This is a genomic window from Kineococcus aurantiacus (assembly GCF_013409345.1).
Taxonomy (GTDB): domain Bacteria; phylum Actinomycetota; class Actinomycetes; order Actinomycetales; family Kineococcaceae; genus Kineococcus; species Kineococcus aurantiacus.
The window spans coordinates 4474887-4587389 of sequence record NZ_JACCBB010000001.1 but is presented as its reverse complement, the minus strand read 5'-3'; the positions used below and the strand labels follow the sequence as shown (position 1 = coordinate 4587389).

Annotated in this window: 114 protein-coding genes and 1 pseudogene (1 of these 115 cut by a window edge); 54 read left to right on the top strand and 61 right to left on the bottom strand. The window is 74.5% G+C overall.

Annotation, left to right across the window (positions count from 1 at the left end; translation table 11 throughout):
* Together BJ968_RS21895 and BJ968_RS21890 are read left to right on the top strand one after the other, a co-directional pair.
* Nucleotides 1–464, top strand: the 3' end of a protein-coding gene (locus tag BJ968_RS21895) for a Gfo/Idh/MocA family protein (protein WP_179755462.1). Its footprint begins 598 nt before the window's first position; the window shows 464 of its 1062 coding nt (coding positions 599–1062); its start codon lies off the left edge, out of view; it ends in the stop codon at nt 462–464.
* On the top strand, nt 461–1234 hold the full coding sequence (locus BJ968_RS21890; RefSeq protein WP_179755460.1) for a glucosamine-6-phosphate deaminase: 774 nt from the start codon (nt 461–463) through the stop codon (nt 1232–1234). Before BJ968_RS21895 ends, BJ968_RS21890 begins: the two co-directional genes overlap by 4 nt.
* Nucleotides 1235–1259: 25 nt before the next feature.
* On the opposite strand, the gene BJ968_RS21885 is transcribed toward BJ968_RS21890, so the two are convergent.
* The 3 genes from BJ968_RS21885 to pdxR all read right to left on the bottom strand — a co-directional run bounded on the left by BJ968_RS21885 (nt 1260) and on the right by pdxR (nt 4661).
* Nucleotides 1260–2501, bottom strand: coding sequence for an ROK family protein (locus tag BJ968_RS21885; RefSeq protein ID WP_179755457.1), 1242 nt, complete (start codon nt 2499–2501; stop codon nt 1260–1262).
* Between the two features lie 313 nt (nt 2502–2814).
* Nucleotides 2815–3069, bottom strand: coding sequence for a type B 50S ribosomal protein L31 (locus tag BJ968_RS21880; RefSeq protein WP_179755456.1), 255 nt, complete (start codon nt 3067–3069; stop codon nt 2815–2817).
* A 149-nt stretch (nt 3070–3218) separates the two neighbouring features.
* A complete protein-coding gene (gene pdxR / locus BJ968_RS21875) occupies nt 3219–4661 on the bottom strand; it encodes a MocR-like pyridoxine biosynthesis transcription factor PdxR (protein WP_218885226.1) in 1443 nt (480 codons plus the stop codon).
* A 263-nt stretch (nt 4662–4924) separates the two neighbouring features.
* On the opposite strand from pdxR, the gene BJ968_RS21870 reads away from it, so the two are divergent.
* Together BJ968_RS21870 and BJ968_RS21865 are read left to right on the top strand one after the other, a co-directional pair.
* Entirely contained in the window at nt 4925–5320 is a 396-nt protein-coding gene (locus BJ968_RS21870; RefSeq protein ID WP_179755453.1) for a DUF6069 family protein, read from the top strand.
* A gap of 96 nt (nt 5321–5416) precedes the next feature.
* A complete protein-coding gene (locus BJ968_RS21865; RefSeq protein WP_179755451.1) occupies nt 5417–5965 on the top strand; it encodes a dihydrofolate reductase family protein in 549 nt (182 codons plus the stop codon).
* 230 nt (nt 5966–6195) lie between these two features.
* Here the strand turns inward: BJ968_RS21865 and BJ968_RS21860 are convergent, their stop codons facing one another.
* Nucleotides 6196–6756: a TetR/AcrR family transcriptional regulator gene (locus BJ968_RS21860; RefSeq protein WP_179755449.1), complete on the bottom strand. Its 561-nt coding sequence runs from the start codon at nt 6754–6756 to the stop codon at nt 6196–6198.
* A 261-nt stretch (nt 6757–7017) separates the two neighbouring features.
* Here BJ968_RS21860 and BJ968_RS21855 point away from each other — a divergent pair, with 261 nt between their 5' ends.
* The 3 genes from BJ968_RS21855 to BJ968_RS21845 all read left to right on the top strand — a co-directional run bounded on the left by BJ968_RS21855 (nt 7018) and on the right by BJ968_RS21845 (nt 9593).
* The gene (locus BJ968_RS21855; RefSeq protein WP_218885225.1) at nt 7018–7644 is read left to right on the top strand and encodes a hypothetical protein; all 627 of its coding nucleotides are present in this window, start codon (nt 7018–7020) and stop codon (nt 7642–7644) included.
* A 64-nt stretch (nt 7645–7708) separates the two neighbouring features.
* On the top strand, nt 7709–9208 hold the full coding sequence (locus BJ968_RS27030; RefSeq protein WP_179755447.1) for an FAD-dependent oxidoreductase: 1500 nt from the start codon (nt 7709–7711) through the stop codon (nt 9206–9208).
* 82 nt (nt 9209–9290) lie between these two features.
* Nucleotides 9291–9593 (top strand): EthD family reductase, encoded by a 303-nt coding sequence (locus tag BJ968_RS21845; RefSeq protein WP_179755446.1) that lies wholly within the window; start codon nt 9291–9293, stop codon nt 9591–9593.
* An 88-nt stretch (nt 9594–9681) separates the two neighbouring features.
* Here BJ968_RS21845 and BJ968_RS21840 read toward each other — a convergent pair whose 3' ends face one another.
* The 7 genes from BJ968_RS21840 to BJ968_RS21810 form a co-directional block, all read right to left on the bottom strand.
* Entirely contained in the window at nt 9682–10428 is a 747-nt protein-coding gene (locus BJ968_RS21840; protein WP_179755444.1) for a DUF429 domain-containing protein, read from the bottom strand.
* A gap of 37 nt (nt 10429–10465) precedes the next feature.
* Nucleotides 10466–10804 carry a hypothetical protein gene (locus tag BJ968_RS21835; RefSeq protein WP_179755442.1) on the bottom strand — a complete coding sequence of 113 codons (339 nt, stop codon included), beginning with the start codon at nt 10802–10804 and terminating at the stop codon, nt 10466–10468.
* A gap of 88 nt (nt 10805–10892) precedes the next feature.
* Nucleotides 10893–11234 carry a hypothetical protein gene (locus BJ968_RS21830; RefSeq protein WP_179755440.1) on the bottom strand — a complete coding sequence of 114 codons (342 nt, stop codon included), beginning with the start codon at nt 11232–11234 and terminating at the stop codon, nt 10893–10895.
* Between the two features lie 57 nt (nt 11235–11291).
* A complete protein-coding gene (locus tag BJ968_RS21825; RefSeq protein ID WP_179755438.1) occupies nt 11292–12902 on the bottom strand; it encodes a hypothetical protein in 1611 nt (536 codons plus the stop codon).
* Entirely contained in the window at nt 12899–13633 is a 735-nt protein-coding gene (locus BJ968_RS21820; RefSeq protein WP_179755436.1) for an ABC transporter ATP-binding protein, read from the bottom strand. Before BJ968_RS21820 ends, BJ968_RS21825 begins: the two co-directional genes overlap by 4 nt.
* A 190-nt stretch (nt 13634–13823) precedes the next feature.
* Nucleotides 13824–14384 (bottom strand): PadR family transcriptional regulator, encoded by a 561-nt coding sequence (locus tag BJ968_RS21815; RefSeq protein WP_179755434.1) that lies wholly within the window; start codon nt 14382–14384, stop codon nt 13824–13826.
* A gap of 89 nt (nt 14385–14473) precedes the next feature.
* Entirely contained in the window at nt 14474–15340 is an 867-nt protein-coding gene (locus BJ968_RS21810; protein WP_179755432.1) for an oxidoreductase, read from the bottom strand.
* Nucleotides 15341–15403: 63 nt separating this feature from the next.
* Between BJ968_RS21810 and BJ968_RS21805 the strand changes: the two genes are divergently transcribed.
* Complete coding sequence (locus tag BJ968_RS21805; RefSeq protein WP_179755430.1) at nt 15404–16006, top strand: WHG domain-containing protein; 603 nt, start codon at nt 15404–15406, stop codon at nt 16004–16006.
* A 280-nt stretch (nt 16007–16286) separates the two neighbouring features.
* On the opposite strand, the gene BJ968_RS21800 is transcribed toward BJ968_RS21805, so the two are convergent.
* Nucleotides 16287–16841 carry an NADPH-dependent F420 reductase gene (locus BJ968_RS21800; RefSeq protein WP_179755429.1) on the bottom strand — a complete coding sequence of 185 codons (555 nt, stop codon included), beginning with the start codon at nt 16839–16841 and terminating at the stop codon, nt 16287–16289.
* A 126-nt stretch (nt 16842–16967) separates the two neighbouring features.
* Here BJ968_RS21800 and BJ968_RS21795 point away from each other — a divergent pair, with 126 nt between their 5' ends.
* On the top strand, nt 16968–18044 hold the full coding sequence (locus tag BJ968_RS21795) for a LysR substrate-binding domain-containing protein (RefSeq protein ID WP_179755427.1): 1077 nt from the start codon (nt 16968–16970) through the stop codon (nt 18042–18044).
* Nucleotides 18045–18257: 213 nt separating this feature from the next.
* Here the strand turns inward: BJ968_RS21795 and BJ968_RS21790 are convergent, their stop codons facing one another.
* The 10 genes from BJ968_RS21790 to BJ968_RS21745 all read right to left on the bottom strand — a co-directional run bounded on the left by BJ968_RS21790 (nt 18258) and on the right by BJ968_RS21745 (nt 30409).
* Nucleotides 18258–18986, bottom strand: a complete 729-nt coding sequence (locus tag BJ968_RS21790) for a GntR family transcriptional regulator (protein WP_179755425.1) — start codon at nt 18984–18986, stop codon at nt 18258–18260.
* A 127-nt stretch (nt 18987–19113) separates the two neighbouring features.
* Nucleotides 19114–20709, bottom strand: a complete 1596-nt coding sequence (locus tag BJ968_RS21785) for an ABC transporter substrate-binding protein (protein ID WP_179755423.1) — start codon at nt 20707–20709, stop codon at nt 19114–19116.
* A gap of 33 nt (nt 20710–20742) precedes the next feature.
* Nucleotides 20743–21669: an ABC transporter permease subunit gene (locus tag BJ968_RS21780; RefSeq protein WP_179755421.1), complete on the bottom strand. Its 927-nt coding sequence runs from the start codon at nt 21667–21669 to the stop codon at nt 20743–20745.
* Between the two features lie 5 nt (nt 21670–21674).
* The gene (locus tag BJ968_RS25240) at nt 21675–22535 is read right to left on the bottom strand and encodes an ABC transporter permease (protein ID WP_179755420.1); all 861 of its coding nucleotides are present in this window, start codon (nt 22533–22535) and stop codon (nt 21675–21677) included.
* Nucleotides 22532–24346 (bottom strand): oligopeptide/dipeptide ABC transporter ATP-binding protein, encoded by a 1815-nt coding sequence (locus BJ968_RS21770; protein WP_179755418.1) that lies wholly within the window; start codon nt 24344–24346, stop codon nt 22532–22534. Before BJ968_RS21770 ends, BJ968_RS25240 begins: the two co-directional genes overlap by 4 nt.
* Nucleotides 24343–25293, bottom strand: a complete 951-nt coding sequence (locus tag BJ968_RS21765) for a polysaccharide deacetylase family protein (RefSeq protein WP_179755416.1) — start codon at nt 25291–25293, stop codon at nt 24343–24345. Before BJ968_RS21765 ends, BJ968_RS21770 begins: the two co-directional genes overlap by 4 nt.
* On the bottom strand, nt 25290–26810 hold the full coding sequence (locus BJ968_RS21760) for an amidohydrolase family protein (RefSeq protein ID WP_179755413.1): 1521 nt from the start codon (nt 26808–26810) through the stop codon (nt 25290–25292). Before BJ968_RS21760 ends, BJ968_RS21765 begins: the two co-directional genes overlap by 4 nt.
* Nucleotides 26807–27529, bottom strand: a complete 723-nt coding sequence (locus tag BJ968_RS21755) for an aspartate/glutamate racemase family protein (protein WP_218885224.1) — start codon at nt 27527–27529, stop codon at nt 26807–26809. The genes BJ968_RS21760 and BJ968_RS21755 overlap by 4 nt, the downstream gene beginning before the upstream one ends.
* Complete coding sequence (locus BJ968_RS21750; RefSeq protein ID WP_179755411.1) at nt 27526–28401, bottom strand: PfkB family carbohydrate kinase; 876 nt, start codon at nt 28399–28401, stop codon at nt 27526–27528. Before BJ968_RS21750 ends, BJ968_RS21755 begins: the two co-directional genes overlap by 4 nt.
* Nucleotides 28394–30409: a BtpA/SgcQ family protein gene (locus tag BJ968_RS21745; RefSeq protein ID WP_179755409.1), complete on the bottom strand. Its 2016-nt coding sequence runs from the start codon at nt 30407–30409 to the stop codon at nt 28394–28396. Before BJ968_RS21745 ends, BJ968_RS21750 begins: the two co-directional genes overlap by 8 nt.
* 133 nt (nt 30410–30542) lie before the next feature.
* Between BJ968_RS21745 and BJ968_RS21740 the strand changes: the two genes are divergently transcribed.
* Nucleotides 30543–30950 (top strand): RidA family protein, encoded by a 408-nt coding sequence (locus BJ968_RS21740; RefSeq protein ID WP_179755407.1) that lies wholly within the window; start codon nt 30543–30545, stop codon nt 30948–30950.
* On the opposite strand, the gene BJ968_RS21735 is transcribed toward BJ968_RS21740, so the two are convergent.
* Both BJ968_RS21735 and BJ968_RS21730 read right to left on the bottom strand, forming a co-directional pair.
* Nucleotides 30934–32820, bottom strand: a complete 1887-nt coding sequence (locus BJ968_RS21735; RefSeq protein ID WP_179755405.1) for a S9 family peptidase — start codon at nt 32818–32820, stop codon at nt 30934–30936. The two genes, BJ968_RS21740 and BJ968_RS21735, sit on opposite strands and share 17 nt — an antisense overlap.
* Before the next feature lie 80 nt (nt 32821–32900).
* Entirely contained in the window at nt 32901–35465 is a 2565-nt protein-coding gene (locus BJ968_RS21730; RefSeq protein ID WP_246314181.1) for a carboxylate--amine ligase/circularly permuted type 2 ATP-grasp protein, read from the bottom strand.
* Nucleotides 35466–35790: 325 nt separating this feature from the next.
* On the opposite strand from BJ968_RS21730, the gene BJ968_RS21725 reads away from it, so the two are divergent.
* From BJ968_RS21725 to BJ968_RS21705, 5 genes are all read left to right on the top strand, one after another.
* Nucleotides 35791–37461, top strand: a complete 1671-nt coding sequence (locus BJ968_RS21725) for an alkaline phosphatase D family protein (RefSeq protein WP_343078202.1) — start codon at nt 35791–35793, stop codon at nt 37459–37461.
* 318 nt (nt 37462–37779) lie between these two features.
* Complete coding sequence (locus BJ968_RS21720; protein ID WP_179757154.1) at nt 37780–38586, top strand: TSUP family transporter; 807 nt, start codon at nt 37780–37782, stop codon at nt 38584–38586.
* Between the two features lie 253 nt (nt 38587–38839).
* Nucleotides 38840–39337, top strand: coding sequence for a hypothetical protein (locus BJ968_RS21715; RefSeq protein WP_179755404.1), 498 nt, complete (start codon nt 38840–38842; stop codon nt 39335–39337).
* Between the two features lie 187 nt (nt 39338–39524).
* On the top strand, nt 39525–39830 hold the full coding sequence (locus BJ968_RS21710) for a hypothetical protein (RefSeq protein WP_246314180.1): 306 nt from the start codon (nt 39525–39527) through the stop codon (nt 39828–39830).
* Between the two features lie 97 nt (nt 39831–39927).
* Nucleotides 39928–41904 carry a diguanylate cyclase domain-containing protein gene (locus BJ968_RS21705; RefSeq protein ID WP_179755402.1) on the top strand — a complete coding sequence of 659 codons (1977 nt, stop codon included), beginning with the start codon at nt 39928–39930 and terminating at the stop codon, nt 41902–41904.
* Between the two features lie 43 nt (nt 41905–41947).
* Here BJ968_RS21705 and BJ968_RS26025 read toward each other — a convergent pair whose 3' ends face one another.
* Nucleotides 41948–42079: a hypothetical protein gene (locus BJ968_RS26025; protein ID WP_281372758.1), complete on the bottom strand. Its 132-nt coding sequence runs from the start codon at nt 42077–42079 to the stop codon at nt 41948–41950.
* A 64-nt stretch (nt 42080–42143) separates the two neighbouring features.
* Entirely contained in the window at nt 42144–42293 is a 150-nt protein-coding gene (locus BJ968_RS21695) for a hypothetical protein (protein WP_179748109.1), read from the bottom strand.
* A 100-nt stretch (nt 42294–42393) separates the two neighbouring features.
* Between BJ968_RS21695 and BJ968_RS26020 the strand changes: the two genes are divergently transcribed.
* The 7 genes from BJ968_RS26020 to BJ968_RS21660 all read left to right on the top strand — a co-directional run bounded on the left by BJ968_RS26020 (nt 42394) and on the right by BJ968_RS21660 (nt 48500).
* Complete coding sequence (locus tag BJ968_RS26020) at nt 42394–42747, top strand: TetR family transcriptional regulator (RefSeq protein ID WP_179755400.1); 354 nt, start codon at nt 42394–42396, stop codon at nt 42745–42747.
* Between the two features lie 208 nt (nt 42748–42955).
* Complete coding sequence (locus BJ968_RS21685; RefSeq protein WP_179755397.1) at nt 42956–43480, top strand: TetR/AcrR family transcriptional regulator; 525 nt, start codon at nt 42956–42958, stop codon at nt 43478–43480.
* Nucleotides 43481–43600: 120 nt separating this feature from the next.
* Nucleotides 43601–44488, top strand: a complete 888-nt coding sequence (locus BJ968_RS21680; protein ID WP_179755395.1) for an LGFP repeat-containing protein — start codon at nt 43601–43603, stop codon at nt 44486–44488.
* Between the two features lie 110 nt (nt 44489–44598).
* A complete protein-coding gene (locus BJ968_RS21675) occupies nt 44599–45222 on the top strand; it encodes a superoxide dismutase (protein WP_179755393.1) in 624 nt (207 codons plus the stop codon).
* Nucleotides 45223–45551: 329 nt separating this feature from the next.
* Entirely contained in the window at nt 45552–47228 is a 1677-nt protein-coding gene (locus BJ968_RS21670; RefSeq protein ID WP_179755391.1) for a hypothetical protein, read from the top strand.
* Nucleotides 47221–47946 carry a YML083C domain-containing protein gene (locus BJ968_RS21665; protein ID WP_218885223.1) on the top strand — a complete coding sequence of 242 codons (726 nt, stop codon included), beginning with the start codon at nt 47221–47223 and terminating at the stop codon, nt 47944–47946. The genes BJ968_RS21670 and BJ968_RS21665 overlap by 8 nt, the downstream gene beginning before the upstream one ends.
* Nucleotides 47947–48026: 80 nt before the next feature.
* Nucleotides 48027–48500: a hypothetical protein gene (locus tag BJ968_RS21660; RefSeq protein ID WP_179755389.1), complete on the top strand. Its 474-nt coding sequence runs from the start codon at nt 48027–48029 to the stop codon at nt 48498–48500.
* Nucleotides 48501–48508: 8 nt separating this feature from the next.
* Here the strand turns inward: BJ968_RS21660 and BJ968_RS21655 are convergent, their stop codons facing one another.
* Entirely contained in the window at nt 48509–48832 is a 324-nt protein-coding gene (locus tag BJ968_RS21655; RefSeq protein WP_179755387.1) for a helix-turn-helix domain-containing protein, read from the bottom strand.
* A gap of 50 nt (nt 48833–48882) precedes the next feature.
* Here BJ968_RS21655 and BJ968_RS21650 point away from each other — a divergent pair, with 50 nt between their 5' ends.
* A complete protein-coding gene (locus BJ968_RS21650) occupies nt 48883–49443 on the top strand; it encodes a GNAT family N-acetyltransferase (RefSeq protein ID WP_179755385.1) in 561 nt (186 codons plus the stop codon).
* Here BJ968_RS21650 and BJ968_RS21645 read toward each other — a convergent pair.
* A complete protein-coding gene (locus tag BJ968_RS21645) occupies nt 49427–50764 on the bottom strand; it encodes a M20/M25/M40 family metallo-hydrolase (protein WP_179755383.1) in 1338 nt (445 codons plus the stop codon). The two genes, BJ968_RS21650 and BJ968_RS21645, sit on opposite strands and share 17 nt — an antisense overlap.
* A 51-nt stretch (nt 50765–50815) precedes the next feature.
* Between BJ968_RS21645 and BJ968_RS21640 the strand changes: the two genes are divergently transcribed.
* The 6 genes from BJ968_RS21640 to BJ968_RS21615 all read left to right on the top strand — a co-directional run bounded on the left by BJ968_RS21640 (nt 50816) and on the right by BJ968_RS21615 (nt 56625).
* Entirely contained in the window at nt 50816–51472 is a 657-nt protein-coding gene (locus BJ968_RS21640) for a GntR family transcriptional regulator (RefSeq protein ID WP_179755381.1), read from the top strand.
* A 153-nt stretch (nt 51473–51625) separates the two neighbouring features.
* On the top strand, nt 51626–52549 hold the full coding sequence (locus tag BJ968_RS21635; RefSeq protein WP_179757150.1) for a sugar phosphate isomerase/epimerase family protein: 924 nt from the start codon (nt 51626–51628) through the stop codon (nt 52547–52549).
* 22 nt (nt 52550–52571) lie between these two features.
* Nucleotides 52572–54281 (top strand): dihydroxyacetone kinase family protein, encoded by a 1710-nt coding sequence (locus BJ968_RS21630; protein ID WP_179755379.1) that lies wholly within the window; start codon nt 52572–52574, stop codon nt 54279–54281.
* A gap of 17 nt (nt 54282–54298) precedes the next feature.
* Complete coding sequence (locus BJ968_RS21625) at nt 54299–54799, top strand: ribose-5-phosphate isomerase (protein WP_343078200.1); 501 nt, start codon at nt 54299–54301, stop codon at nt 54797–54799.
* Between the two features lie 66 nt (nt 54800–54865).
* Nucleotides 54866–55639, top strand: a complete 774-nt coding sequence (locus tag BJ968_RS21620; protein WP_179755377.1) for a triose-phosphate isomerase family protein — start codon at nt 54866–54868, stop codon at nt 55637–55639.
* Between the two features lie 8 nt (nt 55640–55647).
* Nucleotides 55648–56625 (top strand): 3-hydroxyacyl-CoA dehydrogenase NAD-binding domain-containing protein, encoded by a 978-nt coding sequence (locus tag BJ968_RS21615; RefSeq protein ID WP_179755375.1) that lies wholly within the window; start codon nt 55648–55650, stop codon nt 56623–56625.
* Nucleotides 56626–56629: 4 nt separating this feature from the next.
* Here the strand turns inward: BJ968_RS21615 and BJ968_RS21610 are convergent, their stop codons facing one another.
* Nucleotides 56630–57067, bottom strand: coding sequence for a VOC family protein (locus BJ968_RS21610; RefSeq protein WP_179755373.1), 438 nt, complete (start codon nt 57065–57067; stop codon nt 56630–56632).
* 189 nt (nt 57068–57256) lie between these two features.
* On the opposite strand from BJ968_RS21610, the gene BJ968_RS21605 reads away from it, so the two are divergent.
* Both BJ968_RS21605 and BJ968_RS21600 read left to right on the top strand, forming a co-directional pair.
* Nucleotides 57257–58453, top strand: a complete 1197-nt coding sequence (locus BJ968_RS21605; protein WP_179755371.1) for a GNAT family N-acetyltransferase — start codon at nt 57257–57259, stop codon at nt 58451–58453.
* Nucleotides 58454–58479: 26 nt separating this feature from the next.
* Nucleotides 58480–59268 (top strand): alpha/beta hydrolase family protein, encoded by a 789-nt coding sequence (locus tag BJ968_RS21600; RefSeq protein WP_179755369.1) that lies wholly within the window; start codon nt 58480–58482, stop codon nt 59266–59268.
* On the opposite strand, the gene BJ968_RS21595 is transcribed toward BJ968_RS21600, so the two are convergent.
* A complete protein-coding gene (locus tag BJ968_RS21595; protein ID WP_179755367.1) occupies nt 59228–59851 on the bottom strand; it encodes a hypothetical protein in 624 nt (207 codons plus the stop codon). The genes BJ968_RS21600 and BJ968_RS21595 overlap by 41 nt on opposite strands.
* Nucleotides 59852–59942: 91 nt before the next feature.
* Between BJ968_RS21595 and BJ968_RS27025 the strand changes: the two genes are divergently transcribed.
* Entirely contained in the window at nt 59943–60446 is a 504-nt protein-coding gene (locus BJ968_RS27025; RefSeq protein ID WP_179755365.1) for a Rieske 2Fe-2S domain-containing protein, read from the top strand.
* 43 nt (nt 60447–60489) lie between these two features.
* Here BJ968_RS27025 and ilvD read toward each other — a convergent pair whose 3' ends face one another.
* The 3 genes from ilvD to BJ968_RS21575 all read right to left on the bottom strand — a co-directional run bounded on the left by ilvD (nt 60490) and on the right by BJ968_RS21575 (nt 64444).
* Nucleotides 60490–62349 carry a dihydroxy-acid dehydratase gene (gene ilvD, locus BJ968_RS21585; protein ID WP_179755363.1) on the bottom strand — a complete coding sequence of 620 codons (1860 nt, stop codon included), beginning with the start codon at nt 62347–62349 and terminating at the stop codon, nt 60490–60492.
* Between the two features lie 227 nt (nt 62350–62576).
* The gene (locus tag BJ968_RS21580; RefSeq protein WP_179755361.1) at nt 62577–63638 is read right to left on the bottom strand and encodes a ThiF family adenylyltransferase; all 1062 of its coding nucleotides are present in this window, start codon (nt 63636–63638) and stop codon (nt 62577–62579) included.
* Nucleotides 63635–64444: a hypothetical protein gene (locus BJ968_RS21575; protein WP_179755359.1), complete on the bottom strand. Its 810-nt coding sequence runs from the start codon at nt 64442–64444 to the stop codon at nt 63635–63637. Before BJ968_RS21575 ends, BJ968_RS21580 begins: the two co-directional genes overlap by 4 nt.
* 182 nt (nt 64445–64626) lie before the next feature.
* Between BJ968_RS21575 and BJ968_RS21570 the strand changes: the two genes are divergently transcribed.
* Nucleotides 64627–65661, top strand: a complete 1035-nt coding sequence (locus BJ968_RS21570) for a glycosyl hydrolase (protein WP_179755357.1) — start codon at nt 64627–64629, stop codon at nt 65659–65661.
* A gap of 48 nt (nt 65662–65709) precedes the next feature.
* On the opposite strand, the gene BJ968_RS21565 is transcribed toward BJ968_RS21570, so the two are convergent.
* Nucleotides 65710–65937 carry a hypothetical protein gene (locus tag BJ968_RS21565; protein WP_179755355.1) on the bottom strand — a complete coding sequence of 76 codons (228 nt, stop codon included), beginning with the start codon at nt 65935–65937 and terminating at the stop codon, nt 65710–65712.
* Between the two features lie 310 nt (nt 65938–66247).
* Here BJ968_RS21565 and BJ968_RS26015 point away from each other — a divergent pair, with 310 nt between their 5' ends.
* Nucleotides 66248–67390 (top strand): D-alanyl-D-alanine carboxypeptidase family protein, encoded by a 1143-nt coding sequence (locus BJ968_RS26015; RefSeq protein WP_179755353.1) that lies wholly within the window; start codon nt 66248–66250, stop codon nt 67388–67390.
* A gap of 31 nt (nt 67391–67421) precedes the next feature.
* Here BJ968_RS26015 and BJ968_RS21555 read toward each other — a convergent pair whose 3' ends face one another.
* Complete coding sequence (locus tag BJ968_RS21555) at nt 67422–68669, bottom strand: acetylesterase (RefSeq protein WP_179755351.1); 1248 nt, start codon at nt 68667–68669, stop codon at nt 67422–67424.
* Nucleotides 68670–68986: 317 nt separating this feature from the next.
* On the opposite strand from BJ968_RS21555, the gene BJ968_RS21550 reads away from it, so the two are divergent.
* On the top strand, nt 68987–69349 hold the full coding sequence (locus BJ968_RS21550; RefSeq protein WP_179755349.1) for a hypothetical protein: 363 nt from the start codon (nt 68987–68989) through the stop codon (nt 69347–69349).
* Nucleotides 69350–69401: 52 nt separating this feature from the next.
* On the opposite strand, the gene BJ968_RS21545 is transcribed toward BJ968_RS21550, so the two are convergent.
* From BJ968_RS21545 to BJ968_RS21500, 10 genes are all read right to left on the bottom strand, one after another.
* Nucleotides 69402–70484, bottom strand: a complete 1083-nt coding sequence (locus BJ968_RS21545) for an MSMEG_0565 family glycosyltransferase (protein WP_179755347.1) — start codon at nt 70482–70484, stop codon at nt 69402–69404.
* The gene (locus tag BJ968_RS21540; RefSeq protein WP_179755345.1) at nt 70481–71725 is read right to left on the bottom strand and encodes an MSMEG_0569 family flavin-dependent oxidoreductase; all 1245 of its coding nucleotides are present in this window, start codon (nt 71723–71725) and stop codon (nt 70481–70483) included. Before BJ968_RS21540 ends, BJ968_RS21545 begins: the two co-directional genes overlap by 4 nt.
* Complete coding sequence (locus BJ968_RS21535) at nt 71725–72018, bottom strand: MSMEG_0570 family nitrogen starvation response protein (RefSeq protein WP_179755343.1); 294 nt, start codon at nt 72016–72018, stop codon at nt 71725–71727. The genes BJ968_RS21540 and BJ968_RS21535 overlap by 1 nt, the downstream gene beginning before the upstream one ends.
* On the bottom strand, nt 72011–72889 hold the full coding sequence (locus BJ968_RS21530) for a carbon-nitrogen hydrolase family protein (RefSeq protein ID WP_179755341.1): 879 nt from the start codon (nt 72887–72889) through the stop codon (nt 72011–72013). The genes BJ968_RS21535 and BJ968_RS21530 overlap by 8 nt, the downstream gene beginning before the upstream one ends.
* Nucleotides 72886–74280 carry an MSMEG_0567/sll0787 family protein gene (locus BJ968_RS21525; protein ID WP_179755339.1) on the bottom strand — a complete coding sequence of 465 codons (1395 nt, stop codon included), beginning with the start codon at nt 74278–74280 and terminating at the stop codon, nt 72886–72888. Before BJ968_RS21525 ends, BJ968_RS21530 begins: the two co-directional genes overlap by 4 nt.
* A 47-nt stretch (nt 74281–74327) precedes the next feature.
* Entirely contained in the window at nt 74328–75407 is a 1080-nt protein-coding gene (locus tag BJ968_RS21520) for an MSMEG_0568 family radical SAM protein (RefSeq protein ID WP_179755337.1), read from the bottom strand.
* Nucleotides 75407–75961, bottom strand: coding sequence for an MSMEG_0572/Sll0783 family nitrogen starvation response protein (locus BJ968_RS21515; protein ID WP_179755335.1), 555 nt, complete (start codon nt 75959–75961; stop codon nt 75407–75409). The genes BJ968_RS21520 and BJ968_RS21515 overlap by 1 nt, the downstream gene beginning before the upstream one ends.
* A gap of 22 nt (nt 75962–75983) precedes the next feature.
* The gene (locus tag BJ968_RS21510) at nt 75984–76814 is read right to left on the bottom strand and encodes an amidohydrolase family protein (RefSeq protein WP_179755333.1); all 831 of its coding nucleotides are present in this window, start codon (nt 76812–76814) and stop codon (nt 75984–75986) included.
* Between the two features lie 43 nt (nt 76815–76857).
* On the bottom strand, nt 76858–77700 hold the full coding sequence (locus BJ968_RS21505; RefSeq protein WP_179755331.1) for a carbon-nitrogen hydrolase family protein: 843 nt from the start codon (nt 77698–77700) through the stop codon (nt 76858–76860).
* A 95-nt stretch (nt 77701–77795) separates the two neighbouring features.
* Nucleotides 77796–78317 (bottom strand): flavin reductase family protein, encoded by a 522-nt coding sequence (locus BJ968_RS21500; RefSeq protein WP_179755329.1) that lies wholly within the window; start codon nt 78315–78317, stop codon nt 77796–77798.
* Between the two features lie 155 nt (nt 78318–78472).
* On the opposite strand from BJ968_RS21500, the gene BJ968_RS21495 reads away from it, so the two are divergent.
* From BJ968_RS21495 to BJ968_RS21450, 10 genes are all read left to right on the top strand, one after another.
* Complete coding sequence (locus BJ968_RS21495) at nt 78473–79576, top strand: LacI family DNA-binding transcriptional regulator (RefSeq protein ID WP_179755327.1); 1104 nt, start codon at nt 78473–78475, stop codon at nt 79574–79576.
* Between the two features lie 169 nt (nt 79577–79745).
* A complete protein-coding gene (locus tag BJ968_RS21490) occupies nt 79746–80915 on the top strand; it encodes a sugar ABC transporter substrate-binding protein (RefSeq protein ID WP_218885221.1) in 1170 nt (389 codons plus the stop codon).
* Entirely contained in the window at nt 80912–82513 is a 1602-nt protein-coding gene (locus BJ968_RS21485) for an ATP-binding cassette domain-containing protein (protein ID WP_218885220.1), read from the top strand. The genes BJ968_RS21490 and BJ968_RS21485 overlap by 4 nt, the downstream gene beginning before the upstream one ends.
* A complete protein-coding gene (locus tag BJ968_RS21480; protein ID WP_179755322.1) occupies nt 82513–83577 on the top strand; it encodes an ABC transporter permease in 1065 nt (354 codons plus the stop codon). Before BJ968_RS21485 ends, BJ968_RS21480 begins: the two co-directional genes overlap by 1 nt.
* 145 nt (nt 83578–83722) lie before the next feature.
* Nucleotides 83723–84817 carry a pyrimidine utilization protein A gene (gene rutA / locus BJ968_RS21475; RefSeq protein ID WP_179755320.1) on the top strand — a complete coding sequence of 365 codons (1095 nt, stop codon included), beginning with the start codon at nt 83723–83725 and terminating at the stop codon, nt 84815–84817.
* Nucleotides 84818–84917: 100 nt separating this feature from the next.
* The gene (locus BJ968_RS21470) at nt 84918–85859 is read left to right on the top strand and encodes a nitrilase-related carbon-nitrogen hydrolase (protein WP_179755318.1); all 942 of its coding nucleotides are present in this window, start codon (nt 84918–84920) and stop codon (nt 85857–85859) included.
* Nucleotides 85856–87559 carry an amidase family protein gene (locus BJ968_RS21465; RefSeq protein WP_179755316.1) on the top strand — a complete coding sequence of 568 codons (1704 nt, stop codon included), beginning with the start codon at nt 85856–85858 and terminating at the stop codon, nt 87557–87559. The genes BJ968_RS21470 and BJ968_RS21465 overlap by 4 nt, the downstream gene beginning before the upstream one ends.
* A gap of 1 nt (nt 87560) precedes the next feature.
* Nucleotides 87561–89102, top strand: a complete 1542-nt coding sequence (locus tag BJ968_RS21460; protein ID WP_179755314.1) for an MFS transporter — start codon at nt 87561–87563, stop codon at nt 89100–89102.
* Nucleotides 89099–89761 carry an isochorismatase family protein gene (locus BJ968_RS21455; protein ID WP_179755312.1) on the top strand — a complete coding sequence of 221 codons (663 nt, stop codon included), beginning with the start codon at nt 89099–89101 and terminating at the stop codon, nt 89759–89761. Before BJ968_RS21460 ends, BJ968_RS21455 begins: the two co-directional genes overlap by 4 nt.
* 71 nt (nt 89762–89832) lie before the next feature.
* Nucleotides 89833–90321 carry a riboflavin kinase gene (locus BJ968_RS21450; protein ID WP_179755310.1) on the top strand — a complete coding sequence of 163 codons (489 nt, stop codon included), beginning with the start codon at nt 89833–89835 and terminating at the stop codon, nt 90319–90321.
* 22 nt (nt 90322–90343) lie between these two features.
* Here BJ968_RS21450 and BJ968_RS21445 read toward each other — a convergent pair whose 3' ends face one another.
* Nucleotides 90344–91027, bottom strand: a complete 684-nt coding sequence (locus tag BJ968_RS21445) for an SDR family NAD(P)-dependent oxidoreductase (protein ID WP_179755308.1) — start codon at nt 91025–91027, stop codon at nt 90344–90346.
* 173 nt (nt 91028–91200) lie between these two features.
* On the opposite strand from BJ968_RS21445, the gene BJ968_RS21440 reads away from it, so the two are divergent.
* From BJ968_RS21440 to BJ968_RS25225, 3 genes are all read left to right on the top strand, one after another.
* Nucleotides 91201–91974 (top strand): SDR family NAD(P)-dependent oxidoreductase, encoded by a 774-nt coding sequence (locus BJ968_RS21440; RefSeq protein ID WP_179755306.1) that lies wholly within the window; start codon nt 91201–91203, stop codon nt 91972–91974.
* 72 nt (nt 91975–92046) lie between these two features.
* Nucleotides 92047–93318, top strand: coding sequence for an MFS transporter (locus tag BJ968_RS21435; RefSeq protein WP_179755304.1), 1272 nt, complete (start codon nt 92047–92049; stop codon nt 93316–93318).
* Nucleotides 93319–93382: 64 nt separating this feature from the next.
* A complete protein-coding gene (locus BJ968_RS25225) occupies nt 93383–94012 on the top strand; it encodes a TetR/AcrR family transcriptional regulator (RefSeq protein ID WP_246314179.1) in 630 nt (209 codons plus the stop codon).
* A 404-nt stretch (nt 94013–94416) separates the two neighbouring features.
* Here BJ968_RS25225 and BJ968_RS25220 read toward each other — a convergent pair.
* A pseudogene (locus tag BJ968_RS25220) lies at nt 94417–94641 on the bottom strand (hypothetical protein); the annotation flags it as partial.
* Between the two features lie 222 nt (nt 94642–94863).
* On the opposite strand from BJ968_RS25220, the gene BJ968_RS23830 reads away from it, so the two are divergent.
* Nucleotides 94864–95079, top strand: coding sequence for a hypothetical protein (locus BJ968_RS23830; RefSeq protein WP_218885219.1), 216 nt, complete (start codon nt 94864–94866; stop codon nt 95077–95079).
* Nucleotides 95080–95496: 417 nt separating this feature from the next.
* On the top strand, nt 95497–95895 hold the full coding sequence (locus tag BJ968_RS21420; RefSeq protein WP_179755300.1) for a VOC family protein: 399 nt from the start codon (nt 95497–95499) through the stop codon (nt 95893–95895).
* A gap of 68 nt (nt 95896–95963) precedes the next feature.
* Here BJ968_RS21420 and BJ968_RS21415 read toward each other — a convergent pair whose 3' ends face one another.
* The 4 genes from BJ968_RS21415 to BJ968_RS21400 all read right to left on the bottom strand — a co-directional run bounded on the left by BJ968_RS21415 (nt 95964) and on the right by BJ968_RS21400 (nt 98722).
* On the bottom strand, nt 95964–96410 hold the full coding sequence (locus BJ968_RS21415; RefSeq protein ID WP_179755298.1) for an SRPBCC family protein: 447 nt from the start codon (nt 96408–96410) through the stop codon (nt 95964–95966).
* A gap of 219 nt (nt 96411–96629) precedes the next feature.
* Entirely contained in the window at nt 96630–97244 is a 615-nt protein-coding gene (locus BJ968_RS21410; RefSeq protein WP_179755296.1) for a histidine phosphatase family protein, read from the bottom strand.
* A 384-nt stretch (nt 97245–97628) separates the two neighbouring features.
* The gene (locus tag BJ968_RS21405; protein ID WP_179755294.1) at nt 97629–98279 is read right to left on the bottom strand and encodes an MOSC domain-containing protein; all 651 of its coding nucleotides are present in this window, start codon (nt 98277–98279) and stop codon (nt 97629–97631) included.
* A gap of 146 nt (nt 98280–98425) precedes the next feature.
* Nucleotides 98426–98722: a hypothetical protein gene (locus BJ968_RS21400; RefSeq protein WP_179755292.1), complete on the bottom strand. Its 297-nt coding sequence runs from the start codon at nt 98720–98722 to the stop codon at nt 98426–98428.
* Between the two features lie 179 nt (nt 98723–98901).
* Here BJ968_RS21400 and BJ968_RS21395 point away from each other — a divergent pair, with 179 nt between their 5' ends.
* From BJ968_RS21395 to BJ968_RS21385, 3 genes are all read left to right on the top strand, one after another.
* Nucleotides 98902–99150: a type II toxin-antitoxin system prevent-host-death family antitoxin gene (locus BJ968_RS21395; protein ID WP_179755290.1), complete on the top strand. Its 249-nt coding sequence runs from the start codon at nt 98902–98904 to the stop codon at nt 99148–99150.
* A gap of 8 nt (nt 99151–99158) precedes the next feature.
* The gene (locus tag BJ968_RS21390) at nt 99159–99527 is read left to right on the top strand and encodes a type II toxin-antitoxin system VapC family toxin (RefSeq protein ID WP_218885218.1); all 369 of its coding nucleotides are present in this window, start codon (nt 99159–99161) and stop codon (nt 99525–99527) included.
* Between the two features lie 159 nt (nt 99528–99686).
* The gene (locus tag BJ968_RS21385; protein WP_179755286.1) at nt 99687–100136 is read left to right on the top strand and encodes a GNAT family N-acetyltransferase; all 450 of its coding nucleotides are present in this window, start codon (nt 99687–99689) and stop codon (nt 100134–100136) included.
* 93 nt (nt 100137–100229) lie between these two features.
* Here BJ968_RS21385 and BJ968_RS21380 read toward each other — a convergent pair whose 3' ends face one another.
* The 10 genes from BJ968_RS21380 to BJ968_RS25210 form a co-directional block, all read right to left on the bottom strand.
* Nucleotides 100230–100835, bottom strand: coding sequence for a GrpB family protein (locus tag BJ968_RS21380; protein WP_179755284.1), 606 nt, complete (start codon nt 100833–100835; stop codon nt 100230–100232).
* A gap of 183 nt (nt 100836–101018) precedes the next feature.
* Nucleotides 101019–101351 carry a hypothetical protein gene (locus BJ968_RS21375; RefSeq protein ID WP_179755282.1) on the bottom strand — a complete coding sequence of 111 codons (333 nt, stop codon included), beginning with the start codon at nt 101349–101351 and terminating at the stop codon, nt 101019–101021.
* 428 nt (nt 101352–101779) lie between these two features.
* Nucleotides 101780–102943, bottom strand: a complete 1164-nt coding sequence (locus BJ968_RS21370; protein ID WP_179755280.1) for a LacI family DNA-binding transcriptional regulator — start codon at nt 102941–102943, stop codon at nt 101780–101782.
* Between the two features lie 286 nt (nt 102944–103229).
* Entirely contained in the window at nt 103230–104057 is an 828-nt protein-coding gene (locus BJ968_RS21365; RefSeq protein ID WP_179755278.1) for an ABC transporter ATP-binding protein, read from the bottom strand.
* Nucleotides 104054–105037 carry an ATP-binding cassette domain-containing protein gene (locus BJ968_RS21360; protein WP_218885216.1) on the bottom strand — a complete coding sequence of 328 codons (984 nt, stop codon included), beginning with the start codon at nt 105035–105037 and terminating at the stop codon, nt 104054–104056. The genes BJ968_RS21365 and BJ968_RS21360 overlap by 4 nt, the downstream gene beginning before the upstream one ends.
* On the bottom strand, nt 105034–106062 hold the full coding sequence (locus tag BJ968_RS21355) for an ABC transporter permease (RefSeq protein ID WP_179755276.1): 1029 nt from the start codon (nt 106060–106062) through the stop codon (nt 105034–105036). The genes BJ968_RS21360 and BJ968_RS21355 overlap by 4 nt, the downstream gene beginning before the upstream one ends.
* A 1-nt stretch (nt 106063) precedes the next feature.
* Nucleotides 106064–107074, bottom strand: a complete 1011-nt coding sequence (locus BJ968_RS27020) for an ABC transporter permease subunit (protein WP_179755274.1) — start codon at nt 107072–107074, stop codon at nt 106064–106066.
* A 9-nt stretch (nt 107075–107083) separates the two neighbouring features.
* Nucleotides 107084–108901 (bottom strand): ABC transporter substrate-binding protein, encoded by a 1818-nt coding sequence (locus BJ968_RS21345; protein WP_179755272.1) that lies wholly within the window; start codon nt 108899–108901, stop codon nt 107084–107086.
* Nucleotides 108902–109305: 404 nt separating this feature from the next.
* Complete coding sequence (locus BJ968_RS21340; protein ID WP_179755270.1) at nt 109306–110427, bottom strand: Gfo/Idh/MocA family oxidoreductase; 1122 nt, start codon at nt 110425–110427, stop codon at nt 109306–109308.
* A gap of 97 nt (nt 110428–110524) precedes the next feature.
* Nucleotides 110525–111286 carry a sugar phosphate isomerase/epimerase family protein gene (locus BJ968_RS25210; RefSeq protein WP_179755268.1) on the bottom strand — a complete coding sequence of 254 codons (762 nt, stop codon included), beginning with the start codon at nt 111284–111286 and terminating at the stop codon, nt 110525–110527.
* A gap of 725 nt (nt 111287–112011) precedes the next feature.
* Here BJ968_RS25210 and BJ968_RS21330 point away from each other — a divergent pair.
* Complete coding sequence (locus tag BJ968_RS21330; protein ID WP_179755266.1) at nt 112012–112350, top strand: hypothetical protein; 339 nt, start codon at nt 112012–112014, stop codon at nt 112348–112350.
* Nucleotides 112351–112503: the final 153 nt, after the last annotated feature.

Sequence of the window (112503 nt, the reverse complement as noted above, 5' to 3'; positions counted from 1 at the left end):
CCGGTGACACCCCCGTGCACGTCAGCGCCGTCGGGAACCGGGTCCTGCACCCGGGCGCGGGGGCGGTCGAGACCGCGGGGCTGGCGACGATCGGGTACCGCTCGGGCACGATCGTCAGCATCGACTGCTCCTGGAGCGTCCCGGAGACCGCACCGACGTGGGGAGGGCTGGAGCTGCGGATCGCCGGCACCCGCGGAGCGGTCGAGGTCGACTTCTTCCGTCCCCGCTTGCGCGGTACGAGCCGGCGCTCCGGCCTGCCCCTGGAACTGCCCTACGGCACCGACCTGGACGAGAGGATGCTGGACGCCTTCCTGCGGCGCCTGCGCGGGCAGGAGGAGCACACCACCGACCAGGACCTCACGTCCGCGGCGCGGCTGGTCCAGGTCGTCGAGGCGGCGCAGGAGTCGGCCCGCACCGGCCGGACCGTCGCGGTGTCGGCCACCCCCGATCGCGTGCCGGCGTGAAGGTCCTCACCGGCACGCCCCCGCAACTGGCCCGCTGGGCCGCCGACCGGGTGCTGCACCGGCTGCGCACCCGGAGCCTGTCCGTGCTCGGGGTCGCCACCGGTTCCTCACCGCTGCCGGTCTACCGGGCGCTGGCGGCCAGCGGCGAGCCGGCCCTGGCCTCGCTGCGCGTCTTCGCCCTCGACGAGTACGTCGGGCTGCCGCACCACCACCCGCAGAGCTACCACTGCGTCGTCGACCGGGAGGTGACCCGCCCCCTGGGGCTGGACCCGGCCAGGGTCCACGTCCCCGACGGTGCGGCGGACGACCTGGACGCCGCGGCGGCCGAGTACGAGCACCTCATCGCCGCGTCCGGCGGCATCGACCTGCAGGTCCTGGGCATCGGCGCGAACGGGCACGTGGGGTTCAACGAGCCGTTCTCCTCCCTGCGCTCGCGCACCCGCGTCGAGACCCTCACGGCCAGGACGCGTCGCGACAACGCCCGCTTCTTCGGCGGCGACCTGCAGCAGGTGCCCACCTCATGCCTCACCCAGGGACTGGGCACCATCCTGGACGCCGACGAAGTGGTCCTCATCGCCACCGGCGCGGCCAAGGCCCACGCCGTGGCGCAGATGGTCGAAGGCCCCCTGTCCAGCGCCTGCCCGGCCTCGGTCCTGCAGCTGCACCCGCGCGCCACCGTCCTGCTCGACGACCGGGCCGCCGCTCAGCTCACCCGGCGCGACGACCACGAGCAGGCCGGTGCGGCCACCGGCCCGCCCCGGAACCCCTGAGCGAGCCGCCCGGGCGGACCACCCGTCAGGCCACCACCTGGGCGAGCACCTCGCGTTCGACCTTCGCCCTGCTCTGCAGGACGGCCCCAGCCAGGATGGCGTCGACTCCCAGCCGCGAGAGTTCCACGCGCGGCGGGTACAGGACGAGGTCCTCGAGTTCCCCGGCCAGGGCCTGCCGCAGGGCCGGCCCGGCCTCCCCCAGGTCGCCGCCCAGGACGACGGTCTCCAGGTCCAGGGTCAGCAGGACCGGGGAGATGCCGTGCGCCAGTTCCCGCGCGATCTGGTCGACGGTCCGCGGCGCGGCGCCCTCGGCTCCGCCCCGCTCCCCGCCCCGTCCGGCGCGACCGGCGGGAGGCCGCGGCGACTGTTCCGCCGCGTGCGCCAGGCTGGGGGCGTTGACGATCGAACCCAGCGGGCGCCGCTGGTCGCCCGCGGTCTCCCGGACCCCGCTGCGGACGTTCCACAGCTCCCCGCTGGCACCGTGGTGCCCGCGCACCAGCTGGCCGTTGACGATGACCCCCGCCCCCAGCCGCTCACCCAGGAGCAGGAAGATCAGGTCGTCGGGGTCCGGACGCGCCTCACCGTGCTGGTCACCGTGCTGGACGCTGCGCTCGGCCACGGCGGCCAGGTTGGCGTCGTTCTCCAGTTCGACGTCACACCCCACGAGGTCCTCGAGCGCGCTCAGGAGGTCGAACTCCGCCCAGCCGGCCAGACCCGGTGAGGTGAGGATCCGGCGGCGCGAGGGGTCGAGGATGCCGGGAGTCCCCGCGGTGAGGGCCAGCGGATCGCTCGGGCGCAGACCCGCCGTCTCCAGGGCTCCTCGCAGCGTGCGCCGGAGCGCGGCGAGACGTCGCGGAGCCGAGGTGGACGGGGACACCACCTCGCGGGCGAGGGCGACCCGCGTGCCCAGCAGGTCGGCCACGCACACCGCGACCGCGTGGGCCCCGACGTCGACCCCGACGACGTGCCCGGCGCGGGCGTGGAAGGAGTAGGTCTTGGCCGGCCGGCCCAGGCGCCCCCCTCCCTCGGCGGGCTCCCCCAGGGTCAGCCACCCCTGGGCCGTCAGCCCCTCGGCGACCGTCTCCACGGTGGGGCGCGACAGTCCCGTGCTCCGCATGAGCTCCACGACCCGCAGGGACGGCGTCGCCGCCGAGGCGGACTGCCCGTGGCGGTAGAGCGTCTCCAGCACCGCCTGGGAGTTGCGCTGGCGCAGGGACGCCGCCGAGCCGGCGATCGGCTGAGCGGTACTGGATGTCGACAGACCCACGGCGAGACAGTACGGCGCGCACCCCTCAAACACAAATGGTTTGCGTATCCGGGGGGGGGGCGTCGGTGACGGGCAGCGCGTCGGCGCCCGGAACCGTGAACGGGTTCCTCCTGCCGGGCCGGAGCACGAACCCGCCCTCGGCCGGGACGCCCGCGTCGCGGGACGACGACGGCCCCCGCACCTGGTGGTGCGGGGGCCGTCGTCACCGCTGCCGCGGTCGTCGTCCTGCTCGCCGTTTCGCCGGGACCGGGCCAGTGGCCCGGTACCGACGAACCGGACCTCCGGGCCGCGCGGGGTGCGCGGCCCGCGGTGGTCAGCGGCTGCCGTAGCGGCGGCGGAACTTCTCCACGCGCCCCTCGCTGTCCAGGACGCGGGCGGTGCCGGTCCAGAACGGGTGGCTGGCCGACGAGACGTCGACGTCGAAGACCGGGTGCTCGGTCCCGTCCTCCGCGGTCAGCGTCGGGAGGCCGGCGCGGGTGCTGAGGGTGGAACGCGACCAGAACGTGGTGCCGGCGGACTTGTCGCGGAACGCGACGAGGTCGTAGGTGGGGTGGGTGTTCGTCTTCACGGGAACCTCCGGACGGGTGCGGTGTCGCACTGGTGAGAACCGTCCTCACCGGGAGGTTGTTCCCCCGGGCCCGCGGTGAGCCGGACGCGGCCCCCGCGCCGGGACGAGCGCCCCGGGCGGGTCGACGGCCGCTCGTCCGCGAGCGGCGCTCAGCGGCTCGGCGGCCTGTGCGGGGACCGCCCCTGCAGCAGGTCGGCCAGGGAGGCGATCGCCTCCCGCAGCCGACGCTCGTCGGTGTTCCCGAAACCGAGGACCAGTTGCGGCTGGTCCGGCGCGGGGTGGGCGCGGTAGGCGTCCATGCCGCGCAGCACCACACCGCGCTCGGCGGCACCGGCGACGACCGCGGCCTCGTCGACCCCGGGGGGCAGGTGGAGGGTGATGCTCAGCCCTGCGGCCAGTCCGCTGACCCGGACCTGCGGGGCGTGCGCGGCCAGGGCGTCGCACACGGCGTCCCGCCGGCGGCGGTACGTCTTCCGCATCGCCCGCAGGTGGCGGTCGTAGCGACCGGAGGTGAGCATCACGGCGAACGTGTCGTGGTGGAGGGTCGGTGAGCCGCGGTCCTCGAGGTGCTTGTGCCGGGCGAGCACCTCCGCCCACGTCGGTGGCGCGAGCAGCCAGCCGATGCGCAGCGCCGGGGCCAGGGTCTTGCTGGTGGTGCCCAGGAGGAACACGCGGTCGGGGGCCAGCCCCTGCACCGTGCCGATCGCCTGCCGGTCGTAGCGGAACTCGGAGTCGTAGTCGTCCTCGACCACGTACGCGTCGCGGGTCCGGGCCCAGGCGATCAGCGCCCGGCGTCGGCCCGGGTCGAGGGCGACCCCCGTGGGCGCCTGGTGCGCGGGGGTCACCACGACGGCCCGGGCGGGGGACTCGGCGAGCGCCTCGACGTCGAGGCCGAGGTGGTCCACCGGGACCCGGTGCACCCGGGCCCCGGCGAGCCGCAGGGTCCGCACGTCGGGGCTCTCGTCCGGTCCGTGACCGGGGTCCTCGACCGCGATGTCGCGCAGGCCCCGCGCCACCAGGCTCCTGACGGTGAGCACGAGGCCCTGGGCGTAACCCGTGCACATGACGACGCGGGACGGGTCGGCGTCGGCCGCCCTCGCTCGGCGCAGGTGCTCGGCCACGGCGGCCCGGACGGTGGGCGAACCGTTCGAGGGCGGGTAACCCAGGGCCGAGTTCGCCGCGGCGGCCAGGGCCTCCTGGGCCGAGCGGGACCAGCTGCTGCGCGGGAAGGACCCCAGGTCGGGCACGGCGGGCCGCAGGTCGACGAACGGGGCCGGCGCCGGCTCGTCCCTGGGGGCGGGCGCGGGGTTGGGAGGCACGACGCGCTCGGCCACCCGCGTCGCAGAACCGGCCCTGGCGGTCAGGTAGCCCTCGGCCACGAGCTGCTCGTAGCAGCCCTGCACCAGACCCCGTGAGACACCGAGTTCCTCCGCCAGCGCGCGCGAGGACGGGAGGTGCTCCCCCGCGCTGAGTCGGCCCGACCGGACCGCTTCGCGCAGACCGCTCTCGACCTGTTCACGGACCGGTCGGGGGCTGCGGCGGTCGACGGAGACCAGGAGACGACCCCCTCGACCTGACCACGGGATCGCCACGGAAGTGGACCTTATCGAGGTCCACTTCCCGCAGCTAGCGTCGCGCCGTGCAGCCGTGCAGCCGTGCAGCCGTGCAGCCGTGCAGCCGTGCAGCCGTGCAGCCGTGCAGCCGTGCAGCCGTGCAGCCGTGCAGCCGTGCAGCCGTGCAGCCGTGCAGCCGTGCAGCCGTGCAGCCGTCCAGCCCGAGGAGTCCCGTGACCGGTCAGCGCGATCCGTCAGTCCCACCCCACCGGACGGGCCGCGCCCCGTCCACCGGTCCCGCGGTGGCGCGCGGCCCGCGCGGGACGATCGCCCGGGGGGCCGTCGCCGGACCGGCCGCCGCGGTCGTCGTCACGGCCGTCGCCGCCGTGGCCAGGGCCGGCGGCGTGCGGTTCGAGGTCCCCGACGGTGGCGCGGGCATCCCGCTCGTCGGGTTCGCCGTGGTGACGCTCGTCGCCGCGGGCGCGGGGGTGGTGGTCGCCCTGGTCCTGCGCCGGTGGGCCGCCCGGCCGGCCCGGACGTTCGTGGGGACCTCCGCGGTCCTGACGGCCCTGTCGCTGCCGGCACCGTGGTCCGTCGACGCCGACGCGGTCACCGCCGCGGTCCTGTCCGCGCTGCACCTGGTCGCCGCCGCCGTCGTCGTCCCGCTCATCGCCTCCTCGCTGCCGAGGTCGAGGTAGCGCGAGCCGGCCCGGGCGCGGGACCGGCGAACTCCCCCATCAGACCCGGCGCGGTCCCTCGCTCCGCGCCCGAACACCCACGACGGAAGGTCAGTGATGCGCAACATCGTCAACTCCACGTACGTCACGCTGGACGGCATCGTCTCGCAGCCGGAGCAGTGGTCGCTCGACTACTTCGACCAGGGCGCGGGCGCCTACGCCCTGGACAAGCTCCGCGCCGCCGACGCCCTCCTGATGGGCAGGGTGACCTACACGGGTTTCGCCGAGGCGTGGTCGGCCCGGAGCGGGGACGAGTTCAGCGACACGATGAACCGGATCCCCAAGCACGTCGCCTCGAGAACCCTCGTGAACCCGACGTGGAACAACACCGAGGTGCTCGACGGGGAACTCGTGGACGCCGTGCGGGGGCTCAAGGACGGGGACGGGGGCGACATCCTCATGTACGGCTACGGACCGGTCGCCCAGCAGCTGGTGGCGCACGGCCTCCTGGACCACCTGTCGCTGTGGATCCACCCGGTCCTGCTGGGAACCGCGGGTTCCTCGGTCTTCGCCCCGGGCGTCGCCGGCCGCTTCGGCACCGTCACCACCCGCCGCTTCGACAGCGGTGTGGTGGTCCTGGAACTCACGGACCCCGTGACGACCTGACGACGTGCCCGCCGCGGGACGGCGGTGACGGTCACCGGTGACCGCGACGGCGAGCCGCGCGAGGACGGCGGGGAACACCCCACCGGCTCCCTCGTCGCGCGCTCGCCGTCGTCGTGCGTCCGGGCCGACGCGGACCCACGGCCGCACGCCCGTTCCCCCGACCGGCGGAACTCCACGACCGGCGGGACCCCGCGACCGGCGGAACCCCGTCCGCGGCCACGGGCGGGACGTCACGCCGGGGCGGCGGCCTCGGCGTCGATGAGCGCCTTGCTGCTGCGCAGGAACGAGGCCGCCAGTTTCGCCGGGTCGTCCAGGTAGCCGGCGACCATGGCCCCGTCACGCAGCAGCAGCAGGTCCTCCGCCGTGCCCGCCGGGTCCGGCAGCTGCAGGGGCTCCACCAGTCGCGTGAAGGCGGTGCGGTACCAGGCGCGGTGCTCGTCGACGACGCGGCGGGGTCCGCTGTCGGGGTCGGGGTACTCGGCGGCGGCGTTGATGAAGGCGCAGCCGCGGAACCCGGGGCGGCAGGCGAAGGAGCCGACCAGCTCGGCCAGCGCTTCCAGCGCCGCGGTCAGGCTCTCCTGCGAGTGCGCCAGGGCGGCGGCCACCGCCTGGCGTTCCCGTTCCGAGCTGGCCTGCAGGTAGGCCACGACGAGGTCGTCCTTGGACTTGAAGTGCCGGTAGAAGGTCACCTTGGTGGTCCCGGCCTGTTCGATGACCCGCTCGACGCTGACCGCCTTGATGCCGGCGGAGTAGAACAACGCGCTGGCGGCCGCGATCAGGCGATCGCGCATGGACTCCTTCACGTCCCGATCTTACGGGCCGACGCGGGCGGGCCCCCGCGCCGGAATCGGCGGCGGGCCCCGTTGACACAAGTAGAGTTACCGGTCATTCTACTTACGAGACGCGGACCCACCCGCGTCGGCACCGCGACCCGGCGGGACTCCCCGGCGTCGGCTCCTGGGGAGCCGCGCCACCCCACCCGCCGGGCACGTCGGGCACGTCGAGCGCCCGCCCACCGCGACCACCGCTCCCTGAACCCCGGAGAGACCACCATGGACGACACCGCCTCCCGCACCACCTCCCCGACGCCGGGCACGACACCGAGCACCACGCCGGGCACCGTCGGCGGCGCGGCCACCACGTTGCGCCGCCTGTACTTCGTCCGCTTCGCCTTCGCCGTCGTCTGGGCCGCCGTCGTCCTGTCGATGGCCTCCCACCTGGGACCCCTCACCGGCACCCTGCTGGTGCTCTACCCGCTGTTCGACGTCGCCGCCGCCGTGGTCGACGCCCGCGCCTCCCGCTCGCGCGGCGCCACCACCGGCGCCCTGGCCGGGCTGTACGCCAACATGGCCGTCAGCCTCCTCACCGCCGTCGCCGTCGGCTTCGCCGCGACCTCCGGCATCCCGGCGGTCCTGCGCGTGTGGGGCACCTGGGCGATCGTGGCGGGCCTCATCCAGCTGGTCGTGGCCGTGCGCCGCCGCCGCATGGGCGGGCAGTGGCCGCTGATCGTCAGCGGCGCCGTCTCCGCGCTGGCCGGAGCCTCCTTCATCGCCGGGGCAGGGGCCGCCGACCCGGTCCTGACCGGCGCCGCCGGGTACGCCGTCCCCGGAGCGGTCTTCTTCCTCATCTCCGCCCTGCGCCTGGGCCGCGCCGCGCGAGCCGAGCAGCTGTCGGCCTGACCGGCTCCGGACCCGTCGGAACCGCCCACCCCGCACCACCTCCACGACCTGAAGGGATCCACCCGTGACCACCGAGGCAGTCCAGACCGGGGAGCACCCCACCGGCGAACCCGCGGGGGCGACGTACGACGTCGTCGTCATCGGCGCCGGCCCGGTCGGTGAGAACGTCGCCGACCGCGTCGTCCAGGCCGGCCTGACCGCGGCCGTCGTCGAACGCGAACTCGTCGGCGGCGAGTGCTCCTACTGGGCCTGCATGCCCACCAAGGCCCTGCTGCGCAGCGCCGCGGTCCTGAACGCCGCCCGCCGGGTCCCCGGCGCCGCCCAGGCCGTCGTCGGCGGGGTCGACACCCGGGCCGTCCTGGACCGCCGCGACGCCTTCGCCTCGCACTGGGACGACGAGGGGCAGGTCGCCTGGTTGCGCAGCGCCGGCATCGCCCTGCACCGGGGGCGGGGACGCCTCACCGCCCCGCGCACGGTCCAGGTCGACGACGGGCACGGCCGCACCGTCGTCCTGACCGCCCGGCACGCCGTCGTGGTCGCCACCGGCACGAGCGCCCTGGTCCCCGACGTCACCGGTCTGCGCCGGGCCGCGCCCTGGACCAGCCGCGAAGCCGTCGCCGCCGACACCGTGCCGGACCGGCTGGCCGTCCTCGGCGGCGGGGTGGTGGCCGTCGAGGTGGCCACCGCGTACTCCGCCCTGGGCTCGGCCGTCACCCTCCTCGCCCGTGACGGGGTCCTGCCGCGCAGCGAACCCTTCGCCGCGCAGCACGTCACCGACGCCCTGCGCGCCGCCGGGGTCGAGGTGCGCCTGGGCGCCGCCCTCACCGCCGCCGACCGCGACGGGACCGGACAACTGCACCTCACCGTCGAGGACGGCGAGCAGGTGGACCACGTGGAGGCGGACGAACTCCTCGTCGCCGTCGGGCGCACCCCGAACACCGCCGACCTGGGGCTGGAGAGCGTCGGGCTCAAACCCGGCGCCTGGCTCGCCGTCGACGACGACCTGCGCGTGCTCGACGAAGGGGGCCGGCCCCTGGCCGGGGACTGGTTGTACGCCGCCGGCGACGTCAACCACCGGGTCCTGCTCACCCACCAGGGCAAGTACCAGGCCCGCGCCCTGGGAGACGCCCTCGTCGCCCGCGCGCGGGGTGAGCACGTCGACGACGCCCCCTGGGGCCGGCACGCGGTGACCGCCGACGAACGCGCGGTGCCCCAGGTCGTGTTCACCGACCCCGAGGTCGCCTCGGTCGGGCTGACCGCGGCCGCCGCCCGCGCCGCCGGGCTGCGGGTCCGGGTGGTCGACCACGACCTGGGCGCCGTGGCCGGGGCCGCGGTCCACGCCGACGGCTACCGGGGCCAGGCCCGCATGGTCGTCGACGAGGACCGCGGGGTCCTCGTCGGGTTCACCGTCGTCGGCCCCGACGTGGCCGAACTGCTGCACGCGGCCACCATCGCCGTCGTGGGGGAAGTGCCGATCGACCGGCTCCGGCACGCGGTTCCGGCCTTCCCCACGATCAGCGAGGTGTGGCTGCGCCTGCTGGAGACGTACACCCGCACCGCCTGAGCGCCCACGCCGCCGGCGGGCGCGGAACTCCACCCACTCCCCGCTCACCGACCCGCACCACTCCGACCGAGAAGGACACGCCGTGCCCACCAGGATCACCTTCGTCGTCGACAACCCCGTCGACGTGCAGGCCTTCGAGAACACCTACGAGAACGTGCTGAACACCGCGCGGACCCTCCCCGGCCTGCAGCGGCTGGAGTCGGCGAGGGTCTGGCCGAAGGAGGACGGGACCCCCACCCCGGCCCACCGCACGCTGGACCTGTACTTCGGCGGTTACCAGGACGCCTCCGCCGCCGTCACGACCGCCCCGGCCGGGGAACTGTTCCAGCTCCTGGTCTCCACGGGAACCCCGTTCACCGCCCTGTTCTCCGACGTCGAGGAGTGACGGGCGGCGCGGGCGGGTGCTGACGGGAGCAGGCACCCGCCCGCGCGGTTCCACCGCCGCACCGGCCGGCAGCGGACGGCCGCACCGCTCACCCCTCCACCAGGGTCGACAAGGGTCCCTCCGGCAGCAGGATCCACCCCTCCCTGCGGGCGCGCTCCAGGTCCTGCTCCGGCGGTGGCGCGCAACGGCCCAGCGCCGCGGCCCGTGCGGTCAACGCCGCGACGACGGCGTCCAGCGCGTCGTCGGACTCCTCGCACAGCGCCACGAACCCGCCGAAGTCGAGCCACGGAACCCGCTCCCGCAGGGCGGCGACCAGCGCCGCGCGCGCCGCGCGGTTCCCCTCCCGCTTGTACTGCCGGTGCGGCAACCCCCACCGCCCCAGGGAGGCCGCCGGGTACACCTCGGCGACGACCCCCGCGCCGGAACGGTCGACCGGCGCCCCGGCGGCGGCGAGGTGCTCCAGGACGAGCGCCACCCGCATCGCCGTGAGCCCGATGCGGTCGGTGGCCACGCTCAGGGGCGGGTACCCGGCGCGGCGCACCACCCGGTCGGTCTGGCGGTAGGCCAGACGCCGGCGCAGCTCGTCACCGCTCTCGGCGGCGAGGAGTTCGACGCGACCGGCGGCGTGCGCGGTGATGAAGGCCGTGAAGTCGTCGGGCCACCCCAGCGGGCAGTCGATCCCCACCTTCTGCGCCGTCCCGGCCACCTCCACGACGTCGTGGTCGGTGACCCCCAGCTGCAGCCGCGTGAGGCGGGCGGCGCCGGGACTCCACTCGACGACGGCCAGACCCGTCTTGGCGGGCTGGGTCGCCAGGTCGACCCCCGCGGTGATCACCGGGTCAGCGTAGGACCGCGCGCGGGTCCGGGCCGGGTCAGGACGGGGTGTGGGCTCCCCACCGCCGGACCGCCTCGGCGCTGACGTACCCGCTGCCGCGCACGTCCACCTCGATGCCCGCGGCGTCGAGCACGCCGAGGACGCTGCGCTCGGCGTCGGTGATCCCGTCCATCGACGGGGCCTCCTCGCACTCCACCCCGGCGACCAGGACCACCTCCTGCCCCACGGCGGGCAGGTGCTCGGTCCAGGCGCGCACGCCCCGTTCCCGCAGGGCCAGCAGGCCCACCTCGAGGGAGGCGCTGACCGGGACCACCAGCACCGTGAGCAGCCCACCGGCGAAGGGGTTCACCACCGTGTCGGGCAGGTCGATCGTCATGTCGAGCACCTTTCCAGGCCGAGCTCCCCGCGGGGGTCGCTTCGAGCCGGTTGAGAGGGGAACCGTCGGGCCCGCGGGAGCGGGGGTTTCACGGTCGTGCACCGGGTGGGCGGGGGCGTGCGGGGTGGGGCAGGTTCCCGCGCACGGTCCAGGAGCAACCCCGCCGGGCCGCTTCCCCGCGCAGCACCGCCAGCGCCCGGCGCAACCCCGGCGAGGTGTGCCGGGTCGCCGTCAGGTCCACGACGAGCTGCCCGGGACGGGCCGCGGCGCGCAACTGGCGCACGACGGAGGCCAGAGCCGGTCCCGTGGGGTCAGGGGGCAGGCGGACCGTGGGCCGCGGCGCCTCGAACCGGTCCTCCTCGAACCGGTGCTGCGCCTGCCCGCCGCGCAGGCGCGGGTCGCCGGGTGCGGCCTCCGGGTGCGTGGGCACGAGTTCCTCCCGTTCCGTGGGGCTGCTCGGTCGACGGTGCCCTGCCGGGCGGTGGGATCAGGGGACGCGCAGGTTCTCCAGCGCGGCCGCCGCACGGACCCTGCCGGTCAGCGCCGCCGCGAGCAGGGAGCAGACGACGGTCATGACGACGGCCACGACGACGGCCACGGCCAGCGGCAGGACCGTCGGCCAGGACCACCCGTCCTGCAGGTCGCCGGAGAAGGCCAGGCTGTACGGCAGGGCGGAGACGAGGACCCCCAGCGTGGTCGCCGGGACCGCGGTGCGGATCAGCGACAGGGCCTGCACCCGGACCAGCCGCCGGGTCTCGGTGCCCAGCGCGGCGGTGGAGGCCACCGCGCGGCGGTTGCCCAGGAGGTGGTCGGTGAGGCTGAGCACCAGCGCGGCGACGGCCACCAGCGCCGCGACCAGGCCGACGGCGCCGGCCAGGGCCGCGCCACCGACGTAGAAGGCGACGTCGGTGGAGCCGTAACCGGAACCCTCGCTGGCCCGGTCGTTGAGGATCTGCGCGCTCAGCGCCGCCTCGACCCCGAAGGAGAGCCCGCACACGAACAGGACCCCGGCGGTGCCCGTGACCGCGGTGGTGCTGCCGCGGCGCTGGGCGTCGGCCAGCAGGCTCACCGCGCCGTCCCCGGAACCGGGACGCCACCGTGCGGCGCGGCGACCCCGGCGACGACCCGCGGCGGGAACCCGGCGGGAGGTTCCGGAGGCACCGTCGGCCGCGGTGGTGTCCGCGTCCGCGGCCGGTACCGGCCGCCGCACGGAACCGGCCGCCGAGCGGGCCGCTCCGGCCCCGGCGGCGAGCAGGGCCAGCACGAGCGCGGTGACGAGCAGCGCGGCGAAGACCGCGGTGCCGGCTCCCACCGCGGGGACGGCGAACACCAGCGCCACGGCGGCCAGGGCGGTGCCCACGACGAAGGCCCGCGAGGGCACCTGGGCCGGCAGTCCCGAACTGCGCCACAGCAGGGCGTCCTCGCGCCGGGAACCCCAGACGGCCAGGACCCGGGCCAGGACCCACAGGACCACCACCACGAGCGCCCACGCGGGCACCATCGCCGGGTGCAGCGGGGGCAGCAGCCGCGACCCGGCCGGCAGGGCCGGCCCCAGGACGAGCCACAGCAGCAGGTAGACCGGCCCGGCCAGCAGCCCTCCGCGGACGAAGGCGGCGCTGGTGGCGGCGACGCGCAGCCGCCGCAGGTCCGCCCACGTCGCCCCGGCCACCAGCAACTGCTGGGACCGGCGCTCCTGCACGACCTGCCCCACCCGCAGGGCCTGCACGGCCAGGGCCAGGAAGGGCAGCAGGAGCAGGACCGCGGCGGTCACCACGCCCGGACGCAACCCGGGCTGGGCCAGGAAGGGTGAGAGCCCACCGGCGGCTTCGAACATCTCCCGGCTGACCTCGCGGCCCTGCTCGTCGACCCAGGTGGAGGTGCCCACCGGGACGGTGTCGCGGATGGTGGCCGTGGACGCCGCGATGAGCAGCGCCACGCCCATCCCGGTCGCCGCCGCGGCCGTGGCCCGCGCCCGCACCCGGGCTGGGCGGGAGGTCACCGCGGTCAGGACCCGCACCGCCTCCGGTCGCAGCGCGCTGACGCGCCCGGCCCTGGAGGGCCTGGCCCGACGCGCGCCGGGCAGGGTGGGGGCGCTCACCGCAGCACCGACTCCCGCTCGACGGAACCGTCGCGCAGGCGGACCTCCCGGTCGGCCAGGGCGGCGGTGGTGTTGTCGTGGGTGACCAGCACCACCGCTCCCCCGTCGCGGCGGGCCACCGACAGCAGGAGGTCCAGGGCGTCGGCGCCCGCCACGGCGTCCAGGCTGGCGGTGGGCTCGTCGGCGAACAGGACGCGCGGGGAGGTGATCAGGGCGCGGGCGATGGCGGCGCGCTGAGCCTGCCCCCCGGACAGTTCCTGCGCGGTCGCGGCCCCGGCCTGTTCCAGCCCGACCCGGGCCAGCGCGTCGCGGGCGGCGGTGCGCGCCGCGTCCAGTTCCCCGCCGTCCAGCAGCAGCGGCAGGGCGACGTTGTCCTCCACGCTGAGGTCCGGTACCAGCTGCCCGTACTGCAGCACGATGCCCACCTGCCTGCGGCGCAGGACCGCCCGGGCCGGTTCGTCCAGGTCGGCGAGGTCCTGGCCCAGCAGCCGCACCGACCCGGCCTGCGGCAGCAGCAGTCCCGCGGCGACGTGCAGCAGCGTCGACTTCCCGCACCCGCTGGGCCCGGTGACGGCCACGACCTCCCCGGGGTGCACGGTCAGCGAGACCTCCCGCAGCGCCGGGGTGCGGGCGTAGGCGTGGCTGACGGCGCGCAGGGTGAGGACCGGGTCCGCGGCCTCCCCGGCCGGTGCGTCGGCGGCGGGCGGCGGGTTCTCAGCAGTCGGGGTCATCGACGGGCCTCCAGGATCGGGACGCCCACGACGTCGGGCGCGTCCGTGCGGGGTGGACGGGGTTTCAGGGCGGGGACGGCCCGTGGGTCCCGGGCGGTCCGGGGTCAGTTCCTCACGGCCGCAGGGGGTTCCCGCCCGCGGCGGGCGGTTCGGGATCCGAGTCGTTCGGGGTCCGGGGAGCCGGACCCGGTCAGGACGGGCGGCGAGGGGTTTCCAGCGCCGTGGCGGCCTCGTCAAGCCAGCGCAGGTCCGCGTCCAGGTGCAGCAACGCGTACCGGCGCGACAGCCGCGCCCCCACCTCGTCGGGGACCGCGTCCCCCGGGCCGGGGTTGGCCTCCCGTCCGGGTGGGTCGGCGAGGGCACGCATCCGGCGCAGGTGCGCGGTGCGCTGATCGGCCACCACCGACGTGGCCGCGCGTTCGGGGTCGGTGGTGCGCAAGGCCGCGATGGTCTTGCGCACCAGGTCCTCGGTGCCGGCGACGGCGGGTGGGGCCGGCTCGGCCAGCCACTGCCGCAACCGCTGCCGGCCCGCGACGGTGACCGTGTAGACGGTCCGTTCCGGCCCCCCCTCGGAACGGGTCTCGACCACTTCGGCCAGCTCGTCGCGGACCAGGCGCGCCAAGGTCGCGTACACCTGCCCGAACGCCAACGGCTTGGCGTCGGGGAACCAGGCGTCGTACTCCCGCTTCAGGTCGTAGCCGTGGGCGGGACCTCGAGACAGCAACGCCAGGTGCAGCTCGACCAGGGACATGACGTGAACGTACACCAGGAGTAGGTACTCAGTGAATAGTTTTCGGGGACGGGGCGGCGCAGGCCGGTCAGGAACTCGCCGTGGGCTGGTCAGAGGCCGAAACCGACCCCGGTGAGCTCCTCGGACACCGCCCACAAGCGCCGCGCGAGCTCGGGGTCGGCGGCCTGCCGGGAGCGGCCGATCCGTTGCGCGCCGGCGCGCATGTGCATCGCCCGCTCAGGACCGGTGAACGCTCCCCCGGGGACGTCACCGGTCGCGGCGTACAGCACGGGCAGCGCCCCCTGGGCCGGGCTCTGGGCCAGGAACCGGACGGCCAGCCTGCTCACCGCCCCGCCGTCGCCCGCGGTCATGCCCGTGGCCACGTAACCCGGGTGCGCCGCGACGGCGGTGACGGTGGAGCCGGCGGCGGTCAGCCGGCGCTGGAGCTCGGCGGTGAAGAGGAGGTTGGCCAGCTTGGAGGCCGCGTAGGCGCGGGACTCCCGGTAGGGCCTGCGCTCGGAGTTCAGGTCGTCGAAGTCCAGGCGCCCCATCCGCTCCGCCTGGGAGGAGACGGAGACGACGCGCCCGGTGACGTGGCGCAGCAGCAGGTTGGTCAGGGCGAAGGGCCCGAGGTGGTTGGTGCCGAACTGCAGCTCGAAACCGTCGGCGGTCAGCCGCCGCTCGCGGACCGAGGTCCCGGCGTTGTTCACCAGGAGGTCGACCGGCTCGTCCCACCGGGCCGCGAAGGCCCTGACGGAGTCGAGGCTGGCCAGGTCCAGGGGACGGACCTCGACGCGACCGCCCATGGCGCGCGCCGCGCGGGCGCCCTTGTCGGTGTCGCGCACCGCGAGGACCACGCGGGCCCCGCGGGCGGCCAGGACCTCGGCGGTGGCGGCCCCGATGCCGCCGCCACCGCCGGTCACGATCGCGGTGCGGGAGGTCAGGTCGGGAACGAGGGCTGCGGTGTAGGTGGGCACGTCCGCCACGGTAGACAGTGACTAGATTGTAGTCAATGCCTAGTTGGGCGGTAGGGTCGTGCCGTGACGCCGCCGCCGTTCCACCACGGGAACCTCCGCGCCGCGCTCCTGGAGGAGGCGCGGCGGACGCTGCGCGACGGGAGCGTCGAGGACCTGTCCCTGCGCGAGCTCGCGCGGCGGGCGGGCGTGAGCCACGGCGCCCCGCGCAGCCACTTCGCCGACCGGCAGGCCCTGCTGGACGCGCTGGCCGAGCAGGGTTTCGAGCACCTGACCCGGCAGCTGGCCGACGCCGGCGCGGCCCACCCGGACGACCTCACGGGGCGCCTGCGCGCGGTGGCGCGGGCCTACGTCGGCTTCGCCGTCACCGACCCGGGGCTGATGGACCTGATGTTCTCCACCAAGGGGACCGGTGCGCCGCAGCACGTCCAGGCCGCGGCCGGACGGCTGTTCTCCACCTTCGCCTCGTTGTTCGAGGAGGACCTGCGGGCCGGGCGCATCGCGGGGTCGGACCCGGAACGGACCCGGCTGCTGTTCGTCGCCGTGCTGCAGGGGATCGCCTCCCTGATCAGCTCGCGGCGCATCGCCCCCGCACAGGGCGACCTGCTCGTCGACGACGCCGTCGCGCTGCTCGTGACCGGAGCCGGGCCGGAGGACCCCCACCGCTGACGCCGGGACGCCAACGCCCTGCGCTCAGGCCTGCTGCTCGGCACCAGCGCGTCGACGGGCACGACCCCGGCACCGGGGACCGGTGGCGGCCCGGCAGACGTCCGACGCTGGGCGCCGTGCGGGTTCCCCGCCGGCGCGGTGACGCGGAGAAGACGCCGGGGAACACGTCGAGAGGTCGCCCCCGTGCCGACGCCCGACGCGGTGGCTCCTCCGCCCCGGAGTTCCCAGGGCGGCTCCGGGCCGCCACGCAGGTGCCGCGCGGGAGCGGGTGCCGCCGGGGTCACAGCTGTTCGGGGGGTGCCATCCGGTAGGTGAACAACCCGAGCCCCGCCTGCGTGATCGCGATCAGAGCACCGGCCAGTCCCTCCTGCACGGCGGCCATGTCCAGACCACCCAGACGGACCGCCTCGAAGCCGGCGTCGTGGCTGAGTCGACCCACGACGGCACCGGCCTCGTCGTCCCCGGCCCACAAGTTGCTGGGTCGTGCGCGGGCGCCGGCCACGCGCGGGAAGAGTGCCGCGAAGTTGGTGTTGAAGACCTTGGCCGTGGGACCACCCGTCAAGGATCGGACGTACTCGGCGTTGGAGGCGAAGGCGGCCGGGGGCCGGGCACCGCCGTAGAGGTTCGTCGCGTCCAGGACCGTCTTGCCGCCCAGCCCGGTGACCGAGCCCAGCGCTGCCTGCACAGCGTCCCCGGGGACGGCGAGCAGCACCACGTCGGCGGCGCTGACGTCGCCGCCCCCGCGTCCCAGGCGGGTCACCTGGTGACCAGCACGTTCCCACAGTTCCGCCAGACCGCCGCCGATGTTGCCACGGCCGATCACGGTGATGTCCACGTTCATCTCCTGCGCAGGACGACGGCCAGGGCTGGTCCGGTGCGCTCCCACCCGGCTCGGCGTGGGGCGTCACCCCCGGCAGCAGACCTGGGAACTGCGGGGGCGCGCCGACACTAGGACGCGCCGGTGCCGGTCGTCCAAGACCAGTACGGGCGTCGATCGATAGCGATCCCCTATCGTCGCCGACACCCCGGCGCGACGGTGACGCCGGGGCGTCCAGCGGAACCGCCCGGCGGGTGCGCCCGACGTCGATACGCTGCCTCCATGGACATCAGTCCACGCCTGTTGCGCTACTTCGTCGCCGTGGCCGAGGACCTGCACTTCGGGCGTGCCGCCGCGCGCCTGCACGTCTCCCAACCCTCGCTGAGTCAGCAGATCCGCAAGCTCGAGCAGCACCTGGGGACGGATCTGTTCGTCCGCACCAGCCGTCGAGTGCAACTGACCGCCGCAGGGCGGACACTGGCGCTGCAGGCACCAGGTGCGCTGAGCGCGCTGGCCCGGGCTGTGGAGATGACGCGTCTGGCCGCGGCGGGCGCAGCGACGACCGTCCGCCTGGGGTACACCCCGGTCGTCGGCGTCGACACGCTGTCCACGCTCCTGAGCGCTCTGCGGGAGGAGCAGCCCGCGCTGACGGTCCTGCCGCGTGAGGTGTTCAGCGCCGACGTCCCCGAACGGGTCGACGGTGGGGAGCTCGACGTGGGGTTGGCGCTGTCACCGCAGCCCCGTGACGGCATCGCCGTCGAACTCCTGCGTGAGGACCCGGTGTCGGCGCTGCTCAGCGCCCACCACCGGTTGGCGGACGAGCCGGCCCTCCGGCTGGACCGGCTGCGGGACGAGACGCTGCTGCTGTTCCCCCGCCGACTGGCGCCCGACTACTACGACAGCATCACCGCGGCCTGTCGCGAAGCGGGTTTCACCCCCCACGTCTGCGCTTTCGACGAACCGCCGGTCAGCGCCATGCTGGCCCGCCTGTCCAGTGGCCGCGAGGTCGGCCTGGCTCCGTCCGCCTTCGCGCAGCACGCCGCCCGGTCCAGCACCGACGTGGTACGGCGCGACGTGGTGGAACCGTCCATCCCGTCGCGGTTGTCGCTGGTGTGGGCCCCGAACCGTCCGTCACCGGCGACGGAGGCCGTGGTCACCACCGCGTCGCGGTGCGCGCAGCGCAACGGCTGGATCGGCCGACCACCCCGATCGACGGCGTAGCGAGGTGAACCCGCCCGCTGCGGGGCGAAGGGTTCAGGACCTCGGGGCCGTGGGCGCGGTTCCCCCGGCACCTGACGGTCCCCGTCGGTCCGGTCCGGGCGGTCCCCTCGTCGCGGACCGTCCGGGGCCAGCCGAGGGTGTTGGTGCGGGAACCGCCCGGGCGCAGGGTCGTTCAGTCCACCGGCGCAGCACGCAACCGCTGCCCCGCGGGGTTCAGCGGCCCAGGCTCTCCGCGAGCGGGTTCCCGTCCGCCTCACCGGGGACGGCGCCGTGCCCCTGGTGCTGCAGCACGGCCAGCGACGGGCCCCGGTCGCGTTCGATGTGCGCGAACGCCAGCGCCTCGGCCATCCGGACGTCACCTCGGGTGATGGCCGCCGTGAGCTCGACGTGGTCGTGGAAGGCGTCGTGCACGTCGAGCTCGGAGGTGAGGTGGAACAGCCACTGCACGCGCCCGGAGACCGAGCGCATGGACGCTTGCATCAGGGCGTTGCCCGTGAGCGCCACGACGGTCTCGTGGAAGCGGGTGCTGGCCTCGGCGATGCGGTAGGCGTCGCCGCCCTCGACGACGGCCTGGGCGCGTTGCAGCGCCTGCTCGAGCGCCGCGGCCGACGCGCCGCGGGCGACGGCCCGGGCGGCCAGACCCGCCGCGCCCACCTCCAGGACCTCCCGCAGGTCGAACAGGTCGTTGACGAGCTGTTCGGTCCACGTCGTCACGACCGCCCCGCGGCGGGCGGCGGTGACGACGAACCCCTCCATCTCCAGCATCGGCACCGCCTCGCGCAGCGGGACGCGCGAGACCCCCAGCTCCTCGGCGATGCGCAGCTCGACCAGCTTGTGCCCCTGGGGGTACGTCCCGCGGATGATGAGCTCGCGCATCCGGGTGTGGATCTGGCGGGACAGCGACACCGGTCCGGTGGCCGCGGGAGACGTCGGAAGGGTCATCGACCTGGTTCTCTCGGAGGGGCTCGTGCTGTCTGTCGGGTCGCTCCCGTCCGGTGCCGGCCGGGGCGGGGAGCCCCGGCCGGCACCGTCCGTGGTGGGCGAACCTAGCGTTGCGTCGGGGTGGCGGTCACCCCTGGATGCCGAGCTTGCTGAAGTCCAGCTCGTTGGCCCCGATGTTGTGCGACTCCTCGACGCCGGTGAGCCACTTCTGCGCCAGCACCCAGTCCTTGTTGTAGGAGAGGTTGTAGTAGCAGCCCGTCTCGGCGTACTCCTGCGCCGCCGCCACGTACAGGGCGTCGTCGCCGGTGGCCACGGCCTGGTCGAGCTTGGCGTTGACCTCGGGCACCTCGCAACCGAAGTAGTTGATGCCGCCGGAGGCGTCCCAGAACACGTGACCCCACATGTAGGGCGACCCGCCGTCGGGGCCGTTGTTGCCGTCGAAGAACGCGTCGGGTCCCTGGGTGGGGTCGTTGATCCAGCCGAACACCTGCGACGTGGGGTACGACGCCGCCGTCGCCTTGATGCCCAGGGCCTGCAGCTTCGCCGCCTGGATGTTGGCCATCTGCTCGGCGTTGGTGTTCCCGCTGGCGAAACCGATGGTCATGGCCGTCCCCGCCGGCAGCGTCTTGGCGTACGCCTCCATGACGGACGGGTCGTAGGTCAGTTCCTGCTTGTCCGCGCCGCCGGGGATCATCCCCTTGGCGTACAGGGTGGTCGCCGGTTCGGACCGGCTGCCGAGGACCTGCTGGACCAGGGACTCCTGGTCGATGCTCTGCAGGAAGGCCAGCCGCGCCTGCTGGCTCTTGAAGAACTCCTTGGTGGGGTTCACGGTGACGAGGGCGGACTGCAGGGTCGGCAGCATGTAGCTGGCGTAGTCGTCCGACCCCTCGTACTTCTTCAGGCTCGAGGACGGCAGCGCGGCGACGACCGCCGACACGTCGCCCTGGTCGAAGGCCAGCTGCAGGGCGGAGGCGTCGGTGAAGATGGGCAGTTCCACCGTGGTGAACGGCGACTTCTCGCCCCAGTAGCCGTCGTAGCGCTTGAGCGTCCAGGACGTCCCCGGCTGCGACTCGGCGATGGTGTACGGGCCGGTGCCGACGTCGTGGGTCTGCAGGTAGGTCTGGGCGTCGTCGGACCCGGCGTTGGCGGCCAGGGCGGTCGGGGACTCCATCTTCGGCCCGAACGGCGAGGCGAGGTAGTCCAGGAACGCCGAGTTGGGGCTGGACAGGGTGACGACCGCGGTGAGGTCGTCCGGGGTCGCCACGTCCTTCACGCCCTCGACCATGTACGCCGCGCCGCCCTCGACGGCCGTGCGCCGGTCGAAGGCGACCTTCACCGCCGCGGAGGTGAACGGGGTGCCGTCGTGGAACGTCACGCCCTCGCGCAGGTGGAACGTGAAGACGGTGTTGTCGGGGTTGACGTCCCACGACGTCGCCAGCCGCGGGGCGATCTCGACGGAGTCCTTGTCGTTCGCGTACTGCACCAGCCCCTCGTAGGTGTTCAGGACGATCGCCAGGCCGTTGTTGGCGTAGTAGACGTCCGGGTCCGGGGGCTGGCCGATGTCGCCGAGCAGACCGACGGTCAGCGTCCCGTCGGTGGGGGCGGCGTTGGAGGCGCGGGAGTCGTCTCCCCCGCCGGAGCAGGCGGCGAGGACGAACAACGGCACCGTGGCGGCGGCGACGAGCAGGGTGCGCGTCCGCCGGCCGATCGAGCTGGACCTCATGGTTCTCCTCAGGGGGTGGGGTGGGGCTCGCGGTCAGGCGAGGCGGGGGTCGGCCGCCGTCTGGAGGACGTCGGCGAGGGTGTTGACGACCACGTAGACGGCGCCGAGGACGAGGGTCACGGCGGCGATCGCGGGGTAGTCGGAGGTGGGGATGCTGCTGGCGAGGTAGTTGCCCATCCCGGGCCAGCTGAAGACCTGTTCCACCACGACCGTCCCGGCGAACAGGAAACCCAGCTGGAGCCCGGCCATGGCCAGCGACGGCCCGATGGAGTTGCGGACGACGTGCCGGGCCAGCACGCTCGCCTGGCCCAGGCCCTTGGACCGGGCGGTGCGGACGTGGTCGGCGGCCAGGGTGGCCTCCAGCCCCGAGCGCAGGATGCGCCCGACGGCCAGCGCCGGGGCGATGGCCAGCACCGTGGCCGGCAGGACCAGGTGCGACAGCTCGGACCCGAGGCCGCCGTCGCCTCGACCGGACCCGGGCAGCCAGTCGAGGTGGGCGTAGAAGACGACGATGCCGACGAGGGCGAGCAGGAACGGCGGGGCGGTCGCGACGACGAGCAGCACCCCGCGGCCGATCCCGGCCAGCGGCCAGGACAGCGCCGACGAGGCCGCGAACACCGCGGCCAGCAGCAGGGCGAGGACGAAGGCCGCGACGACGAGTTCGAGGGTGGCCGGGAACGCGGTGGCCAGGTCGGTCGCCACCGGCCGGTGGGTCCGGTAGGAGGTGCCGAAGTCCCCGCGCACGGCGTGGCCGAGGAAGCGCAGGAACTGCACGGGCAGCGGGTCGTCCAGGCCCAGCCGGTGCCTCTCGGCGGCCACGGCCTTCCGGGAGGCGTTGGCCCCCAGGGAGGCGCGGGCCGGGTCGCCCGGGGAGATCTGCTGGAGCAGGAAGACGACGGCGCTCAGCACGAGCAGCACGACGGCCAGGGAGCCTGTGCGGCGCAGCAGGAACCGCAGCACGGGGTTCACCTCCGGGTTCCGAGCAGGGTGCGGATGCCGTCACCGGCGAGGTTGGCGACCAGGCTGAGCAGCAGCACCGCCACCCCGGGCACGACGGGCACCCACCAGGCGCTGAGCAGCAGCTGGGTGTTGGCGGCGGTGTCGGCGCCGAGCTCGGCGGCGGGCGCGGGCTGGCCCAGGCCGAGGAAGGACAACCCGGCCAGCAGCAGGACGACGTTGCCGATGTCGAGGCTGGCGGTGACCACGGCCGTCGGGACGACGCCGGGCAGCACGTGCCGCAGGACGAGGCGGACCCGGCCGACGCCGGCGAGGCGGGCGGCCTCGACGTGCGGGCGGGCGACGACGGCCCGCACCTCGGAGCGGATCAGCCGGGCGTAGTAGGGCCACCAGACGATCGACATGCCGAGCAGGGTGTTGCGCAGCCCCGGGCCGAGGGCCGCGACGAGGGCGATGGCGACCAGGGTGGAGGGCAGGGCGAGGAACAGGTCGGTGACGCGCATGAGCACGGCGTCGACCCAGCCGCCGCCGACCCCGGCGGCGACGCCGACGACACCCCCGACGAGCAGGCCCAGGGCCACCACGGCCAGGGCCGAGAACCACGAGGTCTGCAGGCCGAACAGGGTGCGGGACAAGATGTCGCGGCCGATGGAGTCGGTGCCCAGCAGGTGGTCGGGCGAGCCCGGGGGCAGCTGCGGGGCTCCGACCGGCTGGACCGGGTCCTCGGGGGCCAGCAGGCGGGCGAGGACGGCGAGGACGGTCAGCGCGACCAGCAGGGCCACCAGCGCCCAGGCGACCCTCCGGCCGGTGCGCCCGCGCCCGGTGATCACCGGGCGCGCGGTGCGGCGGGGCAGGACGACGGTGCTCACCGGACCACCTCGATCTCGGGCACGGAGGCGACCAGCGCGCGGGTGTAGGGCTCGCGCGGGGCGCCGATGACGGACTCGGCGTCGTCGATCTCGACGACGCGACCGCGTTCGACGACGGCGATCCGGTCGCCCACGAACCGGGCGACGGCGAGGTCGTGGGTGACGAACAGGACGGTCATGGCGAGTTCCTCCCGCATCTCGCGGATGAGGTTGAGGGTCGTGGCGGCCAGCGAGGCGTCCAGGGCGCTGGTCGGCTCGTCGCACAGCAGCACCGCGGGCCGCACGACGGTCGCACGGGCCAGGGCGACCCGCTGGCGCTGGCCGCCGGACAGGTCGACCGGGCGCAGCCGGGCCACCGACGCGGGCAGGCCGGTGCCCGCGAGGGCCTCCTCCACCCGCCGGGTGGTCTCGGCGCGGCCCAGGCGCAGGGGGGCCAGCCGCTCGCGCAGGGTCTCCCCCACGGTGAGCCAGGGGGTCAGCGAGGAACCGGCGTCCTGGAACACCATCTGGGCGCCGCCGGCGGCGACGGTGACGCGGCCGGAGGCGACGGGGACGAGCCCGGCGACCGCCCGCAGCACGGTCGACTTGCCCGACCCGCTCTCCCCCACGATGGCCAGGGCTTCTCCTGCGGCGACCTCGAAGCTGACGCCCCGGACGGCCTCCACGGTGCGGCGCCGGCGGCCGTGGCCGGTGCTGTAGGTGACCACGACGTCGTCGAGGACGACCGCCGGTCCCGCGGCGGGCGCGGCGGTGGCGGGGCGGTCGGGGGCCGGCGCGGCGGTCGCGGTGGTCGCGGTGGTCGCGGTGGTCGCGGTGGTCGCCGTGCGGACGGTCTCGTCGCCGAACCAGCAGGCGGCACCGTGGCCGGGCGCCGGCCGGGAGTCCTCCAGCCCCGGCGTCGCGGTGGCGCAGCGGTCGACGGCCAGCGGGCAGCGGGCCCGGTAGGCGCAGCCGTGCGCGCGGTCCGCGGGCGTCAGGGTGTCGACGGCCAGCGTGGGCAGGCGCCGGGACCGGTCGACGGTCAGGGACAGCCGTGAGCGCAGCAGGCCCGCGGTGTAGGGGTGCGCGGGGGCGCCGAGGACCTGCGCGGTCGGGCCCACCTCGGCGAGCCGGCCGGCGTACATGACGGCGATGCGGTCGGCGATCTGCGCCGCGACGCCCAGGTCGTGGGTGATGAGCAGGACGCTGCACCCGAGGTCGTCGCGCAGTTCGCGCAGCAGCGCGAGCAGCTGCGCCTGCACGGTGACGTCGAGCGCGGTCGTGGGCTCGTCGGCCACGACCAGGGCGGGGCGGCCGGCGATGGCGATGGCCGCCATGACCCGCTGGCGCAGGCCCCCGGACAGCTCGTGCGGGTAGACCCGGAACCGCAGCTGCGGGTCGGGGACGCCCATGGCCCCCAGGAGCTGGACCGCTCCGTCCCGGTCCTGCCCGGCCTCGACGATCTGGCGGCCGATGCGCATGGTCGGGTTCAGCGAGGTCATCGGGTCCTGGAACACCGCGCCGAGCGCCGTGCGGCGGGCGGCCCGGCGGGCGGCCTCCGGGCCGTGCGCCATGTCGGTCTCCAGCACCCGCACCTGGCCGGTGACGTGCGGGCGGGCGGCCTCGGGCAGCAGGCCCAGGACGCTGAGGGCGAGCATGCTCTTGCCCGACCCCGACTCCCCGACGAGCCCGACGATCTCGCCGCGGGCCACGTCGAGGTCGACGCCGCGCAGCACCTCCGAGCGGACCCCGTCGCGTTCGAGGGACACGTGCAGGTCGCGGACGCTGGCCGTGGGGGCCGGGACGGCGGCAGGGGCCGCCGCGGCGCTCACGCGACCCCGCCCCGGGCCGGGACCGCCACCGCGCCCGCCTGCTGGTCCGTCCGCTGGTCCGTCCGCTGGGCGGCCAGGTGGGCGGCGATGGCCCGCGGCTGGGTGAACCACACCCGGTCGCGGTGGGCGCTCAGGTGCCGCAGCGCCCGGTCGAGGGCGCGCAGGCGGAAGGGGGCCCCGGAGATGAAGGAGTGCACGACGACGCTCATGACCAGCGGCTGCTCCTCGGAACGTTCGAGGAGCTCGTCGAACTCGTCGACGACCATGTCCGCGAACTCCGTCGCCGACGCCGCGCGGCCCACCACGGTGGTGCTGTCGTTGACCTCCAGGGCGTAGGGCAGCGCGAGCAGCGGCCCGGAACCGGTCGCGAGCGGCACCGGCCGGTCGTCCAGGCGCAGGTCGAGCAGGTAGCGGTACCCGGCGGCGGCGAGGTTGTCCAGCGTCGAGGGCGTGTGCGTGAGCCAGGGGCTGGACCAGCCGCCCGGGGCGCTGCCCTCCTCGGCCTCGATGCGCGCCGCGACGGCGCGCAGGTACCCGGCCTCGTCGGCGGCGGACATCGCGGCCAGGGAGTCGGAGTTCGAGACGCCGTGGCCGACGAACTCGGCGCCCGCGCGCCGGGCGGTCGCGATGAGCTCGGGCGCGGTGTCGTACAGGGCGGTGTTCAGCAGCACCGTCGGCGGGATGCCGTTGCGCTCCAGCCGTTCCAGCAGCCGGAAGGCGCCGACGCGGTTGCCGTAGTCGCGCCAGGAGGTGTTGACCAGGTCGGGGGCGGCGACGCCGGGGACGATGTCCTCGGTCTGCCCGGCCCCGAACCGGTACTCCTCCAGGCCGATCGCCACGTAGACCGCGAGCCGGCGGCCGCCGGGCCACACCGGGCCCGGGGCCGCGGTGATGGGCTGGTAGTCCCACAGGGCGTGCCCCGGGGCGGGAACTGCGTCGTGCGTCATCCGATCCACCTGTTCATGCCGACGTCGGTGCGGGCGGCCCGGCGGACCACGGCGTCGTACACCGGGAGCAGGGCGTCGGCCGCGGCCCACGTGCGTTGGAGGGCTGGGCGGCGGGCGGCGTGCAGTTCGCGCGCCTCCGCCAGGAGCGCGGCCTCGTCGACGGACACCACGCGCCCGTCCTGGGCCACCACGCGGCCGGCGACGAGGGTCATGGCGACGCTGCCGCCGTTCTCGCAGTAGACGAGCTGACCGCGCAGGTCGTTGAAGGGGGTGAAGGCCGGGGCGTGCAGGTCGAGCAGGACGAGGTCGGCCTGCGCGCCGACCTCCACGCGCCCGATCCGCCCGGTCTGGCGCATCGCGGCCGCGCCGCCCTCCCAGAGGGCGTCGAGGACCTCGGCGGGGGTGGGCCACTGCTCGGCGTCCAGGCCGGACACGTTGTGCACCAGGCCGGCGGCCTTGACCACGCCCCAGGTGTTGACGCTGTCGTCGCAGATCGCCTCGTCCACGCCGAGCGCGACGGGGATCCCGCGCTCGCGCACCGCGCGGAAGGGCATGACGCCGCTGCCCAGGCGCAGGTTGCTGACCGGGTTGTGGGCCACGACGGCGCCCGCGGCGGCGATGAGGTCGAGGTCGTCGTCGTCGACCCAGACGGCGTGGATGACGTTGACGCGCTCGCTCAGCAGGCCCAGGTCGGCGGTGTAGCGGACCAGGCTGCGGCCGGCGAACCGGTCCTGCCCGGTGCCGGGCACGGACAGCGCCCGCTGCACGCGGGTCTCCAGGAAGTGCGCGAACAGGGGGATGTCGTGGCGGCGGCTGAGGTCGTCGAGGGCGGCGAAGTACTCGGGGCTGACGCGCTGCGGCGCGGAGATCGACACCGCCGCCGTGATGCGGCCGTCGTGGCTGCCGTGCCAGGTCCGGATCAGGTGGTCGTAGGCGTCGAGGAGTTCGGGGGCCGCCGCCGGGGCAGGGGCGTTCAGGGCGTCGGCGAAACCGGCGCCGGCGCCGGCCAGGAACGGGAGCTTCTCGGCGTCGGGCAGTTCCGGCTGGTCCAGGGCGACGGAGGCGCGGATCCCGCTGTCGGCGTAGGCCTGCACGACCGCGTCGACGACCTCGGGGTCCGGGGTGGGCATGAGGAACGCGTCGTCCTGCACGCTCGTCGTCCCGGTGCGCAGCATCTCCAGCGCCCCGAGCATCGTCCGCAGGTACGCCTCGCGGGGGGTCGGCGCCAGGGCCGGGTCGGCGGGCGACTCGTAGAGCATGAACGTCTCGAGCGGACGGCTGCGGAACGCGCCCTTGAGGTGGTTCGCGGGTGAGTGGAAGTGCGCGTTGATCAGCCCGGGGACCAGGACGTGGTGCCCGGCGCCGTGGACCGTGCGGGCGTCGGCGGGAGCGAGTTCGCGCGCCCGCGGGCCGATGGCGGTGACGACGTCACCGGTGACGAGGAGATCGGTGGGACCGACCATCCCGGACGGCTGCGTGGACGCCCAGACCAGGACGTCGGTGAACAGGACGCTCATCCCCACACCTCACCGGTCGTCGGGGAACCCGCGGGTTCGGCCCAGGTGTTCGAGCGCGACGTCGCCAGGCCCTGCGCCAGGAGGCCTTCGAGGGCCGTCGTGGCGGCGGCGACCCCGTCGACCACGGGGACCCCGAGGGCGTCGCGGAGCCCGGCCACCAGGTCGGTCAGCCCGGCGCACCCGAGGACGACGGCCTCGGCCCCGTCGGCGTCCAGGGTCCGCCGGGCCTCGCGGGCGAAGGCGTCGAAGGCGGGCCCGGCGCCGGTCTCGATCTCGGCGACCGAGACGTCGACGGCCCGGACGGTGCACCGGTGGGTCAGGCCCAGCTCCCGCACGACGCGGTCGGTCATCGCGATCGTGCGCGGGGGCATGGTGATGACGCTGAACCGGTGCGCCAGCAGGGAGGCGGCCTGCAGGGCGGCCTCGGTCATGCCCACGACGGGCCCGCGGGCCAGTTCCCGCGCCGCGGGCAGACCGGTGTCGCCGAAGCACGCGACGACGTAGCCGTCGACGCCGTCGCGCTCACCCCGCTCGACCTGCTCGAGGACCCCGGCGGCGCCGAAGACCTCGTCGACGTGGGTCTCCACGCTCGCGGGGGCGCGGCGGGAGCGCGAGGCGGTCACCGTGGTGCCCGGGCGGGCCACGGCCCGGGCCGCGGCGAGCACGGCGTCCGTCATCGCGGCGCTGGTGTTGGGGTTCAGGACCCGCACGTGCGTCACAGCAGGCTCCCCACCACGCCGAGGTCGGCCAGCAGCCCGGCCACGCCGTAGCCGCCGATGGCGACCCGGGCCGCGCCGGCCCCGGCGCGCGCGGCCTCCACGGGGTCCGCGCCCGCGACGTGGGCGGCGGCGAAGGCCCCGCAGAACGCGTCACCGGCACCGGTGGAGTCGACGGGCACGACGGCCTCGGTGCTGACGTGCTCGGTGCGTCCGGCGGTGGCGACGACGCACCCGCGCTCGGCGGTCTTGACGACCACGACGTCCGGGCCGGCGTCCAGGAACAGCGAGGCGGCGCGTCCCAGGTCGGTGGTGCCGGCGAGCGCGACGGCCTCGACCTCGCTGGGCAGGAACACGTCGCACGTGCTGAGCAGGGCGAGCAGTTCCGCCTCGTGACCGGCGAGGTAGTCCTCCTGCAGGTCGAGGTAGACCGTCGCGTCGGTGGCGGTGCGCAGCCACGGTCCCAGGGTGAGCTGGGCGCGCAGGCTCATCGCCGAGACGAGGACGCCGTCCAGGGCGCTGACGTCCGCCGGGACGTCCTCGGGGTAGGCCGACAGGGCGTCGAACTCCTCCTCGCCGTGCAGCAGGTGCCAGGTCCGCGAGCCGTCGGGGGCGTACTCGACGCGGTTGCGGACGGTGGGGACGTCGCGCGGGCGGCCGGTCTCCACGGCGATGCCGAGGTCGCGGACGGTGTCCAGCAGGGTCGCGGGCAGGTCGTTCCCGACGGGGGCGAGCATCCGCACGCCGGTCAGGGTGCGCCGGGCCGCCAGCGCGGCGTAGAGGGCGTCACCGCCGAGCGCGGTCGTCGTGCGCCCGTCCACGACGACGTCGTCGATCGTGAGGTTCCCGACGCAGAGCAGCGACGTCTCAGCCACCGGCGTTCTCCTGCGCCTCGGCGGTGCGGAACTGGGCCATGGCCAGCAGGTAGCCGGTGAGCTGGGCGGGCAGCACGGTCAGCAGCGGGCTCAGCGGTTCCGAGACGCGCGGCAGGGTGACGACCTCGTCGGCGATCCCGTCGAAGGCGTCGACGCCCTCGGTGGTCACCGCGTAGACCCGGCCGCCGAAGCGCTTGGCCTCGCTCGCGGTGTGCACGGCGCGGGGGACGGAGGGCCCGGCCGGGGCGAGGACCCAGATCGGTTCGCCGGCCTTGAGGGAGTTGTAGTGGTGGAACTCCTCGACCTGGATCGCCTCGGCGTGGTCGGGGGTGCACTCCTTGACCTTGGCCGCGCCGATGACGGCCGAACCCCAGGTCGGGCCGGCGGCGGAGAACAGGAACGGGCCGCTGCCCTGCTCCCGTTCGGCGATCGCTGCGAGCGGTGCCTCGACCTCGCGGAGGACGCGTTCCATGAGGTCGGGCAGGCGGGCGAGTTCGGCGGCCAGCTCCGCGGCCCCGGGACGTCCGGTGCGCCGCCCGACGCGGACGGCGAGGTCCACGAGCAGGGCCAGCGCCGTCGTCGAGGACTGGGTGGGCCAGCCCACCCGGGTGGCGCGCAGGAGGAGGGTCCGCCGGCACTCGGCGGCCAGGGTGGAGCCGGGGGTGTTGGTGACGGCGACCGTGAGCGCACCGGCGTGCTGGGCCACCAGGGCCGCCTCGACCGTCCGGGTCGTCTCCCCGGAACTGGACAGGGCGATGACGAGGGTGCGCTCGGTGACCAGGGGGGCGAGGTAGTAGGCGAGGTCCAGGCTCTGCGCGGGTTCGCACGGGACCCCGAGCATGGCCTCCAGCACCTGGCGGGCGGCGATCGCGACGGCGAGGGAGTCCCCCGCCCCGGTCACGAACACCCGGTCCAGGTCGGTGGCGGCGACGAGGTCGGCCAGCTCGTCCAGGGCCGCGTCGTTGACGGCGAGGGTCTCGCGGATGCGGTCGGGCTGGGCGAGCAGCTCGGGGTGGGTGGCCTCGTCCCGGGCGCGGCGCTTGGGATCGAGGGGGTGGTCGCTGGGCAGCGCCACGATCGAGGCGTGCTCCGCGTCGGAGACCCGCTGCACGACCTCCTGCTGGCGGGCGTCGAGGGGGCTGCCGGGGCCGAGGAACGGGCTGGCCGGGGTGCTGGTGCGGGTCACGGGGGGCTCCGGGGTGCGGGTTCGGTGGACGTCGGGGGTGCTCAGCGCGGCGCCGGCCCTCAGCGCGGCGCCGAACCGGGCGGCGACGTCGGGGTCGACGCGGGCGTCGGGGGCGCTGGAACGCTTGATCGCGCTGCCGAGGATCGCGCCGTCGGACCCGGCGACCGCGGCGTCGACGGTGTCGAGGGAGACGCGGCCGCCGACGACGAACGGCACGCCCGGCACGGTCCGCCGCAGGGTGGCGATGGTGGTGAGCGCGTCGGGCACCCCGCTGTCGCGGGTGACGACGAGCACGTCGGCCCGGCCGAAGTCGCGGGCCTCGCGGGCGGCCCACTCCGGTGTGGAGGCCAGGGCCAGGCTGGTGGCCTCGTGGACGTCCGCCCACACCTCGACGTCGGCGCCGAGGAGGCGCTTGACGGCCGCGACGTCGTGCGCGCACCCCTCGATCCACCCGGTGGGGCCGACCGAGACACCGGTGAGGACCTTGACGCGCACGAACTGCGCCCCGATCGCGTGGGCGATGGCGACCGCGCTGGGTCCGTCGTTGTGGCCCACCACCACACCCACCGGCAGGTATACCGAGTTCGTGACCGCGGCGCCGATCACCGACAGCGCCGCGACGGTCGGGGCGGACACCCGGACCGCCTGCGGCATGTCGCTGGCGTCCTGCACCATCACGTGGGTGAACCCAGCTCGTTGCAGGGCAACGGCATCCTCGGCGGCCCGGCGGGCGATCTCCCGCACGGGCGTACCGCCGTAGTTCACCGCGCCCGGCAGGGGCGGCAGGTGGAGGACGCCGACGAGGCGGAACTGTGTGGGCACGAGCAGGACGGTATACCGAGCCGGGTTTCAGGCGTGTTTCCCCGGTGTAACTCCTGGGGTTCCGGTCCCGCGGCCGCCGGCGACGGCCCTGGCGGTGCGGCGCCCGGCGCGGGCACCGGGCACGATGCCCACCATGACGACTCCCGTGAGCCGCAAGGAGACCTTCACCTTCACCGCCGCCGAGGGCGTCCCCCCGCAGGTCGGCCCCTTCGCGCACGCCACCCGCCTGGGCGACCTGGTGTTCGTGACCGGGCAGATGCCCACCGACCCGGCCACGGGCGGGCTCGTGGCCGGGGGCCTGCCCGAGCAGGCCGAGCAGGTCCGCGCCAACCTCGCCGCCGTCCTCGCGCAGTTCGGGCTGACCTTCGACGACGCGCTGCACGTCCGCGTGTACCTGCGGCGCTTCGACGAGGACTTCGACGCCTTCAACGACGCCTACCGGACGTGGTTCACCGGGCCGCTGCCGGCCCGCACCACCGTCGGCGTCACCGGCCTGGCCGTGGGGGCGCTCGTCGAGGTCGACGTCATCGCGGGCCGCTGACGGCGAGCGCCGGGGCGGCCAGGTGCGCGTCCAGGAAAGCGACGACGCGGCGGGACAGCTCACGGCGCGAGCCGACCCGCCGGTAGTCGTGACCCTCCTGGGGCAGTTCCAGGTAGTCGACGTCGCGGTCCAGGCCGCGCAGCGCCGCGACGATCTGACGGGCCTCCCCGAGCGGGACGTTGGTGTCCAGCTCACCGTGCACGACGAGCAGCGGGACGTCGATGGCGTCGGCCCGGCGCAGCGGGGAGATCTCCTCCAGCAGCGTCCGGTCGTGCTCGGGGTGGCCGTACTTGCTGACCGCGGCGGCGCCGATCCACGGCTCGGTGTCGCGGTAGAACGTCGTGAGGTCGCTCATCCCGCAGATGTCGACGCCGGCGGCGAAGACGCCCGGGGAGAACGCCAGGGCGGCCAGGGTGAGGTACCCGCCGTAGGAGCGGCCCGTCACCGCGATCCGCGCGGGGTCGGCCAGACCCTGCGCCACCAGGTGCTGCGCGCTGGAGAGCACGTCGGCGAACGCGTCGTAGCGCTTCTCCCGGTCGTCGGCGTGCACGAACTCCCGCCCGAAGCCCGACGACCCGCGGACGTTCGGGGCGAACACCGTGGTCCCGGCCGCGACGAGGGCCTGCACCATGGGGTTGAACGTGGGGCGTTCCTGCGCCTCGGGACCGCCGTGCAGCCACAGCGCCGCGGCGCCGCCACCTCCGGGCACCTCCGCCGCCGGGTACAGCCAGCCCGTGAGGGGCAGCCCGTCGTGGGCGCGGTAGGTCTGCAGCGTCGGCACGACGAGGTCGCGGTCGGGCAGTTCGGGGGCGTGGGTGATCTGCGTCCACGTCCCCGTCGCGGTGTCCAGGTGCCACAGCTCCCGCGGGCGCGTCGGTCCCTCGACGCCCAAGACCACGCTGCGCCCGTCGCGGGACAGCACGGGGTCGGTCGCCACCAGGCCCGGCAGGCCGTGCAGCCGGGTGCGCCGGCGGGTCGTGGTGTCGAACAGCTCCAGCTCGCTGGCGCCGGCGACGTTCCAGACCAGCAGGAGCAGGCTGCCGGCGTCGTCGCCGTCGACGAACTCCAGCTCGGCGTCGTCGCGCGCGGCCAGCGTCTGCGCCTCCCCGCGGTACCCGTTGGGGCCGAACGGCAGGCCGATGAGCTGGCGCCGGGGCAGGCCGACGTCGGAGGCGAGGTAGACGTACACGGGGCCGGTGTCACCGGCCGGCGCCGGGCGCAGCAGGGCCACGTCGGTGGAACCGGTGGCCCCGTGGGGCAGCAGCAGCTGGTGCTCGTCGATGAGGCGGTCGACGACGACGGCGAACTGCTGCCCGCGCTCACCGTCGACGATGACGAGGAAGCGCTCCTCCTGCGAGACGTCGAGGACGTGGATGAGCTCGCCCTCGGCCAGCGGGTCGAGCCGTCCCGTCGCCGGGTCCCCGAGGAAGGAGCGGGCCGGCCGGCCGCCGGAGGCGGGGAACGTCACGACGACGCGGTGCCCGCTGCGGGTCCAGGGCCCGAGCTCGGCGTGCTCGTGGGCGTCACCGGCGATGCGGCGCGCGTCCGAGCCGTCCGGGCGCACGACCCAGACCTCCGTGCGCACCCCGCCGCCGGCGGCGACCGAGCACGCCAGCCAGCGGCTGTCCGCGGCCCAGGACACCGACACGACGGGGTCGTCGGACAGGTGCAGCCGCCGGGCCTGGGGGGCCGGGCCGTCCAGGACCACGTCCTGGACCCACAGCTGCGGCACGCCGGAGCGGTCGGAGACGAAGGCGACCCGGCGCGCGTCGGGGGTCATGGTCGGTCGCCAGCTCCCCCACGCCTCCACGAGGTCGTCGGCCAGGGCCAGGGCCGCGTCCAGGGGAAGGTCGGGGGTCTCGCCGCTCATGCCCTCATGCTGCCGCACCCGCGCCCGTCACCCCGCGGGGGCGGCCTCCGGGGCCGGTGGGCGCAGCGGGTCGCGGCCCCTCACGTCCGGGGACGGTCCTCCCCCTTCGGGGCCAGGACCCAGGTGTCCTTGGCGCCGCCACCGCGGGAGGAGTTGACGACCAGGCTGCCCTCGGGGGCCACCCGCGTGAGGGCGACGTCGGCCAGGTGGCACTCGCCCTCCCCCGTGCCGGTGACGTAGACGAACGCGCGCAGGTCGACGCGCCGGGGCTGCAACGTCCCGGCCTGCGCGTCCCAGCTGGGGACCGAGGACAGGCGCACCACCTCCTGGGCCACCCAGTTCGCGGGGGCGGACGCGATCTCCTGCCGCCGGGCCGCGACCTCGGCGGCGGTGGCGTAGGGGCCGATGAGCACCCCCGCCCCGCCGTAGCCGTCCACCGGCTTGGTCACCAGCTCCCCGACCCGTTCGAGCACCGCGCGCCGTTCGCCCTCGTCGCTGAGCCGGTAGGTCGGGACCGACTCCAGCAGCGGCCGCTCGCGCAGGTAGTAGGTGATGAACTCCGGCACCGAGCGGTACATCGCCTTGTCGTCGGCGATGCCGTTGCCCGGCGCGTTGGCCAGCACGACCCCTCCGGCGGCGGCGACGTCGAAGACCTCCTGCCCGATCGGCCGGCCGGAGCCGTCGCGCAGGTCGAGGAGCTCGACGTCCAGGCGCAGGTACAGGACACCGACGGGGTCCCCCGTCGCCCGGTGCAGGACCCGGCCCCGCACGACGTCGAGGTCGTCGGCCCCGGCCAGCAGCAGACCCGCCCCGTCGGCCAGCCGGCGGTGCTCGAACCAGGCGGCGCTGGCCGGACCGCTGGACAGCAGCACCGGGCGCATCCCGGGGCGGGAACGGGACAGCAGCGTGGAGCGCAGGCGCTCGAACGCGGTGGCCGGGTCGAGCAGCTCCGCGGGCCGGGGCATGTCGGGCACGACGGCGTCCATCAGCGCGCGGGCCGCGATGCCGAAGGCGACGCCGCTGGGGTTGCGGACGTTGTCCTCCAGGACCCGCCAGCGGCCGTACTCGTTGCGCACCAGGTCGAAACCCATGACGGGGGCCCGGACGGCACCGGCGGGCAGCCGCGTCGCCCGCTCCTGCCACCCGGGGGCACCGACGACCGCCTCCCGGGGCAGGACCCCGTCCTGCAGGATCCGCTGGGCACCGTAGACGTCGCGCAGGAAGAACTCGATGGCCCGGGCGCGCTGGACGAGCCCGGCGCGCAGCTGCTCCCACTCGTGGGGCAGCACGACCCGCGGGACGAGGTCGACGTGGAAGGGCTTCTCGGACGACCCGCCGGGCTCGTTGACGACGTAGGCCAGGTGCCGCTCGCGGGCCCAGGCGTCCCGGTCGGCCTCGGCGGCCGCCACCCCCTCGGGGCCCAGCTGCCGGACGTGCTCGATGACGTCGCGGTAGGCCGCGCGCGGCTGGGCGTTCAGCCCCACCGCCTCGTCGCCGGCGCGGGTCCGGTACCGGCGCAGGGCGGCGGTGCCGGGCGCCTCCCCGGCCGCGGAACCGTGGGTCTCCTCCACCACCAGGCGCACGACGTCGTCGAGCTCGCCGCGGGCGACGAAGGCCGCGCGCTGGCGGTCGGCGGAGTTCCCGCGGGCCAGGGCCGCCTCGGCCAGCTCGGAGACGTCCTCCCAGTCGCCGAACTCCTCCAGCTGCGGGCGGACGCTGTCCAGCAGCGCGCGGACGGCCTGGGGCGCGGGCACGGGGCGCGGGGCACCACCGGCCGCGTCGAGGAGGTCGCCCGACAGGCCACCGCGCGCCGCCTGCCAGATCCCGGCGCGGTACAGCGGCGTGGGCACCTGCGGGCGCGGGCGCCCGGCCAGCACGTCGAGCTCGGCGGCGCGCGCCGCCGCCCGGAACAGCCCCGCGATGAGCACGGCGTCGTCGACGAGCGGGCAGGCGTCGCACACCCGCAGCTCCAGGGTCGGGGCGTGGGAGCTGGGCCGGACGTCGAAGTAGGCCATCTTCCTGTCGGCGATGACCCCGGAGGCGATGAGGTCGTCGAGCAGCCGGTCGTACTGAGCCGCCGACTCCAGGGGGCCGGTGCTGCCGGCGCTGGGCCAGCGCTGCCAGATGGTGGTGCGGATGCTGGCGTAGCCGGTGTCCTGGCCGTTCCAGAACGGCGAGCTGGCCGACAGGGCCAGCAGCACCGGCAGCGTCGGGGCGATGCGCTGCATGATCTCCACGGCGAGGTCGCGGTCGGCGACGCCGACGTGGATCTGGGTGCCGCAGATGAGCTGCTCGTCGACCAGCAGCCGGTACTGCTCGTGCATGCGCCCGTAGCGGCCGGTCGCGGTGAGCTCGAAGTCGGTGAACGTCGAGCGCGGTGCGGTGCCGACGGCCGCGACGCCCAGACCGTCGCGGGCGGCGGCCTCCACGAGTCCCTTGCGCAGGCGCAGCAGTTCCTCGCGCAACCCGGCCAGGGACGAGACGACGTCGGTGTTCGTCTCGACCGTCGTGCGCTGCAGCTCGGCGGAGTAGGAGGTCTTGTCCAACCTGGACAGCACCTGGGGAGCGCGGGCTGACAGTTGCCTGCTCTCCAGGTCGATCAGGTGCAGTTCCTCTTCGGCTCCCAGCGTCATCTCCGCACCCATCCCGACACGCTAGACCGGATCCGTGGCTGCGCCGCCGGACTCGGGCCGTGAAACACAACGTTTACGCGTGTTGCGTGGATCGGACCCGGGAGCGGAGCCGTGTTCGTGCCTGAGAGTGCTAGGTCAGTCACCGAGCGTCGTTCCTCCCCGCAGCGGGGATCGCCGTCGGCGCTGCTGAACGAACCTCACGCGCCCGTTCGTGCACCCAGCGTTCACACGGACTTCGCACAGCGGGGCCCGGGCCGTCGCAGTCCCGGGGCAACGTCCTGCTTGTCCCGTCGCGCACCGCAGCCCGGCGACCGGCCCCCCCTCACCAGGAGTCCCCGTGACCTCGCCCACCTCCCCGCAGCACCCCGCCGACCCCCGCACCCCGACCACGCCCGACCTGCGCCGCCGCCTCCTGCTCGGCGGCGCCGCCGGCGCCGGGCTGCTCACCGCCGCCGGCTGGCCGGCCGTGGCGGGCGCAGCCCAGCGACCCGCAGCCGAGGCCCGGCTCACGTCGGCCACCTCACGGCTGGGGAACCCCTTCACCCTCGGGGTCGCCTCCGGGGAGCCCACCGCCGACGGCGTCGTGCTGTGGACCCGGCTGGCCCCCTCGCCCTACGCGGTCGACGGTCGCGGGGGGATGCCGGACCGCGACGTCCCGGTGGAGTGGGAACTGGCCCAGGACGAGGGTTTCCGCCGCGTCGTGCGCAGCGGCCGGACCTACGCGGTCTCGCAGCTGGGGCACAGCGTGCACGTGGAACTGACCGGCCTGCCCGCGGGCCGGGAGTTCTTCTACCGCTTCCGCCTCGCCGGAGCCGGTGGGGAGATCTCCCCCGTCGGGGTGACCCGCACCGCCCCGGCCGCGACCTCCTACGGCCGGCCGCTGACGATGGCCTTCGCCTCCTGCGCCCAGTACGAGCACGGGTGGTTCACCGCCTACCGCCGGCTGGCCGAGGAGGAACCGGACGTGGTGCTCTTCCTGGGCGACTACGTCTACGAGTACGAGGCCAACGACTACGTCTCCCCCTCGGGCAACAACGTGCGCGACCACATGGGCCCGGAGACCCGCACCCTGGCCGACTACCGCCTGCGCCACGCGCAGTACAAGGCCGACCCGGACCTGCAGGCCGCGCACGCGGTGGCCCCGTGGATCGTGACCTGGGACGACCACGAGGTGGAGAACAACTACGCCGACCTGATCGCCGAGGACCAGGAGCCCTACCCGACGCCGGAGGAGTTCACCGCCCGCCGGGCGGCCGCCTACCAGGCCTACTACGAGAACATGCCGCTGCGCGCCGCGGCCCGACCCCGCGGGGCCGACGTGCAGCTGTACCGCCGTCTGTCCTGGGGTGCGCTGGCCGACTTCCACGTGCTCGACACCCGCCAGTACCGCGACGACCAGCCCGGCGGGGACACCTTCCCCACCACCGGCCCCGAACGCGACCAACCGCAGCGGTCCATCACGGGCGCCACCCAGGAGAAGTGGCTGCTCGACGGGATGCAGTCCTCGGCGGCGACCTGGAACGTCATCGCCCAGCAGGTCATGTTCCACGAGCACGACTACGTCCCGGGCCTCGACCGGGGTTTCAACCCCGACTCGTGGGACGGGTACACCGCCAACCGCCAGCGGTTGCTCGACGGTTTCGCCCGGCGCGGGGTCGAGAACCCCGTGGTGCTGTCCGGTGACGTGCACAAGCACTACGCCGCGGACCTGGCCCGCTTCGCCGACGACCAGGGTTCTGCCCCCGTGGGGGTCGAACTGGTGTGCACGTCCATCACCTCCGGCGGGGACGGCGGGGACACCTACGCCACCCGCGACAGCGAACTGGCCGACAACCCGGACCTCAAGCTGGCCAACAACCAGCGCGGTTACGTCGTGACCCGGCTGGACCGCCACGAACTGCGGGCCGACTTCCGGGTGCTCGAACGCGTCTCCCAGCCGGGTTCGGCGGCCAGCACGCGGGCGAGCTTCGTCGTCGAGGCGGGACGGCCGGGGTTGCAGGAGGCCTGAGCACCCCGACCCCCGGCGGCGCCGGCACGCCGGCGCCGCCGGGCCGGGTACCGGGTCGCGGTCCCTCCCCCGCGGCAGGACGTCCCCGGGCGGCCACCGGGGCGGCGGGTGCGCGCGCCGGGCGATTTCCGGATCGGGGCCCGCGAGCGCCACGATGCGGAGCGTGCCCCTCCACCACCACCGCCACCGCCGCTCGACCACCCCGGGTGGGTCCCCCGCCCGACGCCCCGCCCCCGGGGCGGGACCGGACCGGCGCCGGTGACCGCCTCGACCCTGGCCGCCGCCCTGCCCACCACCCTGCCCACCGCGGCCCACGCGGTGGCGCTGTTCCCCGAGCACCTGACCGGGACCACCCTCGTGCTGCTCGTGCTGGCCGCCTTCGCCGCCGGCTGGGTCGACGCCGTCGTCGGCGGTGGGGGCCTGCTGCAACTGCCCGCCCTGCTGCTCGTCCCCGGGCTCAGCCCGCTGCAGGCCCTGGCCACCAACAAGCTCGGCTCGATCTTCGGCACCACCACCAGCGCGGTGACCTACTACCGCCGCGCCCGCCCCGACCTGCGCACGGCCCTGCCCATGGCCGCGCTCGCCCTGGCCGGCAGCTTCGGCGGAGCCTCGATCGCCGCGTCCTTGCCGGTGGCGGTGTTCAAACCCGTCATCGTCGTGGCCCTGGTGACCGTCGCAGCGATCACCCTGACCCGCCCGACCCTCGGCTCGGTGACCGCCCTGCGCTTCTCCGGGCACGCCCACTACCGCGCCGCGCTCGCCGTCGGCCTGGTCATCGGGGTCTACGACGGGGTCCTGGGCCCGGGCACCGGCACGTTCCTGGTCATCGCGATGGTCAGCGTCGTCGGCTACGACTTCCTGCAGGCCAGCGCGAAGGCCAAGATCGTGAACCTCGCCACCAACCTCGGCGCCCTGCTGTTCTTCGCCCCCCACGGCGCGGTGCTCTGGGGCCTGGGCCTGCTGCTGGGGCTGGCGAACACCAGCGGCAGCTACCTGGGCTCGCGGATGGCCATCTCCAGCGGGACCGGCTTCATCCGCACCGTGTTCCTCGTCGTCGTCGCCGCCCTCGTCGTGAAGGTGGGGCACGACGTGTGGGTGGAGAACCTCTCGCCCCTCCTGGGCTGACCCCCGGGGACCGGCCCCCCGGACGCCGCCGCCCGCGCCGGGCCTCCCCCGGCCGGTGCACCTCCCCCTCCGCCGCCCCTGCTGCGCGGCAGCCCGCCGGCCGCACCCCCGTCACCGCCGCGGCACCGCAGCTGCCGGGGAGAAGGCCGTGCTTCACCGGCCCCGCCAAGGCAAGATGGACCCCGGGGACCAGGACCACGCGGTCCAGACCAGGCACCGACCAGGTGCGGCACGGGGAGGGAGGGCACCGGCCATGCACGCTGAGACCCGCCGTGCCCTCACCGTGGGCGTGCGCACCGCCGCCGCCTCGTTCGCCACCCTCACCCTCCTGCCCTGGGCCACCGGCTGGGCCCTCGACGGCGCCCCGGCCCCCCGCACCGGCCTGCTGCTGGCCGCCATCCCCTTCGCCCTCCTCTTCGGGGCGCTCGCCGGCTGCACCGCCCACCGACCCGCGTCCCCCGCGCCCGAGGCGTCCGCGAGCGTCGTCGTCGGCACCACGACGGGTGCCACCGCGCGGGTCGGCGCACCGGCCGGGGCGGCGGACGTGGTGCTCACCGCTCCCACCCGCGCCGGCCCGCACCCGGGACCGCGTCCCGACCCCGGGACCACCCCACCCGGCCCCCTCTGCCCGGCAGGACCAGCCGGGGCACCCGCAGACCGTCCCGCCGCCCAGCGCCCGGACCTCACCGCCCGTCCCGTTCCACCGCCCCGGCCCGCACCGCCGCCGCCGCCGCCGCGAGCAACGTCGTGACACCCCGACCCCGCGCCGCCGGCCCCGCCGCCCGCACCGCCCCCGCGCGCCGACCGCGAGCCCCCCACCACGCTGACGCCGCGCGTGGAACGGACCGTGCGGCCCGGACCCTCCCCACCGCCCCCCAGCTGCCCACCACCAGCGCGATCACCAGCCCCGCCCGACAGCCCGCCTGAGAGGACCCACCATGCTGCGGCCCGCCCCTTCGACCCCCACCGGCTCGACCCCCGACACCGGCCCCGCTCCCGCAGCCGACGAGCAGCCCACCAGCCCGGCCCACACCCGCCAGCGCAACGCCCACCGCGCCGCGCACGCCGCCCAGGCCCTGCAGCTGCACGGCCGGGTCAGCCACAGCCACGCCGAGGGCATGCAGCAGGCCCTCATCGAACTGCTCACCGACATCCACCACCTGTGCGACACCTGCGACCTCGACCCCGCCCCCCTCTACGAGGCCGCCGCCCTCATCCACGCCCAGGAGACCCGGGCCGCCTGACCCGGCGGAGGACGGGGTCGACGCGGTGCGGGGCGGGGACGGGGCCGGGAGGGGCCCCCGTCTCAGCTCCACGGCACACGGTGCCGATGGTGAGCCCGTGATCAGCCAGGCGGATCGAGGCCGCGGACCCGTCATCGTCGTCGCCGACTTCCTCGGGGCGTACTCGCTGCGCCTGATCCCCGGCATCCGGGAGGTGCTCCAGGCGCGGGGAGTCCCCCTGCTGGTGCACGTCCACGACTACTTCACCCCCGGCGTGTCGCCCCTGCTGCGCCACGTCTTCGCCGGTGCCGGTCCCCGCGCGGCGATCGTGCTGCCGATGTCGAAGGCCCAGTCGCGCGACGACCTCGACCGGCTGCTCGCCGCCCACCCCGACGTGCCCGCGGTGGCCCTGGGCACCGCCTCGGGGCAGCGTCCGTCGGTGCGCGCGGACAACCGCACCGGCATGGCGGAGCTGGTGCGCCACGTGGTGGACCAGGGCGGTGTGCAGCGCGTCGTGCTGGTCCGCGGGGTGCCCCACCACGTGGACTCCGTGGAACGCGAGGCGGCGGCGCGCGAGACGCTGGCGCAGGCGGGGGTGCTCCTCGACGAGTCCCTCGTCGTCGAGGGCGGCTTCGCCCGCGACGTGACCTACGACGCGATCTCCGCGCTGGTCCGGGCGGGGCACCGCTTCGACGCCGTCGTCGCCCTGAACGACGAGATGGCGCTGGCCGCGGTGGACGCGCTGTGCGACCACGGCCTGGACGTGCCCGGCGACGTCCTGGTCACCGGTTTCGACGACGACGAGACGCCCCACCCCCGGTGCAGCCTCACGACCGTCTCGCAGCAGCTGCACCAGCAGGGCCGGCGGGCCGCGGAACTGGTGCTGGACCTGATGGACGGGGCGCCCGCGCACGACGTCCTCGTGGAGACCACCCTGGTGCGCCGCTCCTCCACCGCACGGGCCCTGCCCGCAGCGCCGTCGGGCACCCCCGCGGCGCGGGCCGAGACCGGCCGGGACGCGGTCCCCGCCGGCCAGGCCGCCGCCACGAACGCGGCGCTGGACCTCAACCGCGCGTTCATGTCGTGCGCCGGCGAGCAGGACGTCATGCGCGAACTGGGGGCGCGGCTGGCGCGGTTGCAGGTGTCGAGGTGCTTCGTGGTCCTGTACGACCCCGCGCCGGAGGAACACCCCGCGGAGCGCCGGGGCCGCCTGGCGCTCGTGCACCCGGGCGTGGTCGGCGCCCAGGGCGCGCCGGAGGCACCCCGGTTCCCCGTCGCGGACCTCCTGCCCCCCGGGGTCCGCCACGAGCTGGCGCACGGCACGCTGCTGCTGCAACCGCTGGGGGTCCGCGGCCACGAGCTCGGCCACGTCCTGTACGAGCAGCAGTCCCTGCTGCAGCACACCGCCGAGGTGCTGCGGATGGACGTCAGCCTCGCCCTCGACACCATCGCCCGCCACCGCGAGCTGGAGGCCACCGTCGCCCGGCGCACCGAGCAGCTGCGCCGCGAGATCAGCGTCCGCGAGCGCGCCGAGGCGGACCTGCGGGCGGCCAACGCCGAACTGCGCCGTTCCCTGCACCGGGACGGGCTGACCGGCATCGCCAACCGCAGCGCGTTCGACGAGCACCTGGCCTGGGCGTGGGCGCGCCACCGCGGCGACGGGGGGGAACTGTCCCTGCTGTTCGTCGACGTCGACTGCTTCAAGCTCTACAACGACACCTACGGTCACCTGCGCGGTGACACCGCCCTGCGCGCGGTGGCCCAGGCGATGGAGGCCGCGACGCTGGCGCCCGGCGACCTCGCGGCCCGTTTCGGTGGGGAGGAGTTCGCCGTGGTGCTCCCCGGGACGGGGTCAGCCGGGGCGGTGGTCGTGGCCGAGCGGATCCGGCAGGGGGTGCGCCGCTGCGCCATCGAGCACCGGGCCTCCCCCGTGGTGCCCTGGCTCACGGTCAGCATCGGCGTCGCGACCACGCGCCCGGGCGGAGCGCTGGTGCCGCAGGACCTGGTGCAGGCGGCCGACGAGGCCGTCTACGCGGCCAAGACCGCCGGCCGCGACCGGGCGGAACGACGGCCCGTGGTGGGCGCGCGGTCGTGACGACGTCCGCGCGCCGCCGCACCCGGGCCGTCGGGTGGGGCGGTCAGGCGCCGGCCGTCCCCGCGGCGGCCAGCGCCGGGCCCAGCAGCAGGATGGCGCAGACCTGCGGTGAGTGGGCCTGCGCGATCACGACGTCGGACCCGGGGACCGGGTCGTGGACGAAGGGGGTGGACACGACGCCCGGTGCACAGAGTTCCCCCTGACGCCGTCGCGGCCCAGCTCCAGCGCAGCGGTCCGGGTCAGCCGGCGGACGGCCCACGCGGTGTCGTCCCGACGGCCGGCGACCAGGACGCGGGCCCCTCGACGTGGTAGCCGCGGACGTGGGACGCGCCCGTGCCGCCGGTGGCTCCGGTGACGAGGACGACGTCCGCGCTGAACCGCTGCTCCACGCTGTTCCCCTCCGGTGAGGTGAGCCGGTCGACTCACCTCACGTGGACGACGAGTTCCGCGAGGCGCGTCGAGGGGACCGCCGTCGACCACCCTCGGGCCGTGCCGGGTACGTCCTCGTCCCACCAGCAGGTCGCCGCCGACGAGCGGGCCACGATCCTCACCGCCGCCGCGACGCTCTCCGACACCTGGAGTTTCGCCCGGACCTCCCTGGCGCAGATCGCCACTACCGCCGGGGTTTCCCAGGCGACGCTGTTCAAGCAGTTCCCGACCGAGGACGCGCTGTTCGACGCGATCGTCGAGCAGGTGTGGACGCCGCCCGGGCGACCGGCCGCACCGCTCGACCCCGCCGACCCGGAGGGCGCCGGCAGTTCAGCCTCGGCGAACTACCGTTCTCCGAGGAGGTGCGCGGCTGCTTCGAGGCGGCCGCGCGTGCGGTGGAGGAAGCCGTGCTGACCACCCTCACCCGCTACCGCGCACGGTAGGCGTCCCGCACAGCACCCGGGGCGCCGACCAGCCCGACCGGAGGTCGTCACGAACACGTTCGTGACGACCTCGTTCGCGACGAACACGTTCGTTGGAGCTGCGTCGCGCCTCCCACCGAACCCGGTCCCCCGATCCCCCCGCCGGGCGCAGCCGTCGCGAACGGCCGGCCACACCGGCGTTGTCCCGGGAGTGGATCGTCAACGAGGCGGTCGCGATCGTCCGCGCCGAGGGGCTGGAGGAAGGGCTGGAGAAGGCCACGGTCCGACGGGTGGCCCAGGCCCTGGACACCGGCCGGTCCCCCCTCCACGCCTACGTCGCCGACACCGCCGAACTGCGCGCCGCCGTCCTCGACGAACTCCTGGCCCCGGTGGTCGAACCACCCGCCGCCGCACGCGCCGCCCGGTGGCGGACGAACCCGGAGGAGGTGCTGACCGCCTACCGCGACGTCCTGCTGGCCCACCCGGGCCTGGCCCGCTCGGCGCTGGTCCTGCGCCCGCACGGCCCGCGCGCCGTGCGGCTCCACGACCGCGTCCTGGAACTGCTGCCGGCCGGCGGGGTGGACGCCGCCCGCGCCGCCTGGGGGTGGACCTGCTGCTGCAGCACGTCACCGCCACCGCCGCCGAGCACAGCGCGGCACCGGCGGACGGCGACGCGCGGGGAGGGCCCGCACCGTGAGTCCGTCACCTCCGCGCGGGTTCCGTGAACCGGCCCCGCAACTCCTGGTCGACCCGCTAGCTTGAGGCGGCGGAGCACCGGAGCTCCGCCACGGGACGGGGGGATGGACATGGCCAGGGGGACGTGGGCACGGCGTGGGGCTGCTGCCGTGCTGGCGGCGGTGTGCGTCGGGACGCTGAGCGGGGCACCGGCCTGGGCCGACCACATCGGGGACGTGGACTGCTCGGACTTCACCTACCAGGAGGACGCCCAGGCGTGGATGAACGCCCACCCCGGCGATCCCGACGGCCTCGACGGCAACCCGAAGGACGGCCTCGCCTGCGAGTCCCTCCCGCACCGCCCCACCGCTCCGGTGCCGGACAACCCGGCGCCGCCCGCCCCGTGCGGTGTCCAGGGCGCCATCCGCGACCGGTGGGTCGCCCTGGGTGGAGCCGGTGGCGTGCTGGGCGCGGCGACCACCTGCGAGTTGACCACTCCGGACGGTTCCGCCCGGTACACGCGTTTCACCCACGGCTCCGTCTACTGGTCGCCGGCGACCGGTGCGCAGGACGTCCGCGGGGCCATCGAGGGCCGCTGGGCCGACCTGGGCTGGGAGAACTCCTGGCTGCACCTGCCCACCACCGGCGAGAACCCGTTGCGCGGCGGCGCCTTCAACCGCTTCCAGGGCGGTTCCGTCTACTGGTCCCCCGCCACCGGCGCCCAGGCCGTGCGCGGGCTCATCCTCGCCGCGTGGGGCACCACCGGCTGGGAGAACGGGGTCCTGGGTTATCCCACGACCACCGAGGCGCCCCTGCCCGGCGGGGCCTTCAACCACTTCCAGGGCGGGTCGGTCTACTGGTCCCCGGCCACCGGCGCGCACCTGGTCCGCGGCGCCATCCGCGACGCCTGGGCGCGGCAGGGCTGGGAGACCGGCCGGCTGGGGTACCCCACCAGCGACGAGTACGACGTGCCCGGCGGGCGGCGCAGCGACTTCCAGGGCGGTTCGATCACCTGGACCCCCGCCGCGGGAGCGGTCGTCTCCGGCGCGGCGCGCTGACCGGGTGCGGCGTGGTGCGCGAGGGCCGGCGCACCACGCCGGGCACCGGCTGGTGATCCCGGTCACGCGCCCTTGATCTGCAGTGCGCTGCAGGTGCCAGGGTCGGGTCCATGGCTGAGTACACCCTTCCGGATCTGCCCTACGACTACTCCGCGCTCGAGCCCCACATCTCCGGGGCGATCATGGAGCTGCACCACGACAAGCACCACGCCACCTACGTCGCCGGCGTCAACACGGCCCTGGAGAAGCTGGCCGAGGCCCGCGACAAGAACGACCTGGCCACGGTCAACCTGCACGAGAAGAACCTGGCCTTCAACCTCGGTGGGCACGTCAACCACTCGGTGTTCTGGCCCAACCTGTCCCCCGACGGCGGCGACAAGCCCACCGGGGAGCTGGCCGCGGCCATCGACGAGCACTTCGGCTCCTTCGACGGCTTCCGCGCCCACTTCACCGCCACCGCGCTGGGCATCCAGGGCTCGGGCTGGTCGATCCTGGCCTGGGACTCCATCGGCCAGAAGCTGATCAACGTCCAGCTGTACGACCAGCAGTCCAACCTGGCCCTGGGCCTGGTCCCGATCGTGCTGCTGGACATGTGGGAGCACGCGTTCTACCTGGACTACAAGAACGTCAAGCCCGACTACGTCAAGGCGTGGTGGAACGTGGTGAACTGGGCCGACGCCCAGTCCCGCTTCGACCGGGCCCGTACCCAGACCGTCGGGCTGATCGTCCCCTGAGACGTCACCTGAGGCGTCGCCTGGACGGCGCCGGCTGAGGAGGGGGTGGAACCGCACCGGTCCCACCCCCTCGCGCGCTGCGCGGGGACCGGCTCCCGGGGGCGGGCGCCACGCAGCGGCGCACCACCGGCCGGATCCCGTCGGTCGAGCGGGCCCGGTGTTAGCCTCGGCGCACTCCCCGACCCCGGAGACGCCCCGATGCCGCCTCGCTCCACGCCCGCCGGGGGCGACCGCCCGCGGGACACCGGGTCGCCCCTCCTGCGCCGCCGCCGGGGCCGCACGCGCCCCGGACCGTCGACCCCCTCACCGCAACCCGCCGGAGCCGCACGATGAGACCCGTCCCGTGGAAGGTCCGCCCGATCCCCACCGTCTGGCTGGACCACACCACCGGCATCGGCGTCACCGACTCCGGCGCCCGCGTCACCCCCGTGATCGAGGGCCGGCGCAAGCGCCCGACGCTGGCCGAGCTGCTGAACACCGCCCACAACCTGCGCGCCGAGCGCATCATGCTCACCGGCAAGGTCCCGACGACGGGCGCGGGCGAGACCCACTGGCTCATCACCCCCACCCCCGGGTGGACCGAGGGCGGGCACTGGCTGTCCAGCCCGCCCACCGGGCGGTTCACCCACGACACCACCGGCGACAAGCTGGAGGTCCGCACCGCCGCGGAGTGGTTCACCTCCGCCGACGGGGACCTCACCCCCGACGAGGCGCGCCAGGCCTGGGTCGCGACGTCGGAGGCGATCCGGTCCGTGGCCCGCGACGCCGAGCTGCTGAAGTCCCCCGCCGCCACCGGCACCCAGTTGTGGGCGCAGTCGCTGCCGCGGACCGTGGACCCCGAACCCCTCGACGAGGACGTGGCCGAGCTGCTGCACCGCACCGCCGGTCAGCACCGCATCGAGCACCTCACCACCGGCCCCAGCGCCTGCGGCTGCGGCGGGTGCCGGCCCCTGGTCGACCTGGGCGCGACCTCCCACGGCGGTTTCTCCTACGTGGACGGGCGTTTCATGTACGCGTCCCTGTGCCGGGAACTCGGCACCGGGCCGGCGCGACGGCTGACCGCCGCCCAGGCCGAGGAACTGCTCACCACCAGCCCGTACGCCCGGGCGCGCTTCCACGTCGAGTTCACCGTCCCCGAGTGGTGGGACACCCTGGGCGTGCTGCCGGTGGCCCACGACGACGTCCAGGACGGGTGGCACTACCCGAACGTGCCCGGCGCCCGCGGCCGCACGTGGGTGGACGGGGTGGAACTGAAGCTCGCCCTGGACGGCGGCTGGGACGTCGAGGTCCTCGAGGGGATCGAGTTCACCAAGGCCCGCGTGCTGGACACCTGGGCCGACCGGTTGCGCCGGGCCCGCGAGCGCCTGACGCAGGACCGCGACCTGCCGGCGCCGGTGCGGGCCGCGGCGGTCAGCGCGGTGCGCGCCGTCCTCATCCAGGGCATCGGGGCGTTCGCCTCCCGCGGCCGCGAGACCACCCACGTGGTGTGGTCGGCGCGCGAGGTCCCCGCGCACGCGGCGGCCACCGTGGTGCGCCACGGCGACGCGTTCGCCTACCGCACCCGTGCGGCCCGGCCCGCGGGGCAGGCGGCGGCGCTGTACCGCCCCGAACTGGCCGCGCAGGTGTGGTCCCGGGGGCGGGCCAGGGTGCTGGAGTGCCCCACCGCGCTGTCGAAGCGGCTGCCGGGCGCGGGCATGACGTACGCGGGCGGGGCGCTGTCGGTCGACCCGGCGACCCTGCTGGGCGTCAACGGCGACGCGATCTACACGACGTCGGTCCCCGCGTGGTCCCTGCCGGTGACCGTCCCCGGCGGCGGGGACGACGGCGAGGTGGGGCGCATGCGGCTGCAGGGGTGGCTGGCCTCGACGAAGCTCCCCTCGACCACGGCCGAGCGCAACCGGCTGCGCCAGCGGGCCGAGGCCGCCGGCGTCGAGGAGGCGCTGGTCGCCGCCGGTGCGGGTGAGCCCACCGCCGACGTCGCGGCCACGGACCAGGTCGATGCCTGAGGCGTCCGGGCGCAGCGCCGCGGACCTGATCGCCGACCTGCGCGCCTACGGGCTGAGCACCACCGAGATCGCCCGCGAGCTGGGACGTTCCCCGCGGATGATCCGCAAGGTGGTGCGCGGGGAGAGCAGCGGGCAGCTGTACGTCGCCGCGCTGGAGGAGCTGGAGCGCACGGGACGCTCGCGCACCCCGCCGCCGCGCCGCCGGGGCCGCGACGGGGAACTCGTGCGCGTCCGGGCCCCCCGCGCTGCGGGGCAGCCGACCCGACGCCCCAGCGAGCCCACCGGCGCCCCGGAGGTCCCCGCACCGCCCGCCGGCCCGTCCGCGCGCCGGCGGCCGGCCGGCCCCGGGGCGTACCGCAGCGAGACGACGTACCTGCCCGGTGGCGCGCGCCAGCACCTGGTGACCGCCCCGCGCAGCGACGGCCCCGGGCGCGAGCGGGCCCGCCAGCGGCTGCTGGAGATCCTGCGCAGCGCCGCGCGCAGCCAGCGCGGCGGTCGCAGGAACGTGCGGTTCCGCCTGACGCTGGTGGACGGCACCACCGTCGAGGTCGGGGCCAAGGGCGGGTACGCGGTGTCCAAGGCCCTCTCGCGCTCGCGGGGTGAGGGTGACGACCCGCTGGGCTGGCTGGCCGGGGAGGTCGCCGACCGGGCCTACCTGAGCAGGATCAGCGCCGACGGCGGCCTGGACGTCGTGGGCGTGGAGGCCACGGTCTACTGAACCCGGCCACGGGCGGGCGCGGGCCACGTGCCAGACTCGGGGGCAGGAACACCACCGCGACGGAACGGAACGTGACGGTCATGGCCACCACACGACGCACCCACTGCGCCAAGACGATGCCGTGGCCCGCAGGCAACCACCGCAGCCTCGAACGCTTCCTCGACGACGCCGAACGGGCCGGGACCCTCGACATCGTCGCCGACCACCCCGCCGCCGCGACGGCCCTGGCGCTGCCCCCGCACGGCCTGGACGCCGCGACGGTCGGCACCGTGCTGCGCTACGCCGAGTCGCCCGAGCAGGGCCGGGCCTTCCCGGCGGCGTGGGCGCGCTGGCAGGAGGCCACCGACGGGCAGTTCGCCGACCGGGCGGCCTCCGCGGACGCCTTCGCCGAGTTCGCCCAGGCCCTGACGCCGGAGCACTGGGACACCCGCGACGGCGAACCGGTCGAGGAGGTCCTGCTGACGTTCGTCGACGCCGCCGTCGCCGCCCGCGCGGACGGCACCAGCCCCCGCGACGCGGTGAACGCCCTCACGGGCGCCACGCCGGAGGACTGACCCCGCGCTCAGCCGCGCCGCTGGCGCTGGTAGTCCGTCCACGCCGCCGTGCACCGCGCGCAGCGGCACCCCAGGTTGCGGTACCCGTTGGCGCTGCCGTGCCGCGCGTCGCGCTCGTCGGCGCGGAAGGCCGCGGCGCGCTCGGGCGCCGACGTCCGCGGCGCGGCCACCCCCACGCCCAGCTCCGCCCGCCACGACCGCACCGTCGGGTGGCTGACGCCCAGGACCGCCCCGGCCTCCTGCTGCGTCAGGTCCGCCGTGGCGCGCACGGCGTCCTCCCACGTCGCGTGGCCGGAACGGCGGGCGACCTCGTCTCGGTCGTAGCGGGGCACCGCAGCACGGTACGGCCGCCGCCACCGGCCCGACCAGTAGGGTCGCCCGCGTGGAACCCCCCGAGGTGAGCCTGCGGTTGTGGCGCCCGCAGGACGCGCCGCGGTTGTTCGACCTGTTGCGCCGCCCGGAGGTCACCCGCTGGTTCGGCGAGGCCGCGCGCACCCCCCTGACCGACGTCGAGCAGGCCCGCCAGCGGATCGAGCAGTGGGCCCTGGCCCACGCCGACCCCCTCGGCACCTGGGCCGTCGTGGCCCCCGACCGCAGCGAGCCCGTGGGCAGCGTGCTGCTGTTCCCCGCCCCGAACGCGCTGCACGGGGAGGTGGAGGTCGGCTGGTACCTGCACCCCGACGCCGAGGGCCACGGCTACGCCACGGCCGCGGCCCGCCGGGCGGTGCGCCTGGCCTTCGCCGCCGGCCACCGGCAGGTGTGGGCCCTGACGCACCCCGAGAACACCCGCAGCCGCGCCACCGCCACCCGGGCCGGCATGCGCGACCTCGGGATCGTCGACGGTCTGTGGCACGACGGCGTGTCCCGGCTGTTCCTCGCCGAGCACCCCGGCGGACCGGTCTGGGACGCCGACGAACCCGGCGACCTCAGCAGGTCGCGATGAACCGCTGCAGCACCCGCACCCCGAACTCCAGGGCGTCCACCGGGACCCGCTCGTCGATCCCGTGGAACATCCCGGCGAAGTCCATCCCCGCCGGCAACCGCAGCGGCGCGAACCCGTAACCGCGGATCCCCAGGTGGGAGAACGACTTGTTGTCGGTACCCCCCGACAGGCAGTACGGCAGCACCTTCGCCCCCGGGTCCTCGGCCTCCAGCGCCGCCCGCATCCGGTCCACCAGCGGCACCGCGAACTCCGTCTCCAGCGCCACCGACTCGTTGACGACCTCGACGTCGACGCGCTCACCGGCCAGTTCCCGGATCGTCGCCATGAGCTCCTCCTGCCGGCCCGGCAGGAACCGCGTGTCGATGAGGGCGCTCGCCGTCCCGGGGATCACGTTGTGCTTGTACCCGGCGTCCAGGGCCGTCGGGTTCGAGGTGTTCTGCAGCGTCGCCCCCACCCACCGCGCCGTCGTCCCGAGCTTGGCCAGCAGCGCCGACGGGTCGTCCTCGTCGAAGCGGACGCCGGTGATCTCCGAGACGCCCTCCAGGAACTGCCGCACCGTCGCGGTGTACTCCAGCGGCCAGGTGTGCTCGCCGATCCGCGTCACCGCCGCGCACAGGCGCGTCACCGCGTTGTCGGTCCCGACCTGCGAACCGTGCCCGGCGCGGCCGTGGGCCACCAGGCGCAGCCACGCCAGGCCCTTCTCCGCCGTCTGCAGCAGGTACGTCCGCTGCCCGTCGAGGTCGACCGAGAAACCCCCCACCTCGCTGACGGCCTCGGTGACGCCCTCGAACAGGTCGGCCCGGTTGTCCACCAGCCACTGCGCGCCCTGGACGCCCGCGGCCTCCTCGTCGGCCAGGAACGCGAACACGAGGTCCCGCGGCGGCCTGGTGCCCGTGCGGGCCAGGTCGCGCAGGACGGCCAGCAGCATGGCGTCCATGTCCTTCATGTCGACCGCGCCGCGGCCCCACAGGCAGCCGTCGGCGACCTCGCCGGAGAACGGGTCGACCTTCCAGTCCGAGGCCCGCGCCGGGACGACGTCGAGGTGGCCGTGCAGCAGCAGCGCACCGCGCTCGGCCGTGCCCCGCTCGTCCCCGGGCACCCGCACGACCACGTTGCCGCGCCGGGGGAAGCCCTCCACGTACTCCGGCTGCAGGCCCACCTCGTGCAGCAGCTCGGCGACGTGCTCGGCCGCGACGCGCTCCCCCGGGCCCGAGCCGTCGCCGTAGTTCGACGTGTCGATGCGCAGCAGGTCGCGACACAGGTCGACGACCTCGGCCTCGGCCGCGTGGGATCCCTGTCCGGTGCTGGTGTCGGCGCTCACCCGGGCAACCGTACTCGGGCCGGTCCGCCGCTCCGGTAGCGTCCCCGTCCCATGGACGACTGGTCGATGGCGGCACCGCGCGGACTGACGGACACCGTCCACGACGCCATCCTCGAGCTGCTCATGAACCAGGGCCTCGAACCCGGCTCCCCCCTGCGCACCCAGAGCCTGGCCGCCCGCCTCGGCGTCTCGGCGACCCCCGTCCGCGAGGCCCTGGCCCGCCTGGAGGGCTCCGGCCTGGTGGTGCGCAGCGCCCGCCGCGGCTACCGCGCCGCGGCCCTGCTCTCGCCCGAGGAGCTCGCCCAGCTCGTCGACGTGCGCCTGCTCGTCGAGCCCGGCAACGCCGAACGGGCCTGCGCGCGCGCCGACGACGCCTTCGTGGCCCGCCTGCACGCCGCCGTCGAGGCCCAGCGCACCGCCCCCACGGGCCCCGGCTACACCGGCTTCAAGCACTACCTCGAGGCGGACTGGTCCTTCCACGAGCTGCTCGCCGAGGGCACCGGCAACCCGTTCATCGTCCGGACCCTGGACTCCTTCCGCGGTTTCGTGCAGCGTCTGCACCAGGTGGAGGAGAGGGTGCAGGACGCCCACGAGAGCGTCACCGAGCACGAGGCCATCGTGCTCGCCTTCGAGGAGCACGATCCCGGCGCAGCCGCCGAGGCCATGCGCCGGCACCTGCGGGGGGTGCTCGACCGCGCGGTCGGGTGACGGCGCTCGCCAACGGACGTGATTTTCTATAGAATCCGCAGGACGACGACCACAGGAGTGGAGAACGTGAGCGACGACGCGAACGGCACGACCCGGGTGTTCGACGGCTTCCCGGACGTCCTGACCCGCCAGAACTGGCCGATCACCGTCCCGATGATGCCGCACCCCCACGTGCTGCCGGACGGCACGACCGTGCAGGACCAGCCCGCCGAGGGCTGGGCGAAGACCCTCGAGGTCATGACCGACGCGGGCTACACCTGCATCGACCCGACCGACACCTGGATCCGGATCGCCGACCTGTCCCCGGCCCGCCAGCAGGAGTTCGCGCGGACCGTGCGCGGGGCGGGGCTGCAGATCCCCGCGTTCTCCACCTCGCGCCGCTCGGTCATGGACCACGAGAAGGCCGACGAGAACCTGGCCTACTCCCACCGCGCGATCGACGCGTGCGCCGCGATCGGCATCCCCGTCGTCAACTTCGGCTTCATGCGCGGCTTCACCCCCGCCCAGGCCAAGGCGCTGTGGTTCTGGCTGGAGCCGGGCTACTCCGACGACTTCAGCGACGACGTCCGCGCGGTCGCCGTCGGCAAGATCAAGGAGCTGGCCCGCCACGCCCAGGAGGTCGGTGTCCAGATCGCCCTGGAGATGTACGAGGACACCTACCTCGGCACCGCCGACGGCATGGTGCAGTTCGTCCAGGACGTCGGGTACGACAACGTCGGCCTCAACCCCGACTTCGGCAACATCCTGCGCCTGCACCGCGAGGTGGAGCCGTGGGAGGAGATCGCCGCCAAGACGTTCCCCTACACGAACTACTGGCACCTGAAGAACTACTACCGCGACGAGGAGCCGTCGACCGGCTCCGTGCGCACCCACCCGGCTCCCCTGGAGTTCGGGACCATCAACTACCGCAAGGCCATCGGCATGGCCCTCGAGGCCGGTTTCCGCGGCGCCTTCTGCGTGGAACACTACGGCGGCGACAGCATCAGCGTCGGCGCGACCAACCGCGAGTACATCCGTCGCGTCCTGCCCAAGGCGACCCACCACCAGCCGTTCAGCAGCGGCGCCGGCAACCACTGAGCGATCGAAGGAGACCGTTCGCATGACGAAGATCTTCGGTGACCCGTCCGAGTTCGTCGACGACTCCGTGGCGGGGTTCGTCGACCTGTACTCGCACTTCGTGCAGCCGGTGCCGCACGGGGTGATCCGCTCGACCGCCACGCCCGAGGGCAAGGTCGCGGTCATCGCCGGCGGCGGGTCGGGGCACTACCCCGCTTTCGCGGGTTACGTCGGGCCGGGCCTGGCCGACGGGGCCGTGTGCGGCAACGTGTTCGCCTCCCCCTCCACGCGCTGGGTGTACGACGTGGCCAAGGCCGCCAACCGCGGCGGCGGCGTCGTGCTGGGCTTCGGGAACTACGCCGGGGACATCCTCAACTTCGGCCTGGCCGCCGAGCGCCTGCGCGCCGAGGGCATCCCGGCCGAGCTGCTCGTCGTGACCGACGACGTCGCCTCCGAGGGCCAGGGCGCCAACGGGCAGCGCCGCGGCATCGCCGGCGACGTCGTCGCCTTCAAGATCGCCGGTGCCGCCGCCGAGGCGGGCTACGACTTCGACGGCGTCGTGCGCGTCTCGCGCCACGCCAACGACGTCACCCGGTCCATGGGCATCGCCTTCGCCGGCTGCACCCTGCCGGGCGAGACCGAACCGCTGTTCACCGTCACCCCCGGCCACATGGGTGTCGGGCTCGGCATCCACGGCGAGCCGGGCATCTCCGAGGAACCCATCGGGACCCCCACCGAGATCGCGGACCTGCTGGTCGAGAAGGTCCTGGCCGGCAAGCCCGAGGGGACGCCGGACGGCGGGAAGGTCGCGGTCCTGGTCAACGGCCTGGGCTCGACCAAGTACGAGGAGCTGTTCCTGCTCTACGTGCCGATCGCCAAGCGCCTGCGCGAGGCCGGGTACGAGATCGTCGCCCCCCAGGTCGGGGAGCTGGTCACCAGCCTGGACATGGCCGGCGCGTCCCTGACGGTCACCTGGCTGGACGAGGAGCTGGAAACCCTGTGGACCGCGCCGGCCCAGTGCCCGGCCCTGTCCGTCGGGACGACCATCGAGACCACCCCCGCCCCCGTCTACGAGGTGCCCGAGGACGAGGTCGCCGACTACAGCGGCACCCCGGCCGAAGCCAACGAGGCCGGCCAGCAGGTCGCCGGGCTCATCGAGGCCGTGCGCGACGTCCTCAAGGACGCCGAGGCCGAACTGGGCCGCATCGACGCCATCGCCGGTGACGGCGACCACGGCACCGGCATGGTCAACGGCTCGGTCGCCGCCGCGGCCGCCGCCCGCGCCGCCGCCGACGCCGGGGCCGGCGCGGGCGCCACCCTGGCCGCGGCCGGTGGGGCCTGGGCCGACCGCGCCGGTGGCACCAGCGGGGTCATCTGGGGCGTGCTGCTGCACGCCTTCGCCGACCAGCTCGGCGACGAGGGCAAGCCCACCGCCGCCCAGGTCGCCGCCGGGGCCACCGCCAGCGTCGAGGCCGTCCAGCGCCTGGCCGGGGCACGGGTGGGCAACAAGACGATGCTGGACGCCCAGGTCCCCTTCGCCGAGACCCTGGCCGAGCGCGTCGGGGCCGGGGACGACCTGAAGACGGCGTTCACCGCGGCTGCGCAGGCCGCCACCGAGGCCGCCGAGGCGACCAAGGACCTGCGCCCGCAGATCGGGCGCGCCCGGCCGCTGGCCGAGCGGTCCCTGGGACACCCCGACGCCGGGGCGGTCTCCCTCGCGCTAGTGACGCGCACCGTCGCCGAGAAGCTCTGAGAGAAGAGGAAGAAACCGTGACCGATCTGCAGTGGCGCGTCGTCCTGGCCGCCGACGAGGCCGGGGTCTCCTACAAGGAGGCCATCAAGGCCGACCTGCTCAAGGACCCGCGCGTCAAGGAGGTCCTCGACGTCGGCGTGAACAGCGACACCGACAAGACCGCCTACCCGCACGTGGCGGTCGCCGCGGCCCGCAAGATCGCCGCCGGTGAGGCCGACCGCGGCATCCTCGTCTGCGGCACCGGCATGGGGGTGGCCATCGCCGCCAACAAGGTCCCCGGGATCCGCGCCTCGGTGGCCCACGACTCCTTCTCGGTCGAGCGCCTGGTGCTGTCCAACGACGGCCAGGTCCTGACCCTGGGCGAGCGCGTCATCGGCAAGGAGCTGGCCCGCCGGCTGGCGAAGGAGTTCCTGGGCTACGTCTTCGACACCTCGAGCGCCTCGGCCGCCAAGGTCGACGCGATCACCGGGTACGAGACCGCCGCCACCGACGGGGAGACCTCCGCCTCCTCCTGCTGACGGGCCAGGCAGGTACCGTCGGGTCCTGCTGAGCCACCTCTACAGACCGCTGGAGCCACCGCCACCATGACGACCCGTCACCGCCCGCTCGTCGGGGTCAGCCTCAAGATGTACTTCTCGCTGGCCCGCACGCGCAGCTACCTCGCCGACGTCGCGGCTCTGGCTCCAGTGGTCTCCGAGGCCGGTGTGGACGCCTTCGTCATCCCCGACTTCCTCACCGTCACCACGGGCATCGACCTGCTGCGCGGGACGGGGATCCACATCGGGGCCCAGGACGCCTCCTGGGAGGACTTCGGCGCCCTCACCGGCGAGGTCTCCCCCGCCGCCCTGCGCGAGGCCGGCGCCCGCTTCGTCGAGATCGGGCACGCCGAGCGTCGCCGCATGTTCGCCGAGGACGACATCGTCACCGCCCGCAAGGCCGCCGCGGCGGCCCGCAACGGGCTCGTCCCCCTCGTGTGCATCGGGGAGAACGTCCGCATCGACGTCGACGACGCGGCCCGCACCACCATCAGCCAGGTGCTGGCCGCGCTCGAGGACGTCCCCGCCGACGCCGAGGTCGCCATCGGCTACGAGCCCAACTGGGCGATCGGGCAGACCGAACCGGCCCCGCCGGAGCACGTCGTGGGGGTCACCACACGACTGCGCGACGCCCTCTCGCACCGCTCCGGGGTCACCCGCATCCTCTACGGGGGGAGCGCCGGCCCCGGCATGTTCACCGACGTCGCCGAAGGCGTCGACGGCCTGTTCCTGGGTCGCTTCGCCCACGACGTCGCCAACTTCCAGGCCGTGATCCAGGAGATCGCGGCCCACCCGCTCAACCGGGTGGACAACCCCTCGTAGGAGATCCCGTGCCCACCGCACCCCGCACCGACAAGATCACCAAGGTCGCCCAGATCGGCACCGGCTACATGGGCGGCGGCATCGCCCAGTCGCTGGCCCTGGCCGGCAACGACGTCTGGCTGGCCGACGCCGACCAGGAGTCCACGCAGCGCAACTACGAGCGGCTGCTGAAGGAGTCCGAGCTGTTCGAGGGCCAGGGCCTGTTCGCGCCCGGCAGCACCGAGGTCCTCAAGGAGAAGTTCCACCCCGCCGCCTCGATCGAGGAGGCCGTCGCCGACGTCCACTTCGTCGAGGAGGCCGTCTTCGAGGACCCGGCCGTCAAGAAGGACGTGCTGTCGCGCGTCGAGAAGGCCGTCACCCCCGGCACGATCATCGGCACGAACACCTCCACCATCCCGGTGAAGGTGCTCGCCGAGGCCTTCGAGGACGCCTCCCTGTTCCTCACCGTGCACTTCTCCAACCCGGCCCCCTTCATCCCCGGTGTCGAGCTCGTCACCGGCGAGGCCACCGACCCGGCCGTCCTGCCGCTCATCGACGACCTGCTCACCCGCGCCGGCCGCCGCGGCGCCCAGGTCAAGGACGTGCCCGGTTTCGTCCTCAACCGCCTGCAGTACGTCCTGCTCAAGGAGGCCATGACGGTCGTCGAGGAGGGTGTCGCCACCCCCGCCGACGTCGACACCATCGTCTCCACGACCTTCGGCTTCCGGCTGCCGTTCTTCGGGCCGTTCGCCATCGCCGACATGGCGGGCCTCGACGTCTACGCCAAGGGCTTCAAGGTGCTGGAGAACCACTTCGGCGACCGGCTCTCCGCGCCCGCCAACCTCACCTCCCTCGTGGAGGCGGGCAAGTTCGGGACCAAGACCGGCTCGGGCTTCCTCGAGCTGGAGCCCGAGAAGCTCGCGGCCCTCATCGACTACCGCAACAAGGCCTACAAGAAGATGGCCGAGCTGCTCGACGAGCTCGGGCCCTCGCCGCTGGCCGAGTGAGGCGCTAGTCCAGGCAGAACTCGTTGCCCTCGGGGTCGGCCAGCACCAGGTGCCCGGCCTCCAGCGGCGGTGCCGGCTCGTACCGGGCCAGCACCGCCGCCCCGAGGGTCACCAGCCGGTCGGCCTCCGCCGCCAGCGCCGCCATCCGGGCCTCCCCCTCCAGGCCCGGCGCCGCCCGCACGTCCAGGTGCACGCGGTTCTTCCCCGCCTTCCCCTCCGGCACGCGCTGGAAGAAGACCCGCGGGCCGACCCCGTCGGGGTCCACGACCGCCGAGGCGGCGTCCCGCTGCTCCGGCGGGACGCCCCAGGCCGCCAGCGCCTCCTCCCAGGACGTGAACGGCGGCGGCGGGGGCTGCACGACGCAGCCCAGCACCTCCGCCCAGAACGCGGCCACCCGCGCCGGGTCGGCGCAGTCGAACGTCACCTGGACCTGTCGGCTCATGCCCCCAGCGTGCCCGCCACCTCCGACAGGGACCCGTGAGCCGGCACCGACGGCGGTGACGGGCCGTGAAAGGGCGGTGACGGAGCTGCGACACGCCGGTGCCCTGCTCCGATCGGGCCCCAGGTCGACGCCCACGGCTCCCGAGGGCGTAGCCTCGAGTGGTCACTGATCCATCCGGGGGGATAGAGCATGTCGGCGACAGCCGGGTACGTGGTCGAGCGCGTCGAGGCCACAGGCCTCAGCGCAGCGCAGCGCAGCGAGTGGGACGGGCTCCACGGCCGCCAGAACGGGGTCAGCAACCCCTTCTGCAGCTCCGACTGGGTCCTCGAGTGGTACCGGTCGTACGTCCCGGACCCCGCCCACCGCCACCTGCTGCAGGTCCGTGACGCCGACGGCGCCCTCGCCGGCGTCGCCGCCCTCTACGAGCAGACCGTCGGGCCCCGCCGCCTGCCCGTCGGCCGCCGCATCGTGCCCGTCGGCTACGGGACCGCGACCGCGCTGGAACTGCCGCAGGTCCTCACCACCGCCCAGCACGCGCGCGGCGTCCACCACGCGGTCGTCCGCTGGACCCGCGACGCCGGCGCCGACTGGTCCGAGCTCCCCATCGCCCGCGAGCAGGCCTGGTTCGAGCCCGGCTGGGTCGAGGACACCACCGCCGAGGCGCCCCACTACAGCCACCGCGCCTCCCGCGCCTGCGTCGTGCTGCCCCTGTCCGGCACCTGGGAGGAGATGAAGGGCGGCCTCAAGCGCAACCTCAAGGAGAGCCTGCGCCGCAGCCGGAACCGCCTCACCAAGAGCGGCCGCGACTGGCACGTGCGCACCCTGGAGGGCACCGAGGTCGACGAGACCGCCGTGCAGCGCTTCTTCACCCTGCACGCCGCCCGCGCCGGCTTCGACGGCACCACCTCCAGCCACCCCGACGTCTACGCCGACACGACCCGCCGCGACATGCTCGTGCGCCTGGTCCCCAAGCTGGCCCAGGCCAAGGAGGCCAGCCTCGTCGAGCTCGTCGTCGACGGCGACGTCGTCGCCGTCCAGCTCGCCCTGCACTCCGCCGGCACCAGCTACGTCCACTCCTCGGGCCTGAACCCGGACTACTGGGAGTTCTCCGCCGTCACCCTGCTGCAGGCCGAGCTCGTCCAGTCGGCCATCGCCCGCGGCGACCGCTTCGTCAACTTCTCCCCCGGCCCCAACGTCGCCAAGATGCGCTGGAGCGAGACGATGCACGTCGTCGACGACTTCGCCTACGCCACCGGCAGCCGGACCTCGGGCCTGCGCTTCCTCGCCTTCTCCCAGCTGGCGGCCGTCAACCAGTACCGGCACGCCGTGGCCGTCGCGCGCGCCAACAGCCCCCGACCGCGCCCCACCGGCACCAGCGGCACCTGAGGACCGACACCCACTAGCCTCCAGGCATGGCCGAGCAGGTGTCCTTCCCCAGTTCGACCGGCCACCGCCTGGCCGGGCTCCTCGACGTCCCCGCCGGACCGGTCCGCGGCTGGGGGATCTTCGCCCACGGGTTCACCCTCGGCAAGGACTCCCCCGCCGCGGCCCGCATCTGCAAGGGTCTGGCCGACGAGGGCATCGGGATGCTGCGCTTCGACAACCTCGGCCTCGGGCAGTCCGAGGGGGACTGGGGCGACGGGTCCTTCACGCACAAGGTCGACGACACCGTCCTGGCCGCCGCCTTCATGGCCGAGCGCGGCACACCCGTCGCCCTCCTGGTGGGGCACTCCTTCGGCGGCGCCGCCGTCCTGGCCGCCGCCGGGCGCGTGCCGGGCCTGCAGGCCGTCGTCAGCGTCGGCGCCCCCTCCGAACCCCGCCACGTCGAGCACCACTACGACGCCCTCGTCGACCGCGTCCTGGCCGACGGCCACGCCCAGTGGCTCGTCGGCGGCCGGGCGCTCACCCTCAAGCGCGCCTTCATCGAGGACGTCCGCACCGCCGACGTCAAGAGCCTCGTGCACCGCCTCAGCGTGCCGCTGCTCGTCATGCACTCCCCCACCGACTCCACGGTGAGCATCGACAACGCCAGCGCCATCTTCAAGGCCGCCCCCCACCCCCGCAGCTTCATCTCCCTCGAGGGCTCGGACCACCTCCTGACCGCCCGCGGTCAGGCGCGGCGCGCGGCGCGCATCATCAGCGCCTGGGCCGACCAGTACCTCAGCGCACCGGAGCGAAGCGCCGCGCCACCCGGTCGGTGAGGGCCGCGAGGTCCTCCCGGCCGTCCACCGCGATCCCCCGGTCGCCCACCTCGGTCCGCAACCGGTCCGTGAACGCCGCGTCCCGCACGAGCAGGTTCGCCGTCGCCCGGTCGGGGTCGCTCGTCCGGGCCGTGAACCCCGGACCGCGCTCGCGGAACACCCGGCGGCGGAAGGCCGGGACGGGCAGCAACCAGACGGCGTGGTCCGGGTCCGCCAGCAGCGGCCGGACCAGACCCGGCAGCAACCGGAACCCCTCCACGACCACCACCCGGTCACCCGGCGACGCCAGCAGGTCCTCCACGACCAGCCCGAACGCCTCCCCCGCGAACCAGGGGAAGGTCGCCAGCATCTCCTGCGGCGACCGCAGGACCCAGCGCTCGTCGGGCGACTGGGCCAGGAACGCGTGCAGCAACGGCGCCTCCCGCGCACCCGAGCGCGCCGCGTGGTCCGCCAGGACGTCGTCCGTGGCGTAGACGGCCACCCCGAACCGTCGCGCCAGTTCCCGCGCGACTGCCGACTTGCCCGCCCCGGACCCGCCGCCGAGCCAGCGGACGTGGGCCAGCCGGCGCACCAGGTCCTCCACTCCTCGACGGTAGCCGCGGGCGGGGTGAACCGGACGGGCCCGGGCACCGTGGAGCGGTGAGAGGACCGTCCCGCCGACCCCAGGAGCACCCGTGGAGCACAGGCCCGAGACCGCCCACCCCCTCGCCCGCGCGGTCCTGAGCCGCCGGCGCGCCCTGGCCGCCGGCGGCGGCACGCTCGGGGCGGGCGCCGTGCTGGCCGCCTGCGGCGGCGACGACACCGCGACCACCCCCGGCACCGCCCCGACCGCGTCCAGCAGCGGCGGCGGTACCAGCAGCGGCAGCAGCACCGGCGCCGGTGCGGGCGCGCTGGCGAAGCTGTCCGACGTCCCCGTCGGCTCCGGCGTCGTCGTCCAGGACGCCGCCGGGGCCGCCGTCGTGGTCGTCCAGCCCGAGGCCGGTCAGGTCGCCGCCTTCAGCGGCCTGTGCACGCACCAGGGCTGCGCGGTCGCCGTGCAGGACGACGAACTCGACTGCCCCTGCCACGGCTCGCGCTTCGCGCTGCTGACCGGCGAGGTCCTGCAGGGCCCGGCGACCGACCCGCTGAACCCGGTCCCGGTGCGGGTGGACGGCGACTCCGTCGTCGCCGCCACCTGAGCACCGGCGCTCAGCCCGCCGTCACCGGGACGTCAGCGAGGCGTCAGCGGGTGTGGGACCGCGGGGGAACCCTGCGGACCGCACCCGTCGACGCCGACGTCGCCATGGCCGCGTAGGCGCGCAGCGCCCCCGTCAGCGGGCGGTCGCGGTCCCGCGGCTCCCACGGGCGCTCGGAGGACTCCATCTTGGCGCGGCGCTCGGCCAGCACCGCCTCGTCGACGCGCAGGTGCAGGCCCCGGGTCTCCACGTCGATCTCCACGTGGTCGCCGTCCTCCACGAGGCCGATGAGGCCACCGGCCCACGCCTCGGGGGAGACGTGACCGATGGAGATGCCGCTGGAACCGCCGGAGAACCGGCCGTCGGTCACCAGGGCGCAGACCTTGCCCAGGCCGCGGCCCTTGATGAACGACGTCGGGTGCAGCATCTCCTGCATCCCGGGACCACCGGCGGGCCCCTCGTAGCGGATGACCACCACGTGCCCGGGCTGGACCGCCCCGGACAGGATCCCCGTGACGGCGTCCTCCTGGGACTCGAAGACGATCGCGGTGCCCTCGAAGTGGAACAGCGACGGGTCGATGCCCGCCGTCTTGATGATGGCGCCCTCGGGGGCGAGGTTGCCCTCCAGGACGGCCAGGCCGCCGTCGGCGGTGTAGGCGTGCGCGAGGTCGCGCACGCAGCCGCCCTCGGCGTCCACGTCGAGGGAGTTCCAGCGGTTGGTCGTGGAGAACGCCTGCGTGGTGCGGACCCCGCCGGGCGCGGCGTGGAACAGCTCCACGGCCGCCGCGCCGGGGTTCTCGGCGCGCACGTCCCACTCCTGCAACCAGGACGCCAGGTCGGGGCTGTGGATGGTGCGGACCGACTCGTCGAGCAGCCCGGCGCGCCACAACTCCCCCAGGATGGCCGGGATGCCGCCAGCCCGGTGCACGTCCTCCATGTGGTAGTCGGAGTTCGGCGCGACCTTCGACAGGCACGGGACGCGGCGGCTGACGGCGTCGATGTCGTCGAGGGTAAAGTCGAGCTCGGCCTCCTGCGCGGCGGCGAGGATGTGCAGGACGGTGTTCGTCGACCCGCCCATCGCGACGTCGAGGGCCATGGCGTTGGAGAACGCGGCCTTGTTCGCGATGCTGCGCGGCAGCACCGACTCGTCGTCACCGTCGTAGTACTGCTTGGCGAGCTCGACGACGAGGGACCCGGCGCGCAGGAACAGGTCCCGGCGGGCGGCGTGGGTGGCCAGCGTGGAGCCGTTGCCGGGCAACGAGAGCCCGAGCGCCTCGGTGAGGCAGTTCATCGAGTTCGCGGTGAACATGCCCGAGCAGGAACCGCAGGTCGGGCACGCGGAGCGTTCCACCGCGTCCAGACCGGCGTCGGTGACCTGCGGGGAGGCCGACGCCGCGATCGCCGTGATGAGGTCGGTGGGGGCGTGCGCGACACCGTCCACGACGACGGCCTTGCCGGCCTCCATCGGGCCGCCGGAGACGAAGACCACGGGGATGTTCAGCCGCAGCGCCGCCATGAGCATGCCCGGGGTGATCTTGTCGCAGTTGGAGATGCAGACCAGGGCGTCGGCCTGGTGGGCGTTCACCATGTACTCGACGGAATCGGCGATCAGCTCGCGGCTGGGCAGGGAGTACAGCATCCCGGAGTGCCCCATCGCGATGCCGTCGTCGACGGCGATGGTGTTGAACTCCTTGGAGACCCCGCCGGCCTCGGCGATCGCACCGGCGACGAGGTCGCCCATGTCCTTCAGGTGCACGTGCCCGGGCACGAACTGGGTGTAGGAGTTCGCGATGGCGACGATGGGTTTCCCGAAGTCGCCGTCGGTCATCCCGGTGGCGCGCCACAACGCGCGGGCACCGGCCATGTTCCGGCCGTGGGTCGAGGTTCGGGAACGCAACGCGGGCACGACTGCTCCAGGTCTGCAGGGAGGGTTGGGTCTCGCACGGGACACCGCGGCCGATGGGCCCGCGGACAGCGTCCCGCGCGAGCGGACGCCTCCCCCGACCCGCAGGTGCGCGGGCGGTGACGACGTCCCGTCGGCGGCCACCGGAGGTGCGGCGGGCGCCTGCTGCCCCGGGTCCGTTCCGGAGTCCACCGGGAGCGCGCTCAGGATAACCCCGTGCGGTGGCGACCTCAGCCGACCGGGCCGCCCGCCGCCCGCCAGGCCGCGAAACCGCCCTCGAGGTGGACGACGTCGGTGCGGCCGGTCGACAGGACCGCCCGCAGCGCCTGCGCCGACCGCGACCCCCGCGCGCAGTGCAGGACGACCGGCCCGGGCGGCAGCCCCGAGGGGTCGGCGAGCACCTGCGCGAGCGGCACGTGCACGGAGCCGGGGACGGCCCCGGCCGCGCGCTCGTCCGGTTCGCGGACGTCGACGACGACCGGCCCCGGCGCGGCCAGCAGCTCGGCGGCCGTGACGGTCGGCAGGTCCTCGGGGCCGGTGCGGCGCGGGTCGGGGCGCAGCGGCAGCTCCCGCCACGTCATGGCCAAGGCGTCGTGCACCAGCACCCGGCCCAGCAGGGGCCGTCCCGCGCCCGTGATGAGCTTCACGGCCTCGGTGACCATGACGGAGGCGACGGCGGCGCAGACGCCGCCGAGGACGCCGGCCTCCCCGCAGCTGGGGACCGACCCCGGCGGCGGGGCCGTCGGGAACAGGTCGCGGTACGTCGGGCCGGCGGGGTCGAAGACGCTGACGTGCCCGTCGAAGCGCAGGACCGCCCCCCACACCCAGGGGGTCCCGGCGGCGACGAGGACGTCGTTGACGAGGTAGCGCGTCTCGAAGGTGTCGGACCCGTCGAGGACGAGGTCGTACCCCGCGACGACCCGGGGGGCGGAGTCCCGCGTGAGCCGCTCGTGGTGGCGCACGACGGTGATGGCGGGGTCGAGGCGGGCCACGGCGTCGGCGGCGCTGTCGACCTTGGCGCGCCCGACGTCGGTGCTGCCGTGCAGGACCTGCCGCTGCAGGTTGGAGGTCTCCACGACGTCGTCGTCCACGACGCCGATCGTCCCGACCCCGGCCGCGGCCAGGTAGAGCAGGGCCGGGGACCCGAGCCCGCCGGCGCCGACGACGAGGACCCGGGACGCCAGGAGCCGCCGCTGCCCGGTCTCGCCGACCTCGGGCAGCAGCAGGTGCCGGGAGTACCGCTCGCGCTGGGCGTCGGTCAGCTCCGGGCCGGGTTCGACGAGCGGCCTCACCGGGCACCCCCCACGGCCGCCACCCGGTCGGCGGGGCTGGCCTGCCGTTCCAGGGCCGCCCGCAACCGGTCGGCGCCCGGTGCGGCACCCAGCGGCGCGGCGACCGGGACGCCACCGGTGAGCCGTTGCAGCGCACGGGAGGTCGCCTCGAGGACGCCGAGCACCTCGGGGGTCGTCAGCTGCTCCAGCGACCCGGGGGGACCGTCGAGGGCCAGGCAGCCCGTGACCGCCGAGGAGGCCCCCGCGTCGTCGACCAGCGGCACGGCCACCACGACCGCGTACTTGCCGCGCACGAGGCGGAACTCCTCGGGGGTCAGCCCCTGCCGCTCCCCGGCCGCGTCCAGCGCGGTGACGTCGCGCGCGACGACGGTGCCGGTGGCGACGCACTCGCCGATGACGCCCTTGCCGGGGGCCCAGCGCACGCCGGAGGCCGCGGGGCGGCGGCGGGCCCGCACGCGGTGCACGCGGGAGAGCCGGGCCGGGCGGCGGCGGGAGGCGTCGAGGCGGTACCCGGCCAGGGCGAGGTCGCGGGGGTCGGCCGCGGAGGCGTCGACGACGGCCCACAGCGCCCCCGACAGGAGGTCGTCCCACAGCTCGCGCGCGGCGGCCGCGCGCCGGCCCCGGGCGGTGGAGACCGCCTGCAGCACGGCCGGGACGATCGCGAGCAGCGCGGTCACGACGACCAGGGTCACGACGAGGGGGTCCGAGGGCACCCACACGCCGGCGCGGTCGAGGGCGAGGGCCGCCCCGACGACGGCGGCGAGCACCGCGGTGCCCACGTCGAGCCAGATCCGGTCGAGCTTCACGGCGCTCACGGTAGACGGGGGCGGGGACAGGGTCCGCGGGCCCGTTCCGATGACTGGTTGCACACTCAAGGACACGTTGCGTAGAGCGCAACGCCGAGCGTCGCGCGACACGCGCACCGACGGCCGCCGGGCCGGTAGGAAGTGCCCCGACACCCCGCCGTCACGCCCTGGAGGACCACCTCGTGAGCACGCCCGTGACCACGCCCGTGACCACGCCCGCCCGCCACCACCGGCGGACCGTCCGCGCGCTCGCCGCGGGCGCCCTCGCGCTCGTCGCGGGCCTGCCCCTGCTGACGGCCTCCCCCGCCGGGGCAGCGAGCGCCGGCACCCCCGGGGACCGGTCGCCGCACTGGTTGTCGGGGCGCTCAGGCACGGTGCGCGGGGCGGCCGAGATCACCGCGACGTGGGCCGACGACGACGGGGCGGCGGTGTCGATGCGGCAGCTGGACGCCGGGGCCGAGCTGGGCGCGTGGTGCGGTTCGCTGGACGTGGCGGTGGGGGCGTTCTCGACCGGGGGGTGGGCGCAGGCCGCGGCCGGGGGCCACGACGAGGTGTGGCGCCGGTCGCTGACGGTGCTGCGCGACAAGTGGTCCGCGCTGCAGGAACGGTGCCGCCGGGACGGGGACGCCAGCGCGAACAGGTTGTTCGTGCGGTTCGCGCACGAGGCGAACGGGGACTGGTACGACTGGTCGTTCGGCGACACCGACCCGGAGGTGGTCAAGGCCGCGTGGGCGCGGTACCGCCGGTTGCAGCGGGAGGTCCTGCCTGCGGCGCAGCTGGTGATGTCGGTGAACCGGGAGTCGGTGGGTTCGTCGCGGCCGTGGACGGACTACTTCCCGGGGTCGGACGTGGTGGACGTCCTGGGGGTCGACTACTACAACCAGTTCCCGTACGTGGCGACGCAGGCGCGGTGGGACGCCTCGGTGGACGACACCTCCGGGGGTGAGCCGGTGGGGTTGGGCGCGCACCTGGACTTCGCGCGGTCGGTGGGCCTGCCGCTGTCGGTGGGCGAGTGGTCCGGCAACGCCGAGAACGGCGACTCACCGGTGTTCGTGGAGAACATGCACCGGTTCTTCGTCGAGCACGGGGGGTCGGGAGCGGGGCAGGTCCTGTACGAGGTGCAGTTCAACGTGGACCGGGACGGGGGCCGCTGGTCGCTGACCCCCGGCAGCACGCGCATGCCGCGGTCGGCGCAGGCGTACGCGGCCCTGTTCTGAGACGGCCCGTCCCGAGGCCGGCCCGCCCCGAGGCGGGCCGGCGGCGGGTCAGGCGGGGGCCAGGGTGTCGAGGGTCACGTAGGTGGCCTCGCCGGTGGCGGCGGGCGGCCCCTGGGCGATGACGTCCGCGTCCAGGAGGGCGCGGACGGCGACCGCGACGGCCGCCTCGCTGGTGCGCAGGTGCTCGGCGAGGGCGCTGACGGTGGCGTCGGTGAGGCGGGGGATGGCGCCGGTGATCCGGGTGGCGGCGACGGCGTCGGTGCGGTCGGGGGTCATCGGGGCTCCACGGGTGCTCGGGCGGGCGCGGCGGTGACCGTGCGACGTGCGGGGCGCGGTCGCGGTTCCCGCGCGGACCGGAGGAGACGAAGGTCTCAGCCGGGCGGGCGCGGAGCGCGGGGAGGGCGGTGGCGTTGGGCGGCAACGGGTCCGGCGCCGGCCCTCCCCCGACCCGTGACGTTCGGGCGCCACCTGGTTACGGAGTGTTCATGTTTTGTCCACAACCGACGGGCCCTCGGTTTCCGGTGTGCTCGCACCGTCAACTAGCCTGCCCGGGCTCCCGACCGCCGACGAAGGACCAACGCAGCCCGTGCACCCGCTCCTGCCGTCCACGCCCCGCCGACGGGCCACGACCACCGCGCTGGGTCTGGCCGCGCTCCTGCTGACCCTCGCCGCGCCGCAGGCGCTGGCCGTCGCCCCCGCCCCCGCGACCGCCTCGCCCACCGCCGGGCCCACCCCCGGGCCGGCCGCCGGGACGTCCCCGCAGGGCCTGGGCGACCTCGCCGCGCAGGCCGCGGCGGCGCTGGAGGCCTACCAGCAGGCCGTCGACGCCGAGGACGCCGCCCGCGCCGCGGCCGAGTCCACCCGCGCCGACCTCGCCAGCGCCGACGCCGCGCTGGCGGCCAGCCGCAGCGAGCTGGGCGTGTGGGCCTCCCAGGCCTACCGCGGGACGACCGGGATGCGCGACCTGTCGACCGTGGCGACGCTGCTGGACCCCGGGACGTCGCAGGACGTGAGCCGGACCCTGGCCACCCTGGACCGGGTCGGCGGCGAGTACGAGCGCGCCGTCGAGGAGGGTGAGCGGGCGCAGCGGGCGCGGGCCGCCGCGGCGGCCGCCGCGAGCGCGGCCGTGGAGCAGGCCCGCGCCACCACCGAGGCGGCCGCGACGGCCAAGGCCTCGGCCGAGGCGCTGGTCCAGCAGCAGCTGCTCGCCTACGCCGCGCAGCAGCGCAGCGCGGCCGGGCTGGACGCGCTGACGCCCGACCCCGCGGTCGTCGAACGGGCCCGGGCGTCGCTGGCCACCGACGTCAGCTGCACCGGCGGCCCCCTGACGGGCTTCGCGAACGGCCAGCTCCCGCTGGACGCCCTGTGCCCGCTGTACGGGACCGCCGACAAGGTGCTGCGGGCCGACGCCGCGCACGCCTTCGCGGCGATGTCGCAGGCGTTCGAGGCGCAGTTCGGCGCGCCGCTGTCGGTGACCGACGCCTACCGGTCCCTGGCCGAGCAGGTCGACGTCAAGTCCCGCAAACCCGGGCTGGCCGCGGTGCCGGGCACCTCCCGGCACGGGCTGGGCTTGGCGGTGGACCTCGGCGGCGGCGTGCAGGACGCGGGCTCGGTCCAGCACCAGTGGCTGGACCGCAACGCGGCGCTGTTCGGGTTCGTCAACCCGGCGTGGGCGCAGGGTTCCCCCGGCCCCTTCGAGCCGTGGCACTGGGAGTACGTCGCCCTCTGACCCCGGCGGCGCGGGGGCCGGCCGGGCGGGGTCACGCGTGGTCCCCGGCGGGGGTGCGGGCCAGCCAGTCGAAGGCCTCGTCCTGCATGACCCGGTCGAAGCGGTGCGGGGCGTCGTGGACGGTCCCGCGGTAGGCGCCCGGCGCGCCCGCGTAGGCCCGGGTGAGGACGTCGTGGGCGCGGCGGACCCCGTCGGCGGGGAACAGCGCGTCGCGCGCGGCGAACTGCACCAGCAGCGGGGTGGGGACCGCGGCGGCGACGACCTGGGGCCAGTCGGCCACGGTGCCCAGGCCGGGGGTCATGAGCGCCCAGGTGTGGGCGTGCAGGTGCTGCGGGAGGACCTCGCGCAAGGTGGAGACCATCGCGGCGACCACCACGGCGCGCACGGCGCCGGCCAGCGCGGCCTCGTCGCGGGCCAGGGCGGCGGCGACGGCGGCCCGGGCCCCGCCCCCGGACAGGCCCAGCAGCGCCGCGCCGCCGGGACGCACGCCGGGGTCGGCCGTCAGCACCGACAGCGCCAGCAGGTCCTCCCGGGCCAGCACCCCGGCCCAGGAGGTGCCCAGGACGCCGAGCGCCTTGGCGACGGCGTCCTCGGCGGCCCCGGCGTGGACGTCGTACTCACCGGCCTCGTCGAAGCGCTCGCCGCGGGCCGTGCGGTCGGCGAGCTCGTGGGCGGCGGCGGCGCGGCTGCGCGGGGGCAGGGCGGCCAGGGGCGTGCGCCTGCTGCCCCAGCCGAACCCGTCGTGGACGAGGACGTGGTGACCGCGGCGGGCGAGCTCCTCGGCGGGGGCCCGACCGCCGTAGAGGGTGTCGCGGAGGGAGGAGACCACGGGGTGCGCGGGACGGCCGTCGGCGCCGTCGGCGAGCTTGTCGAGCCCGAAGCGCTTCACCCCGCCGTGGCAGTGCAGGAACAACGCCCCCGGCAGCGGGGTGGTCTCCCCCGCTGGGCGCAGCACCCGGCCGGCGACCCTCGGCCCGAACCCGGCGTCCCAGCTGACCTCCGCGCCGTCCAGGCCGTCGCGCCGCCACCGCTCGTGCACGGTGACGGCGGCCTCGGCCGCGGTGGGTCGCACGGGGACGCCGATGACGGCGCGCAGCCGGCGGCGGACGGTGGCGGCGTCGGGCTCGTCGGCCCCGAACAGGGGCCAGGAACGGGCCACGACGTCGAGGAGGCCGTCGGGGACGCCCAGCTGCCCCGACGGCGTGGGGGCGGGGTCGTCCGGGACCGCCCGGCGCACGCGCCCGTCATCGCCGGAGGGTCCCGGCGCGGCGGTGGTCATCGTGGTCTCACCGTCGGCGCTCCTCGGCCTCGTCGCCCCCCACGGTCGGCAACCGCTCACCCGGACCCTAACCCGGCGGTCGGCGCGCCACAAGGACCCCCGGACGCGACGCGAGCCGTTGCCGTGCAACGCCTCACGGGTCGGGGGCGGCGACGGTGCCCCGGGCCCGCCGCGCGCGGCCCGGGACCTCCGGTGGTGGCCTCCCCCGCGCGAACCGCCCGAACGGCGGATCCGGTCACCGGAGCCGGGCGCCGACGGAAGGGGGGAACGGTCAGCCCACGGGGGGCTGGTGACCGTCGGCTCCGGAGGAACCCACCGTGCTGCACCACTCGCGACCCGCTGTCGCTCCGCCGGCCACCGCGGCCGAGATCAGCGAGCTGGCCCGGACCCTGCTGCGTCGTCCGGAGCTGAACCACCTGGACGACGAGTCGCTGCTGCTGCGCATGGCGCGCACGACCGCCGTGGGTCACCTGCTGCGCACGCGGGTCGTCTCGGCGGCCGCGGACGGCGAGCGGCTGCTGGACGCCATGCTGCTGGACGGGCGGGCCGTCGTGCTCGACGTGACCGACCCCAGCCCGCGCGAGGGCGTCCTGGCCGTCCGGCGGCCGGCGAACGCGCAGGACCTGCCTCGGGCGCGGGACATGGCGCGGGCCCTGGCGCCCCTGCTGGGGGCGCGCTGAGGCCCAGGCCACCGGCCGCGGGGACCGGGCCAGGCGCACGGCGGGCCGGTGGTCACCTCCGGCGCAGCTCCTCGTAGAGGGCCAGGTGCGCCCGGGCCGCGGCGGTCCAGGTGTGCCGGGCGGCCAGGTCGCGGCCGCGGCGGGTGCGCCCGGGGTCGGGGACCTCGACGGCGGTGCGCAGGGCGGCGGCGATCGAGGCGGGGTCGTCGGCGAACAGGGCGGCGCCGTCGAACACCTCGCGCAACACGGGCAGTTCGCGCGTCACCACCGGCACGCCCGCCGCCAGCGCCTCCATGGCCGCCAGGCCGAACCCCTCCTTGGTGGAGACGAACCCCATCGCGGCCGCCCCGGCGACCAGGCCGGGCAGGTCGTCGTCGGCGACGGGTCCCAGCACGCGCGGGTGCACGCCGAGGTCGACGGCGAGCCGGTCGAACTCCTGCCGGTAGCCGCGGTAGTCGAACAGGGTCTCCCCGCCGGCGAACACCAGTTCCACGTCGGGCAGCTCGGCCCGCAGCCGCGCGACGGCCCGCAGCAGGTCGAGGCTGCCCTTGCGGGGTTCGATGCCGCCGACGGCCAGGACGTACCGGCCGAAGCGGTCGCGCCAGGGGGCCGGGTCGGCGCGGGCGAACCGCTGGGCGTCGACCCCGTTGGGGATGACCGTGGGGTGCAGCCCCCACCCGTCGGTGAGTTCGCGGGCCACCGAGGCCGAGACGCAGACGTGGGCGAACGGTTCGACGATCGCCTTCTCGTGGCAGGCGGCCAGCTCGGGGGTGGTGAAGGTGTCGAGGTGGTGGACGGTGCGCACGCAGCGGCCGACGGCGTTGGCGCTGATGCAGTCCTGGGCGTGGACCACGTCGTAGGCGCCGGCGCGGCGGGCCGGGTCGAAGCCCGCGCGCAGCACGTCGATCGAGCGCAGGATGCGCGCGCCCACGTCCTCGTCCTCGCGGGCCGCGAACTCCACGACCCGCACGTCGACGCGGGGGTCGACGGGCCGGAAGAACGCCTGGTCCCCGCCGCGGCCGAGCGTCCACACCGACACGTCCACCCCGAGGTCGACGAGGGCCTCGGCGAGGGCGAGCGTGTGGACGACCCCGCCGCGGGGTTTCGTCGAGTACGTCGTGAGGGCGACCCTCACGCGCGGACCGGGGAGCGCAGGCAGATCCGGTCGGCCAGGAACTCCGCGTCCCGGGCCAGACCGGCGAACCGCCCCGAACCCCACGTGTGCATCCAGGGCAGGCCGAGGAAGAACAACCCCTCGGTCCCGGTGACGCCGCGGGTCTGGCGCGGGCGCCCGCGGCCGTCGAACACCCCGAGGTCGACCCAGCGGTGGTCGGCGCGGTAGCCGACGCTCCACACGACCGCGGAGACCGCGGCCAGGTCCAGCGTCGTCGCCTCCTGCTGCGGCGGGGTCCAGACGGGGGTGTACCGGGGTTCGGTGGGGACGTCGATCCCCTGCGCCGCGACGTACCGGTCGATGGAGTCCTTGATGCTCTCGGCGACGGAGTCGGCGTGGTCGAGGGCCTCGCGCAGGGTGGGGCTGAAGTGCGCGACACCGTCGCGGACGTCGTCGAGCCGGCCGAACAGCCCCATGCCCTCGAGGGCGAACCGGCGCAGGTCGATGTCCCGCCCGCCGTCCCGGCCGGTCATGTAGTGGTTCGTCTTCTCCTGCGCTGCGGCCCCGCCGGGGACCTCGGCGGCGGTGACGTCGTAGACGCCCATCTCCTCCAGCCAGGCGATGCAGTCGCGGCCGCGGTACCGGCGGGCGCAGCGGGGGGCGCTGCCGACGGCCAGGTGCACGCGGCGACCGGCCAGGTGCAGGTCCTCGGCGATCTGCGCGCCGGACTGGCCGGAACCGACGACGAGGACGTCCCCGTCGGGCAGGGCCGAGGGGCTGCGGTACGACGAGCTGTGCAGCTGCGTCACCGTGCCGGGGATCCGGGCCGCGAAGGCGGGGACGACCGGCTGGTGGTACCCGCCGGTGGCGATGACCACCTGGTCGGCGCTGAAACCGCCCGCGGTCGTCTCCAGGCGGAAGACGTCGGCGTCGCGCCACAGGCGGTGCACCTCGACGCCCTCGCGGACGGGCGGGTCGAAGCTGGCGGCGTAGGCGCGCAGGAAGCGGTGGACCTCCTCGCGCGGCATGAAACCGTCGGGGTCGGTCCCGCCGAACTCCTCGGCGTAGGAGAACCCGGGCAGCCGGCACTGGAAGTTGGGGGTGACGAGGGTGAAGGCGTCCCAGCGCCCGTCGCGCCACTCGTGGGCGACCGTGGCGCGTTCGAGCAGGACGTGGTCGACGCCGCGGCGGGTCAGGTGGTGGCTGAGGGCGAGGCCGGCCTGGCCGGCGCCGACGATCAGCACGTCGTGGTGCTCGGTCATCAGGTCTCCTGCGGCAGAGGGGGTTCGAGGGCGAGCACCTGGACGCGGCCGGTCTGCCCGGCCGCGCGCCGCTCGATGTCGGACAACTGGGCCAGGGCCGACGTGCAGGCCATCCCGTACCGGGCGCGGACCCGGTCGCTGGCCTCGGTCAGGGCCGTGCGGCAGCGGGTGGTGAACTCCTCGACCGGGTAGTCGCGGCCCGCGGTGAGGTGGTCGTGCACCACCAGGGAGGGGGAGTAGCAGCGCTGGACGGTGTCGTCGGGCCAGCGGACGGTGAACGTCATCTCAGGCACGCGCGGGCTCCCGCACCAGGGCGTCGTAGGTGTCGGGACGGCGGTCCCGGAGGTTGAACATCGACCGGCGGGCCGCGGCCAGCTCGGCCGCCACGTCGACGTCGGCGACGGCCAGGCCCGCCTCGACGCCGGTGCCGGCGAGGACCTCCCCGCCGGGGCCGACGACCTTCGCGCTGCCGACGAAGCGCAGCGAACCGAACGTCCCCGCCTGGTTCGCCGCGACCCAGACGACCTGGTTCTCCAGCGCGCGGGCCTGGTCGTACAGGTCGAACCGCTTCTTCCAGCGGTCCTGCGCGAGGTCGGCGGACGAGGCGGTGCGGGACCCGGGCCAGGCGGAGATGCTCACGACGATCTCGGCGCCGTCGAGGGCGGCCGCGCGGGCCGCCTCGGGGAACGCCTTGTCGTAGCAGATCTGCAGGCCGATGCGGCCGACCGGGGTGTCGAACGCCTCGAACACCGAACCCGCCGCGTAGGAGAGGTTCTCGCCCAGCGGCTGGTGGACCTTGCGGTGGACGCCGAGGATCCCGTCCCCGGTCAGCACGACGGCGGTGTTGTAGAGGTCACCGCCCAGGTCGTCGCCGCCGTCCTCGCAGAGGCCGAGGACGACGACGGTGTCCCCGGCCAGTTCGGCGACCCGGCGCAGTTCGGGGCCGTCCAGGCGCAGCGGCGGCGGCCCGGGACGGGCGCGGCGGGAACCGGTGGTCCCGCGGTCCTCGCTGGAGCCCAGGGAGGACAGGTACCCGCCGAGGCAGGCCTCGGGCAGGGCCAGCAGCTGCGCTCCCCGGGACTCGGCGAGGAGCCGTTCGATGGTGGCGTAGGCGGTGTCGAGGTCGCGGCCGAAGTTCTCGGCGGCGGCGGCCAGTCTGGTCATGCGGTTCCCATTCCTGTGACGGGACCCGGGATCACCCGGGTCACCTCACCGTCGGGCCAGCGCAGCGCCACCCCCCGGTCGTCCGGGGAGGCGGCGGCGTGCAGGCGGCCGACGGTCGCGGTGGTGGCCGGTCCGGCGGGTGCCGGGGCGCGGCCGGGGAGGTCGGCGGTCACCACCCCGAAACCGGGGAAGCAGGTGAACCAGTCGCCGACGGTGGTGCCGGGCGGGCGCGGGACGGAGGTGACGTCGATCTCGGCGCCGACGCCGCTGGCCTCGGCCAGCATCCCGACGGTGCCGAGCAGCCCCGCCATGCTGACGTCCTTCGCGGCGGCGGGGCGGGTGCGGGCGACGGAGGAACCCATCTGCCGCAGGTCCCCGGGGGACCGTCGGGAGCTGGAGTCCCACTGCGAGCCCGTGTAGCCCGGCCGCCAGGACCCGCCGAGGTCGACGGTCAGGGACAGGGCGTGCCCGGGCCGTCCCCCGCCGGCGGGGACCGGGTCGGCCGTGCGGCCCAGGGCCGTCACGGACAGCGCGGCGGGCACCCCGAACTGCGTGTGGCCGCCGAGCACGGGGACGCCCCAGGCCCGGCTCGCGGCGCGCAGCCCGGCCACGACCCGGCGGGCGTGGTCGGCGGTGGGGGCGGCCAGCGCGTCCAGCAGCCCGACGGGGGCCGCCCCCATCGCGGCGAGGTCGTTGACGTTCACGAGGACCGCGCACCAGCCCGCCCACTCGGGGTCGCGGTCGACGAGGGAGGGCAGGACCGCGTCGCAGGCGGCGACCACGTCCGTGCCGGGCACGGGGGTCCCGTCGTCACCGAGGAAACCCGCGGGGGTCTGGACGAGACCGTCGAGGACACCCGCCAGCGCGGCCTTGGTCGCCTCGGCCAGCCGGCGGGGACGGTCCATCGGGTAGCGGACGAGGGCGTGCGGGACGCCCTGGACGACGACGTCGCGCACGTGCTCCCAGCCGAGGCGGCGGAACAGCACCGCGCCCCGGGTCTGCACGGTGGCCTCGAAGCGCAGGGCGCCCAGTTCCTCGGCGTGCGCGCAGGCGGCCCGGACCAGGGCGCTGCCGACCCCGCCCAGCGTGCGGGCCCGCGGGGTGACCACGAGCCGGCTGCCGCGCCACCAGCCGACGTCCTCGGCCGTGCAGGGGGCCAGCCGGACACCCCCGACGACCGTCCCGTCGGCGGTGCGGGCCACCAGGACCCGGCGGCGCGGGTCGTCGTCGGCGTCGTCGTGGTCGTCGGCGGCGAAGAGCTGCTGCTCGGCCACGAAGACGTCCCGGCGCAGCCGGCGGTGGGCGCGTTCGGCGGCGGCGTCGGCGACCTCGACGTGGAAGGCGGTCCGCTGGCGCGGCAGGCCGGCCAGGACCGGCAGGTCGAGCGGCATCGTGGTCGTCCCCTCCGGGGTTCGGGTGCGGGGTTCGCGTGCGGGGTTCAGGCGCTGAGGTTCTGCAGGACCGAGCAGGCCCCGCAGGCGGCGCAGCCGGCCATCTGGTCCGCCCCGCGCATCCCGCCGGCCCGCAGGACCTGCGCGACCCGGCGGGTGACGTCCTCCAGGACAGCGGGGTCGGGACCGTGGGCGCCGTCGACGTCCACCGCGAGGGTCCCGGCCAGCGGCCGGAACGGCACGACGAACGGGTAGACGCCGAGGTCGACGAGGCGTGCGGCGCCCTCGACGAGCTCGTCGGGGTCCTCCCCCAGCCCGACCAGCAGGTACGTCGAGACCTGGTTGCGGCCGAAGACCCGCACGGCCTCGGTCCACGCGGCCCAGTACTCCGCCAGCGGCACCGTGGACTTGCCCGGCATCCAGCGGCGCCGGACCGCGTCGTCGAGGGACTCGACGTGGATGCCGATGGAGGCGGCTCCGGCCTCCTTCAGCTCGGTGAGGGTGGCCGGGTCCGCGGGCGGTTCGCACTGCACCTGCACGGGCAGGCCGGGCACGGCCTCCTGGATGGCCCGGGTGCAGCGGGCCAGGTGCCGGGCGCCGCGGTCGGGGGCCGTCGAGGTGCCCGTCGTCATGACGACGTGCCGGACGCCGTCGAGGTCGACGGCGGCGCGGGCGACCTCGGCGAGCATCGCGGGGGTCTTGACCGCGATGGTCGCCCCCGCGGCGAGGGACTCCTCGACGGCGCAGAACCGGCAGCGGTTCTCCGGGGCGTAGCGCGAGCAGGTCTGGACCACGGTGGTGGCCAGGACGTCCCGGCCGTGCAGCTTGGCGATCTGCTCGTAGGGGACGCCGTCGGCGGTCCGCAGGTCGTAGAACCGCGGCCGCGCGACGGGTTCGACCGCGACCCCGAGGTCGGTGACCGCCCCGGTCCTCTCGAGCAGGAGTCGGCCGTCGCGCACGAGGTACGGGCTGTCGGGGCGCAGCGGGATCGCCGAGGCGAAACCGTCGAGGACGACGTGGCCGTCGTCGCTGGGCCCCGCACCACCCGTGCGGCGGACGGGGGCCGCCAGGCGGACGCCGCGGATCGCGACGTCCACCCGGGTCCCGACGGTGTCCTCGCAGGTCATCAGAGGTTGTAGGTCGAGTTGATGATGGCGCCCTTGCGGGCGTAGTGGATGAGGGCGTCCTGCACGTCGAGCGGGTGGCACGGGATGACCCCGGCGATGAGGTCCTCCTCGCGGTTGCCGTGCAGGGCGAGGCCGAAGCGGCAGCAGTAGACGGTGCCGCCCTCGGCGATGAACGTCTCCAGCGCGCCGTTGACGTTCTGCTCACCGGGGAACCCGGAGTCGCCCACGGTGGGGAACCCGCGGGTCGCGATGCAGTTCATGGACCCGGGGCCGTAGAAGTAGATCGCGGAGTCGTACCCCTTCCGCAGCGCGCGGGTGGCCTGCAGGATCGCGACGAAGCTCACCGACGACTCGTGGGCGATGCCGTGCACGAGGGTGAAGTAGCTCTCCCCGTCCTCGGCCTGGTAGTCGGGGAAGACCTTCGTCTTGCCGTACAGGTCCTCCCCCTTCTCCTTGACCGGGTGCGGGACCTCGGCGAGGGACTTGGCGATGTTCGCCTTGATGAGCTCGTCGATCTCGGTCGTGGTGGCGGGGGTGGCGGTGGTCGTGGTCATCGTGGGCTCCTGTCGCGTCGGGTCAGCCGTAGAGGGCGGTGTAGTTGTCCTGCAGGAACATGCGGACGAGTTCGGGGTTCTGCGAGGCGGCCCGCAGGCGGGCGAGCTCGCCCGCGTGGTCGCCCCACGGTTCGTCGGAGGCGAACAGGACGCGGTCGGCGCCGGTCCCGCGCCGCTCGATCTCGCTCGCCAGCCAGCGGGGCGCGAAACCGATCGCCCAGCTGGTGTCGGTGTAGACCTTCTTGCCGGCCTCGATCCAGTCGAAGAACCGGCCGCCGATGAGCTTGATGTGGGCGCTCATCCCCCCGCCGAGGTGGACGAGGTGGATGCGCACGTCGTCGCCGTAGCGGTCGACGAGCTTGCCGATCTCGTCGATGTCCGAGGCCGCCCCGGGTGAGGTGTGGACGTGGACGACGAGGTCCCGCTCCCGGGCCGTGGCGAAGATCCTCTCGATCTGCGGCTGGGACGTCGGGTCGTCGACGCCGCCCCCGAGCAGGAAGCTCGTCTTGAGGGCGACGACGCTGCGTTCCCCGGCCAGGGCCAGGGCGGCGTCGGTGAGCTCGGCGTCCTCGGCCCGCGGGGAGGTCCACAGGCCGCAGACGAACCGGTCGTCCTTCGACGCCGTCTCGAGCACGAGCTCGTTGAGGGCGAAGCTGGCGGCGGCGACCGGGACGCCGTAGTTGGGCAGCAGCAGGGCCCGTTCGGTGCCCTCCCGGTCGAGGTCGTCGACCAGGTCCGCGATCTGGTCGCGGGCGCTCGTGTCGGGGTTGACCGGCGGGCCCCCGTAGAAGGGGTACGCCGGCAGCCGGCCGAGGTGGCGGTGTGCGTCGAAGGTGAGGGGCACGAAAAACATTTCATGCCCTAACTGTTTCGTGGTGGTTACACCGGGAAGACTTCTACGTTTCGTAGACCTCACGATGGCGCTCGGCCAGGTGGTGCAGCGTGCGCCGGGCGCGGGCGACCTCGGTCTCCACGTCGACCTCCACCGCGGCCAGACCCCCCTTGGACCCCGTGCGCGCCAGCACGTCACCGCCGGGGTTGACGACCTTGGCCTGGCCGAGGAAGCGCAGCGAACCGTGCATCCCCGTCTGGTTCGAGGACACCCACACCACCTGGTTCTCGGCGGCGCGCGCGCAGTCGTACAGGTCGAACAACCGGGACTGCCGGTCCTGCGGGAGCCGGGAGGAGCGGTCGGTGACGCTGGCCGGCCAGGCGGACAGGCACGCGATCGTGTGCGCGCCCTGCACGGCGAGCGTGCGCGCGGCCTCGGGGAACGTCTTGTCGAAGTCGATGAGCATGCCCAGCCGGCCGACGGGGGTGTCGAACGCGGCCAGCGCGTCACCGGCGGCGTAGACGGCCGCCTCCCCCGGCGGGAGGTGGACCTTGCGGTGGCGCCCCAGGACCCCGTCACCGTGCAGGCACACCGCGGCCGGGTGGTGCACGGTCGTGCCGTGGACGTCGACGGACTCGGTGAAACCCAGGCACACCGTCACCGGGCCGCACGCGCGGCGGACCTGCTCGAACACGGCGTCGGCGGCGTCCAGGGCCGGGGGCAGCCCGTGCGCCGCGGGGTCGGCCAGGTCGGCCAGGTACCCCCCGAGGGCCGCGTGCGGCAGGACCAGCAGGTCGGTCCCCGAGGCCCGCGCCTCCGCCACGATGCCCAGGACCTTGGCCAGCCCGCGGTCGAGGTCACGACCGAAGTGGGCGGCCACGGCGGCCACGCGGACGGGTCGGGGCATGGCGCGAGCGTAGTGGCGCGGGTGGTCGGGCCGAGGCGAGGCGCGGCGGGCGGGCCCGCGCCCCGGGCCGCTCCCCGCCGGCGGTCCGGGACCCCTCAGGCGTCCACGCGCGGTCGCAGCGCGCGGAACCCCGAACCGTGCCAGACCAGCGGCTCCAGGTGCGGCTCGGTGCCCAGGGCGTGCACCTGCAGCAGGACCACGTCGTGGTCCCCCGCGGGGAACTGCGAGTGCAGGCTGCACTCCAGCCAGGCGGGCGCACCGTCGACGAACAGGGCACCCGACGGCGTGGTCGTGGTGCCGATGCCCGCGAAGCGGTCACCGGCCCGGGAGGCCATCTGCCGGGCGGCGACGTCGTGGGCCTCGCCCAGCACCGAGACGCCGATCCGGCCGCCGGCCGCGGCGGCGGCCGCCAGCTTCGGCCAGCTGCTGGAGGTGTGCTGCACGGCGACCAGGACCAGCGGGGGCGCGGCGGAGATGCCGACCTGGAAGGAGGAGGCGACGAGGACCACCGGCTCCCCCTCCACGACGGCCGACAGGGCGGCGACGCCGGAGGGGAAGAGCGCGAACGTGGCGAACAGCGCCCGCGGGTCGTCGTCGTAGTCGGTGAGCTCTGGCAAGGGGACCGTCCTCGGGGAGGGGATGACTTCGATTGCACGGCCATGGTCGACCAGCTGTGTTGCGCGGGCGTTGCCGGCGTGTGTCCACCGCGGTCCGCCGGCGGGCAGCGCGGCGGCGCGGCGTGCCCGGGGGGTGGCGACCTATCCTCACGTCCATGCACGACTCCGCAGTCACCCCTCCCGGCCGGGAGCCCGTCACCGGGTACGACGTCGCGCGCGCGGCGGGGGTGTCGCAGTCGACGGTGTCGCGGGCCCTGCGCGGGGACGCCCGCGTCGTGCCCGAGACCCGCGAACTGGTCCTGCGGGTGGCGCGCGAGATGGGGTACGTCGTCAACGCCTCGGCGCGCAGCCTCATCACCCGGCGCACCTCCTCGGTCGCGATCGTCTCCGGCGACCTGCGCAACCCCTCCTACCCCGTGCTCATCGGGACGCTGCAGAAGCAGTTCCACGCCCACGGGTACCGCGTGGTGCTGCTGAGCGACCACGAGGAGGAGTCCGGGGAGTTCGAGCACAGCCTGGGAGGCCTGCGCGGCGGCATCGTCGACGGCATCGTCTACATCTCGGCGCGCACCACCTCCCCCGTGGTGGCCGACCTGCTGGACGCGGGGATGCCGGTCGTGGTGCTCAACCGCGACGTCGACGCGGAACTGGGCGGACGGGTGGACCGGGTGACCTCCGACAACGTCGAGGGCGGGCGGTTGGCGGCACGTCACCTGCACGCCATCGGCGCGCGCCGGCCGGCGATGGTGGCCGGGCCGAGGGACAACCCCAGCCTGGCCCGCCGCGAGCGCGGTTTCCGTTCCGAACTGGCGGCCCTGGGGTTGCCGCTGCCCCGCCAGCGCGTGCGCCGGGGTCAGGTCGACCCGCGGACCGGCCTGGAGGGAGCGCTGAGCCTGCTGGGGGACACCGCCGCCGGGGAGCGCCCCGACGCCCTCTTCTGCCAGACCGACTACATCGCGCTGGGCGCGCTGGACGCCGCCGGTCGCCTGGGGTTGTCGGTGCCCGACGACGTCGCGGTCATCGGTTACAACGACCTGGACTGGGCGGGGTGGTCGATGATCGACCTCACCACCGTCCGGCAACCGCTGGTGGAGATGGCCGAGGCCGCCGCATCGGCGATGCTGGCGCGGATGGCGAACCCCGACCTGCCTCCCGTGCACCGCGTGTTCGACGTCGAACTCGTGGAGCGGGGTTCGACGCGCCGCGGTGCGCGGCGGGGCGGTGCGGGCGGGGCCCGCGGTGGCGTAACGCACTCTTAACCACCGGGGAGCCGGGTCGTAACGGGATCGACCTAGTTTTCTCGTGACTTCGAAGGCACGCGGCCGCTGCACCGCCCGCGCGGTGCGGTCCCACCGCGTGCCCCGTCACCGCGCGTCCTCGTCACCACGTGCCCCTCCCCCGCCTGCCCCGCCGTCCTGGAGGCATCCCGTGCCCAGTGCTCCCTCGTCCCGGATGCGCGCCGCGTCCGCCGCCGTCCTCGCGCTGACCGTCGGCCTGACGGCCTGCAGCGGCGGTTCCACCGCCGCCACCGGCGGGGGCGAGGTCGACGCCGACGGCGTCGCCGCCGCCACCGCCGCGGTGCAGGCCGCCACCGGCGACCCGGCGTTCGAGCTCGACGCCCCGGCCTTCGCGATGAGCGGCATCCGCGGCAAGACCGTGTTCAACATCCCGAACTCCTCGGCGGTGCCGTACGTGCAGGCCGTCGACGAGGAGAGCGCCGCCATCGCCGAGCGCTACGGGGCCACGTGGGTGGAGTACACCAACCAGGGCACGCCCACCGAGCACAGCGCGGGCATCGACCAGGCCATCAGCCGGCGCGCCGACGTCATCGTCCTGGCGCAGGGCATCAACGTCGACCTCATCGTCCCTGCGCTGCAACGGGCGAAGGCGGCCGGGATCCCCGTCGTCGTCACCCACACCCTGCAGACGGGCGACACGTTCAGCCCGCAGGCCGCCGACCTCGTGACCGCCCAGGTGACCGCGCCGTTCGACGAGGCGGCGGCTCTCATTGCGAACTGGGCGATCGCCGACTCGGGGGGCGAGGCGAACGCCGTGCTGCTCACGGCCGACGAGGTGCCGCCCTCCAAGGGCATGATCGCGTCGATGCGCGCGACGTTCGAGCAGAACTGCCCGGCGTGCAGCGTGAAGGTCGTCAACGTCCCGGTCACCGACTGGGCCACGAAGATCTCCGGGGAGGTGCAGACCGCGCTGCAGGCCGACCCCGGCGTGGGGTACGTCCTGCCGGTGTACGACTCCATGTCGCTGTACGCCCAGCAGGGCATCACCGCCGCCGGCAAGACGGGGCAGGTGCAGATGGCCTCGTTCAACGGGACCCCGGAGGTCCTCAAGCTCATCCAGGACGGCGACGTCATGGCGATGGACGTCGGGGAGAACATCAGCTGGCTGGCGTGGTCCACCCTGGACCAGGTCGGCCGGGTGCTCACGGGTTCGCCGCTGGTGGAGGGGGGCGACGAGAAGACGCCGCTGAAGGTCTTCACGGACGACAACGTCGACGCCACCGGGACCCCGCCGGCGGCCGGCAAGGGCTACGGCGACGCCTACGTCGCCGGGTACGAGGCGCTGTGGGGTGCGCCGTGACGACCCCCGTCCTGCGGGTGGGCGCGCTGAGCAAGACGTTCGGTGCGCACCGCGCGCTCGACGGCGTCGACCTGGAGATCGGCGCCGGGCAGGTGCACGGGCTGCTGGGCGAGAACGGGTCGGGCAAGTCGACGCTCATCAAGGTCCTCACCGGCGTGCACGCCCCCGACCCCGGCGGCCGCCTGGAGGTCCACGGGCGCCCGGTGCCCCTGCCCCTGGCGCCCGGGGAGTTCCGCCGCCTCGGGATCAGCGTCGTGCACCAGGACCTGGGCCTGCTGCCGGAACTGTCGGTGGCCGAGAACATGCGCGTGGCGCAGGCGATCGCCGCCCGCCGGGCGGTGGTGTCCTGGCGCGCCGAGCGCCGCCTCGCCGGGCGGACGCTGCAGCGGTACAAGGTGGACGTCGACCCGGCCGCGCCGGTGGCGAGCCTGGGTGACACCGAGCGGGCCCTGGTCGCGATCCTGCGGGCGGTCGAGGAGCTCGGGGACTCCCGCGCGCTGCTGATCCTCGACGAGCCGACGGTGTTCCTGCCGCGCGAGGGCACCGACCTGCTGTTCGGGCTGGTGCGCGAGCTCGTCGCGGACGGGCGCACCGGGGTGCTGCTGGTGTCCCACGACCTGCACGAGGTACTGGCGCACACCAGCTGCGTCAGCGTCCTGCGCGACGGCCGCCTGGAGGCGACGGTCGACTCGGCCGCCACGACCCCGGAGCGGCTGGCCGAGCTGATCGTCGGCCCGGCGGGGGCCGTGGCGCCGCGGTCCCGGGCCGCTGCGGCGGGCTCGGGGGATGCGGCGGGTCCGGTCGGTCCGGCCACGCGCTCCCCGCGCGTCCGGGTCCGGGACCTGCACGCCCCGCGGCTGCACGGGGTCTCCTTCGACGTCGGGCGCGGGGAGGTGCTCGGGCTGACCGGGCTGGCCGGTTCCGGCGCGGAGGAGGTCCTGCCGCTGCTGTACGGGGCCCGGCGCGCCCGCGGCGGCGTGCTCGAGGTCGACGGCGGCGAGCAGCCGGTCCCTTCGGCCCGGCCCGCGTCCTCGCTGCGGCGCGGGGTGGTCTACGTGCCCGCGGACCGGCGCCAGGACGGCGGCGTGCTGGAGGAGAGCGTCGAGCGGAACGTCACGATGCCCGTCCTGACCGAGCTGGGGTCGCGCTGGCGGCTGCGGCCGCGGGCCCTGCGCCGGCGCGCCGAGGAGCTGGCCGAGCGCTTCGACGTCCGCCCGCGCGACCCGGGGGCGGTGTTCGGCACCCTCAGCGGGGGCAACCAGCAGAAGGCCGTGCTGGCCAAGTGGCTGCAGGTCGGTCCCCGGCTCGTGCTGCTGGCCGAACCGACCCAGGGCGTCGACGTCGGGGCCCGCGCGCACATCTTCGGGCTGCTGCGCGCGGTCGCCGAGGACGGCGCGGCGACGGTGCTGGCCAGTTCCGACTACGAGCAGCTGGCCACCGTCTGCGACCGCGTGCTGGTGCTGGCGCGGGGGCGGGTCGTGGCCGAGCTGAGCGGCCCCGAGCTGGACCCGGCGACGATCTCCGACCGGGTGCTGTCCAGCACCGCACCCCTCCCCCGGCAGCAGGCCCGCACCCCCCAGACCCAGGAGAGCAGCTGATGACCCAGCAGACGACCGGACAGACGCCCGGGCAGGCACCCGGGCAGGCGACGGGGCAGGCGGCCCCGCGGGTGGCGCGGGGGGCGGGGGGTCCCCGGGCGACCCGCGCACCGCGGGTCCGCGCGCACGGCGAGCGCTTCGCGCTCCTGGGGGCCTGGGCCCTGGTCCTGGCGGTGTTCTGCGTCCTGCGGCCCGACACGTACGCCACCGCGGGGAACCTGCAGAGCGTCCTGGGCTCGCAGGCCGTCCTGCTCATCGTCTCGCTGGGCGTGCTGCTGCCCCTGACCACCGGGGAGTTCGACCTGTCGGTCGCCTCCACGCTGTCGCTGTCGGCCATGGTGACCGCGGTGCTGAACGTCCAGCACGGCTGGGGCATCGGGACCGCGGTCCTGGCCGGGGTCGGGTCGGCCCTCGTGGTCGGCCTGGCCAACGCGGTGGGTGTCGTGCGCTTCGGCATCCCCTCGTTCATCGTCACCCTCGGCTCGGGCACGTTCGCCCTCGGCGTCGTGCAGTGGATCAGCGGCCAGTCCAGCGTCACGGGCATCGACCCCGCCCTGGTCTCGGCGACCGTCGGCAGCCGGTTCCTCGGGGTGCCGCTGCAGTTCTACGCGGCCCTGCTGGCCGCGGTGGTGCTCGCCCTGGTGCTGGAGTTCACCCCGCTGGGCCGCCGGCTGCTGTTCGTGGGGCGCAGCCCGAAGGTGGCCGAGCTGTCCGGTTTCGCGGTAGACCGGCTGCGGGCCGGCGCGTTCCTGGGGGCCTCGCTCATCGCGGGCCTGGCCGGGGTGGTCTACGCCGGCGCCCTCGGCGGGGCCGACCCCTCCTCGGGCCAGTCGTTCCTGCTGCCGGCGTTCGCGGCCGCCTACCTGGGGGCCACAGCCATCGTCCCGGGGCGGTTCAACCCGATCGGGACGGTGGTGGCGGTGTACTTCCTGTCCTCGGGGGTCGTGGGGCTGCAGATGATGGGCGCCCAGAGCTTCGTGCAGCAGCTGTTCTACGGCGGCGCGCTCGTGGTGGCCGTCGGGCTGAGCCGGTACGTGCGCCACCGCGCCGCCGCCGCCGGCTGAGCCGTCGCAGGGCGCCGCAACACGGTGTTCACACTCTGGAGACAAGGACGCAACGACTCGCCAATACATTCGAAGTCACGACCTACCGCACCCGCTCGCCCCCGCGGCGGACGACCACGGACCCGCACGGACTGAGGAGGACCCCATGGACATCGGCGTGTTCATCCCGATCGCGAACAACGGCTGGCTCATCTCCAAGAGCTCCCCGCAGTACATGCCCACGTTCGAGCTGAACAAGCAGATCGTGCAGAAGGCCGAGGAGCACGGCCTGGACTTCGCGCTGTCGATGGTGAAGTTCCGCGGGTTCGGCGGCGACACCGAGTTCTGGGACCACGCCATGGAGTCCTTCACCCTCATGGCGGGCCTGGCCGCGGTCACCGAGAAGATCAAGCTGTACGCCTCCACCGCGATCCTCACGCTGCCGCCGGCCCTCGTCGCGCGCATGGCCTCGACCATCGACTCGATCGCCCCGGGCCGGTTCGGGGTGAACATCGTCACCGGCTGGGCGCCGGGCGAGTACACGCAGATGGGCCTGTGGCCGGGGGACGAGCACTTCAAGAACCGCTACGCCCGCGCCGCCGAGTACGTGCAGGTCATGCGCGAGCTGTGGGCGAACGGCCGCAGCGACTTCAAGGGCGAGTTCTACACGATGGACGACTGCGTGCTGTCGCCGCAGCCGACGGGCGGGCACATCGACGTCGTCGCCGCCGGGCAGAGCCCGTCGGGCATGGCGTTCGCCGCCGAGCACGCCGACCACAACTTCCTCATGGGCACCGGGGTGAACACCCCCACCGCGCTGACCGAGACCGGTGAGCGCCTGGTGCAGGCCGTGGAGCGGACCGGCCGCGACGTGGGCGCGTTCGCCCTGTTCATGGTGATCGCCGACGAGACCGACGAGCTGGCCATGGCCAAGTGGCACGACTACCACGACAACGCCGACACCAGCGCCCTGGACTACCAGGCCGGGGAGGCGTCGGCCGACGCCAGCGCCGACGACAGCTCCACCGCCCGGACCATCTCGCTGCCCGAGGGCGCGGTGAACTTCAACATGGGCACCCTCGTCGGGTCCTACGAGACCGTGGCGCGGATGCTCGACGAACTGGCCGGCCTGCCCGGCGTCGAGGGCGTCATGCTCACCTTCGACGACTTCGTCCAGGGCGTGGAGGACTTCGGCACCCGCATCCAGCCCCTCATGCGCTCGCGCCACCGCATCCCGGCCCAGGCCGGCGTCCCCGCCTGAACCCGGGTCCCGCGCGGCGTCGCGACCCGGTCCCGACGCCGCGCGGCGGGCGGCACACCCACCAGCACCACCCAGCACCACGCAGCAGGAGGAGCAGGACGTGAACGGTACGGACCCGGGCCCGGCGCGGCCCCTGCGGATCGGCGTCGTGCAGGCCGGGGGGTGCACCGAGGACCTGGCGGCGAACCTGGAGGTCCTGGCGGGCCTGGTCCGCGAAGCGGCCCGCCCCGACGGCTCGGGCCAGCGCCCGGACCTGGTGCTGCTGCCCGAGCTCATCACCACCCCGTACTTCTGCACCTCCCGCGCCGTCGACCGCGGCGGCTGGGCGCAGACCCTGCCCGGGCCGGCCACGGAGTTCTTCGGCGCGCTCGCGCGCGAGCTCGGCGTGGCCCTCGTGTGGGGGATGTACGAACGCACCCCCGCCGGTGTCCTGCACAACTCCGCGGTGGCCGTCGACGCGCACGGGGAACTGCTGCGCTGGCGCGACGCCGAGGGCCGCACCCACCCGGCGTACCGGAAGCTGGCCCTGCCCGCCAACCACGTCGGCGGCGTCGACGTGGACGAGAAGTACTTCTTCGCCCCCGGCCCCGCCCCCGTCGTGCTCGACCTGCTCGGCACCCGGTTCGCGTGCGTCATCTGCTACGACCGCTCCTTCCCCGAGCACTGGGCGCTGGCCCGGGCCATGGGCGCCGAGGTCGTCCTGGCCGTCGTCAGCTCGCTCGGCAACCGCGAGACCCTGTTCACCACCGAGCTGTCGGTGCGGGCCATGGAGTCGCAGACCTTCGTGGTCGCCGCCAACCGCGCCGGCACCGAGCACCTCAACGGGACCTCCGTCGACTACTTCGGCCGCTCCTGCGTGGTGGACCCCACCGGCCGCGTGCTCGCCGAGGCTCCGCCCCACCAGCCCGGGCACGTGCTGCGCGTCGACCTCGACCTCGCCGACGTCGAGCGCACGCGCGCGTCGTTCCCGCTCGGACGCGACCGGCGCGCCGACGTCGTGGACCTGCTGGCCCGCCTGACCCGCGGCGGGGTCCCCGCGTGAGCGCCACCACCACCCGGGACGGCACCGAGGAGACCACCGAGCGCACCACCGGGGGCACCGCCGGCGTCGTCGCCGACCTGGCCCGCGCCGCGCTCGCGGACACCGAGGTCCAGGACCTGCTGGCCGCCGCCCGCACCCGCGTCCACCCCGCCTCACCCAGCGCCGAAGGCCCCGAACCCGCTGCGGCCGAGGCGTTCCTGCGACGGGCCGCGCGAGCGCACCGCGCCCCGGGCGCCTCCCCGGCCGGAGCACCGGCGCGGCTGCCGCTGCCCGGCCCGGACGCCTCCGGGGCCCCCGGCGTCCTGGACCTGCTGGCCGCCTACGCCGACGGGTCGCTGGACCCGCTGGCCGTGCACGACGCCGTCGTGGCCGCCACCGGCCCCGTCGGCCCGGCCCCCACGGCCTTCACCGCCGCCGTCACCGGCAGCCGGGCGGCCGCCGCCGAGAGCGCCCGCCGCTGGGCCACCGGCACCGCCCGCCCCCTGGAGGGCGTGCCGTTCGCGGTCAAGGAGATCGTCGACGTCGCCGGCACGGCCGTCACGTGCGGTTCGCTGCACACCGGCGAGCGCGTCGCGGCCGCCGACGCCACCGCCGTCGCGCGGCTGCGGGCCGCGGGCGCGGTCCCCGTGGCGATGACCGCGACCACCGAGTTCGCGTGCGGCCTGCCCACCGGCCGGCGCTTCCCGGCGGTGCAGAACCCCTGGGAGGCCGGGCGGTGGACCGGCGGGTCCTCCACCGGTTCGGCCGCGGCCGTGGCCGCGCGCGTGGTGCCGCTGGCGCTGGGCACCGACACCGGCGGGTCGGTCCGGGTCCCGGCCTCGGTCTGCGGGCTCACGGGGCTCAAACCCACCCGGGGCCTCGTCCCCCGCACCGGTGTCGCGACCCTGTCGTGGACGCTGGACCACGTCGGGCCGCTGGCCCGCAGCGCCGCGGACCTCGCGGCGGTGCTGCACGTGCTCGCCGGGCCCGACGGCACCGACCCGGCCGCCGCCGAGGACGTGCCCGCCTGCTCCCCCGCGGACGTGGCCGCGCACGCCCACCTGCGGGGACGCCGGCTGGGCCGGGTGCGCGGCTGGTTCGAGCAGCGCTGCGACCCCGCCGTCGTGGCCGCCGTCGACGCCGCCGTGGACGTGCTGCGCAGCGCCGGCGCCGAAGTCGTCGACGTGGACCTGCCCGGCGCGGGCGAGGCGTACGCCGACGCCCTGGTGGTGCTGTCCTGCGAACTGCTGGCCACCCAGGAGGCCGCCCTGCCGCAGCTCGACCTGTTCGACGCCGGAACCCGCAAGCGGCTGGCCCGCGGCGCCGCCGCGAGCGCCGCGGACTACCTGCGCGCGCTGCGGGCGCGGCCCCTGGCGCAGCGGCAGGTGCAGGCCGCGATGGACGCCGCGGGCGTGGACGCGCTGCTCACCCCGGGGGTCGGGGCCACCGCCCCCCGGCTGGAGGACCTGAGCGTCGAGGTGGACGGGCGGCGCCTGCCGCTGCAGGAAGTGCTGCCGCGCAACACCTCCCCCTTCAACCTGACCGGCTCGCCGGCGCTGGTGCTGCCCGCCGGGCGGGGCCGCGACGGGCTGCCGGTGGCCGTGCAGCTCGTGGGCCGCCCCTTCGACGACGCCGTGCTGCTGGGGCTGGGCGTGGCGTTCCAGCGCCTCACCGACCACCACCTCGCCGCGCCCCCCACCGCCGCGCCGGCGGCCCGCTGACGTGGGTGCCGGTTCCCGGGCGCGCTCGCCGTGGACGGTCTTCTCCGCCACCAGCTGCGGCGTGGTCGTGGTGTTCCTCAACGTCTCCGGGGTCAACGTCGCCCTGCCCACCATCACCCGGGCCCTGGGCGCGAGCGCGGGCCAGGCCAGTTGGGTGCTGCTGTCGTACATGCTCCTGACGACGGCGCTGATCCTGGCCCTGGGGCGCCTGGCCGACATCGTGGGCCGCCGCCCCCTCTACCTGACGGGTTTCGCGGTCTTCACCGCCGCGACGACGGCGTGCGCGCTGAGCCCCTCGGCGGAGGTGCTCATCGCGGCGCGCGCCGTGCAGGCCGTGGGGGCCGCCGCCCTCGTCACCAACACCACGCCCCTGCTGACCGACGTCTTCCCCGGCTCCTCGCTGGGGCGCGCGCTGGGGCTGAACGCCACCGTCGCCGCCGTCAGCCAGGCGGCCGGACCGCTGCTGGGGGGCGCGGCGACCGCGCTGCTGGGCTGGCGCGGCACGTTCCTGCTCACGCTGCCGCTGTGCGTGGTGGGTCTGGTGTGGTCGCTGCTGGTCCTGCCGGCGGCCCGCCGCCCACCGGGCCCGCGCCAGCCGTTCGACCTGGCCGGGGCGGTCCTGTCCGCGCTGGCGCTGGCCGCGACGCTGCTGGCGCTGTCCCCGGACGCGCTGGCCGCGACGGGTCTGCCCGGCACCGGCGGGCCCGTGGCGGTCGCGGCGCTCGCCGTGCCCGCGTGGGCGGCCTTCGTCCTGCTGCAGGCCCGTCGCCGGCACCCCCTGGTCGACCTGCGCCTCGTGGTGCACCGGGTGCGGGCGCCGCTGTACGCGGCGGTCCTGCTCAACGCCGCCGCCCAGTACTCCGTCGTCGTGCTCGCCTCCCTGGTGCTGCAGGCCACCGGGCGCCGGGACGCGCTGGCCGCGGGCCTGCTGGTCAGTCCCGTGGCGGTCGGCACGACGCTGGCCGCCGTCGCCGCGGGGCACCTCGTGGGCCGGGTCAGCGCCCGGGCGCTGACCACCGCCGGCAGCGCGCTGGTGCTGGCCGGGGTGGTCGGGCTGGCCGTGGTCCTGCGCCCGGGCAGCCCCTACTGGTTGGTCGGACCGGCCCTGGCGGCGGTGGGGGTCGGCACCGGGTTGTTCATGACCCCCAGCACCAGCACCCTCATGCTGACCGTGGCCGCGGGGTCGCGGGGCGCGGCGAACGGGGTCCGCTCGGCGCTGCAGAACGTCGGGTACCTGCTCAGCACGGCGCTGGCGCTGGGCACCGCCACGAGCGGGCTGGCCGCCGGGGACCGCGCCGCCGCCTACGCCGGGAACCTCGGCACCAGCGGCGTCGCCGACGCCTTCGCGACCGGGGTGCGCACCGCCCTCACCGTCCTGGCCGTCCTGGCCCTGCTCGCGCTGGTGGCCTGCTGGAGCCTGCCCCGGCGCCGCGCCCAGCCACCGACGCAGCCACCGGCCCAGCCACCCGCGCAACCACCGGCCCAGCCACCGCCCGCGCCACCGGCGCGACCCGCCCCCACCGCCGAAGGAGCACACCCGTGACCACCGACCCGCGCGGCGCCCAGCAGCAGGACTACGAGGCGGCCGGCTACGGCCACCACCTCGCCCCCGGCCGACGTCCGGCGCTGCTGCTCATCGACCCCGCCCGCGCCTACACCGACCCCGCCTGCTCGCTGTACGCCGGGGTGGAGGAACCGGTGGCGGCGATGCGGGTGCTGCTCGACGCGGCCCGCGCCGCGGGGGTGCCGGTCGTCGTGACCCGCGTCGACATCAGGCCGGACGGCTCGGACGCGGGGGTGTTCTTCCGCAAGGTGCCCGCGCTGACGGCCTTCACCACGGGCAGCCCGTTCGCCGCGTACGTCGAGGGGCTGCACCCCCTGCCGGGCGAGCACGAGGTCGTCAAGCAGTTCCCCAGCGCGTTCTTCGGCACCGGCCTCGCCGACCACCTGCACGGTCTGGGGGTCGACACCCTGTTCATCGCGGGGCTGAGCACCTCCGGGTGCGTGCGCGCCAGCACCCTGGACGCCATGCAGCACGGTTTCGTGCCGATCGTCGTCGCCGACGCCGTCGGTGACCGCGACGCGGAGATCCACCGGGCGAACCTCTTCGACATCGCGCACAAGATGGGCGAGGTCTGGTCGCTGGAGGCGAGCCTGCAGCGGCTGGCCGCCGGTGCCACCGCCGTCCCGGCCGGCTCGTGACGCCGGCCCCGGGGCGGTCCGCGGGAGCGGGCGGGACCAGCACGACGAAGCACACGACGAGGAGCGAACCCGTGGCCGAGGCAGCGACGACGACCCGCCCCGCCGGCGACCCGCGGTGGGCGCCGCCCCACCCGCGCGGGGCCGTGCTGACCGTCGAGGGGGTCGTGGAGCACGGCGACCAGCGGGGCCGCCTCCTGGGTTTCCCCACCGCCAACGTCGCCCTGGCCGGGACCGGTCCCGGGGACGGGGTGTGGGCCGGCACCGTGCACGTCGACCCCTCCGGCGGTGGTCCGCTGCACGTCGCCGCCGTCTCCCTCGGGCGTCGCCCCACCTACTACGGCGAGGACGGCGAACGGCTCCTGGAGGCGAACCTGCTGGACTTCACCGGCGACCTGTACGACCGGTCCGTGCTCGTGCGGCTGCACGTCCGGCTGCGTCCGCAGCAGGCGTTCAGCGGGTCGGCGGAACTGGTGGCCCAGATGCAGCGCGACGTGGCGCGGACGCGGGCGTGGGCCGTGGGCGCCGGGCTGGGGCACCTGCTGGTGGCGCCCCCGCGCTGAGGCGCGGTCCGGGACCGCCCGGTCAGAAGGTGACCGCGCCGCGCACGCGGTGCCCCACCGCGATCGCCTCCCCGCTCACCGCCGCGGCCAGGGGCGAGACGAGGAACGTCACGAGCGCCGCGATCTGCTCCGGGGACGACTCCCCCGGGCCACCCGCCGGGACCTGCGCCGACGGCTCGTCGGTCACCGGACCGGGGTTCACGGTGTTCACGGTCACCCCCGTCCCGGCCAGGTCGTCGGCGAAACCCTTCGCCGCGATGACCAGCGCCGCGTTGCGCAGCGCCCCGGTGAGGTTGCCGGTCAGGTAGGCGTTCTGGCCGCTGATGCCCACCACCCGCCCGTACCCGGCCGACCGCATGGCCGGGGTCACCGCGGCGACCAGCCGCACGAAACCCAGCGCCTTGGCGTCCAGCGCCTGCGCGATCTGCACGGGGTCGGCGTGGCGGGCCGGGTCCAGGGTCCGCGCCGACGGCGCCGCGGACACCACCAGCCCGTCGATCCGGCCGTGCTCGTCGAGCACGCGGCGCACCGCGGCGTCGACCGAGCCCTGGTCGCGCAGGTCCAGCGGCACCCCGTCGGGCCCCGGCTCGCGGGAGGCCACCACGACCGTGGCGCCCTCGGCCCCCAGCTGCCGCGCCACCGCCGACCCGACGTAGCCCCGCCCACCGGCGACCAGCACGACCCGCGACTCCAGCCCGAGATCCATCCGGCCAGGCTAGGTGTCCCCCGGTGCGGGCGCCCGGCCGGTACGGGGCCGGACCTGCGCGCACGGAGGACGTCGACGGCTCCCGAAGTTTTTGACCGATTGTTCTTGACTGACTGGTCCAGCTCCGTCTAGCGTTCAGGACCAGCCAGTCAACAACGTGGACGGAGCCGACCATGACCACCACCGCACCCACCGCCGCACCCACCGCCGTCCTCGCCGGCAAGACCGCCCTGGTCACCGGCGGCACCTCCGGCATCGGCCTGGCCGTCGTCCGCCGCTTCGTGCACGAGGGCGCCCACGTCGTCGTCACCGGACGCCGCCAGGCCCAGCTCGACGCCGTCGCCGCCGAGCTGGGCGAGGCGGTCACCACCGTGCGCGCCGACGCCGCCGACCCCGCCCAGATCCAGGACCTGTTCGACGTGGTCGCCGCCCGTGGCACCGGCCTGGACGCCGTCCACGCCAACGCCGGCGGCGGGGGCTTCAAGCCCCTGGGCGAGGTGAGCGCCGACGACATCGACACCGCCTTCGCGACCAACGTCCGCGGCACCACCCTCACCGTGCGGGGCGCCCTGCCCCACCTCAACCCCGGCGCCGCCGTCGTCGTCACCGGCTCCACCGCCGGGTCCGGCACCGAACCGAACTTCGGCCTGTACGGCGCCTCCAAGGCCGCCGTCGCCACCCTCACCCGCACCTGGGCCGCCGAACTGGCCCCCCGCGGCATCCGCATCAACACCGTCGTCCCCGGCCCCACCGAGACCCCCGGCCTCAAGGGGCTGGCCCCGGAGAACGGCGACGCCCTGGTGCAGCAGATCGCCGCCGGCCTGCCCCTCGGCCGGGTCCTGCGCCCCGAGGAGATCGCCTCCGTCGTGCTGTTCCTGGTCTCGGACCAGAGCTCGGGCATGACCGGCAGCGAGGTCTTCGTCGACGGCGGCTCCACCATCGCCTGACCCCACCACCGCCTGACCCCACCACCGCCTGACCCCACCGTCCCGCACCGCGAACCCCACCGAGGAGTTGCCGTGACCACCCCCACCGACCACGTCCCTCCCGGGACCGGACCCGGACCGACCCCCCGCCGGGGCTGGGTCGGCGTCGCCTCCGTCGCCCTGGGGTCCTTCGCCATCGTCCTGTCCGAACTGCTGCCCGTCGGGCTCCTGCCCGCCATCGCCTCCGAACTGGACGTCCGCGTCGGGACCGCGGGCCTGATGGTCGTCGTCACCGGCCTGTTCGCCGCGCTGGCCGCCCCCGTCGTCACCGTCGCCGCCTCCGGCCTGGACCGCCGCGTCGTGCTCGTCGGCCTCAGCGCGCTGCTCATCGCCTCCAACGCCCTGGCCGCCCTCGCCCCCACCTTCGGCGTCCTGCTCCTGGGCCGGGTGCTCCTGGGCATCAGCCTCGGCGGGTTCTGGGCCACCGGGGCCGGGATCGCCGGGCGGCTGGTCCCGCCCACGGACACCATCCGGGCCACCGCCCTCATCACCGGGGGGATCTCCGTGGCCACCGTCGTCAGCCTCCCGCTGGGAGCGGCGGTCTCCGCGCTGACGAGCTGGCGGGTCGCCTTCGTCATCGGCGGCCTGATCGGCCTGACCGCCCTCGGGCTGCAACTGCTGACGCTGCCCCGCATCCCCGCCGCGCACCGCGTGCGGGTCTCCACCCTCGGCGCGCTGTTCCGCGTGCCGCGCGCCCGGGTCGGGCTCCTCGCGGCCGCGTTCGCCTTCGCCGCGCAGTTCGCCGCCTCGACCTACGTCGCCCCCTTCCTGCAGGACCGGGCCGGCGCCGGTCCCGGGACCGTCACCCTCGGGCTCCTCGCCTTCGGCGTGGCCGGCGTCGCGGGCAACTTCGCGGCCGGTGTGACGTTGAGCCGCAGCGTGATCGCCACGACGGGGGCCGCGAAGGTCGTGCTCGCGGCGACCGTGGTGCTGCTGCCACTGCTGGCGCACTCGACCGTCGCGGTCCTCGCACTGCTCGTCGTGTGGGGTTCCGCGTGGGGGGCGCTGCCGCTGGCGATGCAGACCTGGATGTCCACCGCCTCACCGGCCGGCGTCGAGACCGGGCTGGCGCTGTTCGTCACCACGATCCAGCTCGCGCTCGCCGCCGGTTCCGTCCTCGGTGGCGCGGTGGTCACCTCCGCCGGCCTCGACGCCGACTTCCGGCTCGCCGGGGCGATCGCGCTCGCCGGAGCCGTCGCGTTCATCGCGCTGGGCTCCCGGAGGGCGGCCGACCCCACGACCGGCGGCACGAGCCCGGCCGCACCCCGGCCCACCAGCGCCGCGTCCGCGCCGCAGAACCCCTGAACCACCCGCACCGTCCGGCACCATGGTGGGCAGGACGGTCGAGAACCCGACGAGAAGGACGCTCATGCCCAGGCCCCGCACGTTCGACGAAGCAGACGTCATCGCCCGCGCCCGGAAGGCGTTCGCGGAGACGGGGTTCGCCGGCACGTCGCTCGACACCCTGCTCGAGGCGACGGGCCTGGCCCGGCAGAGCCTCTACAACGCCTTCGGCGGCAAGAAGGAACTGTTCATGCGGGCGTTCCTCAGCGACGCCGCCGAGGCGGTCGACGCCGTCGAGTCCATCCGGCACGGGGTGGACAGCCCCATCACGCGCATACGCGCCCAGCTCGTCAAGGTCGCCGTCGAGCACGGTGCGGCGCAGGCCGCCCCGTCCCTGTTCACCAAGGCCGCCGTCGAGCTCTCGGCGCGCGACCCGGAGGTCGCCTCGACCGTCGCGGCCGCGTTCGAGTCGATGAGCCGGCACTACGCCGCCTGCATCGCCGAGGCCCAGGCCGCCGGTGAGATCGACGCCGCCGCCGACGCGGACTCCCTCGGGACGTACTTCTGCGCCGTCATCGAGGGCATGTCCACCCTCGGCGGGTCCGGCGTCCCCCGCGCGACGCTGCTCGACATCGGGCTCACCAGCCTGGCAGCCGTCCCGGTCACCGACCTCGGCCGCGAACGCCTCGGCACCGGTGAGGGCGACTGGTCCTGAGGCACCTCCCCGGTCGGTGGGGTGCCGCGGGGGCCGGGCGCCCGGCTCACCCGGCCGCGGAGGTGGTCCCCTCCGGGGTGAGCGCGCGCCGGGCCAGGGTCACCAGGTGCGCGCGGTAGCGGGCGCGCAGCTCGGGTCTCGGGTTCGTCCATGACCATCCGCGTGATCTGCGGGGCGGTCGAACTCCGGGAAGCGTCGGGGGCGAAGTGGGCGGCTTCGTGGGACACCAGGCGCAGGACGTCGGGGTTGGCGGTCATGAAGTCGAACAGGTCACCGACGAAGTCGCCGACCCGTTCGGGCCGCAGCACCACCGCTTGGGCGAGCTCGTTCACCCGCGAGCGCAGGACCGCGGCGAACAGGGTTTCCTTGTCGCCGAAGTAGTCGCCGAAGTAGTTGTAGATGAGCGCCTTGCTGCTCCTGGCCTTGACGGCGATGCGGTCGACCCGTGCTCCGGCGATCCCGGCCTCGGCGAACTCCTCGACCGCAGCGCGGAAGATGCGGTCGGTGGTGCGTCCTGTCGTACGTGGCCACGACCTGCCTCCGCGTTCCGCTACCTGGCCTGGCTGGGATCGGTCGAGAAGCTGCGCCGCATCGCGCGGGAGAAGGACGCCGAGGTCGTCTTCGGCCACGACGAGACCCAGAAGACGCAGCTCACCTTCGCCCCGGGCGGGCACCGGTTCGAAGCCGGTGTCGCCTCGATGTCCGCCCCCGACCCGGCCTGCCCGCGGTGCGGCGCGCCCGCCGGACGCCTGCCCGGCCGCGTGCACGTGGGTGGTGCGGCCGATGCGGGTGTCCCCCGGGAGCGGGTGCCGCGCAGCTGGCGCGGTGTCGCCGGCGGTCACCCCGACGCCGTGGCCCACTGGCGCAGGGTGGTCGAGCACCGGGAGGGGCTGGAGGAGCGCCACCCCGAGCTCGCCGGTGACCGGCGTCCGGTCCTGGCCCACGAGGGGATCTTCGCCGGCCGCCCGTTGCGGGCCGGTGACGACGTCCCCGCCGCGGTCGCCGCGGCGTCCGCCGCTGCGGGGCGCACCGGGACTCACGGCGACCGGGTCCCCCCGACGGCCTGACCCCGCGCCCGACCCCGCCCCGTCAGCCGTCGCCCGGGACGGCCCGGCCGGACCGGTGAGGTCGGCCACCGCGCACGCCGCCGCGCCCCGGGCCCGGTCGACGAGAGCGAGCGGCCGAAACCGAACCGGCCCAGCGTGCCTGCGCGAGGCGCCCCCGCAGGCCCTCGTGGGCGCCGGCGGGGGGCCGGCGGGCGGCCACGCCCGCGGCGAGCACCAGCGGAGCCGTCGGCGGCTCACCCGCACCGCCCCGGCTCCACGGTCACGGACGTCACGGTCGTGGCGACGAGCGAGTGGTCGTGTGAGCAGTCACCCACCTGCGGCGACCACGTCGAGCGGCCCGGTCGAGCGCTCCACCGGCCCTCACCGCTGCCGGGTGAGCCGGTGCGGCCGAGCCCACGTGCGCCCTGGCCCGCGTCCATGACGACGGTGCGACAGGTCCAGGTCACGTTCGACTGCTCTGACCCCCGGCGTCTGGCCGGCTTCTGGTGCCGGGTGCTCGGTCACGTCCTGCCGCCACCACCAGGAGGCTCCACCGCGTGGGAGGACCTCGAGCGCACGCTGCCGCCGCAGCGGCGTGGAGCGGCGGCTGCGTGCGTGGACCCGGCGGGACCGGGTCCACGGTTGTCCTTCCAGCGCGTCCCCGAGGGCGAGGTCGCCGAGAACCGGCTGCACCTGGACGTACGGGTCGGCACCGGCCTGGTCGGTGCCGAGCGGGTCGCCGCGCTCGCGGCCGAGTGCGCCCGGCTGGTCGCCCTCGGCGCGGTGCGGGTCCGGTTGCTGCTGGCCCACGGGTGGAACGAGTCCTGCCTCGACTGACGTCCCGTCTCCGACGGCCGCTCCCACCAGCGGCGACGTCGTGGTGACGGCGCGAACGGCGCGTTGGTCTAGTGCACCTCGGCCAGCTCCTTGACGATGGCCAGCGCGCGGTCCCACGCACCCGCCATGTCGTCGTAGTAGGCGTCCTCCATCGGGGCGGAGATCGCCAGGAGCGTCCCACCGCCCGCCCCGGTCAGGCGGTACGTCTCGTGCGTCCCCGACCACAGGCGCGCCTGCTCGCTCTCGGTGTCGTCACCACCACCACCCACGACGCCGGTGTACTCGATGTCGAGCAGCTCCGGGCGCCGGCTGGCCAGGACCCGCCCGACCAGCCCAGTCCCGTCGGGACCGAGGAACCGAACGTTGCTGCCCTCGTGCCAGTCGGTCTCGGCGTAGGAGCCCTCGGCGAACTCCGCGGTCCACTGCCGGTACGTGGCGTCACCGGTCAAGACCCCCCACACCCGCTCGCGTGGGGCGTCGACGTGGATCTCCTTCTCGATGGAACGGGTCGCCATGATGTCCTCCTCGTCGTTGGTGCCTGTCGAAGGTGGGACTGTCCTCGCCGCCCGAACTCATCGATGGGACACGTGCCGCTCGATGTCCGTCGGCAGCGCGGGTCGGGGCAGGGCAGCTGGCGAACACCACCTGTCGCTGAGCTGCGCCGCTGGATCCACGAGCGCCGGTGCTGCGTCCTGACAGCCGATCGTCAGCAGGACGAAGGCAACCGCACCGACTCACCGGATCTGGCGAAGAGCGGTCGAAGTGCCCGTCGAGGCCGTGGCAAGGGTTTCGGGAGGACGACTCCGGGCCAGGTGGTCACGCACGCCGAGCGAGCTCGGACACGAGCCGGCGCGGAGCAGGCGCTCCTCACAGCCGACGCCATCCGTGCTGGACGTCGCGCACCGCCACGGGTGGCGATCACCACATGACCGTCCTCCGGAACGCCTGCGAGCCGCGCACCCCTGAGGACCCGGTCCACTGCCCCGACAGATGCGCCGCTGAGCGTCGGCCGCCGTCTCCCCACCGCACACGCTGTCCTCCGGCTCGGCGAAGAAGGCATCGACCAACGCCTCGAACTGCTGCGGTGGGACGAACCCCGTCGCGCTGCGGTCGTTCTCCCCGAGTTCCTCCTCGACGTGCACGGCGCACCGGCTGACCTCGGCCACCGCCTGCGCCGTCTGCAGCGCTTCGCGCTCCGCGCGGGAGGCCACGAACGACGCCGACCGCACCCACGGCACCACCAGCGACCGCTGCAGCTGCTCGTACCCGGCCGGTGCCGGACCCCACTGCGGCACCGGAACGGTGGGGTCCGCCAACACCTCGGGGTGGGAGACGACGTGGACGATCACCCCGGCAGCCCGCCGGGCCACCGACCAGCCCTCACCGCACCGCTACCTCGACGTGCCCGGCCTCGGCGCGGGGCGAGCGCCGTGGAGCTCAGTCGCGGGGTGGAGCGTCGTCACTGACGCGGGTCCGCTTGCGCGGCCAGAGGGCGATCCACACCACCGAGGCGATGGCGGCACCCATGATCATCGATGGGACGTCCATGCCTCAGTCTTCCAGAACCACCCCGCGCACGGTCGGACAGCCGATCACCGCGCCGACGTGACGACCTCCTGGCCGCAGCCCGCCTGCTCGACCTGTTCCGGGTTCTCCCCGCGCGGCTGCGCACTCCCCCGACTGGCACCTGCACCCCGCCCCGCTCGACCACCGCTGACCCGAGGCCCGCCCCCTCAACGCCGACCGAGGCGACGGGCGACCGCTTCGGCGTCCTCCGGCGGCAGCTCCGGGACGTCGCTCAGCAGCGGCAGCAGGTCCGGTCGTGTCGTGAACGCGGCGAAGGCCGTGGCCACGCTCACCCCGTGCGCCGGCACGTCCGACACCCTGACCTGCGCACCGGCGCTGAGCGTTCCCGGCGTCAGCACCCTCAGGTAGGCCCCGGGAACTCGCGCCCGGGTGAAGCGCGGCAGCCACCGCCGCTCCCCCAGCCACACCGCGAAGGTCACGCACGGGATCCGTGGGCAGGAGACCTGCAGGACCACCTCACCGATGGACCACCGCTCGCCGATGACCGCCTCGTTGACGGCCAGCCCCGAGGTGGTGAGGTTCTCCCCGAAGGTGCCGTTGGGCAGCGGACGGCCCAGTTCGCCCTCCCACCGGTCCAGGTCCTCGCGGGCGTAGGCGTAGACGGCCTGGTGATCGCCACCGTGGTTGGCGGTGTCGCTGATGTGGTCACCGACCAGACCGCTGCCGCCCTCCCCCTTGGGGCCGGGCGCCCGCACGGCCACCGGGCCGGTCACCGGCCGCTTGTCGATGCCGCTGGTTCCCGACTTCGCCGCGACGGGTCGAGGCTGTCCGACGTTGACGCTCACGATGACGGCCACTCGACCACCGTAGGAGCTGCCGCACCCGGTGGACAGCGAGTTCCCCCGCGCCCGTGAGCACCTCGGGCAGTGCTCCGTCGTGGCGCCGTGCGGGCGAGGTCACGGTCGTGGCGCTGGCCAGTACGTCGACGATCTGCCTGACACGCTCAGGGAGCTCGCGGGCTGGCTGTGGGGAACCCGGACCCGTGGGCGTGCAGGGGGTCGTCAGCCGCCGGCCCCGACAACCACGGCACTCCATCGACGAGCACCTGCACCGAGGACGAGGACGAGGGCAGAGGGACGACCAGCTGACCCGGCACCTCCACGTAGGTCGTGTTCGTCACGGTGCCGGCGTCGTCGACGTCGACGCGCACGGTCGATCCCGGTGGGTGCTCGGCGGACTCCCCCACGCACACGACCAGGCTCGTGCCGTCGGCGGTGGCCGTGCGGTCCTGCTGCGGCACCGCCGCCGTGGGAGCCGAGCCGGCCGAGGGCGTCTCAGCCGGCGGGGGCGCGTCGTGGGAGCAACCCGCGCCGGCCAGGAGAACGGCGAGGACTGCGACGGCCGGGCGGCCGTCGTGCGACGGACCCCCGGGACGACGCACCCACCACGCCTGAGTAGCACAAGTGCTACTTTGAGGGCGTGACAGTCGTCGGCCTCCGCGAGCTGCGCCAACGAGCCTCCGACCTCGTCCGCCGCGTCGAAGCCGGCGAGGAGGTCACCATCACCGTGGCCGGTCGGGCCAGCGCCCGGCTCGTCCCTGCCACCACACGGACCTGGCGCAGCTGGCCCGACGTCGAAGAGCTCTTCTCCGGCCCGGCGGACCCGACGTGGGAACAGGACCGGGAGCTCATCGACTCCGAGGTCCGCGACCCCTGGGAACCCCGGTGAGAGCGGTCATGGACACCAGTGTCGTCATCGCCCGCGACATCGGTCCCCTGCCCGGAGAACTGGCCATCAGCTCAGCGACGCTGGCCGAACTGCACTTCGGCGTCCTGGTCACCAGCGACCCGGCGGTCCGAGCCGAACGGTTGCGACGCCTGTCCCTGCTGCAACGACGGTTCGACGCCCTCCCCCTGGACGAAGCCGTCGCCGCCAGCTACGGGCAACTGGCCGCCGCGGTCGTCGCGGCGGGCCGGCAACCACGCGCTCGGACGATGGACCTGCTCATCGCCGCCACGGCCCACGCGCACGACGCCAGGCTCTACACCCGCAACGCAGCGGACCTCAAAGGCGCGGACCAGCTCATCGAGGTCGTCGCCGTCTGACGACCCCGTCCGGACGACCGCGGCGACCGCACGCTCAGGGCGCGAGCCAGGACGTCGCCGACCTCACGGTCCCGCCGAGGAGCGAGGCGCCCGATCACGGCGATCCCCGGGAGATCACGAGGCACCCCGGTCGTGCTCGACCGCCGGTAGCGTGTTCCCGTGAGCGAGCTGCGTGAACGCACCACCGCAGACGTGGACACCGTCATCGGCTGGGTCCCGGATGCCGCCGCGCTGTACCGCTTCGCCGGGCCTCGGCTCACCTGGCCCCTCACCGCTCAGCAGATGCACGACTCAGCAGCCGCTGAAGGCGCCACCGCCTGGGTGATGGACGTGGAGCAGCGCCTGGTCGGCCACGCGCAGCTGACGCGCTGCGGCGACGCCGTACGCCTGGGGCGCGTCCTCATCGACCCGACCCAGCGGGGCAGAGGACTCGGACGTCGGCTGGTCGCCTCGGCGGTCGAGCGAGCCCGTCAGCAGGGCGCGGTTCGCGTCGACTTGAGCGTCCTGGCCGACAACCCGGCTGCGCGCCGCATCTACGCCACCCTGGGTTTCACGCCTGCTCCTGTGCAGGAAGCGTCCGACATGATCGCGATGACGCGGAACCTCTGACGGACCTCGCGGTCGTCCCGCGCTGCGGGCGGCGTCACGGTCACGGCGCGCTGAACGCGCTGCTCAGGGCGGTGTTCGAGGACGTCGCGATTCTCAGTGGCTGCGCCCCCAAGCCTCGAACTGCTCCTGGACCTCATCGAAGAAGACGGTCTTGGCGCGGGTGTAGTCGTCGTAGTCAGCATCCCCGGCGTGCTCCGCGGCCACGCCTGCCTTGAAGGAGGCGTAACGGTCACGAGCCTCGGGATGGGCGCGCAGCCAGTCGCGGAACCAGACGGCGTAGCGGCCCCACGGCGAGGCACTGAGCCGGACGTGCAGGATCGCGGCCCGCGGTCCGTCGATGTCGTGCACGAAGAGCCGCTTGCGCCACACCTCCTCGGGCACCTGCCCGCTCTCGTGCGCGGAGCCGCGAGGGATGTCGCGGTGGACCCCCGGGGAGTCGGGGCGTGAGCCGGTGGTGGGGACGAAACCGACGGGAGCCAACGCCTGGTCCAGCAGCTCGGGCTCGGGCAGCCCGCTGACGACGACCTGCAAGTCGACGTAGGCCTTGGCCATCAGACCAGGCACCGAGGTGGAGCCGATGTGCTCGAAGGACTCGCCCACTCCCAGGGGCTCCATCGCCTTCTCCACCGCGGCGAGCATCTGCGCCGCTCGTCCAGGCCAGGCAGGGTCGTAGGGCTGCAGCACCGCAGGTCCAGGCATGGCTCGGACGGTAGCGAGATGGAGGTACGCACGGTGTGCCAGTACGAGCGCGTGTCGGTTCCACGAGGCCGGGCCCTTCCCGCCGCCGAGGGCAGACCGAGAACTGCGCGGTCATGGCGCCCCGAGGGCGGCCTCACGGTCGTGGCGCCGGCCGGGTGGTGCGTCAGCACGGTCGCCCGGCGGTCAGTCCTCGTCCAAGGCGTCCTCCAGTGCCAGCAGGACGTCCATGCGCCACCACTCACCGACCTGCGCCAGCCACGCATCGGCACGCTCGGCGCTCTCCGCGTCCCCACCGGTCAGCACGACCGACCGCGGCGGCAGCGCACCTACCACGCCGCCCTCGCTGAAGAGCCCCGCCTCGATCTCCTCGAACAGCGACTCCTGCCGGTCCTCGACCCACGCCGTGAACCAATCCAGCTCTCGCACGCAGCGCAGCAGCTTCTCCTCGATCTGCACCACGCTGCGCCACTCGGGCGCTGCCACCGTGTGGGCAACGCCTTGCGCATCGACCCACATCAGCAGCCACCCTTCTTCGACCAGCGGCGAGCACGGACCGCCACCTACCAGCATCCATGATCACTGCCGTGCACCGCGCACCGCTACGTCGCGGTCATCCCGCCCTGCGGGCGACGTCACGGTCATGGCGCAGGTCGCGGACCAGACCCGTCCCCAGTCGCGCTCGACACGCAGGACGGTGGTCTGCTCGACGACCACAGCCGGTGTTTGGGGAGGACCGTGCTGCGGTCAGGACGAGCGGTCACCCACGCCGGCTGGGCCGTGGTGACGGCAGCGCTCGAACCAGCGTTCAGCCATCGGCCAGGAAGTGCGCCAGCGCGCGGCAGGCAGGTCGGCGCGGTGTCAGCAGGTCGCGGGTTGTGACACCCGTGCCTAGGAGGTACTCCTGCCCGACGCTCACGCAGCCTGACCGTTCCTGTCGATGACGGTCACCTGACGTCAGGGGGAGTCGAAGGTCCAGCGGTGACACGGCCCTTGCCGTTCTTGGCGCGTCTGCTCCCGCTCCTGGGGGCCGGCGTCATCGCCGACGTAGGAGGTGGGCTGGTGCTTGCGCGGGTCACCAAGTGCGGTGTGGGCTGTACAACGTCCGGCAAGGCGTCCTTCGAAGGGTCCTGAGGGATGCCGCGGGCCGCGGATTGCAGCACCGCACGCAGGTGTGAGGCGGCCACGCCACCGAGTGCTCGGATGTCCCGGGAGATCGCGGTGAGGGCGGGGTGGACCACTTGGCACAGCAGCGAGTCGTCCCAGGCCACGATCGACAGGTCGTGGGGCACGGGGACCCCCGCCGCGGTGGCTACGGCGAGGCCAGCGACCGCCATCGCATCGGAGTCGTACACCAGGGCCGTCGGTGGCCGTTGGGAGGCCAGGAAGCGCCGGGTGGCGCTGCGGCCGCTCTCGACCGAGAAGTCGGTCGCCTCCACGGTCGGCTCCAGCCCGAGGGTGAGCATGACGTCGGTGTAGACCTTCGTGCGGTTGAGGACGTGCAGGTAGGTGGGTGAACCGCTGACGTAACCGATGCGCTGATGACCCAGCCCCGCGAGGTAGGTGATGACCTCGCGAACCGACTCGCTCTCGTCGCTGTAGACCCGCGGAAGTCCGGTCTGTGCGTCTCCCCCGAGCGCGACGGCGGGCAGACGCAGCTGCCGCAGGGCCGCCGGACGCGGGTCGTCGTGCCGCAGGTCGCTGACGACGACGCCGTCGACCCTTCCCTGAGCAGCCCAGCGGCGGTAGGCCTCGACGCTTTCCTCGACCGTCTCGACGGTCTGCAGCAGCAGCGCGGTCGAGGACTTCGACAGCTCGGTCTCCATGCCGGTGATGAGCTGCATGTAGAAGGACTCATCGCCCAGCGTCTGCGGCGGACGGGCGATGATGAAGCCGATGGCGCCGGCGCGGGAGAACGACAGAGCCCGGGCGGCCTCGTTCGGGCGCCACCCCAGCTGTTCGGCGGCCTCCAGGATGCGCTGGCGGGTGGCCTCCGAGACTCCTCCCTTGCCGTTGAGGGCGTAGGACACCGCTCCGGTGGAGACACCGGCCAGTCGGGCGACGTCAGCGCTGGTAGGTCGGCGCCCGGAGGGATTCACAGGAGGCACCATCTCATCATCGCCTCACCGGGAATCTGCGCACCACCTTGATCTGATCCAGGCTCACCGCGGGTGGGCCGGTGGGCGTCCCCCACCCCTGCCCGGCACTGGCACTGCCGGGAGCACCCAGCGCCCCCGAGCGCCGACGAACGGTCGTGCGGCAGCACGCGCACGACCGGACCGGCTGCTGATGCTCCCGCCTCCCGTGTGCTCGCCCGCCAGGTGGGTGAGCACACCCGTCCTGAGCCCACCCGGCGAAGAGGAGGCCTGGCTCGGGTCGGCGCGAGCCCTCCGGAGGTCACACAGCCCTCTTCAAGCTCCCCTTGAGGTCGGGGACGTCCGCCAGCAGCCGCTTGGTGTAGGCCGCCTGGGGAGCGAAGATGACCTCGTCGGTGCTGCCGCGCTCCACGACCTTGCCGTGCTCCATGACCGCGACCCGGTCGGCCAGGTAGCAGGCCTGGCCGATGTCGTGGGTGATGAACAGCACCGTCAGGCCGAGGTCGTCCTTCAGGTCGTGCAGCACGTTGAGGACGTTCACGCGCAAGGTGGCGTCCAGCATGCTCGTCGCCTCGTCGGCCAGCAGCACCTTGGGCCGCATCATCAGCGCCCGGGCCAGCATCACGCGCTGGCGCTGCCCCCCGGAGAGCTGGTGCGGGTACTTGTGCAGCGCCTGTGCCGGCGTCAGGCCCACGTACCCGAGGCACTCCTCGATGAGCGCGTCCGCCTCCTCCCGCCCGACCGAGGACAGGGCGAGGCTGCGCCGCAGCAGGTCGCCGACGGGGAAGAACTGGTTGAAGGAGGCGAACGGGTCCTGGAAGACGGCTTGCACCTGACTCCAGTACGCCCTCAACCGCTTGCCGCGCAGATCGGTCACGTCTTCACCGCGGAAGGTGATGGTCCCTGAGGTGACCGGCATCAGGCGCAGCAGCATCCGCGCCAGCGTCGACTTGCCCGACCCGGACTCCCCCACGACGGCCAGGACGTCGCCGGCGGGGAAGTCGAGGGAGACGTGGTCGACGGCCACGACCTTGGACCCGGTGACGTGGAACTCCTTCACGACGTCCTGGCAGGCGAGCACGCTGTCGGTCGCCGTGGTCGCGGGTGACCCGGTCAGGTTCGTCGTCATCGCAGGTCTCCTTCGGCCGGCTCCGGTCGTGTGCGGCGGTCCCGGCCCCGCGCGCGGGTCTCCGCGGTCGGGTCCAGCACCGAGGACAGCAGCTTCTTGGTGTAGGGGTGCTGCGGGTCGTGGACGAGCTGCTCGGTCGGTCCGGTCTCGACGATCTTGCCCGCGTTCATGATGGCGAGCTTGTCCGAGACCTGCGACAGGACGGGCAGGTCGTGGGTGACGAACACGACTCCGGACATGATGCGCTGCTCGACCATCGCCAGCAGCATCTCCACGAGCATCCGCTGGCTCGACACGTCCAGGGCCGAGGTCGGCTCGTCGGCGATGAGGAGGCGGGGGTTGAGCAACGTGGAGACGACGGTGACGACGCGCTGCTTCATCCCCCCGGACAACTGGTGGGGGTAGGAGTCCAGCACCCGTACCGGCATCTCGAGCATCTTCAGCCGGTCCCTTGCCAGGTCGAGGGCCTGGTCGCGCGTGACGGTCCGGTCGTGCGCACGCATGACGTCGTGCACGAGGTTGCGCACCCGCAGCGTCGGGCTGATCGCGTTCATCGCCCCCTGCGGGAGCATCGAGACGACGCCGCCGCGGTACTTGCGCTGCCGCTTGAGGTCCTGCTCACCCCGCAGCGTGGTCAGGTCGATCTGCTCCCCGTCGATCTCCAGGGTCCCCTCCACGACGTAGAGCGGAGGGTTGGCGATCATGGCCAGGGAGTTGCCCAAGGTGGTCTTGCCGCACCCCGACTCCCCGGCCAGGCCGAGGATCTCCCCTTCGCCGAGCTCGAGGGTGACCCGGTCCACCGCGGTGAAGTCGCGTTCACCGCCGCCGTAGACGGCGCTGACCTCGACGGCCCGGGCGAGCAGTCGACGCGCCTGCGCCGCGGGGACCGCTGCGGCGGCGGTCGCGGGCGTCGAGCCCGCCGGTGCCTTCGAAGCCCTGGTGGGCGAGCCCGGTGCGCCCGGTGTTCCCCTGGTGCTCACGGTCGTCCCCCTCGGTCGGCGGTGCGTGCGGAGCCCGCGCCGACACCGGTTCGCGCCGGCGTGGTGGGGCGTGCTGCGGCGGCGGCCTGCGCCTCGGCCAGACGGCGGGCTTGTGTCTGCTTCATCTGCTTGCGCTTGCCGCGGCGCAACCGCGGGTTGAACACCTCGTCCAGGCTCGCCTGCAGCAGGAGGAACCCGAAGGAGACGAGCGTCAAGACGATGGTCGGCGGCAGGAACGCCCACCACGCCCCGCTGGCGACGGCCTGGAAGGCCAGGGCCCAGTGCAGCTGGGTGCCCAGGGAGTCCGCGCCCGCCGGGCCCAGACCCAGCATCGACAACGCCGCCTCGGCCAGGATGGCGCCCGAGACCTGCAGCACGAACGCCATGACGGCGTAGGACAGGATGTACGGCAGGACGTCGCGGACCAGGATCCCCGTCAGCCGGGCCCCGGACAGCCGGGCCACGTCGATGTGCTCGCGGGTGGCGACCGAACTGGCCTGGGCGCGGACGGCGCGTGCGGTCCACGGCCAGGCGGTGATGCCGATGACCACCGCCAGGGACCACATGTTGCTCTTGGGCAGGGAGATCGAGATGAGGATGAGGACGATGATCGAGGGGATCGCCAGGACGACGTTCGTGAACCCCATGAGCAGTTCCTCCACCCACCCACCGACGTAGCCGGCGACCAGACCGATCGTCACGCCGATGGTGGTGGCGATGACGCCGGCGAGCAGTCCGATGACGAGGGAGGTGCGGGTGCCGGCCATGAGGACGGCGAGCACGTCGTGGCCGAAGTTGTCGGTCCCCAGGACGAGGCCGCCGCCGGGCGCGTCGTAGAGGGAGCCGACCTTCTCGCTGGGCGAGGTGGGGTAGAGGTAGCCGGCGCCGCCCAGCACGAGCACCAGGACGACGAGACCGAGCGCGACCCAGAAGCGGGCGGACAGGTTGAGGCTGCGGAAGGGGTTCGACCGCGGCGTGGCCGCCTCGTCGGCGACCGCGACGCTGGAGACGTTGGGTGTGGACATGTCACTTCTCCCCGGAGGCGGCCGCGCGGATGCGCGGGTCGACGATGCCGTAGACGATCTCGACCAGGAAGTTCGAGGCCAGCACCGCCAGCGTGATGATCAACGTGATCGCCTGGATGACCGGGTAGTCGTTCTGGGAGATGGCGTTGAACAGCAGCGTCCCGACGCCGGGGTAGTTGAACACCAGCTCGGTGATGAGGGCCCCGCTGACCAGCGTCCCGATCGACAGCGCCAGGCCCGTGATCTGCGGGAGCATGGCGTTGCGGAAGATGTACCGGGTGATCCGGTTGTCCCCGATGCCCATGGCGCGGCCGTAGTTGACGTAGTCACCGCCCAGCTCGTAGATCGCCATCGAGCGCATGCCCACGGCCTGGCCACCGATGAAGACGATGACCAGGGACAGGAACGGCAACCAGTAGTACTGCAGGGCGTCGGTCAGGAAGCCCAGCGAGAACGACGGGCTGTTGCCCAGGGAGTAGGCCCCACCGACCGGGAAGACCCCGGCCACGACGGCCAGCGCGTACAGCAGCAGGATGGACAGGCAGTAGTAGGGCATGGCGGACAGGAACAGCGAGGAGGTGAAGACGCTGCGGTCCCAGTTGCCCCCGCGGAAGGCGGCGATGGCCCCCACGACGTTTCCCAGCACCCAGCCGATGACGATGGCCGGCAGTTGCACGGCGATGGACCACGGCAGCGCGTCCCCGAGCAGGCTGTTCACCGAGGTCGGGTAGGAGGCGAACGACGTCCCGAGGTCTCCGGAGAAGACCTTGCCCAGGTAGGTGAGGAACTGCTGCCACAGGGGTGCGTCCAGTCCGAACTGCTGGACGAAGCCCTCGTAGATCTGCTTCTGCTGCTCTCCGCTGACGGACCCGCCCCGGGCCAGGTTGGAGACGATGACGTCCACCGGGTTGCCCGGCACGAGCCGGGGCAGCAGGAAGTTGAGGGACACCGCCGCGACCAGGGCGACGAGGTACCACAGCGACTTGCGGGCGATGTACTGTCCGAGCTTCACGGTCGGACCTCAGCCCTCGATCTTCTTGATCTTGAAGAGCCAGTCGTTGCCGGCCCCGCGGAACATGGGCGGGGCGTAGGCGTTCGCCTCGGTCGGGAAGTTCGTCCAGTTGCTGGCGTTGAACTCGAAGAACTCATCGGGGCGGTACATGAGCGGTACGGCCGGCGCCTGCTGCCGGTACAGGTCGTCCAGCGCGGTGAGCGCCTGCTTCTTCGAGCCGTCGTCGGGGGCGGCCGCGGCCGCCTCCAGCAGGTCGTTCACCTGGTCGCTGGTCCACCGGCCGTAGTTGCGGTAGGCGGTCTGGCCGGCGGGGGCGAGTTCGACGTTGCTCATGACGTCGCTGAACCGCTGCCAGGGCGTGGCGGGGTTGGTTCCCGACACGTACCAGCAGGCCATGTCGAAGTCGCCGTTCTGCACCTGCGTCGTCACCTGGGCCTGCTGGGGGAAGTTCGTCGCGGCGTCGATGCCAACGGCCTGCAGGTTCTTCGCGACGATCTCCAGCGCGGCGTTCCAGTCGGTCCAGCCCTGCGGCGTGATGAGCTTCCAGGGGCCCAGGCGCTGTCCGCCCTTGGCGTACACGCCGTCCGAGCCCTTGGCGTAGCCGGCGGCGGTGAGCGTCTGGTCCGCCTTGGCTGCGTCGAAGGTCCACCCGTCGGCCTGGGCCCGGCCGGCGTCGGCCCACTTGTCCTCCGCGCCGCCGGGAATGATGAGCGAGGCCTGCACGTCGCCGGAATATCCGGACATGGCCGTCTCGGCGATGGAGGCGTAGTCGATGGCGAAGGCGATGGCTCGGCGCACCTGCGGATCGGCCAGGGCGCCCCTGGCGGTGTTGAAGAACAGCAGCGGCACCGAGCCGGGCACGAAGTACGGCTCGTCCTTGAGGTAAGTTCCGACCGGCTTCCCGGAGTCCCACATCTTCGAGATCTGCGGCACGAATGCCTGCATGACGTCCAGCTCACCGTTCTGGAACTTCAGGTTGCCGTCCTCGTTCGACTTGAAGATCGGGTGGATGATCTTCGTGGGGGCCGGCAGTCCCCCGTAGAACTTCTGACCCCAGTACTTGTCGTTGCGGGCGAGGATGATCTGGGTCTGGTCAGCCTTCTCCAGCGTGTAGGGCCCGGTACCGAGCAGCTCCTTGGTCTCCCAGCTCGCGAGCTTGTTCCCGGTCTGGGCGGCGACCTTCTCGAACACGGCCTTGGGGACGATGAACTGCACCGCGAGCTGCTGCAGGACCATGCCGACGTTCTTGCGGTCGGGGTTGATGGCCACGGTGACGGTGTCGCCGTCGGCGGTGATCGAGTCCGCTTCGGTCCAGAACGCCGCCACCGACAGCGACGGGTCGATCTTGCCCAGCTCGAAGGTGTAGAGGACGTCGTCAGCCGTGAAGGGAGTCCCGTCCGACCACGTGATGCCCTCCTGCAGCGTCATCGAGACCGACGACGTCCCGTCGACGCTGTAGTCGGCGGCCAGGCCCGGCTTCAGCTCACCGGTCAAGACGTTGAACCGCAGCAGCGTCTCGTAGACGTACTGGGCGACGTTGTTGGCCGCCGGCCACGCCGGGGCACCGGCGAAGGTGTTGAAGTTCGTCGGTGGGCTGAACTGGAAACCGGCCAGGAACAGCTGGTCGGCGCCCTCCCCCTTGCGTCCGCTGCCGACCTTGCCGTTGTTGCCGATGCCGGGCAGCGTGCTGTCCTCCGAGCCCGTGCCACCTGCGCTCCCGCCGCCGCAGGCTGCGAGGGCGAAGCCACCGGCGGCGACGCTGGAGGCGGCCAGGAACGTACGGCGCGTGGAGCGGCCGCCGGCAGGGGGAGGGACGGTGTTCGACATGGAGACGACTTCCTTCCGAGCGGTGGTGGGGTCGTGATCTGGGGGTGGATCGTCTCTGCGGTGTGGTCGCGGAGGGGAGCCTGTCGTCGACCTCGCGCGCCCCGCCGTGAGGCGGGCTCGTGGCAAGACGACGGGTCGGAGCCGGCCAAGTCCGTGAGCGCTCCTCAGCGGCTCGAACCTGGCGACGACACCAGCAACCGCCGAAGACCGAGCCCGGCCGGCGATCGGGCAGCGGGCCCAGCCGAGGGTGCAGCCGAGGCCCAGGGGTGCAGGACCGGCCCCGGGCGGGCCATCGAGTGGGAGGACCCTCAGCGCGGCTGTGCGCTGGGACGAGATCACCCGGCCTCGGGCGCCTTGGACACGGTCTCGTGTGCAGGTGCAGGGAGCGTGTGCGTGCCGAGGCCTCAGCGGAGGGTGGCGACCGTGGGGTCCCAGTCCTCGGGCAGCAGGGGGGCGACCTCCACCGTGCTGTCGATCGCGACGAAGGCGCCGGTCGTGGCCGACTCGATGATCGACTGCATGACGTCCACGACGTGGTGGGCCAAGGCGCCCTGGACGCGGTGGGGACGGCCCTCGCGGATCGAGCGCGCCATCTCCAGCGCCCCGGTGCCGCGCGTGGACAGCGCCTTCGTCTGGGCCAGCACCTCCCAGTCCTCGCTGCCCCGGCGGCGGATCTTCAGGTCGCCGTCGAAGTTGTTCGGGTCCGGCAGCGCCAGCGTGGCCTCGGTCCCGGTGATCTCGACGAACCCGTGCCGCAGCAGCGGGGAGTCGCAGCTGAAGATGCTCTGCGAGCTCTGCCCGCTCGCGAACTGCGCGATGGCGCTGACGTGGGTGGGGACGGTGACGTCGAACACCTCCCCGGCCTTGGGGCCGGAGCCGATGGTGCGCTGCTCTCGGGACTTCGAGGCGATCGCCGCGACCGAACTGACGGGCCCGAAGGCCTGCACGAGGGTCGTCAGGTAGTACGGCCCGACGTCGAACAGCGGGCCGGCGCCGGCTTGGAACAAGAAGGCGGGGTTGGGGTGCCAAGACTCCGGGCCGGGGCCCTGCAGGAGCGTGAGCGCCGTCAACGGTGTCCCGATGTCGCCGCGCTGCAGAGCCCTCAGCGCGGACTGCAGCCCGGCACCGAGGAAGGTGTCGGGGGCGCAGCCCAGCCGGACACCGGCCGCCTCGGCAGCCTGCAGGAGCTGCTGACCGCTCTGGCGGTCCAGCGCGACCGGTTTCTCCGACCACACGTGCTTGCCCGCAGCGATCGCGGCCAGGGAGACGTCGACGTGGGCGGCGGGGATGGTCAGGTTGATGACGAGCTCGACGTCGTCGTGGCCCAGAACAGCGTCGATCCCGCCGTGGTGGGCGATGCCGTACTCCTCGGCGCGGGCTTGGGCGGCCTCGGGGAACAGGTCCCCGATGGCGTGGACCTGCACGTCGGGGAAGGACGTGAGGTTCTCCAGGTAGGTGCCGGAGATGACGCCGGCGCCGATGATGCCGACTCCCACCGGTCCCGTGCGGTGTTCCGAAGTGCTCACTGCGTCTCCTCCGAGTGTTCGGTCGTGGCGCGGACTGCGCCTGCTCGCTGATGCGTGCCCCTTCGTCTGTGCGGTTGCCCGCCCCCGCGGCGCAGACTCACGACAGAGCCTTGACGAGGTTGGCGTAGCTCGTCTCGACCGCGGCCCACATGTCGCCCGTCGTGTCGTCGAGCTCGATGACCCCCAGCTCGACCTGCGACTCGTCACCGCCGACGGCAGCCAGGATGGCGTCGACATCCACGTCACCGGTGCCGAAGGCGACCTGCTTGCTGTCATCGCGCGAGCCGTCGCCGTCCTTGAGGTGCACGGCCTTGACCCGCGAGCCCAGCCGGCTCATCAGGTCGGACACCTGCACACCACCCACCACGGCCCAGTAGGTGTCGATCTCCAGGGCGACCCCCTCGGACAGGTGGTCGGCCAGAACTTCCAGCGCCGGCCGGCCCCCGACTTCGATCTCCAGCTCGAACTCGTGGTTGTGGTAGCCGATGGTGACTCCGGCATCGGCAGCGCGTTCGGCGGCGGCGTTGAGCTGGGCGGCGATGCCGGCGATGTCCTCGACGGTCCTCCAGCGTGCGCGATCGACGTGCGGGTCGATGACCAGGCTCGTCCCGGTGAGCTGGGCAGCAGCCAGGACGGCGTCGAGGTCGGCACCGACGACACCGGCGTGCGCGCTCGGGGCGCTCAACCCGTGCTTGGTCAGCAGCGGAGCCAGGTCACCGGCGCTCTGGGTCAAGCCGAACGGCTCGACCTTGCGGAACCCGATGGCCGCCAGACGCGCCAGCGTGGCGTCGGGATCGGCGGCCAACGCCTGGCGCACCGTGTAGAGCTGCACGGAGATCGCGGAGGTGTCGAGTGTCATGGAGGACCTTCTGTCTCGTGGCGGACGACGCGGAGCACTCGTGAGGGCAAGCCGACTCGTCCACCTCACCGAGGTGGTGAGGTGCTGCTCGACGATCAACCTCGCCGTTGCGGTTCGATGTCTGGTCGTGGTCCGGTGGTGGGCCGATGGCAGCCGGGGTGTTCGACGCATCCCGTTGCAGGACACGCTGTACGTCTTCAACTCCTCGTCGCTGCGCCGCGACCAGCAAGTGCGATCAGTAGACAGCTTAAGCCCGTAAGTGTCAACCACCCTTCGCCGTGCCTGGTCCATGCGCCCCACCGGATCGAGGGCAGTCGGCCGCGGCGTCGGCACGCGGTGGGCGAAGGCTCCCTGCACCGTGAGGTAGCCACAGCGGCTCAGCGCAGGGCCGGCCCGAGGAGGCACCGCCCCCAGGCGGCGCGCAGGCATCCACCTCCCCCCGAGACCCCCGAGGGCCCCGCCCGCGAGCGTGGAGCAGTCCGTTCCGGCATGAGCGCAGGCAGCTGGCGACGACCGTGAGCGCGGTCGGTGGCGGCAGCGAGCAGCTGGTGCCCCAACCCGTCCAGACGGTGCTGACCCGTCAGCTGTCACCGCCGGGCGCTGGCCGTGAGCCGCTACGACGAGCAGATGCCCGGCTCGTCGCAGCAACGTGCGCCCACCCTCAGCGTGGTCTTGGCGGGCCTGTGGGGCGATGCGCTACCGCAACGGCCGAGCCGTGGAACGTGGTGGCCCGCGACGCGATCTCCATCGACGATCTGGCCGGCAAGGCCGAGGGCATGGTCGTGTTCGGCGACCAGCTGCCCCTGCAGGTGCTGCGCGATGTGGTCGCCGCCCACCCCGATGCGCAGCGCGCGCTGGCGGCGTTGCCGTCTGGGCTGGCGGACCGGTCAGTGACGGGCCTAGATGCCGTCAGCGCGGCGGTACCCCACCGCGAGGAGAGCAGCACCTGTAGCGGCGTCCTGGGTCGCAGCGGCTGCAGCTGGGTCGGACAGACAGCTTGGTCGGACAGGCTGATCATGGAGCGCCAACGGAGCACCGATGGATGCGGAGAACCAAGACGGTGAGCTGACGATGGCGGAGTCCCAAGCGACGTAGTCAGAACGGAGCAGACTTCGTAGTAGCCAGGACCGAGCAGACGTCACGGCGATCCCACGAGTCAGGACACTGCCGACCTCGCGGTCTTGCCGATCTGCGAGCGATGGCTCAGGGCGTGTCAG

Excerpts from the sequence above, each read along its gene's own strand:
- BJ968_RS21865 (WP_179755451.1), top strand. The coding sequence starts at position 5,417 with ATGCGCAACATCGTCAACTCCACGTACGTCACGCTGGACGGCATCGTC.
- BJ968_RS21860 (WP_179755449.1), bottom strand. The coding sequence starts at position 6,756 with ATGCGCGATCGCCTGATCGCGGCCGCCAGCGCGTTGTTCTACTCCGCC.
- BJ968_RS21855 (WP_218885225.1), top strand. The coding sequence starts at position 7,018 with ATGGACGACACCGCCTCCCGCACCACCTCCCCGACGCCGGGCACGACA.
- BJ968_RS21835 (WP_179755442.1), bottom strand. The coding sequence starts at position 10,804 with ATGACGATCGACCTGCCCGACACGGTGGTGAACCCCTTCGCCGGTGGG.
- BJ968_RS21820 (WP_179755436.1), bottom strand. The coding sequence starts at position 13,633 with ATGACCCCGACTGCTGAGAACCCGCCGCCCGCCGCCGACGCACCGGCC.
- BJ968_RS21815 (WP_179755434.1), bottom strand. The coding sequence starts at position 14,384 with ATGTCCCTGGTCGAGCTGCACCTGGCGTTGCTGTCTCGAGGTCCCGCC.
- BJ968_RS21790 (WP_179755425.1), bottom strand. The coding sequence starts at position 18,986 with ATGACCCTTCCGACGTCTCCCGCGGCCACCGGACCGGTGTCGCTGTCC.
- BJ968_RS21785 (WP_179755423.1), bottom strand. The coding sequence starts at position 20,709 with ATGAGGTCCAGCTCGATCGGCCGGCGGACGCGCACCCTGCTCGTCGCC.
- BJ968_RS21765 (WP_179755416.1), bottom strand. The coding sequence starts at position 25,293 with ATGACGCACGACGCAGTTCCCGCCCCGGGGCACGCCCTGTGGGACTAC.
- BJ968_RS21760 (WP_179755413.1), bottom strand. The coding sequence starts at position 26,810 with ATGAGCGTCCTGTTCACCGACGTCCTGGTCTGGGCGTCCACGCAGCCG.
- BJ968_RS21740 (WP_179755407.1), top strand. The coding sequence starts at position 30,543 with ATGACGACTCCCGTGAGCCGCAAGGAGACCTTCACCTTCACCGCCGCC.
- BJ968_RS21735 (WP_179755405.1), bottom strand. The coding sequence starts at position 32,820 with ATGAGCGGCGAGACCCCCGACCTTCCCCTGGACGCGGCCCTGGCCCTG.
- BJ968_RS21730 (WP_246314181.1), bottom strand. The coding sequence starts at position 35,465 with ATGGGTGCGGAGATGACGCTGGGAGCCGAAGAGGAACTGCACCTGATC.
- BJ968_RS21715 (WP_179755404.1), top strand. The coding sequence starts at position 38,840 with ATGCACGCTGAGACCCGCCGTGCCCTCACCGTGGGCGTGCGCACCGCC.
- BJ968_RS21710 (WP_246314180.1), top strand. The coding sequence starts at position 39,525 with ATGCTGCGGCCCGCCCCTTCGACCCCCACCGGCTCGACCCCCGACACC.
- BJ968_RS21675 (WP_179755393.1), top strand. The coding sequence starts at position 44,599 with ATGGCTGAGTACACCCTTCCGGATCTGCCCTACGACTACTCCGCGCTC.
- BJ968_RS21670 (WP_179755391.1), top strand. The coding sequence starts at position 45,552 with ATGAGACCCGTCCCGTGGAAGGTCCGCCCGATCCCCACCGTCTGGCTG.
- BJ968_RS21665 (WP_218885223.1), top strand. The coding sequence starts at position 47,221 with ATGCCTGAGGCGTCCGGGCGCAGCGCCGCGGACCTGATCGCCGACCTG.
- BJ968_RS21660 (WP_179755389.1), top strand. The coding sequence starts at position 48,027 with ATGGCCACCACACGACGCACCCACTGCGCCAAGACGATGCCGTGGCCC.
- BJ968_RS21640 (WP_179755381.1), top strand. The coding sequence starts at position 50,816 with ATGGACGACTGGTCGATGGCGGCACCGCGCGGACTGACGGACACCGTC.
- BJ968_RS21635 (WP_179757150.1), top strand. The coding sequence starts at position 51,626 with ATGATGCCGCACCCCCACGTGCTGCCGGACGGCACGACCGTGCAGGAC.
- BJ968_RS21630 (WP_179755379.1), top strand. The coding sequence starts at position 52,572 with ATGACGAAGATCTTCGGTGACCCGTCCGAGTTCGTCGACGACTCCGTG.
- BJ968_RS21620 (WP_179755377.1), top strand. The coding sequence starts at position 54,866 with ATGACGACCCGTCACCGCCCGCTCGTCGGGGTCAGCCTCAAGATGTAC.
- BJ968_RS21610 (WP_179755373.1), bottom strand. The coding sequence starts at position 57,067 with ATGAGCCGACAGGTCCAGGTGACGTTCGACTGCGCCGACCCGGCGCGG.
- BJ968_RS21605 (WP_179755371.1), top strand. The coding sequence starts at position 57,257 with ATGTCGGCGACAGCCGGGTACGTGGTCGAGCGCGTCGAGGCCACAGGC.
- BJ968_RS21600 (WP_179755369.1), top strand. The coding sequence starts at position 58,480 with ATGGCCGAGCAGGTGTCCTTCCCCAGTTCGACCGGCCACCGCCTGGCC.
- BJ968_RS21565 (WP_179755355.1), bottom strand. The coding sequence starts at position 65,937 with ATGACCCCCGACCGCACCGACGCCGTCGCCGCCACCCGGATCACCGGC.
- BJ968_RS21555 (WP_179755351.1), bottom strand. The coding sequence starts at position 68,669 with ATGACCACCGCCGCGCCGGGACCCTCCGGCGATGACGGGCGCGTGCGC.
- BJ968_RS21540 (WP_179755345.1), bottom strand. The coding sequence starts at position 71,725 with ATGACCGAGCACCACGACGTGCTGATCGTCGGCGCCGGCCAGGCCGGC.
- BJ968_RS21530 (WP_179755341.1), bottom strand. The coding sequence starts at position 72,889 with ATGACCAGACTGGCCGCCGCCGCCGAGAACTTCGGCCGCGACCTCGAC.
- BJ968_RS21525 (WP_179755339.1), bottom strand. The coding sequence starts at position 74,280 with ATGCCGCTCGACCTGCCGGTCCTGGCCGGCCTGCCGCGCCAGCGGACC.
- BJ968_RS21520 (WP_179755337.1), bottom strand. The coding sequence starts at position 75,407 with ATGACCTGCGAGGACACCGTCGGGACCCGGGTGGACGTCGCGATCCGC.
- BJ968_RS21515 (WP_179755335.1), bottom strand. The coding sequence starts at position 75,961 with ATGACCACGACCACCGCCACCCCCGCCACCACGACCGAGATCGACGAG.
- BJ968_RS21510 (WP_179755333.1), bottom strand. The coding sequence starts at position 76,814 with ATGTTTTTCGTGCCCCTCACCTTCGACGCACACCGCCACCTCGGCCGG.
- BJ968_RS21505 (WP_179755331.1), bottom strand. The coding sequence starts at position 77,700 with ATGCCCCGACCCGTCCGCGTGGCCGCCGTGGCCGCCCACTTCGGTCGT.
- BJ968_RS21495 (WP_179755327.1), top strand. The coding sequence starts at position 78,473 with ATGCACGACTCCGCAGTCACCCCTCCCGGCCGGGAGCCCGTCACCGGG.
- BJ968_RS21480 (WP_179755322.1), top strand. The coding sequence starts at position 82,513 with ATGACCCAGCAGACGACCGGACAGACGCCCGGGCAGGCACCCGGGCAG.
- rutA (WP_179755320.1), top strand. The coding sequence starts at position 83,723 with ATGGACATCGGCGTGTTCATCCCGATCGCGAACAACGGCTGGCTCATC.
- BJ968_RS21445 (WP_179755308.1), bottom strand. The coding sequence starts at position 91,027 with ATGGATCTCGGGCTGGAGTCGCGGGTCGTGCTGGTCGCCGGTGGGCGG.
- BJ968_RS21440 (WP_179755306.1), top strand. The coding sequence starts at position 91,201 with ATGACCACCACCGCACCCACCGCCGCACCCACCGCCGTCCTCGCCGGC.
- BJ968_RS25225 (WP_246314179.1), top strand. The coding sequence starts at position 93,383 with ATGCCCAGGCCCCGCACGTTCGACGAAGCAGACGTCATCGCCCGCGCC.
- BJ968_RS21420 (WP_179755300.1), top strand. The coding sequence starts at position 95,497 with ATGACGACGGTGCGACAGGTCCAGGTCACGTTCGACTGCTCTGACCCC.
- BJ968_RS21415 (WP_179755298.1), bottom strand. The coding sequence starts at position 96,410 with ATGGCGACCCGTTCCATCGAGAAGGAGATCCACGTCGACGCCCCACGC.
- BJ968_RS21390 (WP_218885218.1), top strand. The coding sequence starts at position 99,159 with ATGGACACCAGTGTCGTCATCGCCCGCGACATCGGTCCCCTGCCCGGA.
- BJ968_RS21380 (WP_179755284.1), bottom strand. The coding sequence starts at position 100,835 with ATGCCTGGACCTGCGGTGCTGCAGCCCTACGACCCTGCCTGGCCTGGA.
- BJ968_RS21375 (WP_179755282.1), bottom strand. The coding sequence starts at position 101,351 with ATGTGGGTCGATGCGCAAGGCGTTGCCCACACGGTGGCAGCGCCCGAG.
- BJ968_RS21370 (WP_179755280.1), bottom strand. The coding sequence starts at position 102,943 with ATGGTGCCTCCTGTGAATCCCTCCGGGCGCCGACCTACCAGCGCTGAC.
- BJ968_RS21365 (WP_179755278.1), bottom strand. The coding sequence starts at position 104,057 with ATGACGACGAACCTGACCGGGTCACCCGCGACCACGGCGACCGACAGC.
- BJ968_RS21355 (WP_179755276.1), bottom strand. The coding sequence starts at position 106,062 with ATGTCCACACCCAACGTCTCCAGCGTCGCGGTCGCCGACGAGGCGGCC.
- BJ968_RS21345 (WP_179755272.1), bottom strand. The coding sequence starts at position 108,901 with ATGTCGAACACCGTCCCTCCCCCTGCCGGCGGCCGCTCCACGCGCCGT.
- BJ968_RS25210 (WP_179755268.1), bottom strand. The coding sequence starts at position 111,286 with ATGACACTCGACACCTCCGCGATCTCCGTGCAGCTCTACACGGTGCGC.